Source organism: Pseudomonas sp. LBUM1663 (assembly GCF_059695905.1).
Window position 1 is genome coordinate 340,097 of sequence record NZ_CP166792.1, and the last position, 115,343, is coordinate 455,439.

Sequence of the window (115,343 nt, forward strand, 5' to 3'; positions counted from 1 at the left end):
CCTGTCCGTGATCGACTGCGTGACCGACAAGCTGGTCTTGCGTCCGCTGATCGCCAGTCACAAGCAGGACATCATCGACCTGGCCAACGAAATCGGTACTGCCGACTTCGCCAAGCACATGCCGGAATATTGTGGGGTCATCTCGGTGAACCCCAAGACCCACGCCAAGCGTCCGCGCGTGGAGTACGAAGAACAACAGTTCGACATGGCAGTACTTGAGCGTGCGCTCGAGAACGCCAAACTGGTGCCGATCGATCGCGTGATCGACGAATTGGGCCAGGACTTGCAGATTGAAGAAGTCAGCGAAGCGCTGGCTGGTCAGATCGTCATCGATATCCGTCACCCGGATGCCGCTGAAGACGACCCGCTGGGCCTTGCTGACATTGAGGTACAAGCGATGCCGTTTTATGCATTGAACGCTCGTTTCAAGGAACTGGACCCTACTCGCCAGTACCTGCTGTATTGCGACAAAGGCGTGATGAGTCGCCTGCATGCCCACCATTTGCTCAGTGAGGGGCATGCCAATGTGCGCGTTTATCGACCGAGCTAAGAGCCCGGGGCTGTATGCCTGTGGCCTGCGTCACCGGCCCCCCGACTCTGCCGTCAAGCTGTAACGGCAAGGCCTGACTCTACTGTAAATCGCTGCCAAGACTTGTCAGCACACCGAATCCTCTGATCGAGATACACAAGTGATCGAAAATCTACGCAACATCGCCATCATTGCTCACGTTGACCATGGTAAGACCACCCTGGTAGACAAACTCTTGCGTCAATCCGGCACCCTGGAGCGCAACGAGCTCAACGACGAGCGCGTGATGGACTCCAACGACCAGGAGAAAGAGCGCGGTATTACCATTCTGGCGAAAAACACCGCCATCAACTGGAACGGCCACCACATCAACATCGTGGACACCCCGGGCCACGCCGACTTCGGTGGCGAAGTTGAACGCGTAATGTCGATGGTTGACTCCGTTCTGCTGCTGGTTGACGCTCAAGACGGCCCTATGCCGCAAACCCGTTTCGTGACCAAGAAGGCTTTCGAAGCCGGCCTGCGTCCAATCGTGGTCATCAACAAGGTCGACCGTCCAGGCGCGCGTCCGGACTGGGTTCTGGACCAGATCTTCGACCTGTTCGACAACCTCGGTGCTACCGAAGAACAGCTGGACTTCAAAGTCGTCTACGCCTCGGCCCTGAACGGCATTGCCGGTCTGGAACACACCGACATGGCTGAAGACATGACCCCGCTGTACCAGGCGATCATTGACCACGTGCCGGCTCCAAAAGTCGACCGTGACGGTCCGTTCCAGATGCAAATCTCGGCACTGGACTACAACAGCTTCCTGGGTGTTATCGGCGTTGGCCGTATCGCCCGTGGTCGCGTCAAGCCGAACACTCAAGTTGTGGCGATCGACGCCGACGGCAAGCGCCGTAACGGTCGTATCCTGAAGCTGATGGGTCACCACGGTCTGCACCGTATCGACGTGGACGAAGCAGCTGCCGGCGACATCGTCTGCATCAGCGGCTTCGACCAGCTGTTCATCTCCGACACTCTGTGCGACCCACTGAACGTCGAAGCGATGAAGCCGCTGACCGTTGACGAACCAACCGTTTCCATGACCTTCCAGGTTAACGACTCGCCATTCTGCGGTCGTGAAGGCAAGTTCGTCACCAGCCGGAACATCAAAGAGCGTCTGGACAAAGAACTGCTCTACAACGTTGCTCTGCGCGTTGAAGAAGGCGACTCCGCCGACAAGTTCAAAGTCTCCGGCCGTGGTGAGTTGCACCTCTCGGTACTGATCGAAACCATGCGTCGCGAAGGCTTCGAAATGGGTGTTGGTCGTCCGGAAGTGATCATCCGCATGGTTGACGGCGTGAAGCACGAACCATACGAAAACGTGACCATCGACCTGCCAGAAGAATCGCAAGGTTCGATCATGGAACAGATCGGTATCCGTAAAGGCGACCTGACCAACATGGTTCCGGATGGCAAGGGCCGTGTGCGCCTTGAGTACAACATCCCGGCTCGTGGCTTGATCGGTTTCCGTAACGAGTTCCTGACCCTGACCTCCGGTGCAGGCATCCTGACCTCGATCTTCGACCGTTACGACGTGATGAAGTCCGGCGACATGTCCGGCCGTCAGAACGGCGTGCTGGTTTCGGTTGCTACCGGTAAGGCTCTGACTTACTCGCTGGAAACCCTGCAAGCTCGCGGCAAACTGTTCCTGGGTCACGGTGAAGACGTGTACGAAGGTCAAATCGTCGGCATCAACAGCCGCGACAACGACTTGGGCGTCAACCCAACCAAAGGCAAGAAGCTCGACAACATGCGTGCCTCGGGTAAAGACGAAACCATCGCTCTGGTTCCGCCTATCCGTTTCACCCTGGAGCAGGCTCTGGAATTCGTTCAAGAAGACGAATTGTGCGAAGTCACTCCTAAGTCCATCCGTCTTCGTAAGAAGATCCTGGGCGAAAGCGAGCGTACCCGCGCTGCCAAGAAAGCCGGTAACTGAGTCTCGACTTAGTTAGCTGCTAAAAAAACGCCCCCGACCGCAAGGTCGGGGGCGTTTTTGTTTGTCTGGCTGGAGCAACTCGTTCGCCCCGTAGCAGCTGTCGAGCCCCAGCGAGGCTGCGTTCGGCTGCGCAGCAGTCGTAAACCCGGTGAATGCGGTAAACATGAATCACCGAGGCGGATGGTTTGACGACTGCTGCGCAGCCGAACGCAGCCTCGCTGGGGCTCGACAGCTGCTACGGGGATCGAGGCGGGTTTAGAATTTTTCGAGGGTACGACGGCTCTCGCTGCTCTCACGCGCCACTTCTTTGGGCTTGTAAGCGCAATACCCCGGCCGCGGCCCGATTTTCGGGTGATTGCGGCAAGTGTCCGGGCGCTTTTCATAAATAGTGCACAGACGGCTCTTACGATCCAGGTACAGGCAATCGTTGTTGCTCATGCGCTGGAGGGTGAAGATCTCGGACTTCTGGTTGTAACGCTCGACGATCCCTTCCTTCTGCAAACGCTTGGCGATGTTCTTTGGCGGCTCGCCGCGCTCGAACTCGTCGACGATGCCGATGCGGATCAAGTCCTTGATCTTGACCTCGACCGGCAGCGTGCAGCAACTGGATACACACGAGCCGCACATCGGCGCAGAATATTTGGCCCAGGTATCGAGGCGATCGATCTCCGCGGCGGCGATCAGGTTGGACTTCATCATCGGTTGTTACCAGCGTGTGCATCAGGGCGCGCGATCATACCGGGACTGGTGGATTTTTGAACAACCTTTCGCCAGATTTTTTCTCCGTCGCCCAAATAACACCGTTAATCCGGCACGGCCCCTGCATTCATTCAGGTACATGACAATGTAATGCCGGCCTATCTCGTACTATCAGGAAAAACTGCCGAACCAGAGTCCCCGCGGCCTGTCAGACCGTCTAGGCTCAACAACTCCACGCTCGCTCGAGGTCCTATCGATGACTCAAGAACCACTTGTTCGCGAAGCAGAGGTGGCCGCATTTCGCGATGCCGTCTTGACCAAACTCACCTACGCGGTGGGTAAAGACCCGGATCACGCCTTCGACCATGACTGGTTTGAAGCCATTGCGTTGGCAGCGCGCGATCACATGGTCGAGCACTGGATGGACCACACCCGGCAGATTTACCGCAAAGGTCAGAAACGGGTTTACTACCTCTCCCTGGAATTTCTCATCGGCCGGCTGCTCTACGACAGCCTGAGCAACCTCGGCCTGCTCGACGTCGCCCGCGAGGCGCTGACTGAGCTCGGCGTCGACCTGGAGCGCATCCGCCTGCTGGAGCCCGACGCGGCGCTGGGCAACGGCGGCCTCGGTCGTCTGGCGGCGTGCTTCATGGAAAGCATGTCGACCCTCGGCATCGCTGGCCACGGCTACGGCATTCGTTATGAACACGGTTTGTTCCGCCAGGCCATCGTCGACGGCTGGCAACAGGAGCAGACCGAACACTGGCTGGATTTCGGCAACCCGTGGGAATTTGAACGGCCTGAAGTCGTTTACCCGATCGGCTTCGGCGGCAGTGTCGAAACCGTCACCGATGAAAACGGCAAGTCCAAGCAAGTCTGGTCCCCGGCGGAAACCGTGCGGGCCATTGCCTACGACACGCCGGTGGTCGGCTGGCGCGGGGCGAGCGTCAATACGCTGCGCCTGTGGCGTGCCCGGGCCATGGAAGATCTGCACCTGGAACGCTTCAACGCCGGTGACCACTTGGGTGCTGTGGCGGAAGTCGCCCGGGCGGAAAGTATCTCTCGCGTGCTCTACCCGGCGGACAGCACCGAAGCCGGCCAGGAACTGCGCCTGCGCCAGGAATACTTCTTTGTCGCCGCGTCCTTGCAGGATTTGCTGCGCCGCCATCGCAACATGCACACCTCGGTCCTGACCCTGGGCGACCACGCGGCGATCCAGCTCAACGACACGCACCCGTCGATTGCCGTGGCCGAACTGATGCGTCAGCTCGTCGACGTCTACGACGTGGCGTGGGATGCCGCGTGGCAAGTCACCGTCGACACGCTCTCGTACACCAACCACACACTGTTGCCGGAAGCGCTGGAAACCTGGCCGGTCGGTTTGATGGAGCGGATGCTGCCGCGGCATATGCAGATCATTTACCAGATCAACGCCCAGCACATCGACTCGTTGCGCGCCAAAGGCATTCACGACTTCGACGTATTGCGCGCGGTGTCGCTGATCGAAGAAGACAACGGTCGCCGCGTGCGCATGGGCAACCTTGCGTTCCTCGGTTCCCACAGCGTCAACGGTGTGTCCGCACTGCACACGCAACTGATGCGCAAAACCGTGTTCTCCGAACTGCACAAGCTCTATCCGGAACGGATCAACAACAAGACCAACGGCATCACCTTCCGCCGCTGGCTCTACCAGGCCAACCCCGAGCTGACGTCGATGATGGTCGACGCCCTTGGCCCGGACCTGTTGGACAACGCTGAAGCACGCCTGAAGGAACTGGAGCCGTTTGCCGAGAAAGCTGCGTTCCGCAAAGCCTTTGCCGAGCAGCGTCTGCACAGCAAAAAAGCCTTGGCGTACCTGATTCATGAACGATTGGGGATCGCGGTCAACCCGGCGGCGATGTTCGACGTGCAGGTCAAGCGGATCCACGAATACAAGCGTCAGTTGCTCAACCTGATGCACACCGTGGCGTTGTACCAGGCGATTCGTGCCGAGCCGGAAATCGATTGGGTGCCGCGGGTGAAAATCTTCGCCGGCAAGGCGGCGGCCAGTTATCACCAGGCCAAGTTGATCATCAAGTTGACCAACGACATCGCCCGGGTGGTGAACAACGACCCGACGGTGCGCGGCTTGTTGAAAGTGGTGTTTCTGCCCAACTACAACGTCAGCCTGGCGGAGAGCATTATTCCGGCGGCGGATTTGTCGGAGCAGATTTCCACCGCAGGCTTCGAAGCCTCGGGCACCAGCAACATGAAGTTCGGCCTCAACGGTGCGCTGACCATCGGCACCCTGGACGGCGCCAACGTCGAAATGTGCGAGTTCATCGGCCCCGAGCACATGTTTATCTTCGGCCTCAGCGCACAGCAGGTTGAAGCGCGCAAGCAGAACCATGAGTTCAATGCGACGCCCGATATTGCTGCATCACACCGTTTGAATGACGTGCTGCAAGCGATTCGTGGCGGGGTGTTCTCGCCGGATGATCCGTCGCGTTACGCAGGCTTGATCGATTCGCTGATCGACTACGACCGCTTCCTGGTCTGCGCCGATTTCGATTCCTATTGGGACGCGCAGATGCGCGTGGAAGCCCATTGGCACGATTCGCAAGCCTGGTGGCGTTCGGCGGTGTTGAACACTTCCCGGATGGGCTGGTTCTCGTCTGACCGGACCATTCGCGAGTACGCCACGGATATCTGGAAGGCATTGGAGTAACTTTTAGCAATAATTGCGAGTAAGGCCCGACGGTTGTTGGGCCTGATCGATATACTAAGCCCCAGTTTCACCGGGCAGCAGGCACTGGCAATCCAATGTGGGAGCGAGCCTGCTCGCGAAAGCGGTCTGACATTCAACATCAATGCTGAATGTCATGGCCCCTTCGCGAGCAGGCTCGCTCCCACAGGTTTGTGTGGTTTCACACTAGACTCAGCCAGACGCTGCTTTACCCGGATTCGCCCCGCAGCGGGGCCGCTTAGGGATATCGACCATGCAATGGATGTTCATGCTGATTGGGCTGGTGCTGGGCTGGATACTCGACGAGTCATTCAGCGATGCGCTGTTGGGCGCGCTGCTCGGGTTGGGTATTGGCCAGGCCATTCGTATCGGCCGCCTGGATTCACAAGCGGCCGAGCAGCGTCGTCTGCTGGAGCAGGCTCAAGTTGCGCTGAATGGCGTGCAGCAACGCCTGGCATTGTTGGAGTTGCCTGGCGTCACAACGCCTGAAACCAGCGAACCGATTGCCAGCGAAGCCGTCGCGCCTGAATTCACACTCGATGAAATTCCAGTCGAAACCCAGGAACTGATCTGGGACCTCCCGCCCGAACTCGAACCGATGGCCGCAACGGCGCCGCAAACCAGCCGTCCGCTGCCCGACGATGTCTGGAAACCCGAACCTGTCACCCGCGAACCGCAACAACCGGCAATTCCTCGCGGACCGAATGTCATCGAACGCGCCATCAGCGGCGCTCGCAACTGGCTGTTCGGCGGCAACACCGTGCTGCGGGTCGGCGTGGTGCTGTTGTTCCTCGGTCTGGCGTTCTTGCTGCGTTATGCCACCGAAGGCATGGTGGTGCCGATCGAACTGCGGTACGCCGGGGTCGCGGCGGCTGCGTTGGGTTTGCTCGGTCTGGGTTGGTGGCTCAGGACACGCAACAGCAACTACGCGCTGATGCTGCAAGGCACTGGGATCGCCGTGTTGTACCTGACGGTGTTTGCCGCGATGCGCCTGCACCCGTTGCTTGATCCCACCGCCGCGCTGGGCCTGCTGGTCGCGGTCACAGTGTTCTCGGCGATTCTCGCCATCACTCAGGATGCGCTGGGCCTGGCCGCCGCTGCTGCACTCGGCGGCTTCGCGGCGCCGATCCTGACCTCCACCGGTGCCGGCAACCACGTCGCGCTATTCAGCTACTTCGCCTTGCTCAATGCCGGCATCCTCGCCATCGCCTGGTTCAAGGCCTGGCGCCTGCTGAACCTGATCGGCTTCGTCGGTACTTTTGGCATCGGTTTCGCCTGGGGCCTGCGCTCCTACACGCCGGAATTGTTGTGGAGCACCGAGCCGTTCCTGATTCTGTTCTTCCTGATGTACCTGGCCATCGGCCTGTTGTTCGCCCGGCGGAAGTTGCTGGAGCTGAGCGACGCCCCCGAGGACGACAGCCGTGAGGCGTTGTTGCGCTGGTCGGCGCGCAAGGGTGATTACGTCGACGGCACGATGCTTTTCGGCCCGCCGCTGGTGGGCTTCGGTTTGCAGTTTGCACTGGTTCAGCATCTGGAGTTCGCCGCTGCGTTCAGTGCTTTGGCGTTGGGCATGATCTACATGGGACTCGCCCGTTTGCTGATGGGCGGCCGTGCATTGCTGCTCGCCGAAACCTGCCTGGCGCTGGGCGTGATCTTCGCCAGCCTCGCGATTCCGCTGGGGCTCGACGCGCGCTGGACGGCTGCCGCCTGGGCCGTCGAGGGCGCGGGGATTTTCTGGCTCGGCCTGCGTCAGCAACGACCGCTGGCTCGTGCGTTTGCCTTGTTGCTGCAACTTGGCTCGGCCATCGCGTTTGTCAGCGAATTGCGCATCGGCGACGGCAGTTTGCTCGACGGCGCTCCGCTGGGCGCGTTGATGCTCGGCGTGGCGTTGTTGTTCAGCTTCTATCAATTACGCAAAGCCCTGCCCGAACAGACATCGGAATGGGAGCGCAAAGGGCTGCCGGTATTGGCCTGCCTGGGCCTGACCTTCCTCTATCTGCTGGCTCCGTTGTTCTTCCTGACCCACGGCACCGCAATCAGTTGGGCGCTGGCGGGGTTGGCGACGTTGTTTGTCGGCCTGCGTCTGCAATCGCGCACGTTCCTGTTCACCGCGTTCGCCGTGCAGTTGCTCGGCGGTGCGTTGTTCCTGTTCCGGTTGCAAGGTTCGAGCGGTGAGTCCGGCGCGGTGTTCAGCGCGGGTTGGAGCGGATTGCTCAGCGCCTCCCTGATCGGCTTGGCGCTGATTGCCGGGATGTTGCTCGCCGCGCGTGATGAGATGGTGCGCAGCGATGTTCGATTGTTGCGCGGCTTGTCGGTGGTGTTGCTCGCCGGTCTGGTGCTGATCAATCTGGCGGTGCTGTTCGTGCTGCCGTGGCAGACCGCGAGTGCGGTGTGGGCGGCCAGTGGCTTGTTCATCATTTGGCTGAGCCTGTACCTCAGGCAGCGCGTGAGTTTTGTCTTCGGCCTGTTGTTGCAGGTGATTGGCGGCGCAGCGTTCCTGTTCGCCGGGCCGGACCTGCTCGGGCCACTGGCCAGCGAAGGGTTGAAACCTCTGGCCCACAGCGGCTTCTGGACGCCGCTGGTGTTGGGTCTGGCCGCGATGGTCGGGGCCTGGCGCTTGCAACTTGGCAACCATGCCTCGGCGTTCGATGTGCTGAGCTTGCAGCGTTTGTCCGAAGTGTTGCTGGTGTGGGGCGCGGGATGGTGGGCGCTGGCGTGGATCAGCGAAGTGCTGCGCTTTGCACCGCTGAATCTGCAAGCGACCTTGTTACTGGCGGTTGCGGCGCTGAGTGTGGCGCTGTGGACGGTGTTGGCGTTGCGCTTGAAATGGTCGTCGCTGGGCCTGCTTTGCACCTTGCTGATTCCCGCTGCCGCTCTGGTGCTGCTCGCCGCGTGGCAGTCGCGTTATCACCCGGCCACCAACTTCGGCTGGCTGGTGTGGACGGCCTTGTTCGTCGTGCATTTCGTCTCCCTGCGACGTCTGGCGCCGATGTTGCCGGCGCGCGCCCTGAGCACCGCGCATGTGCTCGGCTGCTGGCTTTTGATCGGTGTGCTGGCGCTGGAGCTGCGTTACGGTTTGCTGCTGTTGTCCGAGCAGTACAACGCCTGGCGGTGGTTGGGTTGGGCGATACTGCCGAGCCTGTATCTGGTGCTGATGGCGGCGCCACGCAATGGGCCATGGCCTGTTTCGGCGTATCCCCGTGAATACCGCTTCTACGCGGCGGCACCGTTGGCGCTGCTGATGCTCGGCTGGTTCTGGCTGGCGAATATTGTCAGCGACGGCATGGCCGAGCCGCTGCCCTATGTGCCGCTGATCAACCCGTTGGAGTTGGGTCTGCTGTTTGCGCTGTTTGGTGTCTATGTGTGGTCCCGCAGCGCCGTGACGCAACTGGCGATTCGCAAAGACTCCATAGAGCACGCCACGCAACTGATCGCCGGGGTCTCGCTGTTCGCGTTCTTCACCGCGCTGGTGATGCGCACCGCGCACCATTGGGGTGGTGTGCCGTTCGAGCTGGATGCGTTGCTTGAATCGATGCTGGTGCAGGCGGGGCTGTCCATCGTCTGGACCCTGATGGCGCTGAGCCTGATGATCGGCGGCCATCTGCGTCATCGCCGCGAAGTCTGGCTGATCGGCGCCGCGCTGATTGGCGTGGTGGTGGCCAAACTGTTCTTTGTCGAGCTGAGTAACCGTGGCGGCCTTGCGCGGATTGTGTCGTTTATCGGCGTCGGCGTGTTGCTGCTGGTGGTGGGCTATTTCGCGCCGCTGCCGCCCAAGCGCGTCGAGGCTGCGCGCCAAGGCGGAGCCGACGCTGAAAGGCCGGCCCCTGAAACCGAAGGAGTGTCGTCTTGAGTCAGAAGTTGAACCTGGGTTGGTTGGGCGCTGTTGCGCTGGGTGTGGCGCTGTCCGCCAGCGCTCAGGAAAAACCGACGGACTTCACCACGCAAGTGCCGTTGTCGGTGAGCGGCGAAGGGCCTTGGTATCGCCTCGAATTGCCTTTGAACGTGCAACTGAATGCGCGGCAAACGGACCTCAGCGATGTTCGCGTGTTTAACGCTGCCGGCGAGGCCCAGGCCTACGCCTTGGCTCGCGAGGCGGCGTCAACCCGGGAAAATCGCACGCTGACCGACGTGAAATGGTTCCCGCTGTACACCGCGGCGGACGCCACGGAGCGTGCGCCGGGCATCCGCGTGCAATCGAGCGCGAACGGCACCTTGGTCGAAGTGCAGCCGTCCAGTCAGCTGGAGGCGGGCGAAGAAGTGTTGCGTGGCTGGTTGCTCGACGCCAGCGGCATCAAGGCGCCTTTGCAGCAGTTGCTCCTCGACTGGACCAGCGAGCGCGATGGTTTTCAGCGTTTCACCATCGAGGCCAGCGACGACTTGCAGCATTGGCAGTCGTGGGGCGAAGGGCAGGTGGCACGGCTGACGTTTGCCGATGAGCGGGTCGAGCAGCATGAAGTCGGCTTGCCGGGGCAATCGGCGCGTTATCTGCGCTTGCTATGGAACTCACCGCAATCGGCACCGGCGCTGACATCGGCGCAGCTGCAAAGCGCGAACCCCCGCAGTCTGCCGCTGCCGTTGGTCTGGTCGCAGCCGCTGGCGGGCAGCAGCGTGAAGGCGGGTGAGTACACCTGGCAATTGCCGATGGGGCTGAATGTCGAGCGCGTGCAGATCGAGCTCAGTCAGCCCAACACCCTGGCGCCGGTGACGTTGTCCGGTCGTCGCGAAAGCAGCCTGCCATGGCAGCCGCTGACCAGCGGTTTGCTCTATCGCCTGACCCAGAATGGCCAGGACGTGGTGCAGAACGAATTGCAGCTGTCGGGACAGACCGTGCAGCAGTTGAAGCTGGTCGTGGATGAGCGCGGCGGTGGCCTGGGCGCTGAAGCGCCGACGGTGAAGTTTGCTGTGCGCTCGACGCAATTGGTGTTCCTGGCGCGCGGGGCCGGGCCTTATACGCTGGCGCTGGGGAGTGCGACGGTGAAGGCGGCGAACCTGCCGTTGTCGACGCTGATTCCCGATTACAGTGCGGATAAGTGGGTGGCGTTGGGCAAGGCTTCGCTGGAAGGCGGGGTGGTGGCAACACCGACATCGACAGTCACGTCGACTGCTCAGGTTGAAACCAACTGGAAGAAGTTCGGGTTATGGGCGGTGTTGCTGTTGAGCGTGCTGTTTCTCGCAGCGATGGCGTTCAGTTTGCTGCGCAAGCCCCCGGTAAAACCTTGAAGGCGGGTGCTTCGCACCCGATCGCCAGCAGGCTGGCTCCCACAGTTAATCGCATTCCCCTGTGGGAGCCAGTCTGCTGGCGATAGCGGTTTATCTGACGGTAAAGATGTCCGTTTAGAACTACGCTCAACCCCGCGCATGAACTCTATTGGGCGTATCACGTCTGATAGGAGGAAATGCGCCTCGACTCGCGTTAAACTGCGCGGGTTTTTAGCCCCCAATTCCACCGGAGCCTTCCATGTCCCGCGTTACCCTGAGTCGCTATTTGATTGAGCAGACCCGTAGCAACAACACCCCTGCCGATCTGCGTTTCCTGATCGAAGTGGTGGCGCGTGCTTGCAAGGAAATCAGCCACGCCGTGTCCAAGGGCGCCCTCGGCGGCGTTCTGGGCAGCATGGGCACTGAAAACGTCCAAGGCGAAGTGCAGAAGAAGCTTGATGTGATGTCCAACGACATCCTGCTCGAAGCCAACGAATGGGGCGGTCACCTGGCCGGCATGGCGTCCGAAGAAATGGACAATGCCTACCAGATCCCGGGCAAATACCCGAAAGGCGCGTACCTGCTGGTATTCGACCCACTGGACGGTTCGTCGAACATCGACATCAACGCGCCGGTCGGTACGATCTTCTCGGTGCTGCGTTGCCCGAACGAATACCTGACCCAGAACGAGCCTTTGAACGAAAAGGCCTTCCTGCAGCCAGGCACTCAGCAGGTTGCCGCCGGTTATGCGATTTACGGTCCACAGACCATGCTGGTGCTGACCCTGGGCAATGGCGTAAAGGGCTTTACCCTGGACCGCGAAATGGGCAGCTTCGTGCTGACCCATGAAGACATCACGATCCCTGAGTCCACGCAGGAATTCGCGATCAACTCGTCAAACCAGCGTCACTGGGAAGCGCCGGTCCAACGTTACGTCGGCGAATTGCTGGCGGGCGATGAAGGCCCGCTGAAAAAGAACTACAACATGCGCTGGGTCGCCGCGATGGTTGCCGACGTGCACCGTATCCTGACCCGTGGCGGTCTGTTCATGTACCCGCGCGACAGCCGCGAACCGTCGAAGCCGGGCAAACTGCGTCTGATGTACGAAGCCAACCCGATGTCGTTCCTGGTTGAGCAGGCTGGCGGCGCCTCCACCGATGGCCATCAGCGCATCCTCGACATCAAGCCTGACGGCTTGCACCAGCGTGTCGCGGTGTTCCTCGGTTCGAAAGAAGAAGTCGAACGCGTCACGGCTTATCACAAGGAATAAACCATGACCGCGCCCTGGCAGCCGTTGCTCGAATGGTGGTTCGGAACCCTCGAATCCCCCCACGAGATAGCGGCTGACAAGGGCAAGTTGTGGTTCGGCAAGCGCGACAGCCAGGACCTCGAAGCGCAGACGCGTTTCGGGGACTGGGTCGAGCAGGCACTGGCCGGCGGATTGACTGACTGGGCGCAACGCCCCGAAGGTTGGCTGGCCCTGGTGCTGCTGCTCGATCAACTCCCGCGAATGATCTTTCGCGACACTCCCAAATCCTTTTCAGGTGATCTCAGGGCTCAGGCACTGGTGGAGCAAGGTATTGCGGCGGATTTCGATCGGAAGTTGCGGCCGATTCAGCGGGTGTTTATCTACCTGGTGTTTGAGCATTGCGAGCATCTGGCGGTGCAGAACGAGGCGGTTTCGCGCTATATCGATCTGGTTGCACAGCAGCCGGAGGCCGATCGGAAACTGTTTACCGACTATCTGAACTATGCCGAGAAGCATCAGCGGGTGATTGCGCGGTTTGGGCGGTTTCCGCACAGGAATGCGGTGTTGGGGCGGGCGTCTACGGCTGAGGAGTTGGCGTTTCTTTCCGGGCCTGGGTCCAGGTTTTAGATTTTCCTTGCGGCTGATGCCGTCATCGCCAGCAGGCTGGCTCCCACATTGGGTTTGTGTCGTTCACACATCCCTGTGGGAGCCAGCCTGCTGGCGATGGGGCCAGTGAAAGCAGCTTAAATCCGGAAGCTGCCAACCAACTGCTTCAACCGCGCCGCCTGCTGCTCAAGATCCGCACACGCACGCAACGTCGACTGCAAGTTCTCCACGCCTTCCTGGTTCAACGTGTTGATCTCGGTGATGTCGACGTTGATCGACTCCACCACCGCCGTCTGCTCTTCCGTCGCGGTCGCCACGGACTGGTTCATCCCGTCGATTTCACCAATACGCTGGGTCACGCTGCCCAGACGCTCACCGGCCTGGTTGGCGATGCCGACGCTGCTTTCGCTCTGGCGCTGGCTGTCGGTCATGGTGCTCACCGCTTCCCGGGCGCCGACTTGCAGCTCTTCGATCATCTTCTGCACTTGCTGCGCCGAATCCTGAGTCCGGTGGGCGAGGTTGCGCACCTCGTCCGCGACCACGGCAAAACCACGGCCGGCTTCACCGGCACGGGCCGCTTCGATGGCCGCGTTCAAGGCCAGCAAGTTGGTCTGCTGCGAGATGCTGGTGATCACTTCCAGAATCTGCCCGATGTTCACGGTGTTGCTGTTGAGCGTTTCGATGTTGCCGCACGAATCGCTGATTTTCGCCGAGAGCTGCTGCATCGCAGCGATGGTTTTATCCACCACTTGCTGACCGTCTTCGGCCAGCGCACGGGCGTCGCTCGAATGCTGGGAGGCGAGGGCGGCGTTCTGGGCGATTTCCTGGGCGGCGGCGCCCAGTTCGTTAATCGCGGCTGCCACGCTGCTGGTGCGCGAGGCTTGCTGATCGGAGTTGAACATCGATGAGTTCGAAGCCGCCACCACACGCAGCGCCACTTCGTTGACCTGGCCGGTGGCCGAGGACACTTCGCGAATCGAGGTGTGAATACGTTCCACGAAGCGGTTGAACGAGGTGCCCAGTGCGCCGAATTCGTCCTGGCCGTGAATGGTCAGGCGTTTGGTCAGGTCACCTTCACCTTCGGCGATGTCATGCATGGCGCGGCCCATGGTCAGCAGCGGCTGCATCAGGAAGCTGATCAGCATGCCCAGCAGCGCGATGATGATGACCACGGCGATGACCATGGCGATGATCGCCGAGGTGCGGAATTCGCTGAGCATCGAGAACGCGGTGTCCTGGTCCAGCACCAGTGCCACGTACCAGTCGGCCGAAGGCACACCGTTGACGTGGGTAAAGGAGATGAACTGGGTCTTGCCGTCGAGCTCGACTTCTTTCATGCCCGGGCTAACTTTCGGTGCGCCATTCGGGTAGGCCTCGGCGAGGCTTTTGAGCACCAGTTTGCTGTCCGGGTGGATCAGGATCTTGCCGTCGGCGCTGACGATGAACGCGTGGCCGTGACCGCCGAAGTTCAACGAGTTGATGATCGCGCTGACGCTCGACAGGTCGATGTCCGCACCGGCGACGCCGATCATCTGGCTCTGATGCTGCACCGGCGTGGCCACGGTGATCACCAGTTTGCCCGACGACGCGGCGATATAAGGTTCGGTGACGATGGTCTGTTGCGCGCTGTTGGCCGCCTTGTACCAGCCACGGGCGCGTGGATCGTAGTCTGCCGCACGATTGCCCGCCGGGACCGAGAACATCACGCCGTCAGTGCCACCGAAGTAGCTCAGCTGGAAGTTGCCGGTGTAGGCCGGCAAGTCGATGGCGCGCTTGAGGCTGGCGGGTGCGCTGCCGTCCACGGCAATCTGCTGGGACAACGATTGCAGCAACTGGATGCGGCTTTCCAGCCAGGTCTGGATGTTGCTGGTGGTCAGGCTGCCGAGTTCCTGCATCGAGGACTCGGTACTGCTGCGCAAGGTCTGGCGCTGGCGGTAGTCGTTGAACAGGATAAAGCAGGCGAACGCAACGGCGACCACGAGGGCGGCTGCCAGCAGGATCTTGTGGCTGAATTTCATGTTTCTGGTCATTAAGTGCACTACCGCGGAGGGGCTGGTCAGCGAGGGGCGTCAATTTGCCACAGTCGAGGGCTTTGCGCTGCTTCTATGTCGACTGGCCAGCGCCAAAGATTAGGCGTCTTTTTGCGAAAACCGATGAAATACTCAACGGCGCAGGAAAGTCGCTGATTTTTCGGAAAAAGGCAGACGAGCGGCCCGATAAATAGCCGGGCAGTCGGGGAACCAGATGGGGGTTTTCTCTTCTAAGCTTCTGCTTGGCAGCCATGCCATTCCCCCTTCGCCCCAGGAGCTACACCATGTCGCTGCGTTCTATCGCCCTGCTCTCGTTCTGCGTGTTGTTGGCCGCATGCAGCAAGGTCAATCAGGAAAACTATTCGAAACTGTCGGCCGGCATGCCCAAGGCAGAGGTTGAAGCTCTGTTGGGTAAGGCCACTGATTGCTCGGGTGCGCTCGGTATGTCCAGTTGCACTTGGGGTGACAAGAACAGCTTTATCAGCGTGCAGTACGCCGGTGACAAAGTACTGATGTTTTCCGGCCAAGGCCTGAAGTAATCCGGGGCGATGCGCCCACGGGAGAAAAACAATGAAGCGGTTATTGATACTCCTTTTTGCCGGCCTGGTATTGGCCGGCTGCGCCACTTCTGGCACAGATCCGTTGGCGCCGAAAACCGTCAACAGCGTCAATCTCAAGAAATACCAGGGCACCTGGTACGAGTTGGCCCGCCTGCCGATGTATTTCCAACGCAACTGCGCACAATCCGAAGCCCATTACACGCTCAAGCCTGACGGCAACGTGCTGGTGCTGAACCGCTGCCTGACGGCGGACTGGCAATGGGAAGAGGCCAAGGGCACGGCTTATCCACAAGTGCCGGGCAAGACCGACAAGTTGTGGGTCGAGTTCGATACCTGGTTCTCGCGCTTGCTGCCGGGTGTGGCGAAGGGGGAATACTGGGTGCTGTACGTCAGCGACGATTACAAGACCGCCATCGTCGGTGACCCGAGCCGCAAGTACCTGTGGCTGCTGTCGCGGACGCCGACGGTCAACGGTGTCGTGCGTGAAGAACTGCTGAGCAAGGCGCGTCAGCAGGGCTATGACACCACGCGGCTGATCTGGCGCGCGTCGGATACGCAGATGGCCAAAACCTCAAATTAACGGCCACTGAAGATTAAAACTGTGGGAGCGAGCCTGCTCGCGATAGCGGACTGTCAGTCAACATCCTTGTTGAAGCTGATGGCCCTATCGCTAGCAGGCTAGCTCCCACATTTATTTTGTGTCAGCCGAGGAGGTCGCGCAGGACTTGGGTGAACGCCCGATTGCTTTCTTGTTCTGCGGCATGACGCCCGTCACGCACAACCCACTGGCCATTGACCAGCACATCCCGCACCTGGCGATCACCACCGGCAAACAGCCAACGATTGAGAATCCCGTCACCGCTGGCCGTTGCCAGGTATGGATCGTTGCCGTCCAGTACCAGCCAATCCGCGCGTTTGCCAACTTCCAACGCACCGATCGGCTGCCCCAGCGCCTGAGCGCCGCCATCCAGCGCAGCGTCATACAGCGTGCGGCCGACCATCGGCTGATCCGCGCCATACAGCCGATTACGCCGCTGATCGCGCAGACGCTGGCCGTATTCCAGCCAACGCAGTTCTTCCACCACGCTCAATGACACATGGCTGTCGGACCCGATACCCATGCGTCCACCCTGCGCGAGGAAATCCACCGCCGGGAAAATCCCGTCGCCGAGGTTGGCTTCGGTGGTCAGGCACAGACCGGCGATGGCGCGACTCTTGGCCATCAGCGTGACTTCTTCCGGGTTGGCGTGGGTCGCGTGGACCAGGCACCAGCGCTGGTCGACCTCGGTGTTTTCGTACAGCCATTGCAGTGGACGACGGCCGCTCCAGCTCAGGCAGTCATCGACTTCCTTCTGCTGTTCGGCGATATGAATGTGCACCGGGCATTGCTTGTCGCTGGCCGCCAGCACTTCGCTGATCTGCTGCGGTGTGACCGCGCGCAACGAGTGGAAACACAGGCCCAGCGACTGCGCCGGTTGCTGCGCCAGGATCGGCTGCAAACGCGACTGAAGCGTGAGGTAGTTCTCGGTGCTGTTGATGAAGCGGCGCTGGCCGTCGTTCGGCGCCTGGCCGCCGAAACCGGAATGGCTGTAAAGCACCGGAAGCAAGGTCAGACCGATACCGGCGGAACTGGCGGCCTGGCTGATGCGCAGCGCCAGTTCGGCCGGATCAGCGTAAGGCTGGCCATTGGTGTCGTGATGCACATAATGAAATTCCGCGACCGAGGTGTAACCGGCCTTGAGCATTTCGATGTACAGCTGACGAGCAATGACGCCGAGTTGATCCGGGCTGATTTTTCCGACGAGGCGATACATCAAATCGCGCCAGGTCCAGAAACTGTCATTCGGATTACCCGCCACTTCCGCCAGTCCGGCCATGGCCCGCTGGAAGGCGTGGGAATGCAAATTCGGCATCCCCGGCAGCAGCGGACCGCTCAGCCGTTCGGCGCCATCTGCGTGGGAATCGGCCTGGATATGGGTCAACACGCCCTCGGCGCTGACCTCAAGACGTACATTGTTGGCCCATCCACTAGGCAGCAGCGCGCGTTCGGCAAAGAAGGCGGACATGGTTCAGCACCCCATCGTGTGTTATTTGTATATACATATACAGACGTTTGCCTGCTCGGTAAACTCCGGCAAGCTAGCAACCTCTCTTCAACGAACAAGGATTAACCGTGCCGACTCCGCCTGCAGTGTCACCGTTGGCCGCGAACATGGGCGACAGTCCGGCGCCCTTGTACGCCCGCGTCAAACAGATGATTACCCAGCAAATCGACAGTGGAAACTGGCCGCCGCACTACCGCGTTCCGTCGGAAAGCGAGCTGGTCAACCAACTCGGTTTTAGCCGTATGACCATCAACCGCGCCCTGCGCGAGATGACTGCCGACGGTCTGCTGGTGCGCATGCAAGGTGTCGGTACTTTTGTCGCCGAACCGAAAAGCCAGTCCGCGCTGTTTGAAGTGCACAACATCGCCGACGAAATCGCCTCCCGTGGTCATCGCCATACCTGCAAGGTGATCACCCTCGAAGAAGAGGCCGCCGGTTCCGAGCGCGCTTTGGCGCTGGACATGCGCGAAGGCCAGAGGGTTTTCCATTCGCTGATCGTGCATTTCGAAAACGACATTCCGGTGCAAATCGAAGACCGTTTCGTCAACGCGCTGGTGGCGCCGGACTACCTCAAGCAGGACTTCACCCTGCAAACGCCTTATGCCTATCTGAACCAGGTCGCGCCGCTGACCGAAGGCGAGCACGTGGTCGAGGCGATTCTGGCCGAGGCCTCCGAATGCAAATTGCTGCAGATTGAAAAGGGCGAGCCGTGCCTGCTGATTCGTCGCCGCACCTGGTCCGGCCGTCAGCCGGTGACCGCCGCCCGTTTGATCCACCCTGGTTCCCGTCATCGTCTGGAAGGTCGGTTTCATAAATGAATCAAACGAAGGTTTTACGCGCCAAAGATTACCCGCGCATGCCGTGGAAAAACGGCGGCGGCAGCACCGAAGAAATCGCCCGTGATGGAGGTGCCGGCCTTGAGGGTTTCGGCTGGCGCCTGTCGATTGCCGATATCGGCGAGTCTGGCGGCTTCTCAATGTTCGCTGGTTACGAGCGCGTGATTACCGTGCTGCAAGGCGATGGCATGACCTTGCGCGTCGATGGCCAGGACACCCATCCGTTGTTACCGTTGGAGCCGTTTGCTTTCAGCGGTGAGAGCCAGGTTGCGTGCACATTGCTCGGTGGACCGATTCGCGACTTCAACCTGATTTATACGCCGCAGCGTTACGACGCTCGGTTGCAGTGGCTGGACGGCGAGCAGCGGTTTTTCAGCTCGGCAGGCACCGTGCTCGTATTTAGTGTCACCGACGAGCTTGAAGTGAAGGTCGGTAACAGCGCCTCACAACTCGGTCGCCATGATTGCCTGCAACTCGACGGTTACACCGGCCTGCTGGAAGTCTCCGTCAGTGGCCAATGCTGTGTGATCGAGCTGACCGCACGCTGATTAACTGCTGAAGAAATCTAATGTGGCGAGGGGATTTATCCCCGTTGGGCTGCGCAGCAGACCTTTTTTTGGGGCTGCTACGCAGCCCAACGGGGATAAATCCCCTCGCCACAAAAGCAGCCTTCTACCCGTGTTCCCCATCGCGCACCACTTTGTTACCGAACGCCCCAGCGTGGCGCAAAACCTCGCTCAAGTTACAGCTGCCTCCCCTCCGCAAAATTCCCCGGCAAAAATTTCATCTTCGTCTAAACCCTTGATCCAAGGGCCTTCCAGCGTTCCAAAAACGTTTCTTGAACACCCATCCAATAAGTTGGCCGCTTGATTGCATATGCTTGTATGTACAAGTAAAGACGTATGCGTATGAGTCGACCGAGACTCCTCGCAAACGTCCACTGATTCGCTTGTGGCGCAACAGTGCGCACAGGCTGGCTTACCCACCGCCAGGGTTGGTTTGGATTGATCGCTGAGGAGTCTTTTTCGTGACTGACAATACCCAGAAACCTACAAAGTATCGTGACGTTGAAATCCGTGCCGCGCGCGGTAACAAGCTGACCGCCAAGAGCTGGCTGACCGAAGCGCCGCTGCGCATGCTGATGAACAACCTCGACCCGGAAGTTGCCGAGAACCCTAAAGAACTGGTGGTTTACGGTGGTATCGGTCGTGCGGCACGTAACTGGGAATGCTACGACAAGATCGTCGAGAGTCTGACCAACCTGAACGACGACGAGACCCTGCTGGTGCAATCCGGCAAGCCGGTCGGCGTGTTCAAGACCCACACCAATGCCCCGCGCGTGTTGATTGCCAACTCCAACCTAGTGCCACACTGGGCGAGCTGGGAACACTTCAACGAACTCGACGCCAAAGGCCTGGCCATGTATGGCCAGATGACCGCCGGCAGCTGGATCTACATCGGCAGCCAGGGCATCGTCCAGGGCACTTACGAAACCTTCGTCGAAGCCGGTCGCCAACACTACAACGATGACCTGAAAGGTCGTTGGGTCCTGACCGCAGGCCTCGGCGGCATGGGCGGCGCTCAACCTCTGGCGGCAACGCTGGCCGGCGCGTGCTCGCTGAACATCGAATGCCAGCAGGTGAGCATCGATTTCCGTCTGAACAGCCGTTATGTCGACGAACAAGCCACCGACCTCGACGACGCGCTGGCCCGCATCGAAAAATACACCAAGGAAGGCAAGGCGATTTCCATCGCCCTGCTGGGCAACGCGGCGGAAATCCTGCCGGAACTGGTCAAGCGCGGCGTGCGCCCGGACATGGTCACCGACCAGACCAGCGCCCACGACCCGCTCAACGGTTACCTGCCGGCCGGCTGGACCTGGGAAGAGTACCGCGCTCGCGCCAAGACCGAGCCTGCTGCCGTGGTCAAAGCCGCCAAGCAATCCATGGCCGTGCACGTTAAAGCGATGCTCGAATTCCAGAAAATGGGCATTCCGACCTTCGACTACGGCAACAACATCCGTCAGATGGCGCAAGAAGAAGGCGTGGAAAACGCCTTCGATTTCCCAGGCTTTGTACCGGCTTACATCCGTCCACTGTTCTGCCGTGGCATCGGTCCATTCCGTTGGGCTGCGCTGTCGGGTAACGCCGAAGACATCTACAAAACCGACGCCAAGGTCAAAGAACTGATCCCGGACGACGCCCACCTGCACAACTGGCTGGACATGGCCCGCGAGCGCATCAGCTTCCAGGGTCTGCCGGCACGTATCTGCTGGGTTGGCCTGGGCCTGCGCGCCAAGCTGGGTCTGGCGTTCAACGAAATGGTCCGTAGCGGCGAGTTGTCCGCGCCAATCGTGATCGGTCGTGACCACCTGGACTCCGGTTCGGTCGCCAGCCCGAACCGCGAAACCGAATCGATGCAGGACGGTTCCGATGCTGTGTCCGACTGGCCACTGCTCAACGCTCTGCTGAACACCGCGAGCGGCGCGACCTGGGTTTCCCTGCACCACGGCGGCGGCGTCGGCATGGGCTTCTCCCAGCACTCGGGCATGGTCATTGTCTGCGACGGTACTGACGAAGCGGCCGAGCGGATCGCTCGCGTCCTGCACAACGACCCGGCCACCGGTGTCATGCGTCACGCCGATGCGGGTTACCAGATCGCAATCGACTGCGCCAAGGAACAGGGCCTGAACCTGCCGATGATTACCGGTAAATAAACCAATACCCAGTAGGAGCCGGCTTGCTGGCGATTCAGGCACCCCGATGTGTCAGGCAAACCGCCATTGTCGGAGCGCCGCCCGCAGCAAGCCGGGTCCTACAGGGGTTGCACCAACCCAGAATAACAATCCACAGAGGTTGAATCATGGCTGTTAACAACGATCGTGCAGGCAGTAAACCGTTGATCGAGACACGTTCGATCGACTACATCCCGGAAGCGGAAAGACACGGTCGTCTGTTAAGCCAGTTCACCCTGTGGATGGGTGCCAACCTGCAAATCACCGCGATTGTGACCGGCGCTCTGGCCGTCGTACTGGGCGGTGACGTGTTCTGGTCGTTGATCGGTTTGCTGATCGGGCAACTGATCGGCGGTGGCGTGATGGCGCTGCATGCCGCGCAAGGGCCCAAGCTAGGCCTGCCGCAGATGATCTCCAGCCGCGTGCAGTTCGGCGTGTATGGCGCGGCCATCCCGATCGTGCTGGTGTGTCTGATGTACCTCGGCTTTACCGCAACGGGAACCGTGCTTTCCGGCCAGGCGCTGGGCCAGTTGTTTGGCGTCAGCGACAGCGTCGGCATCCTGATCTTCGCCAGCGTCATCGTGCTGGTCACGGTGCTCGGTTATCGGGTGATCCACTGGATCGGCCGTGTTGCCAGTGTCATTGGCGTGATTGCCTTCGTTTACCTGTTCAGCCGTCTGATGAGCCAGGTTGATGTTGGCGCACTGTTGCAAATCCGCCATTTCAGCTGGAGCAGTTTCTTGCTCGCGGTGTCGCTCGCGGCGTCCTGGCAGATCGCTTTCGGCCCTTACGTGGCTGACTACTCTCGCTACCTGCCGAGCAAGATTTCCTCGGTGAAAACGTTTTTTGCCGCAGGCGCAGGTTCGGTCATTGGTGCGCAGGTAGCGATGGTCCTCGGCGTGTTCGCTGCGGCATCGGCCAACGGCCAATTCGCCGGGCACGAAGTGGCCTATATCGTAGGTTTGGGCGGTACCGGTGCCACCGCTGCGCTGCTGTATTTCAGCATCGCGTTCGGCAAGGTCACCATCTCCACGCTGAACTCCTACGGCAGCTTCATGTGCATTGCGACCATCATCAGCGGTTTCCGTGGTGAGCTGAAGGTCACGCGCTTGCAGCGTCTGGTCTTCGTGCTGGTTATCGTCGGTGCTGCGACCCTGATGGCGTTGCTCGGTCAGCACTCGTTCCTCGGTGCGTTCAAGTCGTTCATCCTGTTCCTGCTGGCGTTCTTTACGCCATGGAGCGCGATCAACCTGGTGGACTACTACTGCATCACTCGCGAGCGCTATGACGTGCCGGCGCTGGCCGATCCGAAGGGTCGGTACGGTCGTTGGAACGCCCTCGGTATCAGCGTTTATGTCTTCGGTGTACTGGTACAACTGCCGTTCATCGCTACCAAGTTCTATACAGGTCCGCTGGTAGAAGTCCTGGGTGGTGTGGATATTTCCTGGATCATCGGTCTGGTGATTCCCGCAGCCCTGTATTACGTGTGCGCGAAAAAATGGCACGGCTCGGTACCCGATCACCTGATTCTGCCGGTCGAGCAGGACAGCGTTGTACAACAAAAAACAAGTGGGGCTGGTCGCGCTGCGGCGCAGGCCTGATTGGACGTGGACAGGGCCGGATGCCTCTTGACTGCCGTAAGCCAATTCATGATTAGGAGCGTCACTACAATGAAATCGAACAAGACCCTGCTGACCACATTGCTTTCCGTGGGCCTGCTCGCCAGCGCCGGCGCCACTCAGGCTGCCGGTTGGTGTGAGTCGGGCAAACCGGTGAAGTTTGCCGGCCTGAACTGGGAAAGCGGCATGCTGCTGACCGACGTGATGCAAATCGTGTTGGAGAAGGGCTACGACTGCAAGACTGACAGCCTGCCGGGCAACTCCATCACCATGGAAAACGCCCTGAGCAGCAACGACATTCAAGTGTTCGCCGAAGAGTGGGTCGGCCGCAGCGAAGTCTGGAACAAGGCCGAGAAGGCCGGCAAGGTTGTCGGTGTCGGCGCTCCGGTCGTTGGCGCAATCGAAGGCTGGTACGTGCCACGCTACGTGATCGAAGGCGACGCCAAGCGCAAGCTGGAGCCCAAGGCCCCGGATCTGAAAGCAATCGCCGATCTGGGCAAATACGCGGCCGTGTTCAAGGACCAGGAAGAGCCCTCCAAGGGCCGTTTCTACAACTGCCCGGCCGGCTGGACCTGTGAACTCGACAACAGCGAAATGCTGAAAAGCTACGGCCTGGAAAGCACCTACACCAACTTCCGCCCAGGCACCGGCCCGGCGCTGGATGCCGCGGTGCTGTCGAGCTACAAGCGTGGCGAGCCGATCCTGTTCTACTACTGGTCGCCAACCCCGCTGATGGGCCAGGTCGATCTGGTCAAGCTTGAAGAAAAACCAGGCGTGGATAAAAGCGTGACCATCAAGGTCGGCCTGTCCAAGACGTTCCACGAGCAAGCCCCGGAACTGGTGGCGGTGCTGGAAAAGGTCAACCTGCCGATCGACCTGCTCAACCAGAACCTCGGGCGTATGGCCAAAGAGCGGATCGAGTCGCCAAAACTGGCCAAGATCTTCTTGAAGGAACATCCTGAAGTCTGGCACGCATGGGTGAGCGAAGACGCAGCCAAGAAAATCGACGCGGCCTTGTAGGTTGAGCCTCTCCGACTGCCGGCGACGGCAGTCGGACGCTTGATCGCAACCCCTTGATTGAGAGTCTCTTATGTTTCCCGAAAGCTTTACCTTTTCCATCGCCGACTGGGTCAACGGTTGGGTCGATTCGCTGGTCACCAACTACGGCGACGTGTTCCGGCAAATCTCCGACACCCTGTTGTGGGCCATCGTCAATCTTGAAGGGCTGCTGCGTGCGGCGCCCTGGTGGCTGATGCTGGCCATCGTGGCGGGCGTTGCCTGGCACGCGACCCGCAAAGTGGTGACCACGGCGGTCATCGTCGGCCTGCTTTTCCTGGTGGGTGCGGTCGGCCTCTGGGACAAGCTGATGCAGACCCTGGCGCTGATGATGGTGGCCACGGTCATTTCGGTGCTGATCGGCATCCCGCTGGGCATTCTCTCGGCACGCAGCAATCGCCTGCGTTCGGTGCTGATGCCGTTGCTGGACATCATGCAGACCATGCCGAGTTTCGTGTACCTGATCCCGGTGCTGATGCTGTTTGGCCTGGGCAAGGTGCCGGCGATTTTCGCCACCGTGATCTACGCTGCACCACCGCTGATCCGCCTGACTGATCTGGGCATTCGCCAGGTTGACGGTGAAGTGATGGAAGCGATCAACGCCTTCGGTGCCAACCGCTGGCAGCAACTGTTTGGCGTGCAACTGCCGCTGGCCCTGCCGAGCATCATGGCCGGGATCAACCAGACCACCATGATGGCCCTGTCGATGGTGGTGATTGCCTCGATGATTGGTGCCCGTGGTCTGGGTGAAGACGTGTTGGTGGGGATTCAGACCCTCAACGTCGGACGTGGCCTGGAAGCCGGTCTGGCGATCGTGATTCTGGCAGTGGTCATCGACCGCATTACTCAGGCGTATGGTCGGCCACGGCATGAGGTGAGCAAATGAACAACGAAGCCATCAGCAAAATCGAAGTCAAAAACGTCTTCAAGATTTTCGGCAACCGTTCCAAGGAAGCGCTGGGCATGATTAGCCAGGGCAAGACCAAGGATCAGGTACTGGCCGAAACCGGCTGCGTGGTCGGCGTGAACGACCTGTCGTTGAGCATCGGCACCGGAGAAATCTTCGTGATCATGGGCCTGTCGGGTTCCGGCAAATCGACCCTGGTGCGCCACTTCAACCGCCTGATCGACCCGACCAGCGGCGCGATCCTGGTGGATGGCGTGGACATCCTGCAATACGACATGGAAGCCCTGCGCGAATTTCGCCGGCACAAGATCAGCATGGTGTTCCAGAGCTTCGGCCTGCTGCCACACAAGACCGTGGTGGACAACGTCGCCTACGGCTTGAAAGTGCGTGGCGAGAGCAAGCAAATGTGCTCCGAGCGCGCGCTGCACTGGATCAACACCGTGGGCCTGAAGGGCTACGAAAACAAATACCCGCACCAGCTCTCGGGCGGTATGCGTCAGCGTGTGGGCCTGGCCCGCGCCTTGGCGGCCGACACCGACATCATCTTGATGGACGAAGCGTTCAGCGCCCTCGACCCGCTGATCCGCGCGGAGATGCAGGACCAGTTGCTGGAACTGCAAAAGACCCTGCACAAGACCATCGTCTTCATTACCCACGACCTCGATGAGGCCGTGCGCATCGGCAATCGCATTGCGATCCTCAAGGATGGGCGACTGATTCAGGTCGGCACGCCGAGGGAGATCCTGCATTCGCCGGCGGATGAGTATGTTGACCGGTTTGTGCAGCGACGCGCGGCGGTGGTTTAAAGAGATTTGCGGCGGGACCGCTTTTGTGGCGAGGGAGCTTGCTCCCGCTCGAGCGCGTAGCGGTCGCAAAAATTTGGGGCCGCTACGCAGCCCAGCGGGAGCAAGCTCCCTCGCCACAGGTGTCACATGTCCATGAATTTTGTATGAGGCTCCATATGTCCCAGGCTGAAAAAATCGTTATCGCCGACGCCCCGTTGCGTTGGCAGGATGTGGTTGCCGTCGCCCGTCATGGCGCACAGCTTGAGCTGTCGGCCCAGGCCTGGGCGCGGATCGATAGTGCCCAGGCCATCGTCCAGCGCATCGTCGCCAGCGGCGAGCGGGCCTACGGCGTCAACACCGGCCTGGGCGCGTTGTGCAACGTCTCGCTCAAAGACGAACAGCTCAGCCAACTGTCGCGCAACACCTTGCTCAGCCACGCCTGTGGCGTTGGCGCACCACTGGCCGACGAGCAGACCCGCGCGATTCTCTGCGCAGCGATCCTGAATTACAGCCAAGGCAAATCCGGCATTCATCGCCGGGTCGTCGAAGCCCTGCTGGCACTGCTCAATCGCGGTATCACCCCGCAAGTGCCGTCCCAGGGTTCGGTGGGTTACCTGACCCACATGGCCCACATCAGCATCGCGCTGTTGGGTGTCGGCAATGTGAGTTATCGCGGGCAGATCGTTTCTGCACAGCAAGCCTTGGCTGAAGAAGGTCTGCAACCGGTTCAGTTGGGTGCCAAAGATGGCTTGTGCCTGGTCAACGGTACGCCGTGCATGTCCGGCCTCAGCTGTCTGGCAATTGCCGATGCGACGCGCCTGGTGCAATGGGCCGACGTGATCGGCGCCATGAGCTTCGAAGCCCAGCGTGGCCAGATCGCGGCGTTCGATGCCGAGATCATCGCGCTCAAACCGCACCCGGGCATGCAGCAGGTCGGAATCAACCTGCGGGCGTTGCTGGATGGCAGTGATGTGATTGCGTCGAGCAAAGGCATTCGCACGCAGGATGCGCTGAGCATCCGTTCGATCCCGCAAGTCCACGGTGCTGCACGGGATCAACTGGCGCACGCGATCCAACAGATCGAAACCGAACTCAACGGCTGCACCGACAACCCATTGCTGCTGGGCACGCCGGACAACTTTCGTGTCATGTCCCAGGCCAACCCGCACGGCCAATCTGTGGCCATGGCGGCGGATTTGCTGGCGATTGCCATGGCCGAAATCGGCTCCATCGCCGAGCGTCGCCTGGACCGCCTGATCAACCCGCACGTCAGCGGCCTGCCGGCCTTTCTGGTGGCGAATCCCGGGGTCAATTCCGGGATGATGATCGTCCAGTACGTCGCCGCTTCGCTGTGTGCGGAAAATCGCCAGTTGGCGCAACCGGCCGTGCTCGACAACTATGTCACCTCGGGCCTGCAGGAAGACCACTTGAGCATGGGCACCAACGCGGCGCTGAAGCTGCATCGCGCCCTGGAAAACTGCACGCAGATCCTCGCCATCGAGTACCTGCTGGCGGCGCAGGCGTTTGAATTTCTCAAGGAACAACGTTTCGGCGCAGGCACCGATGCCGCGTGGCGTCTGCTGCGCGAACGCGTCCCGGCCTACGACCAGGACCGCTGGCTGGCGCCGGACATTGCCGCCGCTGCCGGCGTGTTGAAAGACTCGAATTTGCTGCACAAGGCTTTACCGAACCTCAACTGATTCCACATCAAACCAGCGTGCCAAGGCGCCAGCCCCCCACAAGGTGGGAAGCGACGGACAACGGACATCTCCGGAGCGTCTGGTTAGTTAATAACAAACTCTCAAAAGGAGCTCAAAATGACTGCGCTAAACCTGATTCCCGGCCAACTGAGCCTTGCCCAACTGCGTGATATCTATCAGCAGCCGGTCAAAATCACCCTCGACAACAGCGCCTCGGCCCAGATCGAAGCCAGCGTTGCCTGCGTGGAACAGATCCTCGCCGAGAACCGCACCGCCTACGGCATCAATACCGGTTTCGGCCTGCTGGCTTCGACCCGCATCGCCAGCGAAGACCTGGAAAACCTGCAGCGCTCGCTGGTGTTGTCCCATGCTGCCGGTGTCGGCGAGCCGATCAGCGATGCGCTGGTGCGGTTGGTCATGGTGCTCAAGGTCAACAGCCTGAGCCGTGGTTTCTCCGGCATTCGTCGCGTGGTGATCGACGCGCTGATCGCCCTGATCAACGCCGAGGTTTACCCGCACATTCCGTTGAAAGGTTCGGTCGGTGCCTCCGGCGATTTGGCGCCTTTGGCCCACATGTCGCTGGTCCTGCTGGGCGAAGGCAAGGCTCGCTACAAAGGCGAGTGGATGGAAGCCACTGAAGCATTGAAAATCGCCGGCCTGACCCCGCTGACCCTGGCTGCCAAAGAAGGTCTGGCGCTGCTCAACGGTACTCAGGTTTCCACCGCCTACGCGCTGCGTGGATTGTTCGAAGGCGAAGACCTGTTCGCCGGTGCCGTGGCGATTGGTGCCCTGACGGTCGAAGCCGTACTGGGCTCGCGCTCGCCGTTCGATGCGCGCATCCACGCCGCCCGTGGCCAGAAAGGCCAGATCGATGCCGCTGCCGCTTACCGCGATCTGCTGGGCGAGCGCAGTGAAGTGTCCGACTCGCACCAGAACTGCGAAAAGGTCCAGGATCCGTACTCCCTGCGCTGCCAGCCACAAGTCATGGGCGCTTGCCTGACTCAATTCCGTCAGGCCGCCGAAGTGCTGGCTGTCGAGGCCAACGCGGTTTCCGACAACCCGTTGGTCTTCGCCGCTGAAGGCGATGTGATCTCCGGCGGTAACTTCCACGCCGAACCGGTGGCCATGGCCGCTGACAACATGGCCCTGGCCATCGCTGAAATCGGTTCCCTGAGCGAACGCCGCATCTCGCTGATGATGGACAAGCACATGTCGCAACTGCCGCCGTTCCTGGTGGCCAATGGCGGCGTGAACTCCGGTTTCATGATCGCCCAGGTGACCGCTGCGGCACTGGCCAGCGAGAACAAGGCGTTGTCCCATCCGCATTCGGTGGACAGCCTGCCGACTTCCGCGAACCAGGAAGACCACGTGTCCATGGCGCCGGCTGCCGGCAAGCGCTTGTGGGAAATGGCCGAAAACACCCGCGGTGTTTTGGCGGTGGAATGGTTGGCTGCGGTTCAGGGGCTGGATTTGCGTGAAGGTCTGAAGACTTCGGCGAAGCTGGAAAAGGCTCGTGGGATTCTGCGTAAAGAAGTGCCGTTTTATGAGAAGGACCGCTTCTTTGCGCCGGACATCAATGCGGCGATTGAGTTGTTGGCGACGCGTTGCCTGAATGAACTGGTGTCGGCCAAGCTTTTGCCGAGCCTGTAAGGGCGTCATCGCCAGCAAGCCGGCTCCTACAGTGGATCGCGTAGACCTTGTAGGAGCCGGCTTGCTGGCGATTCGATTTTGAACATTGTGGAGATACGGGATGAAAACTCTCTGGCAACACTGCCACGTCGCAACCATGGCGCAAGGCGTCTACTCGATCATCGAGGACGCGGCCATCGTGACGTCCGGTGCGCACATTGAGTGGGTCGGCCCGCGCAGTGAACTGCCGGCTGGGGAATACCCGGCCGTCAACGATTTGAAAGGGGCCTGGGTCACGCCGGGCCTGATCGACTGCCACACCCACACGGTGTTCGGCGGTAACCGCAGCGGTGAATTCGAGCAGCGCCTGCAAGGCGTCAGCTACGCGGAAATCGCCGCCGCCGGTGGCGGCATCGCCAGCACCGTGCGCGCCACCCGGGCAGCGACCGAAGACGAGCTGTTCGCCAGTGCCGCCAAGCGCCTGAAAAGCCTCATGCGCGACGGCGTGACCACGGTCGAAATGAAATCCGGCTACGGCCTCGACCTGGTCAGTGAACGCAAGATCCTGCGCGTCATCCGTCGCCTCGGCGCCGAGCTGCCGGTCAGCGTGCGCAGCACCTGCCTCGCCGCTCACGCGTTGCCGCCGGAATACGTGGATCGCGCCGACGACTACATCGATCACATCTGCGCTGAAATGCTCCCGGCCCTGGCCGCCGAAGGGCTGGTGGATGCGGTGGACGCGTTCTGCGAATACCTGGCGTTTTCGCCGGCACAGGTCGAGCGCGTGTTCATTACCGCACAAGAACTGGGGCTACCGGTGAAGCTGCATGCCGAGCAATTGTCGTCGTTGCACGGTTCGAGCCTGGCGGCTCGCTACCACGCACTGTCGGCTGATCACCTGGAATTCATGACCGAAGACGACGCCATCGCCATGGCCAAATCCGGCACCGTCGCGGTGCTGTTGCCCGGTGCGTTTTACTTCCTGCGTGAAACCCAATTGCCGCCGATGGACGCCCTGCGCAAACACGGCGTGAAAATCGCCATCGCCAGCGATCTCAACCCGGGCACGTCGCCGGCGCTGTCGTTGCGCTTGATGCTGAACATGGCCTGCACCTGCTTCCGCATGACCCCGGAAGAAGCCCTCGCCGGTGCAACCATTCATGCCGCCACCGCGTTGGGCATGGCCGACACCCACGGTTCGCTGGAAGCCGGCAAGGTCGCGGATTTTGTCGCCTGGCAAATCGATCGTCCCGCCGACCTGTCGTACTGGCTGGGCGGTGACCTGGAAAAACGCGTCGTGCGTCACGGCGTCGAAACGAGCGTCTAGGAGAACAGTTGTGGATAAGGTTCTGAACTTCAAACAAGGCCGCGTGCCGCTGCTGATCAGCATGCCCCATGCCGGCCTGCGCCTGACTCCGGCGGTTGAAGCCGGGTTGATCCCCGATGCACGCAGCCTGCCGGACACTGACTGGCACATCCCGAAGCTCTATGAGTTTGCCGCAGAACTCGGCGCGAGCACGCTGGCTGCCGAGTACTCGCGATTCGTCATCGACCTGAATCGCCCGTCTGACGACAAGCCGCTGTATGTCGGGGCCACCACCGGTCTGTATCCAGCGACGCTGTTCGACGGCATTCCGTTGTTTCGCGAAGGGATGGATCCGTCGGCGGCTGAGCGTGCGACGTATCTGGAGCAGGTGTGGACGCCTTATCACACCACTCTGCAGAACGAACTGGCGCGACTGAAAGCCGAATTCGGCTACGCGCTGCTGTTCGATGCTCATTCGATCCGTTCGATCATCCCGCACCTGTTCGACGGCAAGCTGCCGGACTTCAACCTCGGCACCTTCAACGGCGCCAGTTGCGATCCGCAGTTGGCCACTCAGCTGGAGTCGATCTGCGCCAGGCACACCGATTACAGCCACGTGCTGAACGGTCGTTTCAAGGGCGGCCACATCACCCGGCATTACGGCAACCCGGCCGACAACATCCATGCGGTGCAGCTGGAACTGGGTCAATGCACGTATATGGAAGAGTTCGAGCCGTTCCGCTATCGCCCGGACCTGGCTGAGCCGACGCAGGTTGTGCTCAAGGAATTGCTGCAAGGGCTGTTGGCCTGGGGCCAAAAGCACTACAACGCATAACCCTGTGGGAGCGCGCTTTTGTGGCGAGGGAGCTTGCTCCCGCTCGGCGGCGAAGCCGTCGTAAACCCGGCGAGTCGGGTGTATCTGATAAAACTCGGTTGAACGGGTTGGGGGCTGCTTCGCAACCCAGCGGGAGCAAGCTCCCTCGCCACAGGGTGGGGCTGGTCTCGATACCTGAGCGGAACGGTCGCCACCGTGCAAATCTCGGTCGCTACAGTTCGCTTTTCCCCTCTCGCCGCTGCGTAATGTTTGGGCCACGGTGCACGAAGACACCGGCCCTCACAATAATCTGCCGCACGAGAACGCTCTCTATGACAAGCACCAAAGGTTTGTTCACCCGCTGTCTCTCAATCCTCTGCGGCACCGCTCTTCTGAGCACCAGCGTCCTGGCCAGTGACGACGCGTCCTGCAAGGCCGTGCGCATGGGCGTGGTCAACTGGACCGACGTGATCGCCACCAGCGGCATGGCTGACGTACTGCTCAATGGCCTGGGCTACGAAAGCAAGCAAACCAGCGCCGTGCAGCAAATCATCTTCGCGGGCATCCGCGACAAACGCCTCGATATCTTCCTCGGTTACTGGAAACCGGCGATGGACAAGAACATCGCACCGTTCCTGGATGCCAAACAAGTGAAGGTCCTGGAAAAACCGAGCCTGGCCGACGCCCAAGCGACGCTCGCGGTGCCTCAGTACGTTGCGGACGCCGGGCTGAAAACCTTCGCCGACATCGCCAAGTTCAAAGACAAGCTCGGCGGCAAGATCTATGGCATCGAGCCCGGCAGTGGCGCCAACACCACGATCAAAACCATGATCGAGACCAATCACTTCGGTTTGAAAGACTTCAAGCTGATCGAGTCCGGTGAGGCCGGCATGCTCGCGGCCGTTCAACGGGCGGTGAACCGCAAGGAGTTCGTGGTGTTCGTCGGCTGGACCCCGCACCCGATGAACATCAACATGAAGATCGCCTACCTGACCGGCAGCGAAGACGTTTATGGTCCCAACGAAGGCGCGGCGACGGTCTCGACCGTGACGTCCCCGGACTATGCCGAACGTTGCCCGAATGTGAATCTCCTGCTTCAGAACCTGACGTTCACCGCGGCCCAGGAAAGCCAGCTGATGGTGCCGATCATGGAGCGCAAGACGCCTCAGGACGTTGCCAAACAGTGGCTGCGTGATCATCCGGAAGACCTTCAGCGTTGGTTGGCAGGTGTCACCAGTTTTGATGGCAAGGATGGCGTAGCCACCGTACAAGCCAGCCTGAAAAACTGACCGTAACCACAAAACCTGTGGGAGCGAGCAGGCTCGCTCCCACAGGGTTACGCCCCGTATCCAAAATCCCCGAAGGGACTGGCACCAAGCCCATGGCTCCTTACCCGATTTCTGAACAGATGACGGCATTCGTCGAGAAAACCGTCAGCTTCAACAGCACCGACAGCAGCCTCAACGGTTTGCGCCAGGCCTACAGCGAGATGTGCCGGGCGTTCACCCCGCCGCGTCCCGCCGGGCTGTATGTGGTCGATTTCGAATTGGCCGGGGTGCCAGTGCGGTCCTATCAGCCGCCGGTTTCACCACCGACCGGCGGTGTCCCGTGCATCGTGTACCTGCATGGCGGCGGTTGGGTGGTAGGGGATCTGGACTCCCACGACTTCATTTGCGCCGAGCTTGCGTCGGCACTCGGCGTGCTGGTGATCGCTGTCGATTACCGATTGGCGCCGGAACATCCGTTCCCCGCGGCGTTCGATGATTGTCTGCGTGTCTGGCGCGCGCTGCGAACCGGACCCTTTCAGCTTGACCCCAAGCGCACGTTGATAGCGGGGGACAGCGCCGGTGGCAACCTTGCCGCTGCGTTGTGCCTGGCACTGCGGGATGCGGGCGAGCCAATGCCGGCTGCTCAGGTTTTGATCTATCCGGGGCTCGGTGGCGACCAGCGGCTGGCGTCGCGCAGCGAATGCATCGACGCGCCGTTGCTCGCCAGCAGTGATGTGGATTGTTATCACGCCCTGTACTTGCGCGGCACCCGACAGCCGGGCGCCTATGCCATGCCGTTGCTTGCCGGACACTTCGGCGGACTGCCGCCGGCATTGATCGCCGTGGCGCAATTCGACCCGCTGCGCGATGACGGCGTGCTCTACGCCGAGCAACTGCGGGGCGCTGGCGTCCCCACCACGCTTTATTATGGTGAGGGGCTGGTTCACGGCTGTTTGCGGGCCCGGGGCCAGGTCGCCGAGGTCGACTTGCTGTACGAAACGCTGCTCGGGTATTTGGCTGACAGACTATGACGCTGCAAGGGGCATGCTCATTGGCGTAATTCGGGTTTATGATGCCGGACGGCAGAATAATAGAAGTCCCCCCAGGGATGACCTCGACCCCTTACGGAGCGCGCAATGCAGACTTTGTACCCGCAGATCAAACCCCACGCCCGGCACGATCTGGCCGTCGATGCAACTCACACCCTGTATGTCGACGAAAGCGGTTCACCGGAAGGTTTGCCGGTGGTGTTCATCCACGGCGGCCCCGGTGCCGGGTGCGATGCCCAAAGCCGCCGGTACTTCGATCCGAACCTGTACCGCATCGTGACCTTCGACCAGCGCGGTTGCGGTCGCTCCACGCCCCACGCCAGCCTCGAAAACAACACCACCTGGGATCTGGTCGCCGACCTTGAGCGGATTCGTAAACACCTGGGTATCGAAAAATGGGTGCTGTTCGGCGGCTCCTGGGGCTCGACCCTGGCGCTGGCCTACGCGCAAACCCACCCGGAGCGTGTACACGGTCTGATTCTTCGCGGGATTTTTCTCTGCCGTCCGCAGGAAATCGAGTGGTTCTACCAATGTGGCGCCAGCCGTTTGTTCCCTGATTACTGGCAGGACTATGTCGCGCCGATTCCATTGGATGAGCGCGGCGACTTGCTCAGCGCCTTCCACAAGCGCCTGACCGGCAACGATCAGATCGCCCAGATGCACGCGGCCAAGGCCTGGTCCACCTGGGAAGGCCGGACCGCGACCTTGCGTCCGAATCCGCTGGTGGTCGATCGCTTCTCCGAGCCGCAACGTGCGTTGTCCATCGCACGCATCGAATGCCATTACTTCACCAACAATGCGTTCCTTGAGCCGAACCAGCTGATTCGCGACATGGGCAAGATCGCCCATTTGCCAGGCGTGATCGTCCACGGTCGTTATGACGTGATCTGCCCGCTGGACAATGCCTGGGAACTGCATCAAGCCTGGCCGAACAGCGAACTCCAGGTGATCCGCGACGCGGGCCACGCCGCGTCCGAGCCGGGTATCACCGATGCGCTGGTACGCGCCGCCGGGCAGATGGCTCGCCGCTTGCTCGACCTGCCTCCCGAAGAAGCATGAAGGGCCTGTTGCAACGCGTGCGTGGCGCGCGAGTCGAGGTAGCGGGGGAGGTGGTGGGGGCGGTCGATCAGGGGTTGTTGGTGCTGGTGGCGGTAGAACCTGAGGATACTCGTGCCAGCGCCGACAAACTTCTGCATAAACTGCTTAACTATCGAGTATTCAGTGACGCCGAGGGCAAGATGAATCTGTCTTTGGCGGATGTGGGCGGTGGGCTGCTGCTGGTCTCGCAGTTTACCCTGGCCGCTGACACCAAGAGCGGGTTGCGCCCGAGTTTTTCGACCGCTGCCCCTCCGGCCCTGGGCGAGGAGCTTTTCGACTATCTATTAAGCAAAGCGAAACAGGTGCATGGCACTGTGGCATCAGGTAGATTCGGCGCGGATATGCAGGTGCACCTGGTCAACGATGGCCCGGTCACCTTCCTGTTACAGACGTGAAAGCCCTTGAAACATGTTTTTCAGGGCTTTTCGACTGAAAACAGGGGTTTTTCGCAATAAATACTTTGTTACCCCTGATGCGTTGTAACGCGGCCTACTAGATAATCGCGCGCTACGGGGATCAGCGTTCGTTGGTCCATTTTGACTTAGGTAGAGACTTGTCCGAGACCTGTTGGGGAATCATTTAGCCCCATAGGAGTCGGAACAATGCTCGCCAACCTGGCATATAGATAGCTGGCCGTTGGTTTTTTGATCTGTTTTCGGCGAGGGTTGCTCGTGATTGTTAGTCCCTGTAATGCACCAAAATTGACTGCCAAACGGTTCCGAAGCGCTTTGGTAGCGGGCTCTGCACTGCTTTGCCTGCTCAGCGCCGGCCAGATTTGGGCATTCAATCTGGAGGATGTATCGGTCAAGGCGAAAGAGCTGGCCGGACAAAAATACGAAGCCCCGCGCAGTAACCTGCCGAACGAATTCCGCGAAATGAAATTCGCGGACTATCAAAAAATTCGTTTCCGCACTGAAAAAGCCGAGTGGGCCGATCAGAAAACCCCGTTCAAGCTTTCGTTCTATCACCAGGGCATGCACTTCGATACGCCGGTGAAAATCAACGAAATCACGGCCAACACCGTCGAAGAGATCAAATACGACCCAAGTCGTTTCGATTTCGGCGATGTGAAGTTCGATCCTAAAGCCACCGAACAACTGGGTTATGCCGGTTTCCGTGTGCTTTACCCGATCAACAAGGCCGACAAGCAAGACGAAATCATGACCATGCTCGGCGCGAGCTACTTCCGCGTTGTCGGCAAGGGTCACACCTATGGCTTGTCCGCACGCGGCATGGCCATCGATACCGCATTGCCGTCCGGCGAAGAATTCCCGCGCTTCACCGAATTCTGGATTCAACAGCCAAAGCCGGGTGACAAGCACCTGGTGATCTTCGCGCTGCTGGATTCGCCACGCGCCACCGGTGCTTACCGTCTGACCCTGCGTCCAGGCAGCGACACCATCGTCGACGTCAAGGCCCGCATGTTCCTGCGTGACAAGGTCACCAAGCTTGGCGTTGCGCCGTTGACCAGCATGTTCCTGTTCGGCGCCAACCAGCCGTCGAAAGTGCTGAACTACCGTCGTGAACTGCACGACTCCAGCGGTCTGTCGATCCATGCCGGCAACGGCGAGTGGATCTGGCGTCCACTGAACAATCCAAAACACCTGGCCGTGAGCAACTTCTCGATCGAGAACCCGCGTGGTTTCGGCTTGCTGCAACGTGGGCGCGACTTCAGCCACTACGAAGACCTCGACGACCGCTACGACAAGCGCCCAAGTGCCTGGATCGAACCCAAAGGCGATTGGGGCAAGGGCTCCGTCGATCTGGTAGAGATTCCGACTGCCGACGAAACCAACGACAATATCGTGGCTTTCTGGAGTCCGGAAAAACTGCCTGAGCCTGGCCAGCCGCTGGACGTCGCCTATCGCATGCACTGGACCATCGACGAAGCCGCGCTTCATGCACCGGACAGTGCCTGGGTCCAGCAGACCCTGCGCTCCACGGGTGACGTCAAACAGTCGAACCTGATCCGTCAGCCGGATGGCAGCGTTGCCTATCTGGTGGACTTCGAAGGTCCGTCCCTGGCGGCACTGCCGGAAACCGCAGACGTTCGCAGCCAGGTCAGCGTTGGCGACAATGCCGAGCTGGTCGAGAACAGCGTGCGTTACAACCCTGAAACCAAGGGCTGGCGCTTGACCCTGCGGATGAAAATCAAGGATCCGGGCAAGCCTACCGAGATGCGTGCAGCACTGGTCGAGAACATCGTGCCTGGCGACCTTTCCAAGAATTCGCTGCCAGTCTCCAACTCTTCGGTTGCCAAGGCTGACAAGGTCGCCGCCAAGCAACAAGAGAAGGTGGACAAGGAAGCCAAGGACGCCAAGCAAGCCGAAGCCAAGCAGGCCGACGCCAAGCCAGTTGCCAATACCAAGGACAAGGACAACAAAGACGCCAAGCAGCCTGTTGCTGCGGACGCGGCCCCAGCCACACCGGAATCGGCCTCGACTGAAGAAGTCCTGACCGAGACCTGGAGCTACCAGTTGCCTGCCGATGAGTAATTCTCAAGTAATGCCAGAGACTCTTGCCGAGTATCTGGCGCATCTACCGATGACCGACCAGCAGCGCGCGGAACTCGCGGGCTGCCAGTCCTTCAGCGAATTGCACCAGCGTCTCTCGTCTTCGACGTTTGACGCGCCGGCCGAGGCTGCTCAAGCCTCGGTGGGCCGTCGCCTGACCCTGAACACCGCTGAAGAGCTGGAAGAAGCGGAAATGCTGGCGGTCGACGCCAGCGGTCGGGTTTGCCTCAAGGCAACCCCGCCGATTCGCCGGACCAAAGTCGTGCCGGAGCCGTGGCGCACCAATATTCTGGTGCGTGGCTGGCGCCGTCTGACCGGTCGCACCAATCCGCCGGCCCCGCCGAAGGATGAGCGCGTGCTGCCGGCCGCTCGCTGGCGCACCGTCGGTTCGATCCGTCGCTACATTCTGCTGGTGCTGATGCTCGGCCAGACGATCGTCGCCGGCTGGTACATGAAAGGCATCATGCCGTACCAGGGCTGGTCGTTCGTTGACCTTAACGAAGTGCTACATCAACCGCTGCTGCAGACGGCCACGCAAGTGCTGCCGTATGCGCTGCAAACCAGCATCCTGATTCTGTTCGGGATTCTGTTCTGCTGGGTGTCGGCCGGTTTCTGGACCGCGCTGATGGGCTTCCTCGAGTTGCTCACCGGCCACGACAAGTACCGCATCTCCGGCAAAAGTGCCGGCAACGAACCGATCGCCAAGGACGCGCGCACCGCACTGGTGATGCCGATCTGCAACGAAGACGTGCCGCGCGTATTTGCCGGTTTGCGGGCGACGTTCGAGTCGGTGGCGGCGACGGGTGACCTGGATCGTTTCGACTTCTTCGTCCTCAGTGACAGTAACGACGCGGACATCTGTGTAGCCGAGCAACAAGCCTGGCTGGACGTCTGCCGTGAAGCCAAGGGCTTCGGCAAGATTTTCTATCGCCGTCGTCGCCGTCGTGTGAAACGTAAAAGCGGCAACCTCGACGACTTCTGCCGTCGCTGGGGCGGTGATTACAAGTACATGGTCGTGCTCGACGCAGACTCCGTGATGAGCGGCGACTGCCTGACCAGCCTGGTGCGCTTGATGGAAGCCACGCCGGACGCCGGGATCATCCAGACCGCGCCGCGTGCGTCGGGCATGGACACGCTGTATGCGCGCATGCAGCAGTTCGCGACCCGCGTATACGGTCCGCTGTTCACCGCCGGCTTGCACTTCTGGCAGTTGGGTGAATCCCACTACTGGGGCCACAACGCGATCATCCGCATGAAGCCGTTCATCGAGCACTGCGCCCTGGCGCCGTTGCCGGGTAAAGGTGCGTTTGCCGGTGCGATTCTGTCCCACGACTTCGTCGAAGCTGCGCTGATGCGCCGTGCCGGCTGGGGCGTGTGGATTGCCTACGATTTGCCGGGCAGCTACGAAGAACTGCCGCCGAACCTGCTGGACGAACTCAAGCGTGACCGTCGCTGGTGCCACGGCAACCTGATGAACTTCCGTCTGTTCCTGGTCAAGGGTATGCACCCGGTTCACCGTGCGGTGTTCCTGACCGGCGTGATGTCTTACCTGTCGGCGCCGCTGTGGTTCTTCTTCCTCGTGCTGTCGACGGCGCTGCTGGCGGTCAACACGCTGATGGAGCCGCAATACTTCATGGAGCCACGACAGCTGTATCCGCTGTGGCCGCAATGGCATCCGGACAAGGCGGTCGCGCTGTTCTCGACCACGGTCGTGCTGCTGTTCCTGCCGAAGCTGTTGAGCATCATCCTGATCTGGGCCAAGGGCGCGAAAGAGTTCGGTGGCAAGTTCAAGGTGACCTTGTCGATGCTGCTGGAGATGCTGTTCTCCATGCTGCTGGCGCCGGTGCGGATGATTTTCCACACCCGTTTCGTCCTCGCCGCGTTCCTCGGCTGGGCTGCGACCTGGAACTCGCCACAACGTGATGACGACTCCACACCATGGAGCGAAGCGGTCAAGCGCCACGGTCCGCAAACCTTGCTGGGCTTCTTCTGGGCCCTGCTGGTGATCTGGCTGAACCCGAGCTTCCTGTGGTGGCTGGTGCCGATCGTCGGTTCGTTGATGCTGTCGATCCCGGTGTCGGTGATTTCCAGCCGTGTCGGCCTGGGCCTCAAGTCCCGTGACGAGAGCCTGTTCCTGATCCCTGAGGAATACAATCCGCCACAGGCGCTGCTGGCAACCGATCAGTACACCCACGAAAACCGTTGGCACGCGCTGAACGACGGCTTCATCCGCGCGGTGGTCGATCCGCTGCAGAACGCCTTGGCGTGCTCGCTGGCGACCTCGCGTCACGGTCAGGCGGAGCCGATCGAATGGTTGCGCATCGAGCGAGTGCGTCACGCCTTGAAAGTCGGGCCTGACGGCCTGAACAACAATGAGCGTGTGCAATTGCTGAGCGACCCGGTGGCATTGGCTCGCTTGCATGAGCAGATCTGGAATGAAGGCCACCCCGAGTGGCTGCAGGCCTGGCGCAAATCGGTGAAAGCCGATCCCCATGCGCCGCTGCTGCCGCTCAAGCCGCTGAGTGCGCAGCCTCAGTTGGCGTAACAAAGAGCCCCGCTAGCCAGCGGGGCTTTTTTTCGCCTGAACGTTGCCAAACCCTTGTGCAAACGGACGAGTGCGTTAGCATCCGTCCCCGAATTGGTGCGCCCGGACAATTTTCTGTTCGTATCGGGCGGTTTCCTAAAGGAAATCCGCCGTTTGCGCGCCTCACAACGCAATGGTTTTGGGGACTTGATGATGAAGAAGTATCTGTCGATGCTGCTGGTCGGCGTCACGGCATGGGTTGCAGTCAGCGCGGCGCAGGCCGGTGCCATCGATGACGCGGTCAAGCGCGGCACGCTGAAAGTCGGCATGGACCCGACGTACATGCCGTTCGAAATGACCAACAAGCGCGGCGAAATCATCGGTTTCGAAGTCGACATCCTCAAAGCGATGACCAAGGCGATGGGCGTCAAGCTGGAGCTGGTGTCCACCGGTTACGACGGCATCATCCCGGCCCTGCTGACCGACAAGTTCGACATGATCGGCAGCGGCATGACCCTGACCCAGGAGCGCAACCTGCGCCTGAACTTCAGCGAACCGTTCATCGTGGTCGGTCAGACCCTGCTGATCCGCAAGGAGCTGGAAGGCACGATCAAGTCCTATAAAGACCTGAACACCGCCGACTACCGCATCACCTCCAAACTCGGTACCACTGGCGAGATGGTCGCTAAAAAGCTGATCTCCAAGGCCAAGTACCACGGCTACGACAACGAGCAGGAAGCCGTGCTCGACGTGGTCAACGGCAAGGCCGATGCCTTTATCTACGACGCGCCGTACAACGTCGTGGCCGTGAACAAGGTCGGCGCCGGCAAGCTGGTGTTCCTCGACAAGCCGTTCACCTATGAGCCGCTGGCCTTCGGCCTGAAGAAGGGTGATTACGACAGCCTCAACTTCATCAACAACTTCCTGCACCAGATCCACGAAGACGGCACCTACGATCGTATTCATGACAAGTGGTTCAAGGACACTGCCTGGCAGAAGGACATGGAATAAGGCCCGGTCAGATAGACCGCGTCGCGTCCAATCGCCAGCAGGCTGGCTCCCACACTGAAATGCATTCCCCTGTGGGAGCCAGCCTGCTGGCGATGACGGCCTCCAAGGCAACACACATTCCGGAACCTGCAATGAAACAGAAAAAAGCCCAATGGCCCTGGCACGTCTTGACCGTGCTCGTGCTGATCGGCCTGGCCGGCGCGCTGTATTACGCCACCTCGCTGATGTCCTACGAATGGCGCTGGAACCGCGTGCCGCAATACTTCGCCTACCACGCCGAGGAGTCCCAGCGCGCCGCCGACATCTCCACCGTCAGCGAACTGGTGCGCAAGGGCGATAAAGCCGAGGTCACCCTGCGCAATGACGCGGGTGACGAGCAGCGTGTGACCGTCGACGACAACAGCCTGCAAGTCGCCCAAGGCGATGACGTGGCAGAAGGTGACGTGATCGGCGTGACTCGCCATTGGGCCGCCGGACCGCTGATGTGGGGTCTCTGGACCACGTTGTGGTTGTCCGTGGTGTCTGGCGTGCTCGGGTTGCTGATCGGTCTCGCCACTGGCTTGTGTCGTCTATCGAACAACCCGACTTTGCGCGATCTCTCGACCATCTATGTCGAACTGGTGCGCGGTACACCGTTGCTGGTGCAGATCTTCATTTTCTACTTCTTCATCGGCACCGTGATGAACCTGTCTCGGGAGTTCGCCGGGGTCGCCGCGTTGTCGCTGTTCACCGGTGCCTATGTCGCTGAGATCATCCGTTCCGGCGTGCAGTCCATTGCCCGTGGCCAGAACGAAGCCGCCCGTTCTCTGGGCTTGAGCGCTGGCCAGTCGATGCGCCACGTGGTGCTGCCGCAAGCCTTGAAGCGGGTGCTGCCGCCGCTGGCCGGGCAGTTCATCAGTCTGGTCAAGGACACCTCGCTGGTGTCGGTGATCGCGATTACCGAGCTGCTGAAAAGCGGCCGTGAAGTCATCACCACCTCTTTTTCGCCGTTCGAAATATTGTTCTGCGTGGCTGGGTTGTACCTGTTGATCAACCTGCCGCTGTCGAAAATCGCCAGTCGGCTTGAGCGGAGGCTCGCGCAAAGTGATTGAAGTCCGCGATCTGGTAAAAGTCTTCGACACCCGTGGCCAGGTGGTGCGCGCGGTGGATAACGTCACCACGCACGTGGCGAAAGGCGAAGTGCTGGTGGTGATCGGCCCGTCCGGTTCCGGCAAGTCGACCTTCCTGCGCTGCCTCAACGGCCTGGAAGAATTCGACTCGGGTTCGGTGAGCATCGACGGCCTGCAACTGGCCGACCCGAAAACCGACGTGAACGCCTACCGCCGCGAAGTCGGCATGGTGTTCCAGCATTTCAACCTGTTCCCGCACATGACCGTGCTGGAAAACCTGTGCCTGGCGCAGAAAGTCGTGCGCAAGCGCGGCAAGAAGGAGCGCGAGGCCAAGGCCCTGGCGTTGCTGGAGAAGGTCGGCATTGCGCAGAAGGCCAACGAGTTTCCATCGCGCTTGTCCGGGGGGCAGCAACAACGTGTGGCGATTGCCCGGGCCTTGGCCATGGAACCCAAGGTCATGCTGTTCGATGAGCCGACGTCAGCGCTTGATCCGGAAATGGTCGGCGAAGTGCTGGACGTGATGAAAACCCTGGCCGTGGAAGGCATGACCATGGTCTGCGTCACCCATGAAATGGGCTTTGCCCGGGAAGTGGCGGACCGGGTGCTGTTCTTCGATCACGGCAAACTGCTGGAAGATGCCTCGCCGGCCGAGTTCTTTGATGCGCCGAAGGATCCGCGGGCGCAGGCATTCTTGCGGCAGGTTCTCTAACAGTAGCGCCTTGGGGGCCGCTAATCGCTAGCAGGCTAGCTCCCACAGTGGATTTGTGGTGTTCACACCAAACCCTGTGGGAGCCAGCCTGCTGGTGATTGCATCACCTCGGTCTCAAGCGGACCGAGGCATTCGCATCACCTCAAACCTTGAACCGCCCAACCAGCATCTGCAGATGCGTCCCCAACCGCGCCAGCTCGACGCTGGAGGCCGCGGTCTCTTCACTGGCCGCCGAGGTCTGCTCGGACACATCGCGCACGTTCAGCACGCTCCGGTTGATCTCCTCTGCCACCGCGGTTTGCTGCTCGGCAGCGGCGGCGATCTGCTGGTTCATCGACTGAATCGCCGACACGGTGCGGGTGATGCTTTCCAGTGAGCCACCGGCGCGGCGGGTCAGTTCCACGCTGCTGTCGGTCAGGCTGCGGCTGTTGTCCATGATGGTGGCTACTTGCTGGGTGCCGGTTTGCAGGCCGACGATCAGCTCTTCGATTTCCTCGGTGGACTTCTGGGTGCGCTGGGCCAGGCTGCGGACTTCATCGGCGACCACCGCAAAACCACGTCCGGCCTCACCGGCACGGGCTGCTTCAATCGCCGCGTTGAGCGCCAACAGGTTGGTTTGCTGAGCCACGGATTTGATCACGTCGAGCACGCTGCCGATCTTGTCACTCTCGCGTTTGAGGTCACCCATGGCGGCGGTGGAATTGCCGACTTCCAGGGCCAGGCGCTCAATCTGGGCGATGGCTTCGCCGACCACTTTGTCGCCTTCACGAGCCTGTTGGTCGGCGGCGACGGCAGCTTCGGAGGCTTCTTCGGCGTTACGCGCGACTTCCTGCACGGTGGCGGTCATCTCGTTCATTGCCGTAGCCACCTGGTCGGTCTCGACCTTCTGGCTGTTGACCCCGGCGCTGGTCTGCTCGGTGACGGCCGATAACTCTTCGGCGGCGCTGGCGATTTGCGTAACGCCATCGCTGATCCCACCGATCAGTTCGCGCAAGCCCAGGGTCATGCTCTGCATGGCGCGCTGGAGCTGGCCCAATTCATCGCGACGTTCGGAAACAAGGTTTTGCGTCAGGTCGCCAGCTGCCACACGCTCGGCCACTTTGAGGGTCTGGTTCAGCGGGATCACGATCTGGCGAGTGATTGCCCATGCCGCCAGCAAGCCAAACGCCAGGGCCAGAACAGTCGCCATCAGCAGCATGTTCTTGGCGTGCGCGGCGTCGGTGTCACGGACGATGGTTTGCGAAACGGTCAGTTTCTTGCTCACGTCGAGCAAGATATCGCCTTGCTCGGCCATACGCTTGAGCGCGGCGGCACTGGCCACTTGCGAGTCGCGGAACTGGCTGACGGCGGCGCGGTAGGCTTTGAGCGAATCGGTAGCCTGTTGCAGGTTGGCGATGTGCTGTTCCGGCAGTTTGGACGGCAGGCTTTCAAGGTTCTTCAGGGCGTTGTCGATGGCGTCCAGCGCCGGTTTCTCGGCCTCGGTCTTGCCGCTGTAGGTGTAGCCGCGCACCTGGAAGCGTGCCTGCTGAATCAGTTTGCTCAGATCGATCACGCTGTTGAAGTCGGCGACGCTGTCGCCTTGCAGCATGGATTTTTCGACCTCGGCGACGCGGGCCACCGCATTGTCGGCGGTCGCGCCCAGTTTGCTGCGGGCGTCTTCGCGGGTGGCGCCGGCCTGGGTCATTGCGATGAAGGCTTGTTTGTACTGGCTGACGGCGGCCAGTTGCTGGTCGATCATCGCCACGTCAGATGGCTGTTCGATCAATTTGCGCGCGGTTTGCAAACCGGCGTCGAGTTGGCTCAGCAGGTCGTTGACGGCGGCCGGGCCTTGTTCGCCCCGGCGCATTTCGTAGTCCAGACGGGCCAGACGCAGGTCTTTGGTCAGGTCGTTGAGGCTGGCAATGAACCCCAGCTTGTCGCCACGGCTCATCACGCCCGTCAGGCCGGTCCAGCCGGTGAAGGTGATCAGCAACGTCAGCAGCAGCACCAGACCGAAGCCGATCCCCAGTTTGCGATTGACGCTTACATTTCCCAGATTCTCGGCTAGCCAACGGTACATGCTGCTACTCCCTCGGACTACAAATTGGTTTTATGGGGTCTGTATCGGCAGGCGAGCACGAATCTGTAGGCGCAACGCGGTATTCAGGCGAGTAAACACCTGTGGTGTGGTAATGCAGTTCATTTAAGACAATCTTCAGTCAAGCAAGAATCTGTGGCGAGGGGATTTATCCCCGTTCGGCTGCGAAGCAGTCGTATATCCAGACTACTTTGTTTGTCTGGAAAGACGTTGGGGCCGCTTCGCTGCCCAACGGGGATAAATCCCCTCGCCACAGGGGACCGTGTTTGAGTTAGAACAGGCGGGCGAGCAGCGCGGTAACGGCGGTTTCGACGCGCAGGATGCGCTCGCCGAGTTGTACCGGTTGCAGACCGGACTTGGCCAGCAGGTCGATTTCGTAAGGGATCCAGCCACCCTCGGGGCCGATGGCCAGGGTCACCGGTTCATCCAGGCCGCGGGGGCAGGGCGGGTAATTGCCCGGGTGACCCACCAGGCCGAGCGTACCTTCGGAAATGGCCGGCAGTCGATCTTCGACGAACGGTTTGAAGCGCTTTTCGATGACGATTTCCGGCAGCACGCTGTCCCTGGCCTGTTCCAGGCCGAGGATCAATTGCTCACGAATGGCTTCTGGCTCCAGAAACGGCGTTTGCCAGAAGCTCTTCTCGACGCGATAGCTGTTCACCAGAATGATTCGTGGCACACCCATAGCCGCCACGGTCTGAAACACCCTGCGCAGCATTTTCGGCCGTGGCAGGGCCAATACCAGTGTCAGTGGCAGCTTGGCCGGTGGTGGCTGGTCAAGGGTGACGCGCAGTTCGGCTTCATCAGCGTCCAGTCGCAGCACTTCGGCCGCACCCATAAGGCCGCCGATACGCCCGATGCGCATGCTGTCACCCACTTCGCAACGGTGGACTTCCTGCATGTGCGTCAACCGGCGATCACGCAGGATCACCCGGTCGGCCGCAATGAAGTCGGCCTCTTCGAGGAGCAGCAGGTTCACGGCTGGGTCGCTGGCGGCTGGTCGTTGTGATCGTCTGCAGGCTGGTTGTCCGGCTGATCGTCTGGATGGTCGCCGCGCTTGCTGATCAGACCACCGAACAGGATGCCGATCTCGAACAGCAGCCACATCGGTACAGCCAACAGCGTCTGCGAGAAGATGTCCGGCGGTGTCAGGATCATGCCGACCACGAAGCAGCCGATGATCACGTAGGGGCGGATTTTCTTCAGGTATTTGACGTCGACCACGCCGATCCATACCAGCAGCACCACGGCCACCGGGATCTCGAACGCCACGCCGAAGGCGAAGAACAGCGTCATGACGAAGTCGAGGTAGCTGCTGATGTCGGTCATCATTTCCACGCCGGCCGGGGTGGCGGCGGCGAAGAATTTGAAAATCAGCGGGAACACCAGGTAATAGGCGAACGCCATGCCGGCGTAGAACAGCATGATGCTGGACACCAGCAACGGCACGGCGATGCGCTTCTCATGCTTGTACAGGCCCGGTGCGATGAAGCCCCAGATCTGATGCAGGATCACCGGGATCGCCAGGAACAGCGAGACCATCATGGTCAGCTTCAGTGGCGTCAGGAACGGCGACGACACGTCGGTGGCGATCATCGTCGCGCCCACCGGCAGGTACTGACGCAGCGGCGTCGAGACGAAGGTGTAGATCTGCTGGGTGAACGCGAACAACCCGGCGAAGATGATGAAGATCGCCGCTACGCAACGCAGCAGGCGGGTACGCAACTCGGTGAGGTGCGAAACCAGCGGCATGTGCTGGTCGTTTTCAGGAAGATCGCTCATGGGGCTCGCGGCGGCAGTGTTGGGTCATGAGGGGCCGGCGCAACAGGCGCAGCCGCAGGCGTGGCAGGTTCAACCGGTGGCGTTGCAACAACGGGCGCAGGTGCTACAGCGGCGACAGCAGGTGCTGGCTCGGAGGCGGGGGCATGAATCGTTTGCTCCGCGACCGGTTCAACAGGCTGAACGGGCGTGGCCTCCTGCTGGGTCGGCGTGAAAATCTTCCGCGCCTCCTGTTCCAGCGACAGGATGTGCTCGTTGTGCAGTTGCCGACGAATCTCGTCGGCACCGATTTCACGTTCAACTTCCTGTTTGATCGCGTTGAAGCTGCGCTTCAGACGACCGACCCACAGGCCGGCGGTGCGCGCAGCACCCGGCAGGCGCTCGGGGCCCAGCACCAGCAGGGCGACGAGGCCGACGAGCAGCAGTTCAGAGAAGCTGATACCAAACATTAGTCAGTGCTCACACGTCTTTGCGGATCGGCTCTTCGACTTTTTGCGCCTGCACGTCAATGGTGTGCGGCTGGTTCACGGACTGAGTGGTCTGTGGCTGAACAGGTGGAACCGGTTGCGCCGGGGTAACGGTAGGGTCGGCCGGTTTTTCGTCATCGTTCATGGCTTTCTTGAAACCCTTGATCGACTCGCCCACGTCAGTGCCGAGGTTCTTCAGTTTCTTGGTGCCGAACACCAGCACGACAACAACCAGGATGACGATCCAGTGTTTCCAGTCAAAAATGCCCATGTTGCTGCTCCTCTCTAATAGTTGTTCAGGCGGACGGGCGCGAGGCTTTCTCGGCGTGTCCGGACAGACCGAAACGACGGTCCAGTTCATCGAGTACAGCCTGTGGATGCTGCCCCAGTTGGGCGAGCATGACCATGCTGTGGAACCACAGGTCGGCGGTCTCGTAGATCACATCACTGCAGTCGCCGCTGATGGCGGCATCCTTGGCGGCAATGATGGTTTCGACCGACTCTTCGCCGACTTTTTCCAGAATCTTGTTCAAGCCCTTGTGGTACAGGCTGGCGACATACGAGCTGTCGGCGGCGGCGCCTTTGCGCGCTTCCAGCACCTCGGCCAGACGGGTCAGAGTGTCACTCATGGGTGTGTCCTGCGGAATAAATGGCGTGCGGGTCCTTGAGCACTGGATCGACGGTTTTCCAGTCGCCGTTCTCGAAGACGCGGTAGAAGCAGCTCTGGCGGCCGGTATGGCAGGCGATGTCACCGATCTGCTCGACCATCAGGATGATCACGTCGGCGTCACAGTCCAGGCGCATCTCGTGCAGCGTTTGCACGTGGCCGGACTCTTCGCCCTTGCGCCATAGCTTGCCACGGGAACGTGACCAGTAAATGGCACGGTTCTCGGCAGCGCTCAGTTCCAGTGATTCGCGGTTCATCCAGGCCATCATCAGGACGCGCCCGGTCTTGTGATCCTGGGCAATCGCCGGCACCAGGCCGTCTGCGTCCCACTTGATCTCGTCCAGCCAGTTTTTCATCTTCGACTCCGACAGCGGGTTCCACACTTCATGAGCAGAACCCAAGCGTTCAAACAGTGTGCCAGCGTGCGGGGGCTCTGGCTATCGGCGAACGACCAGATACAAACCGACGGCCACCATGATTCCAGCCGGCCAATGACCCATTTCGCTCAACGGCCCGCCGGCCAGCAGAATTGCGCCGCCCGCCAGGTGAGCGCAGCCGAGCAGGCGCAGGAACCAGTCGTCCTTGCGCTTGTGCCACGGTGGTGGCGGATCGTTGGCGTGGGGCTGGGACATACGTTCGAGCAGGTCACGGGCCATGTTGGCCAGGTGCGGAATTTGTTCGAACTGGCTCTGCACATTGCCGAGCAAGGCTTTGGGGCTGACGCGCTCACGCATCCAGCGTTCGAGGAACGGCTGGGCGGTGTTCCACAGATCGAGATCCGGGTACAGCTGACGACCCAGGCCTTCAATGTTCAGCAAGGTTTTTTGCAGCAACACGAGTTGCGGCTGCACTTCCATGTTGAAGCGTCGAGCGGTCTGGAACAGGCGCATCAGCACCTGACCAAATGAAATATCTTTTAACGGTTTTTCGAAGATCGGCTCGCACACGGTGCGGATCGCTGCCTCGAATTCGTTGAGTTTGGTTTCCGCCGGTACCCAGCCCGAATCGATGTGCAATTGCGCGACGCGCCGGTAGTCACGCTTGAAGAACGCGAACAGGTTACGCGCCAGGTAATCCTGGTCTTCCGGGGTCAGACTGCCGACGATGCCGCAGTCGATCGCAATGTACTGCGGGCTCCACGGGTTGACGGTGCTGACAAAGATGTTGCCGGGGTGCATGTCGGCGTGGAAAAAACTGTCGCGGAACACCTGAGTAAAGAAGATTTCCACACCGCGTTCGGCGAGCATCTTCATGTCGGTGCGCTGGTCGGCCAGGGTCGCGAGGTCGGTGACCTGAATCCCGTAGATACGCTCCATCACCAGCACTTTCGGCCGGCACCAGTCCCAATAGACTTGCGGCACGTAGAGCAATGGCGAGCCTTCAAAGTTGCGCTTCAACTGGCTGGCGTTGGCCGCTTCGCGCAGCAGATCGAGTTCGTCGTAGATGGTTTTTTCGTAGTCCAGAACCACATCCACCGGGTGCAGCAAGCGTGCATCCGCCGAAAGCCTTTCAGCGGCGCGGGCGAGGATGAACAGCCACGCCAGGTCCTGCTTGATGATCGGTTTCAGGCCCGGGCGGATCACTTTGACGACGACTTCTTCGCCGGTCTTCAGTTGTGCGGCGTGCACCTGCGCCACCGACGCCGAGGCCAGCGGTTCGACGTCGAAACGGCTGAACACATCACTGATCTTTTTGCCGAGCTGCTCTTCGATCAGGTTGATCGACACCTGCGAGTCGAACGGCGGCACGCGGTCCTGCAATTTCATCAGCTCATCGGCGATGTCTTCGGGCAGCAGGTCGCGGCGCGTCGAAAGAATCTGCCCGAACTTGATGAAAATCGGTCCCAGGTCCTGCAACGCCAGGCGCAATCGCGCACCGCGGCTCAGGTTCAGCGTCTTGCGCGGGAACCAGCGCCACGGCAACGCATAGCGCAGCGCCAGCAGAAACCAGGGCAGCGGCAGGGCGAACAGCAGGTCATCGAGGCGGTAGCGAATCACAACGCGCTGGATGCGCAACAAACGGCGGACGGCAAGCAGCTTCATGCGTTATCGCTTGGGTCGAGGGATCGGGAAAGGCGCTCGAAACGCGCCTCGAGACGTTCAAGATCAAGTTTGATCTGGTCCAGTTCACTGAATCGGGCTTCGGCTTCGCGCTGACCGACGAGGGTGCGCGATTCTTCGGCCAGGTATTCGCCAAGATTCTGATTCAGGCTGGCGAACCCTTGCTGATAAAAGCGTGCGCGACTGCGCAGGTGGCCGCCGAGCAGTTGCGTGGCGACAGGTCCCAGCCAGCGCGAGAGTTCGTACTCCCAGTCCAGTTCAAGGTCCTGAAGGATCGCCGCCAGTTCCAGCAGCACGCCGCTGTCGCCGTCGAGTTCGACTTCAGGAGCATGCAGGACCGAAGTCTTGTCTTTGCTCACTGCCAGTTTCAGCAGGCTGGAGGCTGGTGCGCGCAACGTGCAGTCGGCGCCTGTTTCCCAGTGGGAAGCCAGCATCAAGCCTTCGTCGCTGGGCAGGATGAAGACTTGCAGCGCCGGGCTGCGGCAATCGATGGCAATCACCTTGCCACTCAAATGTGCCAGCCGCGGCAACGCCGTGCTGTCGAGACGCAGCACCCGGTTCAGACCGAGTTCAACGCTGGCGAGCAGGCCGGCCAGCAACATCAGGGTTTGATGCCGCGGTGCAGGGCGACGATGCCTGCGGTCATGTTGTGGTAGGTCACGCGGTCGAAACCGGCCTCGACCATCATCGACTTCAGGGTTTCCTGATTCGGGTGCATGCGGATCGATTCGGCCAGGTAGCGATAGCTTTCCGAGTCGTTGGTGATCAGCTTGCCCATCAACGGCATGAAGGCGAACGAGTAGGCATCGTAGGCTTTGGACATCAGCGCGTTGGTCGGCTTGGAGAACTCCAGCACCAACAAACGGCCACCCGGTTTCAGCACGCGCAGCATCGAGCGCAGGGCGTCTTCTTTGTGCGTCACGTTGCGCAGGCCGAAGGCGATGGTCACGCAGTCGAAATGGTTGTCCGGGAACGGCAGCTTTTCAGCGTCGGCCTGAACGAACTCGACGTTGCCGGCGACACCCAGATCCAGCAAGCGGTCGCGACCGACCTTGAGCATGGATTCGTTGATGTCGGCCAACACCACCTGGCCGGTCGGGCCCACGAGGTGCGAGAACTTTTTGGTCAGGTCGCCCGTACCGCCGGCGATGTCCAGCACGCGGTTACCGGTGCGAACACCCGACAGCTCGATCGCAAAACGCTTCCACAGACGGTGCATGCCGCCCGACAGGAGGTCGTTCATCAAGTCGTACTTGGCGGCTACCGAGTGGAAAACCTCAGCGACTTTTTCCGCTTTCTGGCTTTCCGGAACGTTTTTGAAGCCGAAGTGAGTGGTGGGTTCGGCATCGCTGCCTTTGCGCTGATCAGTCATATCGCTGTCACCAAAAGAGAATGCGGGACATTCTAATCCCGGTGGCCTGCTTTGTCTTGGCAAGGCTGAAGGTAAGATAGGCAACCACCGGGACGTTTTGCCGCAGCAGCGGTCAAGATCTTCAGGAAAGCATTCATAAAGCAGGAGTCATTCGATGGCCCGTATTAGTGTTGAGCGTGCCCACGGCCTGGGCAAGGAAGCGGCCCGCGAGAAGGCCGACCAGTTGGCGCAGAAACTGTCCGATCAATATGGCCTGGAGCCGCAGTGGTCCGGCGATGTCCTGAACCTCAAGCGCTCCGGCGTGAAAGGCGCGGTGCATGTCGGTGAAGATTCGATCCGCGTCGATGTGGAGTTGGGCCTGATGATGTCGGCCATGAGCGGCATGATTAAATCGGAAATCGAAAAGGCCCTTGATAAGGCCCTGGTCTGATTTCGAATTGAGGCCCCTGTGGGAGCTAGCCTGCTAGCGATAGCGGTTCATCAGTCAACAACAATGTCGACGGATAAATCGCTATCGCCAGCAGGCTGGCTCCCACATTTGTTTTGTGGTGTGCCCGAAGTTTTATGTCGGTTGTTAGGGTGCCGTTTCTAATTTTTCTCCCTACTTTGTGCCTGAGCCCGACACTTTCGCGGGCAGTTCCTCAAACCTTCTGCGCGTGAGGTGCACCATGGCCAAAGTTATTCTGAAGAAAAAAATCGACGCATCGACTACTGCTCTGGGCGACGTCAAATCCTATGCCCGCAAGATCTGGCTGGCAGGCCTGGGGGCCTACACCAAGGTCGGTCAAGAGGGCAGCGAGTACTTTCAAGAGTTGATCAAGGCGGGTCAAACTGTTGAAACCAAAGGCAAAAAAGTAGTTGCCGAGAAACTTGAAGCGGCTAACTCAGAGATCGACGAAGCCAAGAGTGAAGTGAGCACTTTCAAAGCCAAGGTCGAAGTTCAACTCGACAAGGTCGAGAAGGCTTTTGACTCGCGTGTCGCAAGTGCCTTGAATCGTATCGGCATTCCGTCTAAACATGACGTTGAGACACTCTCTGCTAAGCTCGATGAGCTGACGGCATTGCTCGAACGCGTCGCGCGTAAATCTTAAGGAGAACGGGATGGCTGGTAAAAAGAACACCGAAAAAGAAGGCAGCTCGTGGATCGGGAAAGTCGAAGACTACTCCCGCAAAATCTGGCTGGCTGGTTTAGGCGTGTACTCGAAGATCGACACTGACGGCAGCAAACTCTTCGATACATTGGTTAAAGACGGCGAGAAAGCCGAGAAGCTCACCAAGAGCGCAGTCGGCAAGAAAGTCGATGACGTCAAGGATTCCGCTTCGTCGGCCAAGTCGCGTATCAGCGGCGTGAAAGATCGTGCGCTGGGCAAGTGGGATGAGCTGGAAGGGGCTTTCGACAAGCGCCTGAACAGCGCCATTTCGCGCCTGGGTGTACCAAGCCGCAATGAAGTGAAAGCGCTGCACAGCAAGGTCGATACCTTGACCAAGCAACTGGAAAAACTCACCGGTGAGAAAGCCAGGCCTGTTGCGGCGAAAACTGCAGCGGCCAAACCTGCGGCAGCTAAACCAGCAGCTAAACCAGCAGCCAAAAGCGCTGCCAAGCCACTGGCCAAAGCCGCCGCTAAACCGGTCGCCAAAGCCGCGTCGAAAGTCGCGTCCGCAGCCAAGTCCGCTACCAAAACTGCTGCCGCTAAACCTGCTGCAGCCAAGGCAGCGGTCAAATCGGTTGCTGCCAAAGCTGCCGCCAAACCAGCGGCAAAACCGGCTGCCAAAACTGCAGCAGCCAAACCGGCAGCCAAGCCAGCGGCAAAACCTGCCGCAGCGAAGAAGCCAGCAGTGAAAAAGCCGGCCGCGCCTAAGGCTGCCGCGCCAAAACCAGCAGTGGCTGCCGCCAAACCGGCAACCCCGGTCAGCACGTCGAACTCCGCTGCTGCACCGACCCCTGCTGTAACCCCGACTGCCGCGCCAGCTCCATCGACGCCAACCAGTCAGTCCTGATTTTCAGGGCTCAAGAAAACGCCCGGCCTGCAAAGGTCGGGCGTTTTTGTTTGTGCACGGTTCTGCACTCACTGCGGCCCCCTGTGGGAGCTAGCCTGCTAGCTCCCACAGGGGCAGCGGTGTTCAGGGGTTAGTCGTGTTCTTCCAGGTATTGCAGCGCCAAGTGCTCGGTCGCCACTTTGATCGGCGGCAGCAAATGCGGCGCCACCAGCATCATGATCTGATACACCACCAACCTGACTTCACCCTCGCGATCAAGAATCCGCTGATAGTCCAGCGAGAACAGCAGCGTCATGGTGATCTGCTCCACCAACTGCCCCAGTGCTTGAGTGTCACTGACCAACTGCCCTTGGGCCTTCAATCGCGCCAGCAATGAAGCCAGCGTGCGCTTCAGTGCATTGAGCAGATTGCGGATGCCCTTGGCCAGTTTCGGCAGGCGCCCGGCCAGGTTCGACAGGTCCTGGAACAGAAACCGGTAATGGGCCAGTCGCTCGACGATCAAGTGCAGGAACAGCCAGTAATCCTCCGGTGCCAGTTCCACATCGGCCGGAGGATCAAGCAGTGGCGCAAGCTCGGCCTGGAAACGCTCGAACAAACCGAGAATCAACGGTTCCTTGCCGTGAAAGTGGTAGTAGAGGTTGCCCGGGCTGATGCCCATTTCGTTGGCAACTTCCATGGTGGAAACGTTCGGTTCACCCTTCTGATTGAACAATTGCAGGGCACATTCGAGGATCCGGTCGCGGGTTTTCATCCAGTCTTCTTAATGGTCGAGTCATGCCACGGCAGGCGTGTGCCGTGGTTCGTTGTCAGTCAGCGCACACGCACGTATGTACCGGGTGCCGCCTCCATCGGTGGATAGTTTTGATTGCCGAGGGCCATGTGGGTTTCTTTTTGCGCCCCCGAGCGTTCCTGAATCCAGGTCAGCCATTGGGTCCACCAACTGCCGTCGACTTGCTTGGCGTCGTAATACCACGCCCGTGGGTCGCTGCTCAGTTTCGCGCTCTCGACGAAGTTGGCTTTCGGGTTGCTCGGCGGGTTGAGGATGCTCTGCACATGACCGCTGTTGGACAGTACGAAGCGTCGCTCGCCGCCCAGCAGCAGCGTCGAGCGATACACCGCGTCCCACGGCGTGATGTGGTCGTTGATGCCGGCCACGCTGAAGCTATCGACCGTGACTTTCTGCAAGTCGATCGGCGTGCCGCACACTTCCAGGCCGCCCGGATGACTCAGTGGGTTGTGCTTGAAGAAGTCCAGCAGGTCGCCATGCAAGGCTGCCGGCAACCGGGTGTTGTCGTTGTTCCAGTAGAGGATGTCGAAGGCCGGCGGCTCCTTGCCCAGCAGGTAGTTGTTGACGAAATAGCTCCAGATCAAATCATTGGGGCGCATCCAGGCGAACACCTTGGCCATGTCGCGGCCGTCCAGCACACCTTTCTGATAGGAGTGGCGCTTGGCTGCTTCCAGGGTCTGTTCGTCAGCGAAAAGAGTCGCCGGAGAGTCCATCTGACTGTCGAGCAGGCTCACCAGATACGTCGCGCTTGACACCCGCCGCAGTTGTCGCTTGGCCTGCAAGTGGCCTTGTAGCGCGGCGATGGTCAGCCCACCGGCGCAAGCGCCCATCAAGTTCACTTCGCGAGCGCCGGTGATTGCCCGGCAAACGTTCATCGCTTCTTCCACCGCTTCGACGTAGGTCGACAGACCCCATTCACGGTGCCGCACATCCGGGTTGCGCCAGCTGATCATGAAGGTCTGCAGGCCGTTTTTCAGGGCGAACTGGACGAAGCTGTTATGCGGGCTCAGGTCGAAAATGTAGTACTTGTTGATCTGCGGCGGCACCACCAGCAGCGGTTTTGAATACTGCTTTTCGCTCATCGGCTTGTACTGGATCAGTTCCAGCAGCTCGTTGCGAAACACCACGGAGCCCGTGGTGGTGGCGACTGTTTTTCCGACCTCGAACGCTTGCTTGGTGACTTGTCTGGGCAGGCCGTCGTTGTGCAGGAAATCGTCGACCAGATGGCTGATGCCACGCACCAGGCTGTTGCCGCCGGAATTGAAGATTTCCTTGATCGCCAGCGGATTGAGCAGGGTGTTGGACGGCGCCACGGCGTCGTTGAGCAAGGCAAAGGCGAAGTGCGCGCGTGCACGATCGTCAGGGGGCATTCCGCTCTCGTCGATCCAGCTTTTGACCTGTTTCTGCCAGCTCAGGTAGGCCTGCAAGCTGCGGCGATAAAACGGGTTGAGGCTCCACGCCGGGTCGGAAAAGCGACTGTCTTGCGGATTGGTCGGATGCAGCGTTTCACCCAGCAGTACCCGGCCCAGCTGACCGCCCAGTTTCAAGGCGTGGCGGGCGCTGTGCACCGGGTTGCGCAAGCCATGGGCGGCAACGCTGCGCAGGGTCGACAACAGATCCCGGCCACGCAGGCCGGTGATCGCACTCTGTGCGTTGATGAACGCGGCGGGAGTGGGCAAAAAGTCCCTTGCTGGTTTTTCGCGCATGAATCAACACTCCTTCGTCTTTCAGGCCAAATACAAACACATCGAACCAGAACACCATAGACGCTGTTACGGGTTGTTGCGCGGTGCGGCGTCCTGCCGACCGACAATGGGCCGGTTAACCGCCCAATGGCGCCGGATGCGGATGCATCACGGCGCGCTGACGTTCCTCCTCGAGGAATTTCATGATGATCGGTGCCACCGCTTCGGCGCGGGTTATCAGGAACAGATGTCCGTCATCGATGATGTGCAACTGTGCGTTGGGGATTCGCCAGGCCAGCACGCGCATGTTAATCAGCGGGATCAGGGGATCGTCGTCGCCGGCCAGTACCAGCGTCGGCTGGTTGATCTTGTGCAGCCAGTGAATGCTGGTCCAGCCAAGCCCGGCGAACAGCTGCCAGTAGTAACCGAGCTTGCCTGCCGAACGGACCTTTGCCGCATGGCTGGCCGCCAGGGTCGGATCGCGACGGAACGAGCCGCCGTAGATCATCGGCGCAATGCGGATCACGTGAGACGGCTGGATGTAGCGCCGTGGGCTGGCCATCATCCACAACACTTTCGGCTTGCCCGGCACCATCACTGCGCCGGCCGCCGTGGCCGCCAGCACGAGTTTCTTGCAGCGCTCGGGATAGTCGTAGGCGAACTGCTGGGCGAGGGCACCTCCCCAGGAAACGCCGATGACGTTGACTTGCCCGTAGTCGAGATAGTCGAGCATCCGCGCCGTGAGTTTCGCCAGGCCCGGAAAACGGTACGGCCGATTCGGCGTCGACGAACCGCCGACACCGGGGACGTCGAAGGCGATGACTTCCAGGTCCGGGTCCAGCGCCGCGACAAACGGAAACACCAGCTCCAGGTTGGCGCCGATGCCGTTGAAAATCAGCAAGGGCGTCAAGTGAGGCTTGCCGGGGCGTACCGCCGTGCGGAGGGTCTGGCCATCCAGGTCGACGGTACGGAATATGAACGGTTGCGGCATGCTTCAGGCCCTGTGGGTTAATTCATCCCCGATCCCCTGTAGGAGCGAGTCTTTGTGGCGAGGGGATTTATCCCCGTTGGGTGGCGAAGCCGCCCCAAATCCTGCGCACTCGGTGTATCAATTACACCGAGTGCGTTGGTTTTGCGACTGCTACGCAGTCGAACGGGGATAAATCCCCTCGCCACAAAGCCCGCTCCCACAGTGAGGTGGGGTGTGTCGGTTACCGCTCGTGTACGTAAGTGCCTGGCGCCGCCTCGCCTGCCGGGTAAGCTTTGTTGCCCAGGCTCGCCGGGGATTTCTTCAGCTTGCCCGAACGCTCGGCCTGCCAGGCCTGCCAGTGCAGCCACCAGGAGTCAGTGTGCTTGGTGGAGTTCTCTTGCCATTCTTCGGCTTTGACCGGCATTTCGGTGCTGGTCATGTAGCGCGATTTCGGGTTGCCCGGCGGGTTCAGAATGCTCTGGATGTGTCCGCTGCTGGACAGCACGAACTCGACCTTGCCGCCAAACAACTGCGCCGACTTGTAGCAGGACTTCCACGGGGTGATGTGGTCGTTGGTGCCGGCCAGGGAAAAGATGTCGGCCGTGACCTGCTTCAGGTCGATCGGCGTGCCGCACACTTCCAGTGCATCGGCACGGATCAGTGGGTTGCTTTTGAACATTTCGATCAGGTCGCCGTGGAACGCAGCGGGCAACCGGGTGGTGTCGTTGTTCCAGAACAGGATGTCGAACACCGGCGGCTCGTTGCCGAGCAGGTAGTTGTTGACCCAGTAGTTCCAGATCAAATCGTTGGGGCGCATCCAGGCGAAGACTTTCGCCATGTCGCGGCCTTCCAGCACACCGGCCTGATAGGAATGGCGCTTGGCGGCTTCGAGGGTCTGCTCGTCGACGAACAAGGCCACGTCGCTGTCCAGGGTCGTATCCAGCACGCTGACCAGCAGGGTGAGGGCGTTGACCTTCTTCTCCCCGATCGCGGCGTAATGGCCCAGCAGCGCAGTGCAGGTGATGCCGCCGGAGCAGGCGCCGAGCATGTTGATGTCTTTGCTGCCGGTGATCGCGGTGACCACGTCGACCGCTTCCTTGAGCGCTTCGATATAGGTCGACAGACCCCACTCGCGCTGCTCCTTGGTCGGATTGCGCCAGCTGACGATGAACGTCTGTACGTGATTGCGCAGGCAGAACCGCGCCAGACTCTTGTCCGGGCTCAGGTCAAATACATAGAACTTGTTGATCTGCGGCGGCACCACCAGCAATGGGCGCTCGTGCACCTGCTCGGTGGTCGGGCGGTACTGGATCAATTCCAGCACGTCATTGCGGAACACCACCGCGCCTTCGGTCACGCCCAGGCTCTTGCCGACTTCGAACGCGCCCATGTTGACCTGGCTCGGCATGCCGCCGTTGTGTACCAGATCCTTGGCCAGGTGCGAGAGGCCGTCGAGCAGGCTTTTGCCGCCGGTCTCGAAGAAACGTTTGACCGCCGCCGGGTTGGCCGCACTGTTGGTCGGGGCCATGGCTTCGGTCATGAGGTTGATCACGAAATGCCCGCGACTGACGTCTTTGGGCGGCAGATTGCTGTCGTCGATCCAGTCGTGGAGTTCCTTGCGCCACGCCAGGTAAGTTTGCAGATAACGTTTGTAGAGCGGGTTCTGGCTCCAGGCCGGATCGGCGAAGCGACGGTCATCGCTGGTAGGTTGAAGCTCGGATTTGCCGAACAACACGTTCTTCAATTCAAGGCCGAAATGGGCGACATGCCTGGCACTGTGGATCGGTTGTTTGATGGCCTGCCTGAGCACCATTCGAGCAGACGCCAGTAGATCCTTTCCACGCAGCCCAACGACAGGATTCAGCCCCAAGGTGTTTTCCGAGGCTTGATACTTCAAGTCATCGTTATTCTTGTTACTCATCTACGACGCTCCATTGTCCTGAGACGAGTACCAGGGTCCAGCCGTGTCATCACACAGCCAATGCCAGGTACTTCTGCTCGGGTGACCGTTAATTCTGCATCGCTGCTTTTTACGGCAGAGAGCACTGCAGGGAACTTGCCAGCTCCATTGGTTACCCGAGTTTAATTTTTTTCGCAAGCGGGCCAATCATTGACCCAGGAGCGGAGCATTCAAACAGATGGAATTAGAAAATGCCCTCTAAAGAGCAAGAAGGCTGACCTAGAGCATCAGCTTGACGATGGATTCGTTCGGATCGCGGGTTTTTCCGGCAGCTTTCAGCTCAGCAAGATAATCGTTCCAAAGGTCCTCCTGACGCACGCCCAGCTGGTACAGATATTCCCAGGTGAACAGGCCGCTGTCGTGGCCGTCGTCAAAGGTCAATTTCAGTGCGTACTGACCGGCCGGTTCTACCTTGGTCAGGCCTACGCCGATCTTGCCAAATTGCAGGATAGGTTTGCCGTGGCCCTGGACCTCGGCGGAAGGAGAGTGCACGCGAAGGAACTCGGCGGGCAGGTGATGTTCCTCGCCAGACGCGTATTTCAGCGACAGGGTTTTCGAGGCTTTGTGCAGTTTGATGTCGGTGGGGAGTTGGGTCGTCATGGGGCCGGTCGTCCGTCTTGGTGAAGGCCCTGTGTCGGCGGGTGATCCTGTGGCGAGGGAGCTTGCTCCCGCTCGGCTGCGCAGCAGTCGTAAATTCGGTTAATGCGGTCTCGCGGTCAAACCGCATTTGCCGATTTTGGGGTCGCTTCGCAACCCAGCGGGAGCAAGCTCCCTCGCCAAAGAAGCCCGCTCACACAGTAGGAGGCCTACAGGATATAACGGGACAGGTCTTCGTTCTGCGCCAATTCGCCGAGGTGGCTGTTGACGTAATCGGCGTCGATCAGGATCACCTTGTCGTCGTGGGCGCTGGCCAGGTCGCCGGCGCTGAACGACACCTCTTCAAGCAGACGCTCGAGCAAAGTGTGCAGGCGACGGGCACCGATGTTCTCGGTCTTCTCGTTGACCTGCCAGGCGATCTCGGCGATACGCTTGATACCGTCCGGCTGGAACTCAATGACCAGGCCTTCGGTTTTCAGCAAGGCGCAATACTGCTCGGTAAGCGAGGCGTGTGGCTCGCTGAGGATGCGCTCGAAGTCTTCCGGCGTAAGTGCCTTCAGCTCGACACGAATCGGCAGACGACCTTGCAGCTCAGGCACCAGGTCGCTCGGCTTGCTCAGGTGGAACGCACCGGAAGCGATGAACAGGATGTGGTCGGTCTTGACCATGCCCAGCTTGGTGTTGACGGTGCAGCCTTCGATCAGCGGCAGCAAGTCGCGCTGCACGCCCTCCCGGGATACGTCTACGCCACCGGAGTTACCGCGCTTGGCGACCTTGTCGATTTCGTCGATGAACACGATGCCGTGCTGCTCGACAGCCTCCAGGGCCTTAGCCTTCAACTCTTCGTCGTTGACCAGACGGCCGGCTTCCTCGTCACGCACCAGTTTCAGCGCTTCCTTGACCTTGATCTTGCGGCTTTTCTTTTTGCCCTTGCCCATGTTGGCGAACAGGCTTTGCAACTGGTTGGTCATTTCTTCCATGCCCGGTGGCGCGGAGATATCGACGCCGGCCATTTCGGCGACTTCGATTTCGATCTCCTTGTCATCCAGCTGGCCTTCGCGCAGGCGCTTGCGGAACAGCTGGCGGGTGTTGGAGTCGGCCGACGGGGCGTCGTCATTGTTGAAGCCCATCCGTGCCGGTGGCAGCAAGGCGTCGAGGATGCGTTCCTCGGCGGCGTCTTCGGCGCGGTGGCGAACCTTGGTCATTTCCTGTTCGCGCAGCAGCTTGATCGCCGCGTCAGCCAGGTCACGAATGATCGATTCGACATCGCGACCGACGTAGCCGACTTCGGTGAACTTGGTGGCTTCGACTTTGATGAACGGCGCATTGGCGAGCTTGGCCAGGCGACGGGCGATTTCGGTTTTACCGACACCGGTCGGGCCGATCATCAAGATGTTCTTTGGCGTTACTTCAACGCGCAGCTCTTCGGGCAGCTGCATCCGGCGCCAGCGGTTACGCAGCGCGATGGCGACGGCGCGCTTGGCATCGTCCTGGCCGATGATGTGGCGATTGAGTTCGTGGACGATTTCACGGGGAGTCATGGACATAGTAGTTGGCGGTCCTCAAGCAAAAGTGAGCCGTGGCACTAAGGCCGGAACAGGCTTACTCGGCGAGGTCCTGCTCCTCAATGGTGAAGGTGTGGTTGGTGAATACGCAGATGTCGCCGGCGATACCGAGCGCGGTTTCGACGATTTCCCGGGCCGACAGATCGGTTTTCTTCAGCAGCGCGCTGGCGGCGGCCTGGGCGTAACCGCCACCGGAACCCATGGCGATCAGGCCTTCTTCGGGTTCGACCACGTCGCCGTTGCCGGTGATGATCAGGGAGGCGTCTTTGTTCGCGACGGCGAGCATGGCTTCGAGGCGGCTGAGGGAGCGGTCAGTGCGCCATTCTTTGGCGAGTTCGACAGCGGCGCGAACCAGGTGGCCCTGATGTTTCTCAAGCTGGCCTTCGAAACGCTCGAAGAGGGTGAATGCGTCAGCGGTGGCCCCGGCAAAACCAGCGATTACCTGGCCGTGGTACAGGCGACGAACTTTCTTCGCGTTGCCTTTCATCACGGTATTGCCGAGAGAAACCTGGCCGTCGCCGCCCATGACGACTTTGCCGTGGCGGCGAACTGAAACGATGGTGGTCAAGGGAGAGTCTCCACGCAGCGGGGCGAAAATGCCTTATGCCAACTCATATGGGGGTGGTGGAGCGTTTTTCAACTGCGGGACTTGGCGGGGGACGAGCGGTGTTTTATTTGCGAAGGAGGGTGAAAGTGAACCTGTGGCGAGGGAGCTTGCTCCCGCTGGAGTGCGCAGCGCTCCCAAATCCGGCCATCGCGATCCGCCAAACTGACCGCGATGGCCGGATTTACGACTGCTTCGCAGCCGAGCGGGAGCAAGCTCCCTCGCCACAAAAGCAGGTTGTGACGGGATCAGCGGTTCTGGCGTTGTTGTAACAACAGGTTGCTGAAGCCGGCGCCGGACAGTTGTTTCTGCGCCGTGGTCAGCTGTTCGCGGTTGCTGAACGGCCCGACCAGCACCCGATACCAGGTTTCGTCTTTGACTGTCCCGGATTCAACCGCCACCGCCTGACCCAGCAGGATGATCTGCGCCCGAACCTTGTCCGCATCAGCCTCCTTGCGGAACGAACCGGCCTGGAGGAAGAACTTCGTCACCGGGGCCGCTTTGGACACCGGTGGCGCTGGCGGCGGCGTGATTCCGGCCAGTGCCGCCTGGGCTCGCGCAGTATCAATCTTCGCTGCTTGCTCTGGCGTGACCGGCGTGGTCGGGACTGCCGGCACTTGTGGTGTCGGCAGGGTTTTCTCCGGCACGGCATCCGGCGGCACGATGACTTCCGATTCCGGCAGCAGGGTGTAGAAGTCGTACTTCGGCTTCACCGGTTGCGTCGGGCTCGGCGGGGTCTTGTTGGCCTCGGCGATCTTGGTGGCTTTCTGCTGTTCAATCTTCTCGCGCTTGACGCTCTCGCTGCCCTTGCCCGGTTCCAGTTTCATCAGGAACACGATGAACGCGCCGACCGTCAGGCCGATGGCCATCCACAGCCAGCCCGGGATCGGTTGCTTTGCAGGAGCTTGGTAACGGCTGGCGCCACGCTTGGGTGCAGGTTTTTTCTTGGCAGCCAACTTACATACGCTCCAGAGTTTCCAGACCCAAGAGTTCCAGGCCTTGCTTGAGAGTGCGGCCGGTCAGCGCGGCGAGGCGCAGGCGGCTCTGCATTTGCGCCGGGGAGTCGGCGCTGAGGATCGGGCAATTCTCGTAGAAACTGGAGAACAGGCCGGCGACATCGTACAGGTAGGTGCACAGGATGTGCGGCGTGCCTTTATCGCACACGTTGTTCAGCACTTCGCCAAATTGAGCGAGCTTGGCTGCCAATTCGTGTTCGTGCGCCGCTTCGAGAACGATCTGGCCCTCGACTTCACTGAAATCCTTGCCAAGCTTGCGGAACACACCGGCCACGCGGGTGTAGGCGTACAGCAGGTATGGCGCAGTGTTGCCTTCGAAGTTCAGCATCTGGTCGAAGTTGAAGCTGTAGTCGCTGGTGCGGTGCTTGGACAGGTCGGCGTATTTCACCGCGCCAATGCCCACGACCCTGGCGATGTTGCGCAATTCGTCTTCGGCCAGCTCCGGGTTCTTGTCTTTCACCAGGGTGTAGGCGCGTTCCTGGGCTTCGGTCAGCAGGTCGATCAGCTTCACGGTGCCGCCATCACGGGTCTTGAACGGACGACCGTCGGCGCCGTTCATGGTGCCGAAGCCCATGTGTTCCATTTCCATCGGGTGCGTCACGAAGCCGGCCTTGCGGGCGACCGCGAACACTTGCTGGAAGTGCAGCGCTTGACGCTGGTCGACGAAATACAGTGCGCGGTCAGCCTTGAGCTTGCCGCTGCGATAACGCACGGCCGCCAGGTCGGTGGTGGCGTAGAGGTAGCCGCCATCGGCCTTGACGATAATCACCGGCAGCGGGTCGCCGTCGGCGTTCTTGAATTCGTCGAGGAACACGCACTGCGCGCCATTGCTCTCGACCAGCAGGCCGGCGGCCTTGAGGTCGTTGACCACGTTGATCAGGTCGTCGTTGTAGGCGCTTTCGCCCATCACGTCGGCCATGGTCAGTTTGACGTTCAGCAGTTCGTAGATTTTCTGGCAGTGCGACAGCGAGATGTCCTTGAACTTGGTCCACAGCGCCAGGCAATCCGGGTCGCCGGCTTGCAGCTTGACCACCAGGCCACGGGCACGATCGGCGAACTCTTCCGATTCGTCGAAGCGTTTCTTCGCTGCGCGGTAGAAGTTTTCCAGGTCGGACAGCTCATCGCTGGTGATCGGGTTTTCTTGCAGGTAGGCCATCAGCATGCCGAACTGGGTGCCCCAGTCGCCGACGTGGTTCTGACGGACGACGTCGTCGCCGAGAAACTCCAGAACGCGTGCCACGCCATCGCCGATGATGGTCGAGCGCAAGTGGCCGACGTGCATCTCTTTGGCCAGATTCGGGGCCGACAGGTCGACGACGGTGCGTTGCACCGGGCCAGCCTTGCGCACGCCGATGCGGTCGTCGGCGAGGGCGGCATCCAGGCGAGTGGCCAGGGCATCAGTGTTCTGGAAGAAATTCAGGAAGCCCGGGCCGGCGATTTCGGTCTTGGTGACGTTTTCATCGACCGGCAGCGCGGCGATGATTTTCTCTGCCAGGTCGCGCGGCTTCATGCCGGCCGGTTTGGCCAGCATCATGGCGATGTTGCTGGCGAAGTCGCCGTTCTTCTTGTCACGGGAGTTTTCCACCTGGATCGCCGGCGACAGGCCTTCAGGCAACACACCTTCGTTGACGAGTTGGGTGATGGCTTGTTGGATCAGCTGGCGAATGGTGTCTTTCATGGTGTTCTCTTTCGACCGCAAGCGCGGCGGCGCTTCGATGCGCTAGTGGAAAAACTGGGCATTATCCGTTGCGAAGGCGGGCTTGCCAACTATAGCGGGCAGGTTATGGATATGTGGTGACAAATCGGGCCTCTTCGCGGGCAAGCCTCGCTCCTACAGGTTCGTGTCGTTCACAATATTGGCAAACGACTCACCCCTGTAGGAGCGAGGCTTGCCCGCGAAGGCGATCTAACAATCAATACAAATCGACGGGATCAACATCCAGCGACCAGCGCACCGCCCGCCCGCTCGGCATCTGCTCCAGCACCAGCAACCAATTGGCGAGCAGCCGATGCAACGGCGCCCGGGCCGTGGCCTGCAACAACAACTGCGCACGATACCGACCTGCGCGGCGTTCCATCGGAGCCGGCACCGGGCCGAGCAGCTCGATACCGGTCAGATTCTGCTCAGCCAGCAAGCGCTCGGCCTCACTGCACGCCTCATCGAGAAAACCTTCGGCCTGCCCCGGTTTGTGCGCTTCGGCCCGCAGCAACGCCAAATGCGCAAACGGCGGCAATCCCGCAGAACGACGCTCACTCAAGGCCTGTTCGGCAAAGGCGAAATAGCCTTGTTCGGTCAATTGCACCAGCAACGGATGATCGGCCAGGTGCGTCTGGATAATCACCTTGCCCGGCTCTTCGGCTCGCCCGGCCCGGCCAGCAACCTGAACGATCAACTGAGCCATGCGCTCGCTGGCGCGGAAGTCGCCGGAGAACAACCCGCCGTCGGCATCGAGAATCGACACCAGCGTCACCCGTGGAAAGTGGTGCCCTTTGGCGAGCATTTGTGTGCCCACCAGAATGCACGGGTGGCCTTTCTGAATGGTCGCGAACAACTGATTCATCGCATCTTTACGCGACGTACTGTCGCGGTCGACCCGCAGTACCGGGACGTCCGGGAACAGAATCGCCAGGCGTTCTTCTGCGCGCTCGGTGCCGGCACCCACCGGCCGCAGATCGACCTTGCCACACTTCGGGCAATGCCGAGGCACGCGTTCCACGTAGCCGCAATGGTGGCAGCGCAACTCGCCGGAGCGCTGGTGCACGGTCATTCGCGCATCGCAGCGCTGGCACTCGGACATCCAGCCGCAGTCATGACACAGCAGCGTCGGCGCAAAACCGCGACGGTTGAGGAACACCAAGACTTGTTGGCCGGCCGCCAGGGTCTGGCCGATGGCTTGCTGCATCGGACCGGAAATACCGCTGTCCAGCGGACGGCTTTTTACATCGAGGCGCAGGAATCGCGGTTGCTTGGCGCCGCCAGCGCGCTCGTTCAGTCGTAGGAGGCCATACCGACCGGTGTAGGCGTTGTGCAGGCTTTCCAGCGAAGGCGTGGCGGAGCCAAGTACGATCGGGATGTTTTCCTGCCGTGCGCGCACCAGCGCCAGATCGCGGGCGTGATAGCGCAGGCCTTCCTGCTGTTTATAGGAGCCATCGTGCTCTTCGTCGATGATGATCAGGCCGGGGTTCTTCATCGGCGTGAACAGCGCCGAACGGGTGCCGATAATGATGTCAGCGTCGCCGTCCCGCGCGGCGAGCCAAGCCTCGAGGCGCTCGCGATCATTGACCGCCGAGTGAATCAGCGCGATGCGCGCATTGAAGCGCTGCTCGAAGCGCGCCAGGGTTTGCGGGCCGAGGTTGATTTCCGGGATCAGCACCAGCGCCTGCTTGCCGGCTTCGAGGGTTTCGCGGATCAACTGCAAATAGACTTCAGTCTTGCCGCTGCCGGTAACGCCGGCCAGCAGGAACGCGTGATAACTGTCGAACCCGGCGCGAATCGCTTCATACGCGGCACGCTGCTCTGGGTTGAGCGGCAACTCCGGTTGCGCCAGCCAATGTTCGTGGCGGGCGCCGGGGGCGTGCTTGCGGATCTCCACCTGTACCAGGTCCTTGGCCAGCAACAGATCCAGGCTGTCCTTGCTCAGCATCAGTTTGCTCAGCAACTGATGAGCGACGCCGTGCGGGTGCTGGGCCAATGTCGCTAAGGCTTCACGCTGGCGCGGCGCTCGGGCGATACGCGGGTCATCCAGGCTGGCGCCGGGCGCGGCGGACCAGAACCGTTCCTGGCGCGCCTCGGCCAGTTCGCCTTGTCGCAGCAACACCGGCAGCGCCCAGCTCAAGGTGTCGCCGAGGCTGTGCTGGTAATACTGCGAGGTCCACAGGCACAGCTTGAACAGTGCTGGCGGTAGCGGCGGGGTGGCGTCGAGCAGGGCCAGCGCCGGTTTGAGCTTTTCCGCCGGGACTTCGCTGGTGTCGGTGACCTCCACCAGAATCCCGATCATCTCCCGCCGGCCGAACGGCACCCGCAGGCGCATGCCCGGTTGCAACTGGGCGCGCAGGACCCCGGCCGGGGCACGGTAATCGAACAGGCGGCGCAGCGGCGAAGGCAGGGCGAGGCGCAAAATGGCGTCGGGCACGCGATGGTTTTCTCGATGATGGGACGGTGAAGAAGGCCGGGAGCCTAGCAGACGGTCGGTGTAAGGGACAGCTTGCGTGATCGCAAAGGTCTGGTAGAATCCGCGGCCTAATTACGTGCGGTATTCAACAATAGTGTTGAGTGGCGGCACGCTAGCCCGAGGAAGACACCATGAAAGCCGATATCCATCCAACATACGAAGTCACCGCAGTTACCTGCAGCTGTGGCAACAAGTTCGAAACTCGCTCGAACCTGGCCAAGCCTCTGGCGATCGACGTATGCAACGAGTGCCACCCGTTCTACACCGGTAAGCAGAAGACTCTGGATACTGGCGGTCGTGTACAGCGCTTCGCAGACCGTTTCGGCGCTTTCGGCAAGAAAGCTCCTGCTGCTGCAGAGTAAGGTTGAAAAGCCCCATGGGCTTTACCTTGCTAACGAAAAAGGCGTCCCTCGCGGGCGCCTTTTTTGTGTCTGCGATTTGGCTGTCCGGCGCCCAGGCCTTCTGTCCGCTACCAAGCGGTCTGACACCCGTCGCGGTGCAACGGGTGGTGGATGGCGACACGTTGCGCCTGAGCGATGGCCGCAGTGTGCGCATGATCGGCTTGAATACGCCTGAGCTGGGCAAGCAGGGCCGTTCCGACGAGCCGTTCGCCGTGGTCGCGCGCAAACGCCTGGAAGCGCTGGTGGCGGCCAGCGACGGGCGCGTGGGTTTGCTGCCCGGTAAAGAAAGCAAAGATCATTACGGTCGCACGCTGGCCCATGTCTACGGCGCCAATGGCGCCAACCTCGAAGCGCAGATGCTCGCCGAGGGCCTCGGTTTTCAAGTGGCGGTCGCGCCGAATGTCGATTTGGTCAGCTGTCAGCAAGCCGCCGAACACAGTGCCCGTCAGGCCGGACTCGGGTTATGGCGGCAATCGCCTGTACTGAAAGCGGAGCAGATCAGCGCCTCCGGTTTTGCCGTGATCAGTGGTCGTGTGAGCAAGGTTCAGCGCAATCGCGGCGGGGTTTGGATTGAGTTGCAGGACGCGGTTGTATTGCGCGTTGCACCCAATTTGCTCGGGCAGTTCGATGTTGCATCGCTTGAGCGGCTGAAGGGCAAGCAGATTGAGGCGCGTGGATGGATTGTGGATCGATCGCACCGGGGCGGTTTGAAATCCGGGCAGGCACGCTGGCTTCTGCCGCTGACCGACCCGGCGATGCTGCAAGCGGCACCCTGATAAAAAATTGTAGACATTTTTTATGTCGATTGTGAACAGTCTATCCCTTGTGTTCCGCGGCTCTTGGCCCAAAGTCGTGAGGCAGGGCGCTTGACAGGGGTGACCGGTCAGTCTTGTGGGGACTTTACGACACGCGTATCCTCGGCGGTCCGTCTGTCCAACAGTAAAAGCGGAATGCCCACATGTCTGATTTGAAAACTGCCGCTCTCGAATATCACGCCCATCCTCGTCCAGGGAAGCTGAGTGTCGAGCTCACCAAGGCCACCGCTACCGCCCGCGATCTGTCGCTGGCTTACAGCCCCGGCGTAGCCGAACCAGTACGCGAAATCGCCCGCGATCCTGAACTGGCCTACAAATACACCGGCAAAGGCAACCTGGTTGCAGTCATTTCCGATGGCACCGCGATTCTCGGCCTGGGTAACCTTGGCCCATTGGCTTCCAAGCCAGTCATGGAAGGTAAAGGCGTGTTGTTCAAGCGCTTCGCCGGCATCGACGTTTTCGACATCGAAGTCGACTCCGAAAGCCCGCAAGCCTTCATCGACACCGTCAAGCGTATCTCCATCACCTTCGGTGGCATCAACCTGGAAGACATCAAGGCCCCTGAGTGCTTTGAGATCGAGCGCGCTCTGATCGAGCAGTGCGACATTCCAGTGTTCCACGATGACCAGCACGGCACCGCAATCGTTACTGCGGCCGGCATGATCAACGCCCTGGAAATCGCTGGCAAAACCCTCGCTGACGCCAAGATCGTCTGCCTGGGCGCCGGTGCGGCCGCCATCTCCTGCATGAAACTGCTGGTGAGCATGGGCGCCAACATCGAAAACATCTTCATGGTTGACCGTACCGGTGTGATCCACTCCGGCCGTGACGACCTGAACCAGTACAAGGCTGTCTTCGCTCACGCGACCGACAAGCGCACCCTGGCTGACGCCCTGACCGGTGCTGACGTGTTCGTTGGCCTGTCCGGCCCGAACCTGCTGAGCGCTGAAGGCCTGAAATCCATGGCGGCCAACCCGATCGTGTTCGCCTGCTCCAACCCGGATCCGGAAATCGCCCCGGAACTGGCGCACGCCACCCGTGACGACGTGATCATGGCGACCGGCCGTTCGGACTACCCGAACCAGGTCAACAACGTACTGGGCTTCCCGTTCATCTTCCGTGGCGCCCTGGACGTTCGCGCCAAGCGCATCAACGAAGAGATGAAAGTGGCAGCGGCCAACGCCCTGCGTGAACTGGCCAAACTGCCGGTTCCTCAGGAAGTGTGCGACGCCTACGGTGGCATCAAGCTGGAATTCGGTCGTGAGTACATCATTCCGAAGCCAATGGATGCCCGCCTGATCACCGTGATCTCCGATGCCGTGGCCAAGGCCGCCATCGAGACCGGCGTAGCAACCCTGCCGTATCCGAAGAACTACCCGCTGAAAAGCGTGGATGACGTGTTCAACGGCTAAGCCGTTGTAGCGCTTCAACCGAAAAGCCCCGATTCGTATGAGTCGGGGCTTTTTTTCGTCTGTGGCTTTTGCGCCGCCTATTAGGGCCTCTTCGCGGGCAAGCCCGCTCCCACAGTGGATTGTCGGTGTGAATGCGATCTGGTACGCAACAGAGACCCCTGTGGGAGCGGGCTTGCCCGCGAAGGGGCCTTCCAGGACAACACAAAACCTGCAGGCAATAAAAAGCCCCGCTCTTCTTCCGAAGGCGGGGCTTTCGCATTGCGCTACGCGATCAGAACAAATCGATCGGCGCCGCTTCATCCGCAGGCAGTGGGCTGCCCGGCGCATTGCCGTTACCCAGTTCATTCACCGACGGTGGCGTGTCTTCGGCCTTGAACAGCTCGAAGTACGCGCCTGGCGTGCCTGGGCTGGCCGCACGGCCGCTGACCGGGTCAACCCGCAGGCTGAGAATGCCTTCCGGCTCTGCCTGGGTGTGAGGCGGCTTGTCCTTAAGGGCGGCAGCCATGTAGTTCATCCAGATCGGCAGCGCGACGGTGCCACCGAACTCGCGCTTGCCCAGGCTTTCAGGCTGATCGAACCCGGTCCAGACGGTGGTCACGTAATCGGCGTTGTAGCCGGAGAACCAGGCGTCCTTGGATTCGTTGGTGGTACCGGTTTTGCCCGCAATGTCACTGCGACCCAAGGCCAGTGCGCGGCGGCCGGTGCCGAGTTTGATCACGTCCTCAAGCATGCTGTTGAGGATGTAAGTGGTGCGACCGTCGACGATGCGTTCGGCCACGGCCGGCGTTTGCGGCGCAGTGCCGGGTGCGGCCGGAGCTTCCCCCGGCGTCGCATTGACCGTGAACGCCTGGGCGTCGGTCGGTGCGGCGATGCCGTTGGTCGCTGTGTCGCCCTTCGGAACGCTCGGCGGGTTGGCGACGAACAGCGTGTCGCCATTGCGGCTTTCGATCTTGTCGATGATGTACGGGCTGATTTTGTAGCCGCCGTTGGCGAAGGTGCTCCAGCCGGTGGCGATTTCCATTGGCGTCAGGGTCGCGGTGCCCAGGGCCAGGGACAGGTTGCGCGGCAAGTCCTGCTTGTTGAAGCCGAACTTGCTGATGTAGTCGATGGTGCGATCGACGCCCAGTGCCTGTACCAAACGGATCGATACCAGGTTGCGTGACTTGTACAGCCCTTCACGCAGGCGGATCGGGCCGAGGAAGGTGTTGGTGTCGTTCTTCGGGCGCCAGACCTTGTCCAGGTATTCATCGACGAACACGATCGGTGCATCGTTCACCAGGCTGGCGGCGGTGTAGCCGTTATCCAGCGCGGCGCTGTACACGAAGGGCTTGAAGCTCGAACCCGGCTGACGCTTGGCCTGCATGGCGCGGTTGTAGTTGCTCTGCTCGAAGGCAAAACCACCGACCAGCGAGCGGATGGCGCCGTTCTGCGGATCCAGGGACACCAGCGCGCCTTGCGCTTGCGGGATCTGGCTGAATTTCAGCGAATTGTCCGGTTGGCGCTGCACGCGAATCAGGTCACCGACCTGAGCCACGTCCGATGGCTGCTTCGGATTGGCGCCCATGCTGTTGGTATTCAGGAACGGTCGCGCCCATTTCATGCTGTCCCAACCGATGTGTTCTTCACCGGTGCGGGTCAGTACTTGCAGGCCAGTCTTGTCGACCTGAGTGACGATGGCGGGCTCAAGACCGCTGATGGTGCGTTGCTTGGTCAGCTCGGTGGCCCAGGCTTCGCGAGTCTTGCCCGGCAGGCGCGACTCGGGACCGCGATAGCCGTGACGCTGATCGTAGGTCATCAAGCCTTCGTGGACTGCGGTGTTGGCCATTTCCTGGAGATTGCTCGGCACCGTCGTGGTCACGCGGAAACCTTCGGTGTACGCGTCGCTGCCATAGCGGCCGACCATTTCGGCACGGGCCATTTCAGCGATGTACGGCGCGTTCACTTCCGGCGTCGGCACGTGGTAGCTGGCGTTCAACGGTTCGTTGATCGCAGTGGTGTAGTCGGCTTCGGTGATCTTGCCGAGTTTGTACATGCGCCCCAGGATCCAGTCGCGACGTTCCTTGCTGCGGGCCGGGTTGGCCAGCGGGTTGAAGCGCGAAGGGGCTTTTGGCAGGCCGGCGATCATCGCCATCTGCGCCAGGCTGACGTCGCGAATCGATTTGCCGTAGTAAACCTGCGCGGCGGCTTCGATGCCGTAGGCGCGGTTGCCCAGGTAGATCTTGTTGACGTAGAGCTCGAGGATCTCGTCCTTGGTCAACTGCCGTTCGATCTGCAGGGCCAGGAGGATTTCGGTGGTTTTGCGCGAGAAACTACGTTCGCTGGTCAGGAAGAAGTTCTTCGCCACCTGCATGGTGATGGTGCTGCCGCCGGACTGGATGTGTCCGCTTTTTACCAACTGGGTCGCCGCACGCATCAGGCTGCTGGGATCGACACCGTAGTGGTTGGCAAAATTGTCGTCTTCAGCACTTAGTAACGCATTGATGAAGTTGGGGGGAATGTCGGCGAAACGGATCGGTGTGCGGCGCATTTCGCCAAATTCCGCGATCAACTTGTTGTCGCTGCTGTACACCCGCAATGGAATCTGCAACTGGATGCTTCTCAGAGCCTCCACAGATGGCAATCCCGGACTAAGGTAAAGAAACGCGCCACTCAGACCAAGGAGCAGTCCGCAGAAAACGGCGACGATGGACCAACCGAAAAATTTCAGCAGACGAATCAAGGCTTTGGGATATCCAGGGCAAAGAATGAATTAGGCAACAGGGTTCAGATAAACAGGGAGCAACCCGCGCTTGCAGTAAAAACCGGAAAAAAACGCTGGGCATTATAAGCATTTTTCCGTCGAGAGCGTCATTTGCGCTGCTGTCAAGACGGGTGGTTTGAACGCAACGGGTATTACAGAGTCCGTAAGACACGGATAGTCATAGGGAATTGGTAGTGCTAGGACTCTTCAATAAAAAAGCCAATACGCTTCTGGGCATCGACATCAGCTCCACGTCGGTGAAGCTGCTTGAGCTAAGTCGCCAGGGTGAGCGTTATCGGGTCGAGGCCTATGCGGTCGAGCCCTTGCCTGCCAACGCAGTGGTCGAAAAAAATATCGCCGAGCTCGAAGGCGTGGGCCAGGCACTCGCGCGCGTGCTGCTCAAGGCCAAAACCAATCTCAGGAATGTCGCCGTCGCCGTCGCCGGTTCGGCAGTCATCACCAAAACCATCGAGATGGACGCAGGTCTTTCCGACGACGAGATGGAAAACCAGCTGAAGATCGAGGCCGATCAGTACATTCCCTATCCTTTGGATGAAGTCGCCATCGACTTCGAAGTCCAGGGCGTGTCGGCGCGAAACCCCGAACGCGTCAATGTGCTGCTGGCGGCCTGTCGCAAGGAAAACGTCGAGGTGCGTGAAGCCGCCCTGGCGCTGGCCGGCCTGACGGCGCGAGTGGTGGATGTCGAGGCCTATGCGCTGGAACGATCATTCTCCTTGCTGGCGGGGCAACTGGCGGTCTCTCAGGAGGGGCTGACCGTGGCGGTGGTCGACATCGGCGCGACCATGACCACCCTGAGCGTGCTGTACAACGGGCGGATCATCTACACCCGGGAACAATTGTTCGGCGGTCGTCAGCTCACGGAGGAAATCCAGCGTCGTTACGGCCTGACCATCGAGCAGGCGGGGCTGGCGAAGAAGCAGGGCGGATTGCCGGATGACTACGTCAGCGAAGTCTTGCAGCCGTTTCGCGATGCGCTGGTGCAGCAGGTTTCCCGGTCGTTGCAGTTCTTCTTCGCTTCCGGTCAGTACAACGCGGTCGATCACATCCTGCTGGCTGGCGGTACCGCGTCGGTCCCGGGGCTTGATCGCCTGATCGAACAGCGGTTGGGCACGCCGACCCAGGTGGCCAATCCGTTCTCCGACATGGCGTTGAGCAGCAAGGTCAACGCCGGGGCCCTGGCAAGCGATGCGCCCGCACTGATGATCGCTTGCGGGCTCGCCCTCAGGAGTTTCGACTGATGGCGCGGATCAATCTTTTACCCTGGCGCGAAGAGCTGCGTGAAGAGCGCCGCAAACGCTTTTTGCTGGCACTGGTCGGCATATTGGTGTGCTCGGTGGGCGCAATTTTTATCGCGGACCAGATCATCAGTGGCGCCATTGACCGACAAGTGGCCCGTAACGATTACATCGGCAAACAGATTGCCGTGGTCGACGAGCGCATCAAGCAGATCAGCGATCTGAAGTCCCGTCGCCAGCAGCTTGTCGAGCGCATGCGCATCATCCAGGACCTGCAAGGTAACCGTCCGATCAGTGGGCGGATTTTCGACCAGTTGGCGCGTACCCTGCCGGACGGGGTGTATTTCACCGAAGTGAAAATGGCCGGAAAAACCCTGTCCATTACCGGCGCGGCGGAATCGAACAATCGGGTTTCGGACCTGATGCGCAACCTCGACGCGTCTGATTGGTTCGATGCGCCGAGTCTCACGGAAGTCAAAGCCACCACCGCCGGTCAGCTGGATCAGGCCAACGTCTTTCAGTTGACCGTCCGTCAGACTCAGCCCCCCGTTGTGGAGGCTGGCAAATGAGCCCCTCGGAATGGTTCGAAGGCCTGCGCAAGATCGACATCAACGATCTGGACACCAACAACATGGGTTCCTGGCCGCCAGCGATCAAGGCCCTGGCGGGCGTCTTGCTCATGGTTCTGGTGTTGGCCCTCGGCTACACCTTTTTCATCAGCGATCAGGAAGATCACCTCGCACTCAAGCGCGAAGAGGAGTCGACCCTCAAGGAGCAATTCGCGACCAAGGCGCATATGGCGGCGAATCTGGAGCTGTACATCCAGCAGATGAAAGAGATGGAGAACTCTTTTGGCGTGCTGCTGCGGCAATTGCCCAGTGACACCGAAGTGCCCGGGCTGCTGGAGGACATCACCCGCACCGGTCTCGGTAGCGGGCTGGAGTTCGAAGAGATCAAGCTGCTGCCGGAGGTTACCCAGCAGTTCTACATCGAACTGCCGATCCAGATCACCGTTACCGGTGCCTATCACGACCTGGCGACGTTCGTCAGTGGCGTGGCCGGGTTGCCGCGGATCGTTACGCTGCATGATTTCGACCTCGCGCCGGCCGACCCCGAGGGCGGTCCAAAACTGCGCATGAGCATCCTTGCCAAGACCTACCGCTACAACGACAAGGGGCTGCAGAAATGAGCCCGATTCGTTGCGTGTTGATGGGTGTGCTACTCGCCGGCCTGGCCGGTTGCGGCAACGGCAATGACGTCGGCGACCTAGACGCCTACATGAATGAAGTGCGGCTCAGGCCGCCGGGCAAGATTGAACCAACGCCGACATTCCGGTCTTACCCGACGTTCACCTACAGCGCTGCCAACCTGCGCAGCCCGTTTTCCCGGCAGGTAAGGGTTGATCTGGCGGGTCAGAAGCACGGCTCGCGTAACGTCAAACCCGACCCCAACCGGGCCAAGCAGTACCTCGAAGGTTTCAACATCGAGCAGTTTGAAATGGTCGGCACGATCTCCAATGCGACCGGCTCCTTTGCGCTGTTGCGCGGGGCAGGCGGTGTGCATCGGCTGAAAGTCGGCGATTACCTGGGGCGTAACGATGGACGGATCGTCGCCATCAGCGGCTCGCAAGTCGATGTGGTCGAAATCGTTCCCGATGGCGAAGGTGCCTGGTTGGAACGACCACGGACCATCCCTTTGAAAGAGCACTCATAGTGGAACTCGAATAATGAACAGGATTTTCTCAACCCTCGGTATCTCGCTATGGATAGCGTTGCTGTCGCCGATGGTACAAGCGGCCAACCTCAAAGCGCTGGATGTCGCTGCGCTGCCGGGTGATCGTGTCGAGTTGAAGTTGTCTTTCGATGGCCCCCCACCGCAACCTCACGGTTACACGACCGAGTCGCCTGCACGAATCGCGCTGGATCTGCCCGGCGTGGTCAATCAGCTTTCGAGCAAGAGTCGTGAGCTGGGCGGCGGCAATGCCCGTAGCGCGACGGTGGTGGAAGCCAAGGACCGGACGCGGCTGATCATCAACCTGACGCAACTGACCCCCTACAGCGCCCGGGTCGAAGGCAACAAATTGATCGTGGTGGTCGGGCAAGGCGCCAACAAGGCGTCCCGCCCGCCCGCCAGTGCTCCACGCGCCGCGACCGCAAACCCAGCCCCGACGAAAGCCTACGCGCCCGTAGGCAAAGCCATTCGCGGTGTGGATTTCCAGCGCGGTACGCAGGGTGAAGGCAACGTGGTGATTGATCTGTCGGATCCGTCCATCGCCCCTGACATCCAGGAACGCGACGGCAAGATCATCCTCGGTTTCGCCAGAACCCAATTACCAGAGCCGTTGCGCGTGCGTCTGGACGTCAAGGATTTCGCCACCCCGGTGCAGTTCGTCAATGCCAGCGCCACGGGCGATCGGGCCACGATCAGTATCGAGCCCAGCGGAGCGTTCGATTATTCGACCTACCAGACCGACAACAAGCTGACGGTCAGCATTCGGCCAATGACCGTCGACGACCTGCAAAAGCGCAACGCCGAACGTTTTGCCTATACCGGTGAAAAACTCTCGCTGAATTTCCAGGACATCGATGTGCGTTCGGTGCTGCAACTGATCGCCGATTTCACCAACCTCAATCTGGTGGCCAGCGACACGGTGCAGGGCGGCATCACCTTGCGTTTGCAGAACGTGCCGTGGGACCAGGCGCTGGACCTGGTGCTGAAAACCAAAGGCCTGGACAAGCGCAAGATCGGTAACGTCCTGTTGGTGGCGCCGGCCGATGAAATCGCCGCGCGTGAACGTCAGGAACTGGAATCGCAGAAGCAGATTTCCGACCTCGCGCCGTTGCGTCGCGAATTGCTGCAGGTCAACTACGCCAAGGCCGCCGACATCGCCAAGCTGTTCACGTCGGTGACCAGTGCCGAAGCGAAAATCGACGAGCGGGGTTCGATCACGGTTGATGAGCGGACGAACAACATCATTGCCTACCAGACCCAGGACCGACTCGACGAACTTCGTCGCATCGTCGCGCAACTGGACATCCCGGTGCGTCAGGTGATGATCGAGGCGCGAATCGTCGAAGCCAACGTCGACTACGACAAAAGCCTCGGCGTGCGCTGGGGCGGTTCGGTGCAGAACAAGGGCAACTGGAACACATCCGGCGTCAGCAATGGTTCGTCGACCACCATCGGTACTCCGGGCAGCACCAGCACCAACTCGCCGTTTGTCGACCTGGGCGCTGCGGGCAACACCTCGGGGATCGGCATCGCCTTCATCACCGATAACGTGTTGCTGGACCTGGAGCTGACGGCGATGGAGAAGACCGGTAACGGCGAAATCGTCTCGCAACCCAAGGTGGTCACGTCCGACAAGGAAACCGCGAAAATCCTCAAGGGCACCGAGATTCCCTATCAGGAAGCCAGTTCCAGCGGTGCTACGTCGGTGTCGTTCAAGGAGGCGTCGCTGTCCCTTGAGGTCACGCCGCAGATCACCCCGGACAACCGGATCATCATGGAGGTCAAGGTCACCAAGGATGAGCCGGACTACCTGAACAAGGTCCAGGATGTACCGCCGATCAAGAAAAACGAGGTCAATGCCAAGGTACTGGTCAATGATGGCGAGACCATCGTGATTGGCGGGGTTTTCTCAAATACTCAGAGCAAGGTTGTAGATAAGGTGCCATTTCTCGGTGATGTGCCGTATCTTGGCCGCCTTTTCCGGCGTGACGTGGTTTCGGAGAAAAAATCCGAGCTGCTGGTATTTCTCACTCCGCGTATCATGAATAACCAGGCGATTGCTGTGAGTCATTGATTCTGTGCGAAATTTGATTCTTGTTGGACCGATGGGGGCTGGAAAAAGCACCATCGGCCGGTTGCTGGCCAAAGAGCTGCGCCTGCCGTTCAAAGATTCCGATAAGGAAATTGAATTGCGCACGGGCGCCAATATCCCGTGGATTTTCGATAAAGAAGGCGAGCCGGGCTTTCGTGACCGCGAGCAGGCGATGATTGCCGAGCTGTGCGGCTGCGACGGCGTGGTGCTGGCGACCGGTGGCGGCGCGGTAATGCGCGAAGCCAATCGTCGGGCGTTGCACGCCGGCGGTCGGGTGGTCTATCTGCATGCCTCGGTCGAGCAGCAGGTCGGCCGCACTTCCCGTGATCGCAATCGTCCCTTGTTGCGCACTGCCGATCCGGCCAAGACCCTGCGGGATCTGCTGGCGATCCGCGATCCGCTGTATCGGGAAATCGCCGACCTGGTGGTTGAAACCGATGAGCGGCCGCCGCGAATGGTCGTGCTCGATATTCTCGAACGCTTGCAGCAGCTACCTCCCCGTTAAAGCGAGGCGCGAAATGCGCTATCCTCGGCGTCCTGTCACGACCGCTCAAGGTTGTGGCGGATGGCTACCGAACGGCGTCACACCAGCAGACGCCGTGGACATTCGTTAACTCAAGGCAGGACGCCTGATTCCATCTTCACTGTGGGGACACATGCAGACACTCAAGGTCGATCTAGGCGAGCGCAGCTACCCGATTCACATTGGCGAAGGTTTGTTGGATCAGCCTGAGCTGCTGGCCCCGCATATCCGCGGGCGTCAAGTGGCGATCATCTCCAACGAGACCGTTGCGCCGCTCTATCTCGAACGTCTGACCCGCAGCCTTGCGCAGTTCTCGGTGATTTCCGTGGTGCTGCCCGATGGCGAAGCCTTCAAGACCTGGGAAACCCTGCAACTGATTTTCGACGGCCTGCTGACTGCACGCCACGACCGCCGCACCACGGTGATCGCCCTCGGTGGCGGTGTGATTGGTGACATGGCCGGTTTCGCGGCTGCCTGCTATCAGCGCGGTGTTGATTTCATCCAGGTCCCGACTACGTTGCTGTCGCAAGTCGACTCCTCGGTGGGCGGCAAGACCGGGATCAACCATCCGCTGGGCAAGAACATGGTCGGCGCGTTCTATCAGCCGAACGTCGTGCTGATCGATACCGCTACCCTCAATACCTTGCCGGCCCGCGAACTCTCTGCGGGGCTGGCGGAAGTCATCAAGTACGGGCTGATCTGCGACGAGCCGTTCCTGACCTGGCTCGAAGAAAACGTCGATCGCCTGCGCGCCCTGGACCAGGTCGCGCTGACGTATGCCATCGAGCGTTCCTGCGCCGCCAAGGCTGAGGTGGTCGGTGCCGACGAGAAGGAAACCGGTGTTCGTGCCACGTTGAACCTGGGTCACACCTTCGGACACGCTATCGAAACCCATATGGGCTATGGTGTCTGGCTTCATGGTGAAGCCGTTGCTGCTGGCACCGTAATGGCTTTGGAAATGTCCGCGCGGCTGGGCTGGATCAGCGAGCAAGAGCGCGATCGCGGCATTCGCCTGTTTCAGCGTGCCGGCCTGCCGGTCATCCCGCCAGAAGAGATGACCGAAGCCGATTTTCTCGAACACATGGCAATTGACAAGAAAGTGATCGACGGTCGTTTACGCCTGGTGCTGCTGCGCCACATGGGCGAAGCGGTGGTGACCGACGATTATCCGAAAGAAGTTTTACAGGCCACGCTGGGAGCGGATTACCGCGCCCTGGCTCAGCTTAAAGGTTAATAAGATCCCGATGACTAGTTTGCATGCCGACGAGGCTTTCCTCGGCCATTACCAGTTAAGTCATGACCCTTTTGCTCCACGGGTGCCTGGCTTCAAATTCTTCCCGGCCCAGCGCAAACCGGTGCTGGGGCAACTGCATCACCTGGCACGCTACAGCCAGTTGCTGCTGGTGGTCACCGGCCCACAAGGCAGCGGCAAGACCCTGTTGCGACAAGCCCTGGTGGCCAGCACCAACAAACAATCGGTGCAAAGCGTGGTGGTTTCCGCCCGTGGCGCTGGCGATGCGGCCGGCGTGCTGCGTCAGGTGGCCCAGGCGCTGAACGTTGCCCAGCCGGAGGTCAATGCGATTCTGTCGCAGGTCGTGCAACTTGCGCTGACCGGGCAGGAAGTCTATTTGCTGGTGGATGACGCCGAGCAGCTCGACGAATCCGCGCTGGAGGCCTTGCTGGCCCTGGCCGCCGGTGCGCCGGAAGGTCGTCCGCATGTGTTCCTGTTCGGTGAGTCGTCGCTGATTGCGCAACTGGACGCGCTGAGCCTCGAGGAAGAGCGTTTCCACGTCATCGAGTTGCAGCCCTACACCGAAGAAGAAACCCGTGAATACCTGGACCAGCGGCTCGAAGGCGCCGGCCGGGGTATCGAACTTTTTACCGCAGATCAGATCTCTGATATTCACGAAAGCTCCGACGGCTGGCCTGGCATCATCAACCAGGTTGCCCGCGATGCAATGATCGAAGCCATGATTGCCAGCCGCTCAGCGGTCAAGCGTCCAAGTATGGGGTTCAACATGCCGAAGAAACACGTATTGGCGATTTCCGCCGTCGTCGTGGTCGCGGTAGCCGCCGCCTGGTTGATGCCAGGTCGCAGCAAAGCACCGACCACCGGCGCGCCGGCCAACGAACAGGCGCAATTGCCACTCGGGCAGGGCACGCCACAACCTAACAGCGGCGGTGCGCCTTCCGTCGAATTCGCCGGTAATTCGCAACCGATGCCATTGCCGCTGGTCGGCAACTCGCAACCGGTCATGCGCGGTCCGCTGGCCGAAGCCGCCGGTGGCATCACTGAAGGCGACGACGGCGTGCCGGTCGAAGGGTCCAGCGCTACACCGCCAACCGTGACCACCACCGCGCCACCAGCGGGTATTCAGCCGGGCCCTGCGCCGACGCCAGCCGCCAAACCGGTGCCAGCGCCGACTCAGGTTGCGACCGCCAAGCCAGTCCCGACTGCGCCAGCCGTGAAGCCGGCCCCAGCGCCAGCCAAGCCAGCCGTCGTGGCCACCGCCAAGCCTGTCGAGAAGCCAGCCGCCGCTCCTGCGAAAGGCGCGGGTGGCACTTGGTACGCCGGTCAACCTACCAGCAACTACGTGGTGCAGATCCTCGGCACCAGCTCCGAAGCGACTGCGCAAAACTTCGTGAAAGAGCAGGGCGGCGAGTACCGTTATTTCAAGAAAGTCCTCAACGGCAAGCCGCTTTACGTCATCACCTACGGTAACTTCGCCAACCGCGATGCAGCCCTGACCGCCATCAAGGCCTTGCCAGCGAAGGTTCAGGCTGGTAAACCTTGGCCTCGCACTGTCGCCAGCGTCCAACAGGAACTGGCAACAACTCGCTGAAGATTCGGCGGCCTTACCCAGGCCGCCTCTCCAAGCACCTCAAAATTTCTGCAAGTGCATGCCGTCTCTCCAGACCGCGTGCCTTGTGGTGTCTGCGTTACAGTAGTCTTTGAGTCGTTGCGGTCAAAATTAAAAAAGTTTTGACTAGCACAGCAGATCGCTTTAAACCTTTCACAAATGCGACATAGATTTGCGACAGTTCGTCGTCAAATTTGTGAGCGTCTGTGTCGCTGTGTACAATGACCACCCTTTTGCCCCCGCTAAGCCGACGAACGTTCGGCGTGGATCGCAAGTGGTTGAATTGAAAAGAAATTTGCCTCGAAAAGAGGCAGCCTGGTGAGAAAGTGTCTATGAAAGCAGGTCTGTACCAACCAGATGAATTCAAGGATAACTGCGGTTTCGGCCTGATAGCCCATATGCAGGGCGAGCCCAGTCATACCCTTTTGCAAACGGCCATCGAGGCCCTGACCTGCATGACCCACCGCGGTGGGATCAACGCTGACGGCAAGACCGGTGATGGTTGCGGTCTGCTGATTCAAAAGCCGGATGTGTTCCTGCGAGCCATCGCCCAGGAAACCTTCGGCGTCGAACTGCCCAAGCAATATGCCGTAGGCATGGTCTTCTTTAACCAGGACCCGGTCAAAGCCGAAGCCGCTCGCGAGAACATGAACCGCGAGATCCTGGCCGCCGGCCTGCAATTGGTCGGCTGGCGCAAAGTGCCCATCGACACCAGCGTCCTCGGCCGCCTGGCCCTTGAACGCCTGCCGCAGATCGAGCAGGTGTACATCGGCGGTGAAGGCCTGAGCGATCAGGACATGGCGATCAAGCTGTTCACCTCTCGTCGTCGCTCGTCCGTGGCCAATGCCGCCGACACCGATCACTACATCTGCAGCTTTTCGCACAAGACCATCATTTATAAAGGCCTGATGATGCCGGCGGACTTGACCGCCTTCTATCCAGACCTCAGCGACCAGCGCCTGCAAACCTCGATTTGCGTGTTCCACCAGCGCTTCTCCACCAACACCCTGCCGAAATGGCCGCTGGCTCAACCGTTCCGCTTCCTGGCGCACAACGGCGAGATCAACACCATCACCGGCAACCGCAACTGGGCCGTGGCCCGTCGCACCAAGTTCACCAACGATCTGATGGACCTGGAAGAGCTCGGCCCGCTGGTCAACCGTGTCGGTTCCGACTCCTCCAGCATGGACAACATGCTCGAGCTGATGGTCACCGGTGGCATCGACCTGTTCCGTGGCGTGCGGATGATCATTCCGCCTGCGTGGCAGAACGTCGAAACCATGGACCCGGACCTGCGGGCGTTCTACGAATACAACTCGATGCACATGGAACCGTGGGACGGCCCGGCCGGCGTGGTAATGACCGATGGTCGTTACGCGGTGTGCCTGCTCGACCGTAACGGTCTGCGTCCGGCGCGTTGGGTCACCACCAAAAACGGTTTCATCACCCTGGCCTCGGAAATCGGTGTCTGGAACTACCAACCTGAAGACGTGATCGCCAAGGGCCGTGTTGGCCCGGGTCAGATCTTCGCCGTGGACACCGAAACCGGCCAGATCCTCGACACCGATGCGATCGACAACCGCTTGAAGTCCCGTCATCCGTACAAGCAATGGCTGCGCAAGAATGCCCTGCGCATCCAGGCGACCATGGAAGACAACGACCACGGTTCGGCGTTCTACGACGTTGATCAGCTCAAGCAGTACATGAAGATGTATCAGGTCACGTTCGAAGAGCGCGACCAGGTGCTGCGTCCGCTCGGCGAGCAAGGCTACGAAGCCGTCGGCTCGATGGGCGACGATACGCCGATGGCCGTGCTGTCCCAGCGCGTGCGCACGCCGTATGACTATTTCCGCCAGCAGTTCGCGCAGGTCACCAACCCGCCGATCGACCCGCTGCGTGAAGCCATCGTCATGTCACTGGAGATCTGCCTCGGTGCCGAGCGCAACATCTTCCAGGAGTCGCCGGAACACGCCTCGCGCGTAATCCTCAGCTCGCCGGTCATTTCCCCGGCCAAGTGGCGTTCGCTGATGAACCTGGATCGTCCGGGCTTCGAGCGCGCGATCATCGACCTCAACTACGACGAAAGCGTCGGCCTCGAAGCGGCCATCCGCAACGTTGCCGATCAGGCTGAAGAAGCCGTGCGCTCCGGTCGCACCCAGGTCGTGCTGAGTGACCGTCACATTGCCCCGGGCAAGTTGCCGATCCACGCTTCCCTGGCCACCGGCGCGGTGCACCACCGCCTGACCGAGAAAGGCCTGCGTTGCGACTCCAACATCCTCGTGGAAACCGCCACCGCTCGCGACCCGCATCACTTTGCAGTGCTGATCGGTTTCGGCGCCTCGGCGGTCTATCCGTTCCTGGCCTACGAAGTGCTGGGCGACCTGATCCGTACCGGTGAAGTGCTGGGCGACCTCTACGAGGTGTTCAAGAACTACCGCAAAGGCATCACCAAAGGTCTGTTGAAGATCCTGTCGAAGATGGGCATTTCGACCATCACCTCGTACCGTGGTGCGCAACTGTTCGAAGCCATCGGCCTGTCTGAAGAAGTCTGCGAGCTGAGCTTCCGTGGCGTGCCGAGCCGCATCAAGGGTGCGCGTTTCGTCGACATCGAAGCCGAGCAGAAAGCCCTGGCTGCCGAAGCCTGGAGCCCGCGCAAGCCGATCCAGCAGGGCGGTCTGCTGAAGTTCGTCCACGGTGGCGAATATCACGCCTACAACCCGGACGTGGTCAACACCCTGCAAGCCGCTGTGCAGCAGGGCGACTACAGCAAGTTCAAGGAATACACGGCGCTGGTGGATAACCGTCCGGTGTCGATGATCCGTGACATGTTCAAGGTCAAAACCCTGGACACGCCGCTGGACATCAGCGAGATCGAACCGCTGGAATCGGTGCTCAAGCGCTTTGACTCCGCGGGCATCTCCCTCGGCGCCTTGTCGCCGGAAGCTCACGAAGCCCTGGCCGAAGCCATGAACCGCCTCGGTGCGCGTTCCAACTCCGGCGAAGGCGGCGAAGACCCGGCGCGTTACGGCACCATCAAGAGCTCGAAAATCAAGCAAGTGGCGACTGGCCGTTTCGGTGTGACCCCGGAATACCTGGTCAACGCTGAAGTGCTGCAGATCAAGGTCGCTCAGGGCGCCAAGCCCGGCGAAGGTGGTCAGCTGCCTGGTGGCAAGGTCAACGGTCTGATCGCCAAGCTGCGTTACGCAGTGCCGGGCGTGACCCTGATTTCGCCGCCGCCGCACCACGACATCTATTCGATCGAAGACTTGTCGCAGCTGATTTTCGACCTGAAACAAGTCAATCCGAAGGCTTTGGTTTCGGTGAAGCTGGTTGCAGAAGCGGGCGTCGGCACCATCGCTGCCGGTGTGGCCAAGGCCTATGCGGACTTGATCACCATCTCCGGCTACGACGGCGGCACCGGTGCATCGCCGCTGACCTCGATCAAATACGCCGGCGCTCCGTGGGAGCTCGGCCTGGCCGAAACCCACCAGACCCTGCGCGGCAACGACCTGCGCGGCAAAGTGCGGGTACAAACCGACGGAGGCCTGAAAACCGGCCTCGACGTGATCAAGGCCGCCATCCTCGGCGCTGAAAGCTTCGGCTTCGGCACCGCGCCAATGATCGCCCTGGGCTGCAAGTACCTGCGTATCTGCCACCTGAACAACTGCGCCACCGGCGTCGCGACTCAGAACGAGAAGCTGCGCAAGGATCACTACATCGGGACGGTCGACATGGTGGTGAATTTCTTCACCTACGTCGCCGAAGAAACCCGTGAGTGGCTGGCCAAGCTGGGCGTGCGTTCCCTCGAAGAGCTGATCGGCCGCACCGATCTGCTGGACATCCTCGAAGGCCAGACCGCGAAGCAGCAACACCTGGACCTGACCCCGTTGCTCGGCAGCGATCACATCCCGGCGGACAAGCCTCAGTTCTGCCAGGTCGACCGCAACCCGCCGTTCGACAAGGGCCTGCTGGCCGAGAAAATGGTCGACATGGCCACCTCGGCCATCAACGACATGAGCGGCGCTGATTTCGCCCTGGATATCTGCAACTGCGACCGTTCGATCGGCGCGCGGATCTCCGGTGAAATCGCCCGCAAACACGGCAACCAAGGCATGGCGAACGCGCCGATCACCTTCCGCTTCAAAGGGACGGCCGGTCAGAGCTTCGGTGTGTGGAACGCCGGCGGCCTGAACATGTACCTGGAAGGCGACGCCAACGACTACGTCGGCAAAGGCATGACCGGCGGCAAGCTGGTCATCGTTCCGCCGAAGGGCAGCGTCTACAAGACTCAGGACAGTGCCATCATCGGCAACACCTGCCTGTACGGCGCCACGGGCGGCAAGTTGTTCGCCGCTGGCACCGCGGGCGAGCGTTTCGCGGTGCGTAACTCCGGTGCTCACACCGTGGTGGAAGGCACGGGCGACCACTGCTGCGAGTACATGACCGGTGGTTTCGTCTGCGTGCTGGGCAAGACCGGTTACAACTTCGGCTCAGGCATGACCGGCGGTTTCGCCTACGTGCTCGACCAGGACAACAGCTTCGTTGACCGGGTCAACCACGAACTGGTGGAAATCCAGCGGATCAGCGGTGAGGCGATGGAAGCCTATCGCAGCCACCTGCAACGCGTGCTGAACGAATACGTCGAGGAAACCGACAGCGAATGGGGTCGTAACCTCGCTGAAAACCTCGATGACTATCTGCGCCGTTTCTGGCTGGTCAAGCCCAAGGCTGCCAACCTGAAATCGTTGCTTTCCAGCACCCGTGCCAACCCGCAGTGATATGCGCCTGAAGAGTTTGATGAGGTTTTAACAATGGCTGAACGTCTGAATAACGACTTCCAGTTCATCGACGTCGGGCGCAAAGATCCGAAGAAGAAACTGTTGCGTCAACGCAAGAAAGAGTTCGTGGAGATCTACGAACCCTTCAAACCCCAGCATTCGGCCGATCAGGCCCACCGCTGCCTGGGTTGTGGTAACCCGTATTGCGAATGGAAGTGCCCTGTGCACAACTTCATTCCGAACTGGCTGAAACTGGTGGCCGAGGGCAACATCCTCCAGGCCGCCGAACTGTCGCACCAGACCAACACCCTGCCGGAAGTCTGCGGTCGGGTGTGCCCGCAGGATCGTCTGTGCGAGGGTGCCTGCACCCTCAACGACGGCTTCGGCGCGGTGACCATCGGTTCGGTCGAGAAGTACATCACCGACACGGCGTTCGCCATGGGCTGGCGTCCGGACATGTCCAAGGTCATACCGACCGGCAAGCGTGTTGCAGTGATCGGCGCAGGCCCGGCCGGTTTGGGCTGTGCCGACGTGCTGGTACGCGGCGGCGTGACCCCGGTGGTGTTCGACAAGAACCCGGAAATCGGCGGTCTGCTGACCTTCGGCATCCCCGAGTTCAAGCTGGAAAAGACCGTGCTGAGCAATCGTCGCGAAGTCTTCACCGGCATGGGCATCGAGTTTCGCCTGAACACCGAAGTGGGCAAGGACGTGACCGTCGAGCAACTGCTCGAAGAATACGATGCCGTGTTCATGGGCATGGGCACCTACACCTACATGAAGGGCGGCTTTGCCGGTGAGGATCTGCCGGGCGTGCATGACGCGCTCGACTTCCTGATCGCCAACGTCAACCGCAACCTGGGCTTTGAAAAGTCGCCGGAAGATTTCGTCGACATGAAAGGCAAGAAGGTTGTGGTGCTGGGCGGCGGCGACACGGCGATGGACTGCAACCGTACGTCGATTCGCCAGGGCGCCAAGTCGGTGACCTGCGCTTATCGTCGTGACGAAGCGAACATGCCGGGCTCGCGCAAAGAGGTGAAGAACGCCAAGGAAGAAGGCGTGAAATTCCTCTACAACCGCCAGCCGATTGCCATCGTCGGTGAAGACCGCGTCGAAGGCGTGAAGGTGGTCGAGACCCGTCTCGGCGAACCGGACGCCCGTGGCCGTCGCAGTCCCGAGCCGATCCCGGGTTCCGAAGAGATCATCCCGGCCGACGCCGTGGTCATCGCTTTCGGTTTCCGCCCTAGCCCGGCGCCGTGGTTCGAGCAGTTCAGCATCCAGACCGACAGCCAAGGCCGCGTTGTGGCCCCGGAACAAGGTCAGTACAAGCATCAGACCAGCAACCCGAAAATCTTCGCCGGTGGCGACATGGTTCGCGGCTCTGACCTGGTGGTGACGGCGATCTTCGAAGGGCGTAATGCCGCTGAAGGGATCCTGGATTACCTGGGCGTCTAAACCCGACCTGACATGCAGTAACCCTGTGGGAGCTGGCCTGCCAGCGATAGCATCACCTCGGTCTGACTGACACACCGAGGTGGTCGCATCGCTGGCAGGCCAGCTCCCACATTGGTTTCCGGGTGTTGCTGAAATCTGCGTATTTATTGCGACAAATTGACCCGATAGACAAAAGGCTGACCTGCAACCGTGCCTTTTGCGTCGCGCTCTGAGAAAATGCCCGCACTTTTTTTCCGGATGCCGACATGACTGCCCTGAAGAACGACCGTTTCCTCCGCGCCCTGCTCAAGCAACCCGTAGACGTCACGCCGGTATGGATGATGCGTCAGGCCGGTCGCTACCTGCCGGAATACCGCGCCAGCCGTGCCAAGGCCGGTGACTTCATGAGCCTGTGCATGAACCCGGAGTTCGCTTGCGAAGTCACGATGCAGCCGCTCGACCGCTATCCACAACTGGACGCGGCGATCCTGTTCTCCGACATCCTCACCATCCCGGATGCCATGGGCCAGGGCCTGTACTTCGAAACCGGCGAAGGTCCACGCTTCAAGAAAGTCGTCAGCACGATGGCCGACATCGAAGCCCTGCCGATTCCTGATCCGCACAAAGACCTCGGCTACGTCATGGACGCGGTCAGCACCATCCGTCGCGAACTGAACGGCCGCGTGCCGCTGATCGGCTTCTCCGGCAGCCCATGGACCCTGGCCACTTACATGGTCGAAGGCGGCTCGTCGAAAGACTTCCGCAAGACCAAGGCCATGCTCTACGACAACCCGCAAGCCATGCACCTGCTGCTGGACAAGCTCGCGCAGTCGGTCACCAGCTACCTCAACGGCCAGATCATGGCTGGCGCGCAAGCGGTGCAGATCTTCGATACCTGGGGCGGCAACCTCTCGGCGGCGGCGTACCAGGAATTCTCCCTGGCCTACATGCGCAAAATCGTCAGCGGCCTGATCCGCGAACACGAAGGCCGCAAAGTGCCGGTGATCCTGTTCACCAAGAACGGCGGCCTGTGGCTGGAAAGCATCGCCGACGCTGGCGCTGACGCTTTGGGCCTGGACTGGACCTGCGACATCGGCGAAGCCCGCCGGCGCGTTGGCAACAAAGTCGCCCTGCAAGGCAACATGGACCCGACCGTGCTGTACGCCAAGCCAGAAGCCATTCGCACCGAAGTTGGCCGCATCCTCGCCAGCTACGGCAAGGGCAGCGGCCATGTGTTCAACCTCGGTCATGGCATCACGCCGGAAGTTGATCCGGAACATGCGGGTGCGTTCATGCGTGCGGTTCACGAGTTGTCGGCGCAATATCACGAGTGATCGTCACCCAATAAAAAACGCCCGGCTCATGCCGGGCGTTTTTGTTTGTGTTGGTTTTCAGCGGCCGAGGAGTTGTTCGGCGTAGCGGGCGATGATGTGGTCAAAGGCCTCATGTTGGCCGTTTCGCGGATGACGGTATCGCTGAATGATTGCTTCGAGTTCTTCTACGGAAAAGTCAGCCAAGAAGTCGTCATTGAAGATGCCCTCCAGCTTTTCTTTACGGCGATTGTTCAGAAAACTGATGTCGAGGGCGAGAATGTCGATCATGTCCTTGGCGGGCACATTCGAGTTCGAGCTTTCTATCTGACCAATCAGCGTGAATCTGAATCGGCTTTCGCAGTCTTCCTCCAGAGGAGATATGTGGGAGTGTTCGGAGAATTTGCTCCCTTTGCTGTGCCCGCAGTGGGCAGGTTTTGGCTCGTCAGTCTCGCCTTGGCAGGAGGCATGAAGGTTGGTGTATTCCAGATCCAGATGGCAAAAATGCTTTTGGGGACGGAAATGCTCTATATGGCTGGATTCCAGAGCGATTGTGTTTCCGCAGTAACAACACGCATAACCTTGCTCAAGGAGCAGGCTCTCGTGTAATGCTTGTTTTTCAGGGTTGCGAAGTACCGAATAAGACGGTGACCATTCTTCATTCGCTAACTCTTTCCACTGGGTAAATGAAGCAGGCTCAGTTCCTTTGATCACTCGCTTCATCGGCCAATAATCTCCTTGCGCCTGAGCAATGCTTCGGCTCTTAAGAACTCGGGTAGATCCGGAGCTTTTTTCTTAAGTGCCTGAAGCAATAATTTGGCTTTCTCAAGGTCGTTATCTTCCAGAGTGGAGAATAGCTCCGAGAGCAAAACTTCAATTTCCGGCTCGCGTTGGGCTACGTCCATAACCTCCTCAAGTACACGACTTGAGTCGAGGCCGTAGGTGACGCGAGGATGGGATGAGTTCCCATCATTCAGGACGATAACTTCTTCGGGTTTCAAGCTACCAATGATTTGCGGCGAGTGGCTGGCGGCGATGAATTGGACTTTGGGGAATGCCTTTCTCAACGCGGAAACGATATTGCGTTGCCAGGCTGGATGCAAGTGGATGTCCAGCTCGTCGATGATGACCACGCCTGAAGTGTTTTTCAGAACGTCCTTACCCATATGCGGATTGAGGATGCACATCCGGCGAGCAATATCGGTAAAGAGGGCAACCATTCCTCGCTGGCCATCGCTGAGACTACTGAAGGCTGCTTGTTTTCCGTTACCCATATCGACAAGCAAACTTGCCAGCTCAACGTCGTAATACAGTCCTCGGCAGCCAGGAAGTACCATTGCTAGAGCAGAATTTACTCGGGAGAGTTCATCGTCAATGTCACTCATTTGGACACCAGAACGAAAAGCTTTTTGCAATTGCTCTAGCGTTTTTCTGATAAGCCAGCTTTCGAAATCTTGCAGATTTGTTGCTGCATTAGACCAATTTTTATAACCATCAAGTCGCGAGAGTTTGAGCATCGCCGCTTGTTGGGTGGATGTGCCACTACTAACCCAACGGCGATCGGCACGATAGAAAGCCAAAAGCGGAAGGGCAGTGTTCCCTGCGAGGGCTGATGAATTGAAACTCTCCAGATAAGATGTTTCTAAGGGAACAAGCATGATCTCTGATGGTTGCTTTTTAATTCGACTCCATTCCATCGAATTAAATGCCTTGCCATTGCAGTTGAGTTGTAACGGATAAATTTTTTCAAAGCGACTACCATTCTCGTGCTTTGTAATGACAGTCCGCACATCGTCGTCATTCGTCGTCGCCATAAAGTGGCCAGTCGATCCGATGATGCCGCTAAAGCTGTACGCCACAGCATGCAACAACGAAGTCTTCCCGCTCCCATTGACCCCCACCACCAGATTGAAACCCGGCTGAAAGTCGAAAGTGGCATCTTCGTAGCAACGAAAATTCTGAATGTGGAGACGGTCCAGGCGCATTCTGGCTTCCCTTTACCAAGACTGACGAATGCCGTCAGTGTACCTTGGCTCGCGATTACCGCTAGGGTGCAGTTGTGGCTAAACCTGTGCAGTGCCCGGCAACGGCGGCAACTTCGCCAGCTTCAACGCCACCAGCAGCGCAATCACCAGCAACGCACCAATGAACAACCCGATCCCGTTCCACCCGCCCAAGTGCCAGAACACCCCGCCCGCTGTCCCCGCAATACTCGATCCGGCGTAATAGCTGAACAGGTACAGCGACGAAGCCTGCCCCTTGGCCTTTACCGCCCGCCGCCCGATCCAGCTGCTGGCCACGGAGTGCGCGCCAAAGAAGCCGAAGGTAAAGATCAACATGCCGATAATCACCAGCGGCAGCGGCGTGAACATCGTCAGCGCGAGACCTGCGAGCATCAGCACAATCGTCGCCCACAGCACTTTTCGCCGGCCCAGTTGGTCGGCCAAGGAGCCGATTTTCGCCGAGCTGTAGATGCCCGACAGGTACACCACCGACAGCAGGCCGACGAAGACCTGGTCCATGTGGTACGGGTCGGCCAGCAAGCGATAGCCGATGTAGTTGAACAGCGTGACAAACGCGCCCATCAGCACGAAAGCTTCTAGGAACAGCAGCGGCAGGCCAGCGTCGCGAAAGTGCATGGTGAAGCCATCAACCAGACTGCGCGGGTGCAGCGAGCGTGCGCGGAAGTTGCGTGATTCGGGGAGGATTTTACAGAACACCGTCGCCGCGATCAGCGCCAGACCGCCGATCACCAGCATCGCCGTGTGCCAACTGACAAAGTCGATCAACACGCCGGTGATCAAGCGACCGCTCATCCCGCCAATCGCGTTGCCACCGATGTACAAGCCCATCGCCAGGCCAATGTGCTGCGGGTGGATCTCTTCGCTCAGGTACGTCATGGCGACCGCCGCCAGACCGCTCAACGACAACCCGATCAACGCACGCATCACCAGCACGCCTTGCCAGCTAGGCATCATCGCGCTGGCCATGGTGCACAGCGCGGCGGCGAACAAAGCTGCCACCATCACTGGTTTGCGTCCGACCCGGTCGGAAATCGGGCCGGTGATCAGCAAGCCAATGGCGAGCATGCCGGTGGCCACCGACAGGATCAGGCTGCTCTGCGCCGCATTGATCGAATACTCGTGGGACAGCAGCGGCATCATCGGCTGTACGCAGTAGAGCAGGGCGAAGGTCGCAAAGCCGCCGGAGAACAGCGCCAGTACCGTGCGCATGAACATCGGCGTGCCTTTTTCGATGTAAATCTCTTTCAATTCAGCGACAACATCGTCCACCGCGGCAGGCGGAACTTCATGGGCAAGGGGGGCGACAGCAGTTTTCACTTCGGACCTCGGAGGGCGCAGCCGGTCAGGCAATGAAAAAAGCATATAGCTGCCTAATGATTCAATCCAATATATTGTTCGACCTGTTTGATAGGTTTAACGACCTAATGGAGTTTTCATGGAATTGCGACACCTGCGCTACTTCATCGCCGTCGCCGAAGAACTGCACTTCGGCCGCGCCGCTCAGGTGCTGGGCATCTCGCAACCGCCCCTGAGCCAGCAGATTCAGGCGCTGGAGCAAGAGGTGGGTGCGCGGTTGTTCGAGCGCACCAATCGTCGGGTCGAACTCAGCGAAGCCGGTCGGTTGTTTCTGGAAGAAGCGCGACTGGTGCTGGCGCAGGTCGACAAAGCCGCTGATGTGGCACGGCGTGCGCAGCTGGGTGAGTTGGGCGAACTGAAAATTGGCTTCACCTCGTCGGCGCCCTTTAACTCGACCATCCCCCAGGCAATTTTCTCGTTTCGCCAGCGCTTCCCGGCCGTGCATTTGAATCTGCGGGAGATGAGCAGCACCCAAGTGGCCGACGCGCTGGTCGATGAGTCGATTGAAGTCGGCATCATGCGACCGCTCGGGCTGCCGGATTCCCTCAGCGTCGTGGAGTTGATGCGTGAGCCGCTGGTGGCGGTACTCAGCTCCAAACATCCGCTAGTGAGCGACAGCGAAGAAGGTCTGTTCCTCTCGGCATTGGCCCTCGAACCGTTCGTCTTCTTCCCGCGCAGTTATGGCAGTGGTCTTTACGCCCAGTTGCTCAGCCTGGCGCGCGATGCCGGATTCAGTCCGCACTTCGCGCAAGAAGCGGGCGAGGCGATGACGATTATCGGGTTGGTGGCGGCGGGGCTGGGCGTGTCGGTGCTGCCGGCGTCTTATCAGCGGATGCGCATCGACGGCGTAGTGTATCGGCCGTTGCTCGATCCGGAAGCGGTGTCGGCCGTGTGGCTGGTGCAGCGCAAGGATCAGAAGTCGCCGATGGCCAAGGCGTTTGTGGAGTTGCTGACAAGGAAGGTTGAGGGGACTTGAGCACAGGACACTTCAAGTAGCCGATCCGGTTTAGTGATTCACCGGGTTGTTGAGCAAAATCGATTTTTTTCGATGAGTGCCATGGATGCCACTTCTATATCAACCTAGGGAGGCAGCGTATTGATTTGTGATTTCAGGGGGTATGAGATTCCCGAGATGATCAAGGTCAGGCCCGTTGTCGTGATACGCAAACACAGGACCAACAGCTTACTAGTGACAGTTGTGCCGCTCAGTACTACCGCTCCGGATCGCATACTTGATCACCATCTGGAACTTCAAAGTCATCTCCAGGGTGCCAGTCCAGTTTGCTGGGCGAAATGCGACATGGTTGCGACAGTAAGCCTCTCCAGGCTGGACCGGATCAAAAGTCGAGACCGTCAGGGGAAGCGTGTTTATGTTATTTCACAACTTGAAATAGATGAGTTTTACGCAATAAAAGTCGCGGTACGCAATGCTCTTGGCGTGTAATGGCATTGGAAGTGGCGCAGTCAGGCGAATGGCCAGTGGTTGCCTCTGTTTCCGTTTCACGCAATACTCCTCCCGTTCCCGAAAGGGGCTTGTGAGACTCTGAGGATCCTGGGCAACCAGCCATCGCAGAGCCAGACAGGTACAGGGCGATGACAAGCCGACCTGTTTGTGAAGGGGCGCCGAAAGGCGCCCTTTGTCGTTCTCAAGGCGCCTGCCTCAGTCAACCCGCACCAGATCCCCACGCAACGCCACCCCGGTCACGACGGCCTTGAGCGCTTCCAGCCCAGGTATTTCCTCGTCGTCACTGCACTGGTATTTCCCGCTGTCCTGGCTCAGGTTGCGTTTGTTGATGCCGGCGATGTTGATCACGGCATTGGCACCGGCCTTTTTGGCTTTGCTCTGCAAGGTCGCCAAGGTCGATTGCAACGCCCAGTAGCAGGCGTCTTCAGCGGATTTGTCTTCGTTGTCGTCGGCTCTTCGGCTGCTGCTCACCGCATTCAGCTTGCGCACTTGTGTCGGCAGCGCTTCTCCCGCCAGGTAGAACTTGACGCTGCCGTCCAGCAGGCCGACTTCGGTGGCGCGTTTCACGCCTTCCTGGAAGTCCTGATAGGTGGGCTCATAGGCACCTTGCGATGCGAAGACTTGGTCAGCGTCCGGGTCGGAGGCCAGCTGCTTGACCACATCGTCGCGCAGGTAGTTGATCCAGCGGTTGTAGGTGCCGTGGATCCTGCCGTCCTTGTAGTCCAGGCCGCGGCTGTCGCGGTAATCCATTTCGAACGAGGTGGAGGTGTAGGGGATGTCGATTTCGGCGTTGTGCCGGTCGCGCACGGTGATGGCCGCTTTGATCATGCCGGGGCGCGCCGACTGCACGATCCATTGGCGCTCAATCAGCGCGGTGACGATGGCGCGGCTCATCCGGTCGTCGCTCAGGCCCTTGTCGGCGGTAAAGTTTTCCTTGGCGGTGTACACCGGGCTGGTGCAGCCACTCAGTGCAACGGCCAGGGTGAATACTGCGCCGATGCGCTGAAACCGAGTCATTCCCTTCACTCCAGACGTTTTTTCAGATCAGTGCCAGCGACGGAAAATCAACGAGGTGTTGACGCCACCAAAAGCAAAATTGTTGTTCATCACGTGTTCGGTGCGCATTCTGCCCGAACGCGTCAGCGCGGGTCGACCTCAATGAGGTCGACCTGTTTTTTTACGCTGAGAGCTGCATTTGTAAAGGAGAGGGAGGTATATCCCCTTCCTCCCTCCCTCCTTTGCGATTTGAACTATTTCAAAAGCAGTTTTGCTTTCAAGCTCTTCATTACCGCTGATTTGTTTTCAAGAAACTCAGTCATCCCTTTTGTTCGAAGATTGCACGCGTCACAGTCGCCGCATCCACTGCCTTTTATTCCGTTATAGCAAGTCAGTGTGTGGTGCTGAATCAATTCAAATTTTCCGTGGTAGTCGGCCAAGGCCCACGTCTCAGCCTTGTTTAACCTCATAAGCGGAGTATCAATGCGTACTTTATAATCCATGCCCAGTTCGATGGAGCTGTTTAAGGATTTTACAAACGCATCACCACAATCAGGATACCCAGAACTCTCTGTCTCACAAACGCCTGTGATTACAGTTTCAGCGCGTATCTGGTACGCATAAATAGACGCCAAGGTTAAAAATAAAATATTTCTACCCGGTACGAAGGTGTTGGGTACATTTTCTTCGGAAGTGTTAGCGCTTGGAACAGGGATGTTATCGCGGGTCAAACTACTAATGGCCAGCTCGTTCAACAGTGAAGTGTCCAGCACCTTATGGGTCGACACTCCAAGCGCTTTCGAAAGCTGTTGAGCCACTTCAATTTCTGCACGGTGACGCTGGCCATAGTCAAACGTAATACAGTGAACTTCATCGTAGAGCGGCAACGCCTGGATCAAACAGGTTGTGGAGTCCTGTCCACCGCTGAAAACGATAACGGCCTTTTTAGTCATGGTTCGTTCTTCCTTGGGATTCCCCCGATGTGTCACGGGGGCATTGACCCTAGCGCGAAGCTCAAATTCTGGCTGCGGGACGTTTCCGAAATGAGGCGCTGAAATTTCGTATTTCATATTGTTGCTGGAGGGGGCGCAGAGCTTTGCTGGGGGACGCGGAGAGTCCCGGGCTGCATTCCCACCAGAGCGTGTGAACGATCAAAATGCGGGAACAAAAAAAGGCGCCTCGTAAGGCGCCCTTTATCGATTCTGGCGTTACTGAACCTTCGCCAAATCCCCTTTCAGCGCGACACCCGCCATGATCGCCCCAGCGTGGCATTCATAGGTCGTGGCGTCTTTGCGCTCGTTGCTCTTGTAGAAGCTGACAATGTTGGTCACCGCATTCGCGCCGGCGCTTTTCGCCGCCTGGTGCAGGCTGATGATTGCCGATTGCGCGACCCATTCGCAGGCCACGGCGTCGGTCTTGTTGAAGGCGTTGGTTTTCTTGTTGGTCACGGCGCCGGGGCTGACGACGGTGACGTTACCGGCCGGGGTGTTGCCGGCGAGGTAGAACTTCACGCTGCCGTCGATTTTGCCGGTGCGGGTGGCTTCGGCCACGGCCTTGTCGAACGGCAGGTACACCGGTGTGTCACGGGCCTGGCTGACGGCCGGGACGGCGCAGATCAGCAGGGTGGCGGCAGCGGCGAGTTTCTTGAAGTGCATGAAGGTCTCCTTGACCCTGATTAATTCGGTTACGACCAGCGACGGAAAATCAACGAGGTGTTGACGCCACCAAAAGCAAAATTGTTGTTCATCACGTACTCATTACTCATCTGGCGGAACTCGCCGCGCAGGTAGTCGAGCTTGCCGCAGTGCGGATCGACGTCGTCGAGGTTGAACGTGTGCACGTATAGGTCGCGGTTCATCATTTCGATGCTGAACCAGGACTCCAGCGCACCGCAGGCGCCCAGGGTGTGACCGAGGAAGCTCTTCTGCGAACTGATCGGCATGTGCTCGCCGAACAACGCGCTGGTCGCCAGTGTTTCGGCAATGTCGCCTTGTTCTGTCGCCGTGCCGTGACCATTGACGTAGCCGATGTCTGACGGCTGCAGCCCGGCGTCTTCCAGCGCCAGTTCCATCGCCCGGCGCATGGTGGCCTGCTCTGGACGGGTGGCGTGCTGGCCGTCAGCATTGCTGCCAAAGCCGACGAGTTCGGCGTGGATGTGCGCACCGCGAGCCAATGCGTGTTCGAGTTCTTCGAGCACTAGCATGCCGCCGCCTTCACCGATGACCAGGCCATCGCGGCCGCTGTCGTATGGACGTGGGGAAGTCTGCGGCGCATCGTTTTTCAGGCTGGTGGCGTAGAGCGCGTCGAAGACCATGGCTTCGGTCGGGCACAGCTCTTCAGCGCCGCCGGCGAGCATCAATGGCAAGCGACCAAACTTGACCGACTCGTAGGCGTAGCCGATGCCCTGGCTGCCGCTGGTGCAGGCGCTGGACGTCGGGATCAGCCGTCCGGTGAGGCCGAAGAAGATGCTGATATTCGCCGCGGTCGTGTGCGGCATCATCCGCACGTAGGAGTTGGCGTTCAGGCCCTCGGCGACCGAGTTGAGCAGCATGTTGCCGAACGCCTTGATCTCGTCGGTGCTGCCGGTGGAGGAGCCGCAGGCGACGCCCATGCGCCCGTCCTTGATGATCGGGTTACCCAACAGCCCGGCGTCGGCCAGTGCCTGCTCCGACGCGCCCACCGCCAGGCGAGAGACCCGGCCCATGCTGCGCAGCTGCTTGCGGGTCCAGTGGCTCGGGACCTTGAAGTCGTCGATGGGCCCGGCCAGGCGCGTGTTGAGCTCGGTGAACCGATCCCACTCGTCCATCCGGCGTATGCCGCTGCGGTTGGCCGCGAAGTTGCCGGCGATGGTGTCCCAGTCGCTGCCCAGTGAAGTGATGCCGGCCATGCCGGTGACGACGACGCGCTTCATCAACACAGGCCTCCGTTGACGGCCAGAACCTGCCGGGTGATGTACGACGCTTCCGCCGACATCAGGAAATTCACCGCGCCGGCCACCTCTTCCGGGGTGCCCATGCGTTGTGCGGGGATCATTTTCATCAGTTCTTCCACCGGCACGTTTTCGTCGAGCATGGCTGTGTCGATCAGGCCGGGTGCGACACAGTTAACGGTGATTTTGCGCTTGCCCAGTTCGATCGCCAACGCTTTCGCCGCGCCGATCAAACCGGCCTTGGAGGCGCTGTAGTTGACCTGGCCGCGGTTGCCGATCAACCCGGAAACCGACGTGATGCAGACAATCCGCCCGGCCGCGCGACGACGAATCATCGGCATCATCACCGGGTGCAGCACGTTGTAGAAACCGTCGAGGTTAGTGCGCATCACCACGTCCCAATCATCCTCGCTCAGCGCCGGAAAAGCACCGTCGCGCGTCAGGCCGGCGTTCAGCACCACGCCGTAATAGGCGCCGTGAGCTTCCACATCGGCTTCTAGGATGGCTTTGCAGCTGGGGCGGTCTGAGACATCAAATTGCAAAATTCGAGCATTGCGTCCCAGCGCCTGGATTTCGCCCTGAACGGCGATGGCGTCGGCCAGGCCGCTGCGGCAATGCAGCACGATGTCGTGCCCGGCCTGGGCCAGACGCAACGCAATAGCACGGCCGATGCCACGGCTGGAGCCGGTGACCAGTACGGATTCAGTCATGGCTGGCTCCTTGGGATTCATGAAGGTATTGAGCGGCCTGAGGCGGACGGAACACGTTCAGGCGGGCGGTGGCGTGAATGCCGGGGGCGTTGATGTGGCATTCGAACACGCCCATGCCGTTGTCGTCTTCCAGCGAGCGCAGCCCGTAGATGGTCAGCTCGGTGCCCGCCGGGAAGTGCTCCACGTTGCATTCGAATTTACGGGTGCCGAGCAGGAAACCCAGCTCCACCGCATCACCGCGCTGGCGCGCATGGCAACCGGCGTAGGCCGCGACACTCTGGGCCATCAGTTCGATACCGACCCACGCCGGCAGGCTGCCGTCGGGACGGTTGAACAGGCCCCCGGGCTTGACGGTGAGGCGGGTGTGAATCTGCTCGTCATCGAACGCCAGGATCTGATCAATGAGGATCATGTCGCCAGCGTGCGGCAGCAGCTCGGCGAGCGGCCAGTCAATCATGGGGCGTCTCCGATAATCAGGCTGACGTTGTTGCCACCGAAGGCAAAGGAATTGCTCATCAGGTAGCGAGGTGCAATGGACGTCAGGCGATGGTCCGGGGTCACCCACTGCAAGGCCGGCAAGTCGGGGTCGGGCTGACCGTCCCAGATGTGGGGCGGCAAGAGGCTTTCCCGATTGTCCGCGCTCAGGCTCAACCAGCAGAACGCCGCTTCCAGGGCGCCGGCCGCGCCGAGCGTATGACCGGTCATCGGCTTGGTGGAAGAGCAGGGCACGCCTTGCGCAAACAGGGCCGAGACTGCCAGGCTTTCCATCGCGTCGTTATGTTGGGTCGCGGTGCCGTGCAGGTTCAGGTAGCCGATTTGCCCGGGCTGCACATTCGCGCGGTTCAGGGCTTTGCTCATGGCTTGCAGGGCGCCCCGGCCGGTCGGTTCCGGCGCCGAGATGTGGTGCGCATCGGAACTGGCGCCGCTGCCGAGCAGGGCAATCGGTTGGCTGTCACCGGCCTTCTTGCTCATCAGAAACAGCACGGCGGCTTCGCCGATATTGATGCCGTTGCGGTTGACCGAAAACGGGTTGCAGCGCTGCTCGGAGACCGCTTCCAGGGCCGAAAAGCCGTTGAGGGTCAGTTTGCACAAACTGTCGACGCCGCCGCACAGCACGGCATCGCACATACCCAGATCCAGCAGGCGCTGGGCACTCATCAGCGCCCGGGCGCTGGAGGTGCAAGCAGTCGAGATCACATACGCCGGGCCGCTCAATTGCAGCCAGTCGGCGAGGAAATTTGCCGGCGCGCCGAGTTCCTGCTGCTGATAGTCGTAGTCGGCGGGGAATTCATGTTCGCGAATGTAATGGGCCAGGCCACGGCTGGCCTCATCGATGCCGGATGTGCTGGTGCCGAGGATCACGCCGATTCGATCGCGGCCGTAAGTCTGGATCGCTTGATCAATGTCATTGCGAATTTGCAGGGCGGCTTCCAGCAGCAATTGGTTGTTGCGGCTGCTTTGCTCGGCCAGTTCCGGCGGGATCGGCGCCAGTTCCCCACGCACCGCCGCCACTGGCAATGACCGCTCCGGCACCCAGCCGGATTCGCTGCGCATGCCGGAGCAATCGCCGGCAAACAAATTGCGGGCGACTTCCTGTTTGTCGCGACCCAGGGCGCAGATCACCCCGAGGGCATTCAGGTAGGCGGTCATGGCGTCTCCCCGCTCAAGGGCGTCACCAGGTACTTCGGACCTTTAGGCAGGATCAACTCAAATCTCAGTGGTTGCGAGTAATGCACGTCCCAGCGAGTGGGCAGGGAACGTTGCGAGCCATGTTGCCAGGCGTCGGGGTAGTTGCCCTGCAATTCGCCTTCCGGGGTCAGCGCGAACAGTAAGGCGGCGAACAACTCCCGGGCTTCCGGATTCGGCGGCAACAGGCCGTCGGCCTGCCACTGGCCATCGATCAGTTTCTGGCGTGCCTGCGGAATGCCCAGCAAGTCCATCATCGACCAGCGAATGCCGGGACCTTCGCGCGCAATCACCAACACCCAATCCTGACGCTGATCAGCCAGCAAGCGCTGGATGTGCAACTGCTGCGGCAACGGCAGGTTGTCGGTTTGCCCGGGCAGCGGCGCCTGGCTGGCGCAAGCGCTCAGCAGCAGGAGGCAGCCCAGAAGCAGGTAACGAATCATGTGACATCTCTTGCGCAAAGTTCCGACAGCACACGCAGACGACGCTTGGGTTCGCTGACGAACGGATTACGTTCGTCCCACGCATAACCGGCGAGGATCGCACTGATCATACGACGGATATCCGCTGAGCTGCCTGGATGGTAAATCACATCCTGGAAGGTCCCGGCGTACCAGCCTTCGACGTAGCAGCGGAACGTGTCGACGCCGCGCTTGAGCGGTGCAGCGAACTCGGTCTGCCAGTCGACGCTTTCACCCTGCAGTTGGCGATGCAAAACGCCGGCGGCCATGCTGGCCGAGCGCATGGCGATGGTCACGCCGGAGGAGAACACCGGGTCGAGGAATTCTGCGGCGTTGCCAAGCAGCGCAAAGCCAGGGCCGTGCAAGGTTTTGACGTTGGCCGAGTAGCCGCCGATGGTGCGGGCCGGCGTGTCCCACACTGCGTTTTTCAGGACGCCGGCCAGGCTTGGGGTTTCAGCGATGAAGCCGCGCAGGCAATCGTCCAGATTCTCCATGCGGCCTTCGAAGTGTTCGGCGGCCGCGACCACGCCCACCGAGCAGCGACCGTTGCTGAACGGAATGGTCCAGAACCAGATGTCGCGATGGGTCGGATGGGTGGTGATGAGGATCTTTTCGCGCTCGAAGGTCGGGCTGTCGATATGGTCTTCGACGTGGGTGAACACCGCCTGGCGCACCGGGAAATTCGACGGTGCTTCAAGGTCCAGCAGACGTGGCAACACGCGACCGTAGCCGCTGGCATCGAGCACAAAATCAGCTTCGACACGGTACTGGCTGCCATCCTCGCGCAGCACGTCGAGCTGCGGTTTCGGCAGGTCGAAATCGGCGCTGACAATGGCTTCGCCATAACGAACGTCGACGCCTTGCAGCGCAGCCTGATCGGCCAGCAGTTTGTCGAAATCGGCGCGCTGGACCTGGAAGGTAGTCGGCTTGCCGTTGCTGAACGTATCGCCGAAATCAAAGGCGCTGTAGTGCTCGCCCCAGGCGAACGCGGCGCCGTTTTTCATCTGGAACCCGGCGGCGTTCACGGCCTCGAGCATGCCGGCTTCTTCGACGAAATCCAGGCAGTGCGACAACAGGCTTTCACCGATGGAAAACCGTGGGAAGTGCTGGCGTTCGATCATCAGCACGTCGTGGCCTTTGCGCTTGAGCAGCGCGGCGGCAATGGCGCCCGAAGGACCCGCGCCAATGACAACAACCTGGCGACGTTCCATTTCAACTGTTGGCACGGGGGCTCCTTGCCGGGGCGGCGATATTCAAAGGGGTTTGGTGCATGCCGGCGAGTGCCGGCAGCAGTGTGGCGATCAGGCCCATCACCATCAGCGCGAAGTACAGCGCCGGGCTGATGAGCTGTTGTTGCAGCAGCAGGTTGAGAAAGACGATCTCGCTCAAGCCGCGAATATTCAAAAGCAGGCTTTCGCGCCAACGACTGGCACCTTCAAACGAAGCGCCGGCCCAGCCGAGGCCGAGCCAGTTACCCAGCAGTTTGCTGGCAATCGGCAACAGCAGCAGCGCCACCAACTGCACCCAGCCAAGACTGGCCATGGCGGCGTGGACGTTGATCTGCACGATGCCGAAGGTGAGGATCAGCGGGATGGCAATCCATGTCTGGAGCCGGTTCATCCAGATCGCCGGCAACGGCAACACCAGCGGCACTTTCAGCGCGGCCATGCACAGCAGATAACCGATGCCGAAAATCAGTGCATTGAGCTTGAAGTGTTCGGCGACCACCAGCAACGCAAAGAAGCAGCCGCTGTGCAATAACGGTTGGCGCAAACCCAGCAAACGCAGAAGCGCCGGAAGGCAGGCGCCGGCCAGCGGCAGCAGCAGACTGGTCAGGTGCAGACTGCCCTGGGCGAAGCCGAACAGCGTCCAGCACGTCAGGTCGATGAGGATCGCGGTTTGCACCAGCCGCCGGGTTGCGGCGGGCGGGTAATTGATGTGTCGCAGGTAGAGGTACAACACCGGGATCGCGGTGATGGCGAACACCAGGCCCACTGCCAATGAACTGATCCACGGCTGCGCGGGTAACAACCAGACTGCAGTCGCCAGACCGCAGGCAAATGGAATGCAAAAACTCGGCAGGGCGATTTTCAGGCTCTGGCGATCCAGCCGCAGGTCGATCACATCGCTGAGGATGTTTCCCAGCAACAAGGCAAAACCGAGGCTGTAGAGGTTTTTCAGCCACACCGGCGAGATCAGTTCGGCGCCACTGAGTTGCCAGCCCGGTTCGATCCAGAAGTACATCAGCAGCGGCAGGCCGAAGGTCGCCAGCAGCAACTGGCTGACGATCGGGATCAGGCCAAAGTGTCGACCCACACGGGTGGCCACGGCGAACATCGTCAGGGCCATCAGCCAAAACAAGGCGATCATCATGTTGCAGGCTCCACGACGGCAGCGGCATGCACTTGGCGTCCGGCCCACGGCGCCAGGATGAAACTGAACGCCAGGCCGAGGCTCACCGACAGGCCGAAGTTGCTCACCGCCGGCGTGCTGGACACCGCCAGCAGACCGAATGACAGCCATGTGGTGACCGCCGCCAGCAAGGTGCCCAGCAGGCTCACGGCGGCGCCGCCGACCTGTTCGCGCATGAGGATCGCGTAATCGACGCTGATCGCCGTGACCAGCAGCAGGCCGAACAGGCTGAACAGGGTCAGCGGTTGGCCCATCCAGCCAAGGCTGGCCAGGCTGCACAAGGCGGCGAGCAACGGCAGCGAGACGATGCGCAACGCACCACCGAAGCCAAACGGCAGGATCAGTACCAGCACGATCAGCACGCAGGAGGCGAGTTTCAATTCAGCGGCGCTGATCTGAGTTGCAGCGAAAACATTGTTCAATTCACCGAGGCGATCTACCAATTCGACGCCCGGCAAATCCAGCGCCTGGACGCGCAACAGCGAAGGGTTGTTCAGGCCTTGCAGACTGACCATCGCCGCCACGCCGTCATCGGTCGGCCCCAGCCACAGGGCGCGATAGGGTTCAGCCAACGGGCCGACCAGTGCTGCGTCGATGTCTTCGGTGGGCAGCGCCTGCAATTTCACAAGCTCCGCTTGCAGTGCTTCTGCCGGCACGCCGAGGTCGAGTAACGGTTGCCAGAACTGCGGCAACTTGCTCAACGCTTCGCGCACTTTGCGCTGCTCGCTCGGTTGGCTGACCAGTTGATTGAGCGACAAGTAACCCTGGAGTTTTTCCAGGTTGACCAACTGGTCCAGACGCTCGCTCAGTGCGGTTTGGCGTTCGAGCAGTTCCTGTTGATTGGCCGCGCGCACCAGGAAGAACTGGCTGGTCGGCTGAAAGCCGGTGATGCGCGCAATGGCCTGGGCTTCGTCGGTCAATTGCTGCGGTGCGCCGATCCACTGGCGGATATCGTTTTTGCTGTCGAGTCGCAACAGACCGCCGGCGCAGAAGGCAATCAGCAGTGCCAGTAACACTGGCGTACTGACGTGTTTGAGCAGCGCTTCGCGCAGGTTCAGCAAACACTCGCAGATACGCAGCGGCCAATGTGCCGGTCGCAGGTTAACGCCCTTGAGAAGCGCTGGCAGCAGGCACACGGCGGACAAGTAGGCGCCGAGCAGGCCGGCGGCGGAGAACACGGCAATCTGGGTCAGGGCCGGGAACGGCGTCCAGGCCAGGGCCAGGTAGCCGATGCAACTGGTGATCAGGCTCAGCGTCAGGCCCGGCAGGGTCAGGCGTAATGCCGGCCAGCTGTTCCAGGGTTTCAGGCTCCAGCTTTTCGACAGGTAATGCAGCGGGTAATCGACGGCCACGCCGATCAGGCTCGAGCCCAGCACCAACGTCATCACGTGCATGTGACCGAACAGCGCCACGCAGGCCACGCCGCCGAACAGCATGCCCACCAGCACGGGAACGAAAGCGAGCAAGACACGCCAGCGCCGGAAGGCCAGCAACAGCAACAACAGAATGCCGACGGTGGCACCGCCACCGACCCATGTCATTTCACGGGTGGCCTGTTGCTGACCGTTAGCCGCGTACAACAGACCGCTGGCAGCGAGCAATTGCACATCGGCCTGGGCGGCTTCTTTGCGGCTCTGTTCGAGCAGGTCGGCCACTTGCAGCGGCAGGCTCATGTCGAAGGCATCGCCCGCGGTTTTTGCCCGCAGCAACACCCAACTCTTGCCGTCGGCATCGGCGACCAGCGCTCCGCTGCCGATGTCCAGTTGCACGGCGCCGTGTTGTGGCTGGCTGTTCTGGATGCGCCCGGTCAGGCCCAGCCAGTCATCCTGGCTCGGCACCAGGCTGAAACCAGTGAACGGGTCGAACAGTGCTTGCACGCGCTGCTGGATAAAGGCGTCGGGATGTTCGATCAGCTGCTGCCGGTCCATCGCCGAGAGCATCGACAGTCGGCCTTGCAGCAATTGGGTGCGCAACGCCGGCAAGTCGGCTTGCAGGTTCCACTGAACCTTCTCGAACAAACCGCTGGCTTGCCATTGCTCGCCGAGTTTCTGCGCCATGGCGATGGCTTGCGGGCGATCTTTATGGCCGACCAGCACCAGCATTTCGCGGTTCAACGGTTCTTGCATGCGTTGTTCGGCGCGCTGTTCCAGCGCGTCCGGCGCCGTACCCGGCACCAGTTCCATCAGGTTGGCCGACAAAGGTGCGCCGTCGCGCCATTGCCAACCGGCGAGCGCGAGCACCGCCAGCAGCAGGATCAAAAACAGCCATGGAAGTCTGCGTTCACTCGGCAAAGTCATGTTGCTCCGCGTCGCTCAACGGTTGGGTGCTGGTGCTGTCCTGCATACGCAAAAGGGTGCTGTCGCCCTGGGTTTCCAGCAGTTCGATGCTGTGCACCAATTCGCTGCCGGTGATGTTGATCTGGTTGAACACTTGTTTGAGCAGCAACGAGCGTGGGATCAGCGTCAGTTTCCAGTTCTGCGCATCGCCGCTCAGGGACAGTTCGAAGTCCCGTTGCAACCCGCTGCTGTCGCCTTGCAGCACGGCGAGGAACAAGCGGTTCTGCTCGGCGCCGGCGCTCTTGCCCGGGAGCATTTGCCAGCCGCTGGCGTCGCGACGGGCGATGCCTTTGTTGGTGATGCGGTAATCCTGTTGCAGCGGGGTTTTCAACAACCAGAGCAAACCGTGGTTTTTAGCGAGGACGAAAGTGCCCTTGCTGGTCAGCGGCTTGGGCAATGCTCGCAGGTGTTTTTCCTGGATGAAGTTGCCGTGGATCACATCGGGCTTGGCCAGTTGATCGCTCAGCTGCTGCAAATCGAAGGCGTAAGCAATCGATGACAATCCGAGCAGCGCCAACGCAGCGAGGTATTTGAAAAACGGGTTCATGCCAGCATCCTTTCAACGGCATCGGTGAAGATCTTCGGTGAGGCCAGCTGCATTTCACGGCTGCTCATGTCGACGGCCACCTGTACGGAACTGGCGCGGGTCAAACGCTCACCGGTTTGCAGATCGCTGATCAGATAGTTGATCTTCAAACGGTTCTCCCACTCCACCAGATTGGCCCGCACGTTCAGCTTTTGACCGAACACGGCGCCGCGCACATAGCGCAGTTGCAGGTCGATCACCGGCCAGGCGTAACCCGACTCGACCATGGCGGTGTAGTTGTGGCCAATCTTGTCCAGCAGCGCACAACGGGCGACTTCCAGGTATTTGACGTAATGGCCGTGCCAGACCACGTTCATGGTGTCGACGTCAAAGAACGGCACGAGGATTTCCGTATCGGTGTGAAGCACTCCCTTGCTACGCATGCAGCCTCCAGTGTTGCTCGGCGATACGTTTCAGGCACAGGCGCAATTCGCCTTCCAGCGCACGGTCTTCGATGACCGGCGGGAAGTCCTTGGTCAGCTCTTCATGCATGGCTGCCAACGCTGGCGGCAACGGCCGCGCATCCTCGGCCTTGCTGCGCAGCCACACGCCCTGGTTGGCGGCGAGTAACGTGGCGGCGGCGACCTGTTCTGTCAGCTCCAGCACACGAATCGCATCACGGGCGGCGATGGTGCCCATGCTCACCTTGTCCTGGTTGTGGCACTCGGTGGAGCGCGAGAAGACGCTGGCGGGCATGGTGTTTTTCAGCGCTTCGGCGGTCCAGGCACTGGTGCCGATCTGCACGGCTTTGAAGCCGTGATTGAGCATCGCGCGGTCAGCTGTGGCGCCGGACAGGTTGCTCGGCAGGCCATGGTTGTAACGCTCATCCACCAGCAGCGCGAGTTGCCGATCCAGCAGATCGGCAACGTTGGCCACCAGGTTTTTCAGGCTGTCCATGGCGAATGCAATATGGCCGCCGTAGAAGTGCCCGCCGTGCAGCACGCGTTCGGCTTCGGCGTCGATAATCGGGTTGTCGTTGGCGCTGTTGAGCTCGATCTCGATGAACGAACGCAGCCAGTTCAGGCTGTCGGCCAGGACGCCGAGGACATGCGGCGCGCAGCGCAAGGAGTAGCGGTCTTGCAGGCGATGCAGCGGTGCGGTTGGCGCATCGATGGCCAAATCCTTGCGCAACCACGCGGCGACTTGCATCTGCCCCGGATGCGGTTTGGCGGCGAACAGACGTTCGTCGAAGTGTTCCGGGTTGCCTTGCAGCGCGACCACGTTCAGCGCGGTGATACGGGTGGCCAGTTGCAGCAGGTAATCGGCGCGGGCGTAGGCCAGGCAGGCGAGGCCGGTCATCACGGCGGTGCCATTCATCAGCGCCAACGCTTCTTTCGGGCGTAGCACCAGCGGTGTCCAGCCAAGTTCGCGATGGACATCGGCGGCTTGTCGGCGCTCACCACGGAATATCACTTCGCGCTCGCCGGACAAGGTTGCGGCGACGTAGGACAACGGCGTCAGATCACCGCTGGCGCCCACCGACCCTTCTTCCGGGATCAGCGGCAGGATGTCGTGTTCAAGGAAGGCTTGCAGGCGTTCCAGCAACTCCACGCGCACCCCGGATACGCCGTGGCACAACGACTGCAAGCGCGCCGCGAGTACCGCACGCGTGGCCTGGGCGTCGAGCAGTTTGCCCAGTCCGCAGCCGTGGAACGTGTACAGATGACGGGGCAGCGCCTCAACGTGATGGAGCGGCACCGCGACCACGCACGAGTCGCCGTAACCGGTGGTCACGCCATAGATCACGCCTTCCTTGTCCAGCAGGGAATCGAGGAATCGCGCGCCCTTGGCGATGCGCTCGCGGTACGCAGGATCATCCTGCAACTGCGTTGGAACCTGACGGTTGGCCACGGCCAGCACGTCTTCGATGCGCAAAGGGAGTTCGCCGAAGGTTACCGGCTCAAGCGTTGGCGTCGTCATCGGTCTTCCAGAAAGGGTAAAAGTTGAACCATTGTTGGGGCGCTTCGAGGCAATAGTGACCCAGGCGTTCGGCGTAGCGGGAAGCCCACTGATGAATGACGTGTTCGCGGTCACTGCGTTTCCACACCACCGCCTCGGTAAACGGCTCGAGGGTCACTCGGTATTGGCCCGTCGGTTTCTTCAGGCACATCAACAGATGGATCGGGCATTTCAGCAAGCCGGCCAGCAGCCACGGCCCCTGGGGGAACGCGGCCTGATGACCGAGGAAGTCCACGGTCACGCTGCGCCCGCCATGCAGCGGCACGCGGTCGCCGGCAATCGCCAGCCACTCGCCACGCTCCAGGCGTTCATGCAGTTGCAGCATGATCACCGGGTCCAGCTCACTGACCTGAATCAACCGCAAATTGGTCGCGCCGGCCTCACCCAGCAATCGGTTGAACTGCTCGGCGTGCTTGGTGTGCACCAGCACGTTCATCGTGACCTTCTCACCGATCTCCGCCAGTGCGCGGCAGACTTCGAGATTGCCCAGGTGTGCGCCCACCAGCATCTGCCCGCGAGTGCCACGCAGCTGACTGCGCAGCAGTGCAGGGTCGACGATTTCGATGTGTTCGATGCTCAACTTGCCGTTCCATACGTCGAGTTTGTCGAGCATCGAATCGGCGAAGGCCATGAACTGGCTGAACACTCGCCAGTGGGTCGGACGCAATTGCGGGCGTGCGCTCCAGTCCGCGAGGCGTTGCTGGTATTGCCAGGCACTGCGGCGGGCGCTGCGGCCGAACAGGAAAAAGTATAGGACGATGCCGTACAGCAGCGGACTCAGCAGCCGCCGGCCCAGCACTTTCGCGCCAAACGCGGTGAGTTTCATCAGCCAGAAACTGCCGCGCTCCTGGCGGTCTGCCCAGTGCTGTTTGTCTGTGTTGCTGCTCATGCTCGCCACCGTCGCCAGAGGATCACCGGGGCCCGCAGCAACATGCCGAAGAACAGCCGGGTGTGCATGCTCGAAATCAGCACATTGTCGTGGAACATACGGAAATGCGAGACACCGTCCAGCGGGTAATGGACCTTGGTCGGCAGCCACTGCATCGGCTGATTGCGCCAGGCCAGGCGCACGAGGATGTCCGAGTCGAAGTCCATGCGCTTGCCGATCCTCGCCGAGTCGATCAACGCCAGGGTCGGTGGCAATGGGTAGACGCGGAAACCGCACATGGAATCGCGGATCTGCAATGAAAGCGTGTTGATCCAGACCATGACGTGCGTCAGGTAGCGGGCGTAAAGCCGTCCTTTCGGCACGCTGGCGTCGTATTGTGGATAACCGCAGATCACCGCGTTGGGATGTGCGCGTGATTGTGCGATGAAGGTCGCAACATCCTGCAGGTCGTGCTGGCCGTCGGCGTCCACTTGCAGAGCGTGGCTGAAACCCAGGCGCGAGGCTTCGCGCAGGCCGGTCATGACCGCACCGCCCTTGCCCTGGTTGGCGGCGAGGCGGATCAGATTGACCATTTCACGCTGGGCCAGTTGGTCGAGCACTCTGGCGCAGGATGGATCGCTGGCATCGTCCACTAGAATGCATGGCAGGCCACGGGCGATCAGCGCGTCGACCACCGTGGTGATCGCGGTTTCGTGGTTGTAGACCGGGATGATTGCGCAGGGGTTATGCATGTTTCGAAACCTCCCCTGAACTGTGGCGAGGGAGCTTGCTCCCGCCGGGCTGCGGAGCAGACCCGATACCATTCGGCGCAGATTTCATGGCGAGCGCTACGCACTCGAGCGGGAGCAAGCTCCCTCGCCACAATGATGGCCATTGCCTCAGGTTATGCATCGGGCATTGCCTCCAGCAAAATCCGCCCACTGGAACAGGTCGCGGTTTCATTGCGGTAGGCGAAATACAGTTTGCTGCGTTCCGGGTCGAAGCGCAGGTGCAGCTGGACTTCATCGCCCGGGCGCACCAGCTGCTGGAATTTCAGCACTTCCATACCGGCAAATCTGGCCGGCAGGTCCATCAATTGCTGACCGAGTCTCAGCGCCCAATCCACCTGCACCACACCGGGCAATACCGGCGTTTGCGGGAAGTGTCCGCTGAAGTAGGCGAGGTCCGGCGGAACGGCCAGTTGCAGGCTCCATTCGCCATCGACTTCGATCTGCTCCAACACTTCCGGCGCTTTCGGGCGGGGTGCCAGCAGCAAGGCTTCGACGTCGGCTTGAGGCAGTTTGCCTTGAGCGTTCAGGGGCAATTGTCGCAGTAACCGCCAGCGTCGTGGCAGGGCCAGGGCTTCGCAGTGCTGGCTCAGGTGCTGACGCAATTCTTGTGTGACGGTGCGTCGGCCCTGATTGCGCAAGGCATGCAGGCCTGCGTCCGTCAGCACCAGCAGCGCGCCCAGAGAGGCGCGGTTTTCCTGGACCACACCGAGGCGCGCCTCGGCGACCCAGTCATGCTCCATCAGCGCCTTTTCCAGCATCGGCAGCGAGATGCGTTTTTCTTCCAGTTTGACGATCCGGTCCAGCCGTCCGAGCAGTTCGAATCGGCCGTCGGCAGCGATTCTGGCGGCATCAGCGGTGTGTTCGATGTGGCCGGCCGGCAAGTAGGGAGAGGCGATCAGCAGGGCACCTTCGCTGTCCTGGCTCAGCTTGATCTCAGCAAACGGCTGCCACAGATCGTGACCCTGACGCCAGGCGATGCCACCGGTTTCCGAGCTGCCAAGAATTTCCGTTGGCCATTGTCCAAGGCGCTCGTAAAGACTTTGCGCCGCCTCGGTCGGCAAGGCTCCACCGGAGGAAAAGACCCGGCGAACCGCACTCAATGCCGGCCAGTCGAGGTTGTCGCCCATGCGCTTGAGCAGAGCCGGGCTGGCAACCCAGGCGAACACCGGGTGTTCGCGGCTGGCGCGCTGCAAATCTTCGGGGAAGGCCAGTTGCTTGCGCACGAACGAGCGCCCGGCACACAGCGGCCACAGCACCCGAAACAGCAGTCCGTAGATGTGCTGGGTGGCGACGCTGCCGATGATGCACGCCTGGCCCAGATCGGCACCCCAAAGCTGCTCCAGCGCCTGCACTTCATTGGCGATCTGGCGCAGGGTCTTGTCGATGCGCTTGGGTTCGCCGCTGGAACCGGACGTGCACAGGCTCAGATGGCACGCGTCCAGATCCAGTGCGGCGGGGGACAGGGGTGGCTGCCGATAGTCGGTGAGGTGCGCATCATCGGCCAGGTCGGTCAGCCACAGATCGACTTCGCTCGACCAGCGTTGACGAGTCTGCGGTTGCAGGTCGGCAGGCAGCAGCACACTGACCCCGGCACGCCAGGCGCCGAGCAGGGCAATCGCCAGGTCAGCGGCATCTTCAAGGTGCACGGCGATGCGCTGCACGCCCTGGGATTGCAGGCCGGCCGCGAGGCTCAACGCCTGTTCGCACAGGTATGCGTGATTCAATGCCGGTTTGGCCGCAACGGCACGCTCCGGCTGTGCCTTGAGCAACAGCTGCTCAAGTGATATCCAATTCATGGGTGGCCTCGTACCCGTTGTCGTATGAGCCATTCAATGGCAAACAGCAGGCCCATCAATCCATAGGAAATCAGGCCGGTGTACAACATCCACCAACTCAGCGGCGCCCACAGGGTCAGGGCGGCGGCGAGCAAACCGTTACAGAGGAAAAACACACACCAGACGACGGTCACCTGGCGGGTGTAAACAATCGCCTTGGCCGGCAAGTACGGCTCACGCAGGCGCGCCAGGCGCTCCACCATCGGCGGCCCGACTTTCAGGCTCAGGCCAAACAGCCCCAGCATGAAAGCGCTGATCAGCACCGGGTACCAACGCAGCAACGGCGGGCTGTCGAACAGCGCCAGCAACAGGCAAAAGCCGATCGCGGTGATCGCCATCCACAAACTACCGGGGCGACGGGCACCCAGCAGCGCCCGCGCCAGCCACAGGCTGCCCAGCAGCAGACCGAACTGCCACGGGGCAAAGTGTTCCATGCCGAAATACACCGCAAAGGGGTACAACAAGCCCGCCAGCAGCAGGCCAAGGCCGATCAGTCGACTCATGCGGCCGGTTGAACCAGACGGTAGACCGCCTCGACCACGTCGCTGACGGTACGCACCGATTTGAATTCTTCGGCGGCGATTTTCTTGCCGGTCTGGCGCTTGATGTGATCGATCAGGTCGACGGCGTCGATGCTGTCGATTTCCAGATCCTGATACAGGTTGGATTCGAGGCTCACGCGCTCAGGGTCTAGCTCGAAGAGTTCGACCAAGGCATCGCGCAGGGTGTTGAAAATGTCGTCACGAGTTTGCATGGTCCGGTCTCAAGCTGCCTGTTTTGCGGTGACGAACGCCGCAAGGCTCGCCACGTTGTTGAAGTGATTACGGGTGTCCTTGGCGTCGGCGTCGATTTTGATGCCGTACTTTTTCTGGATGGCCAGGCCGAGTTCCAGGGCATCTACCGAATCCAGGCCCAGGCCTTCGCCGAACAGCGTCTGGTCATCGCTGATGTCTTGTGCGCTGATGTCCTCAAGACCCAGGGCGTCGATGATCAGTTCTTTGATTTCACGGTGCAGATCGCTCATCTTCGGCGAGCTCCTTAATAAAGTAAGAATGCAAATAATCGTTGAGCTTGCGCGAAGCCTGAGGCGCAGGGCCATGCGCAGCAAAGGCCTGTGGGTCTATATCGGCCCCGACCCGAAAACTGAAGTGCACGCGACGTTTCGGGATGCGATACCAGGGTTCGGCCTTGGTCAATGTGGTCGGACTGACTTTGATGATCACCGGGGTCAGGATTCTCGCACCGCGCAGGGCGATTGCCGCGCCACCCCGATGAAAGGCCGGCGGTTCGCCCGGCTGGGTGCGTGTGCCTTCGGGAAAGATGATCAGGGTCTGACCGCTTTTCAGTGCGTCTGCCGCAGCGTCGAGCATGTCCATGCTGCCGTCGTTGCTGATGTATTCGGTGCGGCGTAGCGGGCCGCGGGTGAACGGGTTTTCCCAGAGGCTGTTCTTGACCACGCAGTTGGCGTGACGCACCAGGCCGATCAGGAACACCACATCGATCAGCGACGGGTGATTGGCCACGATCATCTGGCCCGGGCGACCGAGCTTTTCCGCGCCCTGGATGTCGTAGGTCAGTACGCCGGTACGGGCCATGAACCGGACAAAAAACCAAAAGCAGCGACTGACGGTTTGCCGTGCCCGTAATCGATGGGTCTGGGCATCGCCGGGCAGGCAGCTCAGCAACGGAAAAACCACCAGCCGCAGGCACAGACCGCCCAACCCGAACAGGGTGAAGCTTGCGGCGGTGGCCAGCAGACGCCAGTAATAGGCGTCGCGGTTTTTTTCGGTTACAGGTTGCGTTGCCAGGTCCATACACGATTTTTCCAGGCATGTTGGCAGGTGGTCTGCTGGCCGAGCAGGGTACGCAAGAGATTCAGGGCATGGGGCCAGTGGGCGTTGGACAACGCATCCGAGGTGCTGTTCAGGGACAGCTGCCAGTCGGTACCTGGGGTCAGTAACAGACCGACGGCATAAGGGAACGGCACGTCGTCGATCCAGGCCGAGTAGGCCTCGGGCGGTTGTTCTTCGGTGACGATCAGCAACACGGCCGGTGCACCTTCTTCAAGCAGCGCCGCGGCCTCTAGCATGCCGTGTTCAAGGCCGTCACCGGCCGCGGCAAGGGCGGTCATTTCGCTGGTCTCACCGCGCATGATCGACCATAGGCCAATAACCGCGTTGTGCACTGACAAGCTGAATTGAGTTGGCGATAACGGTTGGCCGGCGGCCAGATCGCTGAGAATTTCGAAGGTACGAGGTGTTTCGCCATGACGGGAAATAAAGACCAACGGTAGGTCCCGGCGACCATCGGCCAGGGGCCAGCCGACGCTGAACGCCATTCGCGCCAGACGGCTGAGTCGCCGGCGCTGCATGGCCGGCAGAAAAGACACGTCGGGGGCGGCATCGCTGCTCTGAAGCACGACCGGTTGTCGGCTCCAGGCCTGCCAATCGTCCACGCTTTCGAGCCCAGGGGCCCACGCGCGCCATTGGGCGATGTTGAAATTGATCACAGGCATACATCCCGCCCCTGCGGGCTTCCTTGACGCGGCGAATCGCAAAAAAAGCGAACTGCCTAGGTGGCGCTTGGCGCCGAGTGGCGCGCATTATCCCGTTGCGACGGGTGTGTAGCAAATGATGGTTACATTTTGCTCAATGAAACGTACTGGTTGGTCCGTGAAAAAGCTGTCGTTTGGCCATTATCCACATCGGGGTGAGCATGTCTGTCAGCTGTGTCGGTAATCAGTGGCGGGTTTGGCGGCTTTTTTATTAAGAGATTGCCGCTGACTGTGTAGTCCCCATGCCGGCGAGGTAGCTAAGCAGCGTCGTGGACTACTACACTCGGTCATTCTTTGATACACGGAGGTTTTTGACATGCGGCGCGTGGTGTTCAATCAGAAAGGTGGCGTGGGCAAATCCAGCATTGCCTGCAATCTGGCGGCGGTCAGCGCCAGCGAGGGTTATCGCACCCTGTTGGTGGATCTCGATGCCCAGGCCAACTCCACTCAATACCTGACGGGCCTCACCGGGGATGACATCCCGATGGGCATTGCCGACTTCTTCAAGCAAACCCTGTCCTCTGGACCGTTCTCGAAGAAAAACCAGGTCGACATCTACGAAACGCCGTTCGAAAACCTCCACGTCATTACCGCGACCGCCGAGTTGGCTGACCTGCAGCCCAAACTTGAGGCCAAACACAAGATCAACAAGCTGCGCAAATTGCTTGAGGAGCTGGGAGAAGATTACGACCGCATCTATCTTGATACCCCGCCTGCGCTGAACTTCTATGCGGTATCGGCATTGATTGCTGCTGACCGGGTGTTGATCCCCTTTGATTGCGACAGCTTCTCGCGCCAGGCGCTGTATGGCCTGTTGGCGGAAATCGAAGAATTGAAGGACGACCACAACGAAGGCCTGGAAGTCGAAGGCATCGTGGTCAATCAGTTCCAGGCCCGTGCCAGCCTGCCGCAGCAGATTCTCGACGAGCTGATCGCCGAAGGGTTGCCGGTGTTGCCGGTGTACCTGACCAGCTCGGTGCGCATGCGCGAATCCCACCAAGCCAATACGCCGCTGATCCACCTCGACCCGCGGCACAAGTTGACGCAGCAATTCGTCGAGTTGCACAACCTGCTCGAAAACGCCTGATTGCGTCAATGACGCCAAATCACTGTGGGAGCGAGCCTGCTCGCGATAGCGCAGTGTCAGTCGATATAAACGTCGATGGATACACCGCTATCGCGAGCAGGCTCACTCCCACAATTGGATATGCAGTGCTTTCAGATACCCTGGCTACGCAACCAGCTCATCAACTGCGGTAACGGAAACGCCCCGCTCTGGCGCGCCACTTCCCGGCCGTTCTTGAACAGAATCAGACTCGGAATCGAGCGAATCCCCAACTGCGCCGACAATTGCTGATTCGCCTCGCTGTCCAGCTTGGCCAGCCGACACTTGCCCGCCAATTGCCCCGCCGCCTGTTCGAACACTGGCGCAAACGACTTGCACGGCCCACACCAATCCGCCCACACGTCCACCAGCAGTGGCAGATCACCCTTGATCTGACTGGCGTAATCGCCTTGCTTCAATTCGAACGGCTTGCTCAGCAGGACCCCGGCCTTGCAGCGGCCGCACTTTGGATGGTCGTTGAGGCGTTCGGCGGGGATGCGGTTGAGGCCGTTGCAGTGGGGGCAGGGGATGAGGAGTGGGTCGGTCATGGTCGGGCTCTTCGAGAATTAGCAGTCAATGCAATGGATCTGGAGGCAAAGTTCCTGTTTATCAAGGTAGGGATGTGTAGGCAGGAGCCTGCTGCAATTGGAGAAGCGACTTACAGGTCAAGACGGTTCCGTCTGCTAGGTAGCGAGTTGTTCAACTCTTATTCTTCACTTCTTCAATCCGAATGCGATCAACGACATGAAAAATGAGCGATATCGTCAAACAGGCCATTGAACACTGGCCATCCGTATCATGGTTGTTAAAACGACCTGAATCGGAAACTGAGTATGATCGGTTGGTCGAATCACGAGATGAGTTGCTAAAAATGATGGGCGGTGATGAATTGCACCCGCTAGAGGGTTTGGTGTCGATCATAGGCGACCATATCGAAGCCTATGACCGTGGGCACCGGTAAATGCCCATCTGAAGTGTGCAGTTCACTCTCACGACGAACAACTGATCTCCAAATGCTTCCCCCATTCCGGCGGCCGCTCGGCGTAGCTTTCCATCCCCGCTTGCTCGTCAAACGGATTACTCAGCACCGCATGCAGTCGCCGAACCTCTGAATAGTCGCCGCTTTCCGCCGCATCGATGGCTTTTTGCGCCAGGTAGTTGCGCAGGATGTACAGCGGATTGACCGCGTGCATCCGCTTGCGGCGCTGCGCCTGATCAACCTCGCCTTCGCGGGCAACCCGGGCGACATACAACTCGGCCCAGGCATCGAAGCCCTTGATGTCGACGAAGTCATCGCGCAAGCGGGCGACGGCCAGTTCCGGTGATTCATCCCCCAGGCGGCGGAAGAACAAGGTGTAATCGACGCCGCTGTTTTGCATCAGTTGCAGCAGGTGCTCCAGCAGTTTCTGGTCATCGTCTTCAGCGGTGGTGAGACCGAGGCGGCGGCGCATCAGGTCCAGGTAATGGGCCTGGTACAGCGGCAGGTACAGGCCAAGGGTTTCGCGCAGGGCGTCGACGCTGATGAACGGCGTCAGTGCCTGGGCGAGGGCACTGAGGTTCCACTGGCCGATCGGCACCTGGTTGCTGAAAGAATAGCGGCCCTGATCATCCGAGTGGTTGCAGATGAAATGGGCGTCGAAGTCGTCGAGAAAGGCGAACGGCCCGAAGTCGAAGGTGATGCCGAGGATCGACATGTTGTCGGTGTTCATCACGCCGTGGCAGAAGCCGTAGGCCTGCCATTTGGCGATCAGTTCGGCATTGCGTTCGACGATTTCACGAAACATCGCCAGATAA

General features: G+C 60.3%; 101 protein-coding genes and 1 pseudogene (2 of these 102 running past the window's edge). 50 read left to right on the forward strand and 52 right to left on the reverse strand.

Annotated features, from left to right (window positions below):
- Together thiI and typA are read left to right on the forward strand one after the other, a co-directional pair.
- Nucleotides 1-550: the end of a tRNA uracil 4-sulfurtransferase ThiI gene (gene thiI, locus ACA075_RS01615; protein WP_497297020.1), read on the forward strand. 905 nt of this gene lie to the left of the window's left edge; the window shows 550 of its 1,455 coding nt (coding positions 906-1,455); its start codon lies beyond the left edge, outside the window; its stop codon occupies nucleotides 548-550.
- Between the two features lie 139 nt (nucleotides 551-689).
- Complete coding sequence (typA, locus tag ACA075_RS01620; protein ID WP_208670478.1) at nucleotides 690-2,510, forward strand: translational GTPase TypA; 1,821 nt, start codon at nucleotides 690-692, stop codon at nucleotides 2,508-2,510.
- 255 nt (nucleotides 2,511-2,765) lie between these two features.
- On the opposite strand, the gene ACA075_RS01625 is transcribed toward typA, so the two are convergent.
- Nucleotides 2,766-3,209, reverse strand: a complete 444-nt coding sequence (locus ACA075_RS01625) for a YkgJ family cysteine cluster protein (protein WP_046045571.1) — start codon at nucleotides 3,207-3,209, stop codon at nucleotides 2,766-2,768.
- A gap of 256 nt (nucleotides 3,210-3,465) precedes the next feature.
- Here ACA075_RS01625 and ACA075_RS01630 point away from each other — a divergent pair, with 256 nt between their 5' ends.
- From ACA075_RS01630 to ACA075_RS01650, 5 genes are all read left to right on the forward strand, one after another.
- The gene (locus ACA075_RS01630; protein ID WP_497297021.1) at nucleotides 3,466-5,916 is read left to right on the forward strand and encodes a glycogen/starch/alpha-glucan phosphorylase; all 2,451 of its coding nucleotides are present in this window, start codon (nucleotides 3,466-3,468) and stop codon (nucleotides 5,914-5,916) included.
- 271 nt (nucleotides 5,917-6,187) lie between these two features.
- Nucleotides 6,188-9,784, forward strand: coding sequence for a DUF2339 domain-containing protein (locus tag ACA075_RS01635; protein ID WP_497297022.1), 3,597 nt, complete (start codon nucleotides 6,188-6,190; stop codon nucleotides 9,782-9,784).
- Entirely contained in the window at nucleotides 9,781-11,154 is a 1,374-nt protein-coding gene (locus ACA075_RS01640; RefSeq protein WP_497297023.1) for a DUF3999 domain-containing protein, read from the forward strand. The genes ACA075_RS01635 and ACA075_RS01640 overlap by 4 nt, the downstream gene beginning before the upstream one ends.
- 238 nt (nucleotides 11,155-11,392) lie before the next feature.
- Nucleotides 11,393-12,403, forward strand: coding sequence for a class 1 fructose-bisphosphatase (locus ACA075_RS01645; RefSeq protein WP_219093326.1), 1,011 nt, complete (start codon nucleotides 11,393-11,395; stop codon nucleotides 12,401-12,403).
- A 3-nt stretch (nucleotides 12,404-12,406) separates the two neighbouring features.
- Nucleotides 12,407-13,009: a DUF924 family protein gene (locus ACA075_RS01650; RefSeq protein ID WP_497297024.1), complete on the forward strand. Its 603-nt coding sequence runs from the start codon at nucleotides 12,407-12,409 to the stop codon at nucleotides 13,007-13,009.
- A gap of 116 nt (nucleotides 13,010-13,125) precedes the next feature.
- Here the strand turns inward: ACA075_RS01650 and ACA075_RS01655 are convergent, their stop codons facing one another.
- Nucleotides 13,126-13,890, reverse strand: coding sequence for a methyl-accepting chemotaxis protein (locus tag ACA075_RS01655; RefSeq protein ID WP_370694726.1), 765 nt, complete (start codon nucleotides 13,888-13,890; stop codon nucleotides 13,126-13,128).
- A 93-nt stretch (nucleotides 13,891-13,983) separates the two neighbouring features.
- Nucleotides 13,984-15,018: pseudogene (locus ACA075_RS01660) on the reverse strand (HAMP domain-containing protein); the annotation flags it as partial.
- Nucleotides 15,019-15,302: 284 nt separating this feature from the next.
- Here ACA075_RS01660 and ACA075_RS01665 point away from each other — a divergent pair.
- Both ACA075_RS01665 and ACA075_RS01670 read left to right on the forward strand, forming a co-directional pair.
- Nucleotides 15,303-15,557, forward strand: coding sequence for a hypothetical protein (locus ACA075_RS01665; protein WP_010464535.1), 255 nt, complete (start codon nucleotides 15,303-15,305; stop codon nucleotides 15,555-15,557).
- 31 nt (nucleotides 15,558-15,588) lie between these two features.
- Complete coding sequence (locus ACA075_RS01670) at nucleotides 15,589-16,158, forward strand: lipocalin family protein (protein ID WP_497297025.1); 570 nt, start codon at nucleotides 15,589-15,591, stop codon at nucleotides 16,156-16,158.
- Between the two features lie 121 nt (nucleotides 16,159-16,279).
- On the opposite strand, the gene ACA075_RS01675 is transcribed toward ACA075_RS01670, so the two are convergent.
- Nucleotides 16,280-17,644: a formimidoylglutamate deiminase gene (locus tag ACA075_RS01675; protein ID WP_497297026.1), complete on the reverse strand. Its 1,365-nt coding sequence runs from the start codon at nucleotides 17,642-17,644 to the stop codon at nucleotides 16,280-16,282.
- 146 nt (nucleotides 17,645-17,790) lie between these two features.
- Between ACA075_RS01675 and hutC the strand changes: the two genes are divergently transcribed.
- From hutC to ACA075_RS01775, 20 genes are all read left to right on the forward strand, one after another.
- Nucleotides 17,791-18,501 (forward strand): histidine utilization transcriptional repressor HutC, encoded by a 711-nt coding sequence (gene hutC / locus ACA075_RS01680; protein ID WP_178082336.1) that lies wholly within the window; start codon nucleotides 17,791-17,793, stop codon nucleotides 18,499-18,501.
- On the forward strand, nucleotides 18,498-19,067 hold the full coding sequence (locus tag ACA075_RS01685; RefSeq protein WP_497297027.1) for a HutD/Ves family protein: 570 nt from the start codon (nucleotides 18,498-18,500) through the stop codon (nucleotides 19,065-19,067). Before hutC ends, ACA075_RS01685 begins: the two co-directional genes overlap by 4 nt.
- Nucleotides 19,068-19,546: 479 nt before the next feature.
- Nucleotides 19,547-21,235 (forward strand): urocanate hydratase, encoded by a 1,689-nt coding sequence (gene hutU, locus ACA075_RS01690; RefSeq protein ID WP_109627511.1) that lies wholly within the window; start codon nucleotides 19,547-19,549, stop codon nucleotides 21,233-21,235.
- Between the two features lie 146 nt (nucleotides 21,236-21,381).
- Entirely contained in the window at nucleotides 21,382-22,854 is a 1,473-nt protein-coding gene (locus tag ACA075_RS01695; protein WP_497297028.1) for a purine-cytosine permease family protein, read from the forward strand.
- 69 nt (nucleotides 22,855-22,923) lie between these two features.
- A complete protein-coding gene (locus ACA075_RS01700) occupies nucleotides 22,924-23,892 on the forward strand; it encodes an ABC transporter substrate-binding protein (protein WP_219093340.1) in 969 nt (322 codons plus the stop codon).
- A gap of 70 nt (nucleotides 23,893-23,962) precedes the next feature.
- Nucleotides 23,963-24,814 (forward strand): ABC transporter permease, encoded by an 852-nt coding sequence (locus ACA075_RS01705; RefSeq protein ID WP_045061975.1) that lies wholly within the window; start codon nucleotides 23,963-23,965, stop codon nucleotides 24,812-24,814.
- On the forward strand, nucleotides 24,811-25,641 hold the full coding sequence (locus ACA075_RS01710) for a quaternary amine ABC transporter ATP-binding protein (RefSeq protein WP_497297029.1): 831 nt from the start codon (nucleotides 24,811-24,813) through the stop codon (nucleotides 25,639-25,641). The genes ACA075_RS01705 and ACA075_RS01710 overlap by 4 nt, the downstream gene beginning before the upstream one ends.
- A gap of 155 nt (nucleotides 25,642-25,796) precedes the next feature.
- Entirely contained in the window at nucleotides 25,797-27,320 is a 1,524-nt protein-coding gene (hutH, locus tag ACA075_RS01715; RefSeq protein WP_497297030.1) for a histidine ammonia-lyase, read from the forward strand.
- Between the two features lie 117 nt (nucleotides 27,321-27,437).
- Nucleotides 27,438-28,970, forward strand: coding sequence for a histidine ammonia-lyase (gene hutH, locus ACA075_RS01720; RefSeq protein WP_497297031.1), 1,533 nt, complete (start codon nucleotides 27,438-27,440; stop codon nucleotides 28,968-28,970).
- Nucleotides 28,971-29,070: 100 nt separating this feature from the next.
- On the forward strand, nucleotides 29,071-30,276 hold the full coding sequence (gene hutI, locus ACA075_RS01725) for an imidazolonepropionase (protein ID WP_497297033.1): 1,206 nt from the start codon (nucleotides 29,071-29,073) through the stop codon (nucleotides 30,274-30,276).
- Nucleotides 30,277-30,286: 10 nt separating this feature from the next.
- Nucleotides 30,287-31,090, forward strand: coding sequence for an N-formylglutamate deformylase (gene hutG, locus ACA075_RS01730; RefSeq protein WP_497297034.1), 804 nt, complete (start codon nucleotides 30,287-30,289; stop codon nucleotides 31,088-31,090).
- Between the two features lie 311 nt (nucleotides 31,091-31,401).
- Nucleotides 31,402-32,358, forward strand: a complete 957-nt coding sequence (locus tag ACA075_RS01735; RefSeq protein ID WP_497297035.1) for a choline ABC transporter substrate-binding protein — start codon at nucleotides 31,402-31,404, stop codon at nucleotides 32,356-32,358.
- Nucleotides 32,359-32,450: 92 nt separating this feature from the next.
- A complete protein-coding gene (locus ACA075_RS01740) occupies nucleotides 32,451-33,368 on the forward strand; it encodes an alpha/beta hydrolase (RefSeq protein WP_497297036.1) in 918 nt (305 codons plus the stop codon).
- Between the two features lie 105 nt (nucleotides 33,369-33,473).
- Entirely contained in the window at nucleotides 33,474-34,445 is a 972-nt protein-coding gene (gene pip / locus ACA075_RS01745) for a prolyl aminopeptidase (protein WP_219093355.1), read from the forward strand.
- Nucleotides 34,442-34,879 (forward strand): D-aminoacyl-tRNA deacylase, encoded by a 438-nt coding sequence (gene dtd, locus ACA075_RS01750; RefSeq protein WP_150639720.1) that lies wholly within the window; start codon nucleotides 34,442-34,444, stop codon nucleotides 34,877-34,879. The genes pip and dtd overlap by 4 nt, the downstream gene beginning before the upstream one ends.
- 276 nt (nucleotides 34,880-35,155) lie before the next feature.
- Nucleotides 35,156-36,979, forward strand: a complete 1,824-nt coding sequence (locus tag ACA075_RS01755) for a glucan biosynthesis protein (protein WP_497297037.1) — start codon at nucleotides 35,156-35,158, stop codon at nucleotides 36,977-36,979.
- A complete protein-coding gene (gene mdoH, locus ACA075_RS01760; RefSeq protein ID WP_497297038.1) occupies nucleotides 36,972-39,542 on the forward strand; it encodes a glucans biosynthesis glucosyltransferase MdoH in 2,571 nt (856 codons plus the stop codon). The genes ACA075_RS01755 and mdoH overlap by 8 nt, the downstream gene beginning before the upstream one ends.
- Nucleotides 39,543-39,734: 192 nt before the next feature.
- Complete coding sequence (locus ACA075_RS01765) at nucleotides 39,735-40,532, forward strand: transporter substrate-binding domain-containing protein (protein WP_497299183.1); 798 nt, start codon at nucleotides 39,735-39,737, stop codon at nucleotides 40,530-40,532.
- 131 nt (nucleotides 40,533-40,663) lie between these two features.
- Complete coding sequence (locus tag ACA075_RS01770; protein WP_407013199.1) at nucleotides 40,664-41,623, forward strand: amino acid ABC transporter permease; 960 nt, start codon at nucleotides 40,664-40,666, stop codon at nucleotides 41,621-41,623.
- A complete protein-coding gene (locus ACA075_RS01775; RefSeq protein WP_109627537.1) occupies nucleotides 41,616-42,350 on the forward strand; it encodes an amino acid ABC transporter ATP-binding protein in 735 nt (244 codons plus the stop codon). Before ACA075_RS01770 ends, ACA075_RS01775 begins: the two co-directional genes overlap by 8 nt.
- 142 nt (nucleotides 42,351-42,492) lie before the next feature.
- Here ACA075_RS01775 and ACA075_RS01780 read toward each other — a convergent pair whose 3' ends face one another.
- The 10 genes from ACA075_RS01780 to ubiE form a co-directional block, all read right to left on the reverse strand.
- On the reverse strand, nucleotides 42,493-44,409 hold the full coding sequence (locus ACA075_RS01780) for a methyl-accepting chemotaxis protein (protein WP_497297039.1): 1,917 nt from the start codon (nucleotides 44,407-44,409) through the stop codon (nucleotides 42,493-42,495).
- A gap of 289 nt (nucleotides 44,410-44,698) precedes the next feature.
- On the reverse strand, nucleotides 44,699-45,406 hold the full coding sequence (locus tag ACA075_RS01785; RefSeq protein ID WP_497297040.1) for a 16S rRNA (uracil(1498)-N(3))-methyltransferase: 708 nt from the start codon (nucleotides 45,404-45,406) through the stop codon (nucleotides 44,699-44,701).
- Complete coding sequence (gene tatC, locus ACA075_RS01790) at nucleotides 45,403-46,209, reverse strand: twin-arginine translocase subunit TatC (RefSeq protein WP_010464487.1); 807 nt, start codon at nucleotides 46,207-46,209, stop codon at nucleotides 45,403-45,405. Before tatC ends, ACA075_RS01785 begins: the two co-directional genes overlap by 4 nt.
- Nucleotides 46,206-46,655, reverse strand: coding sequence for a Sec-independent protein translocase protein TatB (gene tatB, locus ACA075_RS01795; RefSeq protein WP_497297041.1), 450 nt, complete (start codon nucleotides 46,653-46,655; stop codon nucleotides 46,206-46,208). Before tatB ends, tatC begins: the two co-directional genes overlap by 4 nt.
- 10 nt (nucleotides 46,656-46,665) lie before the next feature.
- Entirely contained in the window at nucleotides 46,666-46,944 is a 279-nt protein-coding gene (locus ACA075_RS01800; protein WP_010464483.1) for a twin-arginine translocase TatA/TatE family subunit, read from the reverse strand.
- 25 nt (nucleotides 46,945-46,969) lie between these two features.
- Nucleotides 46,970-47,302, reverse strand: coding sequence for a phosphoribosyl-ATP diphosphatase (locus ACA075_RS01805; RefSeq protein WP_008025232.1), 333 nt, complete (start codon nucleotides 47,300-47,302; stop codon nucleotides 46,970-46,972).
- Nucleotides 47,295-47,696, reverse strand: a complete 402-nt coding sequence (gene hisI, locus ACA075_RS01810; RefSeq protein WP_219093380.1) for a phosphoribosyl-AMP cyclohydrolase — start codon at nucleotides 47,694-47,696, stop codon at nucleotides 47,295-47,297. Before hisI ends, ACA075_RS01805 begins: the two co-directional genes overlap by 8 nt.
- 81 nt (nucleotides 47,697-47,777) lie before the next feature.
- A complete protein-coding gene (gene ubiB, locus ACA075_RS01815; protein WP_497297042.1) occupies nucleotides 47,778-49,382 on the reverse strand; it encodes a ubiquinone biosynthesis regulatory protein kinase UbiB in 1,605 nt (534 codons plus the stop codon).
- Nucleotides 49,379-50,002: a ubiquinone biosynthesis accessory factor UbiJ gene (locus ACA075_RS01820; protein WP_497297043.1), complete on the reverse strand. Its 624-nt coding sequence runs from the start codon at nucleotides 50,000-50,002 to the stop codon at nucleotides 49,379-49,381. The genes ubiB and ACA075_RS01820 overlap by 4 nt, the downstream gene beginning before the upstream one ends.
- The gene (gene ubiE, locus ACA075_RS01825; RefSeq protein ID WP_007948968.1) at nucleotides 50,002-50,772 is read right to left on the reverse strand and encodes a bifunctional demethylmenaquinone methyltransferase/2-methoxy-6-polyprenyl-1,4-benzoquinol methylase UbiE; all 771 of its coding nucleotides are present in this window, start codon (nucleotides 50,770-50,772) and stop codon (nucleotides 50,002-50,004) included. The genes ACA075_RS01820 and ubiE overlap by 1 nt, the downstream gene beginning before the upstream one ends.
- A gap of 154 nt (nucleotides 50,773-50,926) precedes the next feature.
- Here ubiE and ACA075_RS01830 point away from each other — a divergent pair, with 154 nt between their 5' ends.
- The 3 genes from ACA075_RS01830 (at nucleotide 50,927) to ACA075_RS01840 (ending at nucleotide 52,770) form a co-directional block, all read left to right on the forward strand.
- Nucleotides 50,927-51,202 carry a polyhydroxyalkanoic acid system family protein gene (locus ACA075_RS01830; RefSeq protein ID WP_497297044.1) on the forward strand — a complete coding sequence of 92 codons (276 nt, stop codon included), beginning with the start codon at nucleotides 50,927-50,929 and terminating at the stop codon, nucleotides 51,200-51,202.
- A 238-nt stretch (nucleotides 51,203-51,440) separates the two neighbouring features.
- Nucleotides 51,441-51,863 carry a phasin family protein gene (locus tag ACA075_RS01835; RefSeq protein ID WP_219093384.1) on the forward strand — a complete coding sequence of 141 codons (423 nt, stop codon included), beginning with the start codon at nucleotides 51,441-51,443 and terminating at the stop codon, nucleotides 51,861-51,863.
- Between the two features lie 10 nt (nucleotides 51,864-51,873).
- Nucleotides 51,874-52,770 (forward strand): phasin family protein, encoded by an 897-nt coding sequence (locus tag ACA075_RS01840; RefSeq protein WP_497297045.1) that lies wholly within the window; start codon nucleotides 51,874-51,876, stop codon nucleotides 52,768-52,770.
- A 130-nt stretch (nucleotides 52,771-52,900) separates the two neighbouring features.
- Here ACA075_RS01840 and ACA075_RS01845 read toward each other — a convergent pair whose 3' ends face one another.
- The 10 genes from ACA075_RS01845 to ACA075_RS01890 all read right to left on the reverse strand — a co-directional run bounded on the left by ACA075_RS01845 (nucleotide 52,901) and on the right by ACA075_RS01890 (nucleotide 66,087).
- Nucleotides 52,901-53,521: a TetR/AcrR family transcriptional regulator gene (locus tag ACA075_RS01845; protein WP_219093389.1), complete on the reverse strand. Its 621-nt coding sequence runs from the start codon at nucleotides 53,519-53,521 to the stop codon at nucleotides 52,901-52,903.
- 59 nt (nucleotides 53,522-53,580) lie between these two features.
- A complete protein-coding gene (gene phaC, locus ACA075_RS01850; protein WP_497297046.1) occupies nucleotides 53,581-55,263 on the reverse strand; it encodes a class II poly(R)-hydroxyalkanoic acid synthase in 1,683 nt (560 codons plus the stop codon).
- A 115-nt stretch (nucleotides 55,264-55,378) separates the two neighbouring features.
- A complete protein-coding gene (phaZ, locus tag ACA075_RS01855; RefSeq protein ID WP_219093393.1) occupies nucleotides 55,379-56,233 on the reverse strand; it encodes a poly(3-hydroxyalkanoate) depolymerase in 855 nt (284 codons plus the stop codon).
- A 220-nt stretch (nucleotides 56,234-56,453) separates the two neighbouring features.
- On the reverse strand, nucleotides 56,454-58,133 hold the full coding sequence (gene phaC / locus ACA075_RS01860) for a class II poly(R)-hydroxyalkanoic acid synthase (protein ID WP_219093396.1): 1,680 nt from the start codon (nucleotides 58,131-58,133) through the stop codon (nucleotides 56,454-56,456).
- A 258-nt stretch (nucleotides 58,134-58,391) separates the two neighbouring features.
- On the reverse strand, nucleotides 58,392-58,772 hold the full coding sequence (locus ACA075_RS01865) for a gamma-butyrobetaine hydroxylase family protein (RefSeq protein ID WP_033055352.1): 381 nt from the start codon (nucleotides 58,770-58,772) through the stop codon (nucleotides 58,392-58,394).
- Nucleotides 58,773-58,978: 206 nt separating this feature from the next.
- Complete coding sequence (gene hslU, locus ACA075_RS01870) at nucleotides 58,979-60,316, reverse strand: ATP-dependent protease ATPase subunit HslU (RefSeq protein WP_497297047.1); 1,338 nt, start codon at nucleotides 60,314-60,316, stop codon at nucleotides 58,979-58,981.
- Between the two features lie 55 nt (nucleotides 60,317-60,371).
- A complete protein-coding gene (hslV, locus tag ACA075_RS01875; protein ID WP_007899242.1) occupies nucleotides 60,372-60,902 on the reverse strand; it encodes an ATP-dependent protease subunit HslV in 531 nt (176 codons plus the stop codon).
- Between the two features lie 284 nt (nucleotides 60,903-61,186).
- Nucleotides 61,187-61,894: an SPOR domain-containing protein gene (locus ACA075_RS01880; RefSeq protein ID WP_219093402.1), complete on the reverse strand. Its 708-nt coding sequence runs from the start codon at nucleotides 61,892-61,894 to the stop codon at nucleotides 61,187-61,189.
- 1 nt (nucleotide 61,895) lies between these two features.
- The gene (gene argS / locus ACA075_RS01885) at nucleotides 61,896-63,632 is read right to left on the reverse strand and encodes an arginine--tRNA ligase (RefSeq protein WP_497297048.1); all 1,737 of its coding nucleotides are present in this window, start codon (nucleotides 63,630-63,632) and stop codon (nucleotides 61,896-61,898) included.
- A 235-nt stretch (nucleotides 63,633-63,867) separates the two neighbouring features.
- A complete protein-coding gene (locus ACA075_RS01890) occupies nucleotides 63,868-66,087 on the reverse strand; it encodes a primosomal protein N' (protein ID WP_497297049.1) in 2,220 nt (739 codons plus the stop codon).
- 170 nt (nucleotides 66,088-66,257) lie between these two features.
- Here ACA075_RS01890 and rpmE point away from each other — a divergent pair, with 170 nt between their 5' ends.
- The 3 genes from rpmE to ACA075_RS01905 all read left to right on the forward strand — a co-directional run bounded on the left by rpmE (nucleotide 66,258) and on the right by ACA075_RS01905 (nucleotide 68,754).
- Complete coding sequence (gene rpmE / locus ACA075_RS01895; protein ID WP_059181778.1) at nucleotides 66,258-66,488, forward strand: 50S ribosomal protein L31; 231 nt, start codon at nucleotides 66,258-66,260, stop codon at nucleotides 66,486-66,488.
- Between the two features lie 14 nt (nucleotides 66,489-66,502).
- A complete protein-coding gene (locus tag ACA075_RS01900; protein WP_497297050.1) occupies nucleotides 66,503-67,303 on the forward strand; it encodes a thermonuclease family protein in 801 nt (266 codons plus the stop codon).
- 182 nt (nucleotides 67,304-67,485) lie between these two features.
- The gene (locus tag ACA075_RS01905; RefSeq protein ID WP_010464435.1) at nucleotides 67,486-68,754 is read left to right on the forward strand and encodes a malic enzyme-like NAD(P)-binding protein; all 1,269 of its coding nucleotides are present in this window, start codon (nucleotides 67,486-67,488) and stop codon (nucleotides 68,752-68,754) included.
- 271 nt (nucleotides 68,755-69,025) lie between these two features.
- Here the strand turns inward: ACA075_RS01905 and ACA075_RS01910 are convergent, their stop codons facing one another.
- Nucleotides 69,026-71,470: a penicillin-binding protein 1A gene (locus tag ACA075_RS01910; protein WP_497299184.1), complete on the reverse strand. Its 2,445-nt coding sequence runs from the start codon at nucleotides 71,468-71,470 to the stop codon at nucleotides 69,026-69,028.
- A gap of 218 nt (nucleotides 71,471-71,688) precedes the next feature.
- Here ACA075_RS01910 and ACA075_RS01915 point away from each other — a divergent pair, with 218 nt between their 5' ends.
- From ACA075_RS01915 to hemE, 11 genes are all read left to right on the forward strand, one after another.
- Nucleotides 71,689-72,753: a pilus assembly protein PilM gene (locus ACA075_RS01915; protein ID WP_497297051.1), complete on the forward strand. Its 1,065-nt coding sequence runs from the start codon at nucleotides 71,689-71,691 to the stop codon at nucleotides 72,751-72,753.
- Entirely contained in the window at nucleotides 72,753-73,319 is a 567-nt protein-coding gene (locus ACA075_RS01920; protein WP_497297052.1) for a PilN domain-containing protein, read from the forward strand. The genes ACA075_RS01915 and ACA075_RS01920 overlap by 1 nt, the downstream gene beginning before the upstream one ends.
- A complete protein-coding gene (gene pilO, locus ACA075_RS01925) occupies nucleotides 73,316-73,939 on the forward strand; it encodes a type 4a pilus biogenesis protein PilO (protein WP_497297053.1) in 624 nt (207 codons plus the stop codon). The genes ACA075_RS01920 and pilO overlap by 4 nt, the downstream gene beginning before the upstream one ends.
- Nucleotides 73,936-74,463, forward strand: coding sequence for a pilus assembly protein PilP (locus ACA075_RS01930; protein ID WP_497297054.1), 528 nt, complete (start codon nucleotides 73,936-73,938; stop codon nucleotides 74,461-74,463). The genes pilO and ACA075_RS01930 overlap by 4 nt, the downstream gene beginning before the upstream one ends.
- A gap of 13 nt (nucleotides 74,464-74,476) precedes the next feature.
- Nucleotides 74,477-76,555: a type IV pilus secretin PilQ gene (locus tag ACA075_RS01935; RefSeq protein ID WP_497297055.1), complete on the forward strand. Its 2,079-nt coding sequence runs from the start codon at nucleotides 74,477-74,479 to the stop codon at nucleotides 76,553-76,555.
- 4 nt (nucleotides 76,556-76,559) lie between these two features.
- Nucleotides 76,560-77,078: a shikimate kinase AroK gene (aroK, locus tag ACA075_RS01940; protein ID WP_010464421.1), complete on the forward strand. Its 519-nt coding sequence runs from the start codon at nucleotides 76,560-76,562 to the stop codon at nucleotides 77,076-77,078.
- A 151-nt stretch (nucleotides 77,079-77,229) separates the two neighbouring features.
- The gene (gene aroB / locus ACA075_RS01945) at nucleotides 77,230-78,330 is read left to right on the forward strand and encodes a 3-dehydroquinate synthase (protein ID WP_102593630.1); all 1,101 of its coding nucleotides are present in this window, start codon (nucleotides 77,230-77,232) and stop codon (nucleotides 78,328-78,330) included.
- Between the two features lie 10 nt (nucleotides 78,331-78,340).
- Nucleotides 78,341-79,939: an SPOR domain-containing protein gene (locus ACA075_RS01950; protein WP_497297056.1), complete on the forward strand. Its 1,599-nt coding sequence runs from the start codon at nucleotides 78,341-78,343 to the stop codon at nucleotides 79,937-79,939.
- 350 nt (nucleotides 79,940-80,289) lie between these two features.
- On the forward strand, nucleotides 80,290-84,735 hold the full coding sequence (gltB, locus tag ACA075_RS01955; protein WP_497297057.1) for a glutamate synthase large subunit: 4,446 nt from the start codon (nucleotides 80,290-80,292) through the stop codon (nucleotides 84,733-84,735).
- 33 nt (nucleotides 84,736-84,768) lie between these two features.
- On the forward strand, nucleotides 84,769-86,187 hold the full coding sequence (locus ACA075_RS01960) for an FAD-dependent oxidoreductase (protein WP_497297059.1): 1,419 nt from the start codon (nucleotides 84,769-84,771) through the stop codon (nucleotides 86,185-86,187).
- Between the two features lie 245 nt (nucleotides 86,188-86,432).
- On the forward strand, nucleotides 86,433-87,500 hold the full coding sequence (gene hemE / locus ACA075_RS01965; RefSeq protein ID WP_010464411.1) for a uroporphyrinogen decarboxylase: 1,068 nt from the start codon (nucleotides 86,433-86,435) through the stop codon (nucleotides 87,498-87,500).
- Between the two features lie 57 nt (nucleotides 87,501-87,557).
- On the opposite strand, the gene ACA075_RS01970 is transcribed toward hemE, so the two are convergent.
- From ACA075_RS01970 to ACA075_RS01980, 3 genes are all read right to left on the reverse strand, one after another.
- On the reverse strand, nucleotides 87,558-88,199 hold the full coding sequence (locus tag ACA075_RS01970; RefSeq protein WP_497297060.1) for a retron system putative HNH endonuclease: 642 nt from the start codon (nucleotides 88,197-88,199) through the stop codon (nucleotides 87,558-87,560).
- Nucleotides 88,196-89,461 carry an AAA family ATPase gene (locus ACA075_RS01975; protein ID WP_497297061.1) on the reverse strand — a complete coding sequence of 422 codons (1,266 nt, stop codon included), beginning with the start codon at nucleotides 89,459-89,461 and terminating at the stop codon, nucleotides 88,196-88,198. The genes ACA075_RS01970 and ACA075_RS01975 overlap by 4 nt, the downstream gene beginning before the upstream one ends.
- Before the next feature lie 78 nt (nucleotides 89,462-89,539).
- Nucleotides 89,540-90,769 carry an MFS transporter gene (locus tag ACA075_RS01980; RefSeq protein ID WP_497299185.1) on the reverse strand — a complete coding sequence of 410 codons (1,230 nt, stop codon included), beginning with the start codon at nucleotides 90,767-90,769 and terminating at the stop codon, nucleotides 89,540-89,542.
- Between the two features lie 166 nt (nucleotides 90,770-90,935).
- Here ACA075_RS01980 and ACA075_RS01985 point away from each other — a divergent pair, with 166 nt between their 5' ends.
- Complete coding sequence (locus ACA075_RS01985) at nucleotides 90,936-91,832, forward strand: LysR family transcriptional regulator (RefSeq protein WP_497297062.1); 897 nt, start codon at nucleotides 90,936-90,938, stop codon at nucleotides 91,830-91,832.
- Between the two features lie 156 nt (nucleotides 91,833-91,988).
- Nucleotides 91,989-92,300, forward strand: coding sequence for a type II toxin-antitoxin system PemK/MazF family toxin (locus tag ACA075_RS01990; protein WP_497299186.1), 312 nt, complete (start codon nucleotides 91,989-91,991; stop codon nucleotides 92,298-92,300).
- 216 nt (nucleotides 92,301-92,516) lie between these two features.
- On the opposite strand, the gene ACA075_RS01995 is transcribed toward ACA075_RS01990, so the two are convergent.
- The 22 genes from ACA075_RS01995 to ACA075_RS02100 all read right to left on the reverse strand — a co-directional run bounded on the left by ACA075_RS01995 (nucleotide 92,517) and on the right by ACA075_RS02100 (nucleotide 112,405).
- Nucleotides 92,517-93,338, reverse strand: coding sequence for a hypothetical protein (locus tag ACA075_RS01995; protein WP_497297063.1), 822 nt, complete (start codon nucleotides 93,336-93,338; stop codon nucleotides 92,517-92,519).
- 233 nt (nucleotides 93,339-93,571) lie between these two features.
- On the reverse strand, nucleotides 93,572-94,270 hold the full coding sequence (gene queC / locus ACA075_RS02000; RefSeq protein ID WP_497297064.1) for a 7-cyano-7-deazaguanine synthase QueC: 699 nt from the start codon (nucleotides 94,268-94,270) through the stop codon (nucleotides 93,572-93,574).
- A gap of 255 nt (nucleotides 94,271-94,525) precedes the next feature.
- The gene (locus tag ACA075_RS02005) at nucleotides 94,526-94,972 is read right to left on the reverse strand and encodes an excinuclease (RefSeq protein ID WP_497297065.1); all 447 of its coding nucleotides are present in this window, start codon (nucleotides 94,970-94,972) and stop codon (nucleotides 94,526-94,528) included.
- Between the two features lie 29 nt (nucleotides 94,973-95,001).
- Nucleotides 95,002-96,228 (reverse strand): beta-ketoacyl-ACP synthase, encoded by a 1,227-nt coding sequence (locus tag ACA075_RS02010; protein WP_497297066.1) that lies wholly within the window; start codon nucleotides 96,226-96,228, stop codon nucleotides 95,002-95,004.
- On the reverse strand, nucleotides 96,228-96,956 hold the full coding sequence (fabG, locus tag ACA075_RS02015) for a 3-oxoacyl-ACP reductase FabG (RefSeq protein WP_497297067.1): 729 nt from the start codon (nucleotides 96,954-96,956) through the stop codon (nucleotides 96,228-96,230). The genes ACA075_RS02010 and fabG overlap by 1 nt, the downstream gene beginning before the upstream one ends.
- Nucleotides 96,949-97,413 carry a hotdog family protein gene (locus ACA075_RS02020; protein ID WP_497297068.1) on the reverse strand — a complete coding sequence of 155 codons (465 nt, stop codon included), beginning with the start codon at nucleotides 97,411-97,413 and terminating at the stop codon, nucleotides 96,949-96,951. The genes fabG and ACA075_RS02020 overlap by 8 nt, the downstream gene beginning before the upstream one ends.
- Nucleotides 97,410-98,606 carry a beta-ketoacyl-[acyl-carrier-protein] synthase family protein gene (locus tag ACA075_RS02025; protein WP_497297069.1) on the reverse strand — a complete coding sequence of 399 codons (1,197 nt, stop codon included), beginning with the start codon at nucleotides 98,604-98,606 and terminating at the stop codon, nucleotides 97,410-97,412. The genes ACA075_RS02020 and ACA075_RS02025 overlap by 4 nt, the downstream gene beginning before the upstream one ends.
- The gene (locus tag ACA075_RS02030; protein ID WP_497297071.1) at nucleotides 98,603-99,085 is read right to left on the reverse strand and encodes a hypothetical protein; all 483 of its coding nucleotides are present in this window, start codon (nucleotides 99,083-99,085) and stop codon (nucleotides 98,603-98,605) included. Before ACA075_RS02030 ends, ACA075_RS02025 begins: the two co-directional genes overlap by 4 nt.
- The gene (locus ACA075_RS02035; protein ID WP_497297072.1) at nucleotides 99,082-100,329 is read right to left on the reverse strand and encodes an NAD(P)/FAD-dependent oxidoreductase; all 1,248 of its coding nucleotides are present in this window, start codon (nucleotides 100,327-100,329) and stop codon (nucleotides 99,082-99,084) included. Before ACA075_RS02035 ends, ACA075_RS02030 begins: the two co-directional genes overlap by 4 nt.
- Nucleotides 100,316-101,476 (reverse strand): cation:proton antiporter, encoded by a 1,161-nt coding sequence (locus ACA075_RS02040; RefSeq protein ID WP_497297073.1) that lies wholly within the window; start codon nucleotides 101,474-101,476, stop codon nucleotides 100,316-100,318. Before ACA075_RS02040 ends, ACA075_RS02035 begins: the two co-directional genes overlap by 14 nt.
- Complete coding sequence (locus ACA075_RS02045) at nucleotides 101,473-103,812, reverse strand: MMPL family transporter (RefSeq protein ID WP_497297074.1); 2,340 nt, start codon at nucleotides 103,810-103,812, stop codon at nucleotides 101,473-101,475. Before ACA075_RS02045 ends, ACA075_RS02040 begins: the two co-directional genes overlap by 4 nt.
- Entirely contained in the window at nucleotides 103,796-104,398 is a 603-nt protein-coding gene (locus tag ACA075_RS02050) for an outer membrane lipoprotein carrier protein LolA (protein ID WP_497297076.1), read from the reverse strand. The genes ACA075_RS02045 and ACA075_RS02050 overlap by 17 nt, the downstream gene beginning before the upstream one ends.
- Nucleotides 104,395-104,820, reverse strand: coding sequence for an acyl-CoA thioesterase (locus tag ACA075_RS02055; RefSeq protein ID WP_403103193.1), 426 nt, complete (start codon nucleotides 104,818-104,820; stop codon nucleotides 104,395-104,397). The genes ACA075_RS02050 and ACA075_RS02055 overlap by 4 nt, the downstream gene beginning before the upstream one ends.
- On the reverse strand, nucleotides 104,813-106,357 hold the full coding sequence (locus ACA075_RS02060; RefSeq protein WP_497297077.1) for an HAL/PAL/TAL family ammonia-lyase: 1,545 nt from the start codon (nucleotides 106,355-106,357) through the stop codon (nucleotides 104,813-104,815). The genes ACA075_RS02055 and ACA075_RS02060 overlap by 8 nt, the downstream gene beginning before the upstream one ends.
- Nucleotides 106,338-107,285, reverse strand: a complete 948-nt coding sequence (locus ACA075_RS02065) for a lysophospholipid acyltransferase family protein (protein ID WP_497297078.1) — start codon at nucleotides 107,283-107,285, stop codon at nucleotides 106,338-106,340. Before ACA075_RS02065 ends, ACA075_RS02060 begins: the two co-directional genes overlap by 20 nt.
- Nucleotides 107,282-108,016: a glycosyltransferase family 2 protein gene (locus tag ACA075_RS02070; protein WP_497297079.1), complete on the reverse strand. Its 735-nt coding sequence runs from the start codon at nucleotides 108,014-108,016 to the stop codon at nucleotides 107,282-107,284. The genes ACA075_RS02065 and ACA075_RS02070 overlap by 4 nt, the downstream gene beginning before the upstream one ends.
- Before the next feature lie 152 nt (nucleotides 108,017-108,168).
- A complete protein-coding gene (locus ACA075_RS02075; RefSeq protein ID WP_497297080.1) occupies nucleotides 108,169-109,851 on the reverse strand; it encodes an ApeI family dehydratase in 1,683 nt (560 codons plus the stop codon).
- Nucleotides 109,848-110,393 (reverse strand): COG4648 family protein, encoded by a 546-nt coding sequence (locus tag ACA075_RS02080; protein WP_497297081.1) that lies wholly within the window; start codon nucleotides 110,391-110,393, stop codon nucleotides 109,848-109,850. Before ACA075_RS02080 ends, ACA075_RS02075 begins: the two co-directional genes overlap by 4 nt.
- A complete protein-coding gene (locus ACA075_RS02085) occupies nucleotides 110,390-110,644 on the reverse strand; it encodes an acyl carrier protein (RefSeq protein ID WP_007992314.1) in 255 nt (84 codons plus the stop codon). The genes ACA075_RS02080 and ACA075_RS02085 overlap by 4 nt, the downstream gene beginning before the upstream one ends.
- A 9-nt stretch (nucleotides 110,645-110,653) precedes the next feature.
- Complete coding sequence (locus ACA075_RS02090; RefSeq protein ID WP_497297083.1) at nucleotides 110,654-110,914, reverse strand: phosphopantetheine-binding protein; 261 nt, start codon at nucleotides 110,912-110,914, stop codon at nucleotides 110,654-110,656.
- Entirely contained in the window at nucleotides 110,895-111,704 is an 810-nt protein-coding gene (locus ACA075_RS02095; RefSeq protein WP_497297084.1) for a lysophospholipid acyltransferase family protein, read from the reverse strand. Before ACA075_RS02095 ends, ACA075_RS02090 begins: the two co-directional genes overlap by 20 nt.
- A complete protein-coding gene (locus ACA075_RS02100; RefSeq protein WP_497297085.1) occupies nucleotides 111,680-112,405 on the reverse strand; it encodes a beta-ketoacyl synthase chain length factor in 726 nt (241 codons plus the stop codon). The genes ACA075_RS02095 and ACA075_RS02100 overlap by 25 nt, the downstream gene beginning before the upstream one ends.
- A gap of 355 nt (nucleotides 112,406-112,760) precedes the next feature.
- Here ACA075_RS02100 and ACA075_RS02105 point away from each other — a divergent pair, with 355 nt between their 5' ends.
- Complete coding sequence (locus tag ACA075_RS02105) at nucleotides 112,761-113,531, forward strand: ParA family protein (protein ID WP_403103163.1); 771 nt, start codon at nucleotides 112,761-112,763, stop codon at nucleotides 113,529-113,531.
- Between the two features lie 131 nt (nucleotides 113,532-113,662).
- Here ACA075_RS02105 and trxC read toward each other — a convergent pair whose 3' ends face one another.
- Nucleotides 113,663-114,097 (reverse strand): thioredoxin TrxC, encoded by a 435-nt coding sequence (gene trxC / locus ACA075_RS02110; RefSeq protein WP_497297086.1) that lies wholly within the window; start codon nucleotides 114,095-114,097, stop codon nucleotides 113,663-113,665.
- 203 nt (nucleotides 114,098-114,300) lie between these two features.
- Between trxC and ACA075_RS02115 the strand changes: the two genes are divergently transcribed.
- Nucleotides 114,301-114,510 (forward strand): hypothetical protein, encoded by a 210-nt coding sequence (locus ACA075_RS02115; RefSeq protein ID WP_497297087.1) that lies wholly within the window; start codon nucleotides 114,301-114,303, stop codon nucleotides 114,508-114,510.
- Between the two features lie 28 nt (nucleotides 114,511-114,538).
- Here the strand turns inward: ACA075_RS02115 and selO are convergent, their stop codons facing one another.
- Nucleotides 114,539-115,343: the 3' portion of a protein adenylyltransferase SelO gene (selO, locus tag ACA075_RS02120; protein WP_497297089.1), read on the reverse strand. 659 nt of this gene lie beyond the right edge of the window; the window shows 805 of its 1,464 coding nt (coding positions 660-1,464); its start codon lies beyond the right edge, outside the window; the stop codon is at nucleotides 114,539-114,541.

Bases quoted from the DNA above. Each gene is read 5' to 3' on its own strand.
- ACA075_RS01820 (WP_497297043.1), bottom strand. From the start codon at position 50,002: ATGTTGCTGGCCGGCCTGCTCGCCAGCGTTGAACTCGGTCTGAACCGG.
- ACA075_RS01665 (WP_010464535.1), top strand. From the start codon at position 15,303: ATGTCGCTGCGTTCTATCGCCCTGCTCTCGTTCTGCGTGTTGTTGGCC.
- ACA075_RS01770 (WP_407013199.1), top strand. From the start codon at position 40,664: ATGAAACAGAAAAAAGCCCAATGGCCCTGGCACGTCTTGACCGTGCTC.
- ACA075_RS01625 (WP_046045571.1), bottom strand. From the start codon at position 3,209: ATGATGAAGTCCAACCTGATCGCCGCCGCGGAGATCGATCGCCTCGAT.
- ACA075_RS02050 (WP_497297076.1), bottom strand. From the start codon at position 104,398: ATGAACCCGTTTTTCAAATACCTCGCTGCGTTGGCGCTGCTCGGATTG.
- ACA075_RS02025 (WP_497297069.1), bottom strand. From the start codon at position 98,606: ATGACCGCCTACCTGAATGCCCTCGGGGTGATCTGCGCCCTGGGTCGC.
- ACA075_RS01765 (WP_497299183.1), top strand. From the start codon at position 39,735: ATGAAGAAGTATCTGTCGATGCTGCTGGTCGGCGTCACGGCATGGGTT.
- ACA075_RS01700 (WP_219093340.1), top strand. From the start codon at position 22,924: ATGAAATCGAACAAGACCCTGCTGACCACATTGCTTTCCGTGGGCCTG.
- tatC (WP_010464487.1), bottom strand. From the start codon at position 46,209: ATGAGCGATCTTCCTGAAAACGACCAGCACATGCCGCTGGTTTCGCAC.
- tatB (WP_497297041.1), bottom strand. From the start codon at position 46,655: ATGTTTGGTATCAGCTTCTCTGAACTGCTGCTCGTCGGCCTCGTCGCC.
- ACA075_RS01900 (WP_497297050.1), top strand. From the start codon at position 66,503: ATGGGCTTTACCTTGCTAACGAAAAAGGCGTCCCTCGCGGGCGCCTTT.
- ACA075_RS01685 (WP_497297027.1), top strand. From the start codon at position 18,498: ATGAATCAAACGAAGGTTTTACGCGCCAAAGATTACCCGCGCATGCCG.
- ACA075_RS02080 (WP_497297081.1), bottom strand. From the start codon at position 110,393: ATGAGTCGACTGATCGGCCTTGGCCTGCTGCTGGCGGGCTTGTTGTAC.
- pip (WP_219093355.1), top strand. From the start codon at position 33,474: ATGCAGACTTTGTACCCGCAGATCAAACCCCACGCCCGGCACGATCTG.
- ACA075_RS01930 (WP_497297054.1), top strand. From the start codon at position 73,936: ATGAGCCCGATTCGTTGCGTGTTGATGGGTGTGCTACTCGCCGGCCTG.
- ACA075_RS02115 (WP_497297087.1), top strand. From the start codon at position 114,301: ATGAGCGATATCGTCAAACAGGCCATTGAACACTGGCCATCCGTATCA.
- ACA075_RS01990 (WP_497299186.1), top strand. From the start codon at position 91,989: ATGATCAAGGTCAGGCCCGTTGTCGTGATACGCAAACACAGGACCAAC.
- dtd (WP_150639720.1), top strand. From the start codon at position 34,442: ATGAAGGGCCTGTTGCAACGCGTGCGTGGCGCGCGAGTCGAGGTAGCG.
- phaC (WP_497297046.1), bottom strand. From the start codon at position 55,263: ATGCGCGAAAAACCAGCAAGGGACTTTTTGCCCACTCCCGCCGCGTTC.
- ACA075_RS01835 (WP_219093384.1), top strand. From the start codon at position 51,441: ATGGCCAAAGTTATTCTGAAGAAAAAAATCGACGCATCGACTACTGCT.
- ACA075_RS02075 (WP_497297080.1), bottom strand. From the start codon at position 109,851: ATGAATTGGATATCACTTGAGCAGCTGTTGCTCAAGGCACAGCCGGAG.
- ACA075_RS01670 (WP_497297025.1), top strand. From the start codon at position 15,589: ATGAAGCGGTTATTGATACTCCTTTTTGCCGGCCTGGTATTGGCCGGC.
- ACA075_RS01975 (WP_497297061.1), bottom strand. From the start codon at position 89,461: ATGCGCCTGGACCGTCTCCACATTCAGAATTTTCGTTGCTACGAAGAT.
- ACA075_RS02100 (WP_497297085.1), bottom strand. From the start codon at position 112,405: ATGCCTGTGATCAATTTCAACATCGCCCAATGGCGCGCGTGGGCCCCT.
- ACA075_RS01845 (WP_219093389.1), bottom strand. From the start codon at position 53,521: ATGAAAACCCGCGACCGGATCCTCGAATGTGCCCTGCAATTGTTCAAT.
- ACA075_RS01995 (WP_497297063.1), bottom strand. From the start codon at position 93,338: ATGACTCGGTTTCAGCGCATCGGCGCAGTATTCACCCTGGCCGTTGCA.
- hutI (WP_497297033.1), top strand. From the start codon at position 29,071: ATGAAAACTCTCTGGCAACACTGCCACGTCGCAACCATGGCGCAAGGC.
- ACA075_RS02090 (WP_497297083.1), bottom strand. From the start codon at position 110,914: ATGAGCGATCTGCACCGTGAAATCAAAGAACTGATCATCGACGCCCTG.
- ACA075_RS01630 (WP_497297021.1), top strand. From the start codon at position 3,466: ATGACTCAAGAACCACTTGTTCGCGAAGCAGAGGTGGCCGCATTTCGC.
- argS (WP_497297048.1), bottom strand. From the start codon at position 63,632: ATGAAAGACACCATTCGCCAGCTGATCCAACAAGCCATCACCCAACTC.
- phaC (WP_219093396.1), bottom strand. From the start codon at position 58,133: ATGAGTAACAAGAATAACGATGACTTGAAGTATCAAGCCTCGGAAAAC.
- ACA075_RS01960 (WP_497297059.1), top strand. From the start codon at position 84,769: ATGGCTGAACGTCTGAATAACGACTTCCAGTTCATCGACGTCGGGCGC.
- hslU (WP_497297047.1), bottom strand. From the start codon at position 60,316: ATGTCCATGACTCCCCGTGAAATCGTCCACGAACTCAATCGCCACATC.
- ACA075_RS01655 (WP_370694726.1), bottom strand. From the start codon at position 13,890: ATGTTCAACTCCGATCAGCAAGCCTCGCGCACCAGCAGCGTGGCAGCC.
- ACA075_RS01710 (WP_497297029.1), top strand. From the start codon at position 24,811: ATGAACAACGAAGCCATCAGCAAAATCGAAGTCAAAAACGTCTTCAAG.
- ACA075_RS01780 (WP_497297039.1), bottom strand. From the start codon at position 44,409: ATGTACCGTTGGCTAGCCGAGAATCTGGGAAATGTAAGCGTCAATCGC.
- ACA075_RS01735 (WP_497297035.1), top strand. From the start codon at position 31,402: ATGACAAGCACCAAAGGTTTGTTCACCCGCTGTCTCTCAATCCTCTGC.
- gltB (WP_497297057.1), top strand. From the start codon at position 80,290: ATGAAAGCAGGTCTGTACCAACCAGATGAATTCAAGGATAACTGCGGT.
- ubiE (WP_007948968.1), bottom strand. From the start codon at position 50,772: ATGACTGATCAGCGCAAAGGCAGCGATGCCGAACCCACCACTCACTTC.
- ACA075_RS01740 (WP_497297036.1), top strand. From the start codon at position 32,451: ATGGCTCCTTACCCGATTTCTGAACAGATGACGGCATTCGTCGAGAAA.
- ACA075_RS01950 (WP_497297056.1), top strand. From the start codon at position 78,341: ATGACTAGTTTGCATGCCGACGAGGCTTTCCTCGGCCATTACCAGTTA.
- ACA075_RS02085 (WP_007992314.1), bottom strand. From the start codon at position 110,644: ATGCAAACTCGTGACGACATTTTCAACACCCTGCGCGATGCCTTGGTC.
- ACA075_RS01840 (WP_497297045.1), top strand. From the start codon at position 51,874: ATGGCTGGTAAAAAGAACACCGAAAAAGAAGGCAGCTCGTGGATCGGG.
- ACA075_RS02005 (WP_497297065.1), bottom strand. From the start codon at position 94,972: ATGCACTTCAAGAAACTCGCCGCTGCCGCCACCCTGCTGATCTGCGCC.
- rpmE (WP_059181778.1), top strand. From the start codon at position 66,258: ATGAAAGCCGATATCCATCCAACATACGAAGTCACCGCAGTTACCTGC.
- mdoH (WP_497297038.1), top strand. From the start codon at position 36,972: ATGAGTAATTCTCAAGTAATGCCAGAGACTCTTGCCGAGTATCTGGCG.
- ACA075_RS01920 (WP_497297052.1), top strand. From the start codon at position 72,753: ATGGCGCGGATCAATCTTTTACCCTGGCGCGAAGAGCTGCGTGAAGAG.
- ACA075_RS02065 (WP_497297078.1), bottom strand. From the start codon at position 107,285: ATGAGCAGCAACACAGACAAACAGCACTGGGCAGACCGCCAGGAGCGC.
- hutC (WP_178082336.1), top strand. From the start codon at position 17,791: ATGGGCGACAGTCCGGCGCCCTTGTACGCCCGCGTCAAACAGATGATT.
- phaZ (WP_219093393.1), bottom strand. From the start codon at position 56,233: ATGCCGCAACCGTTCATATTCCGTACCGTCGACCTGGATGGCCAGACC.
- ACA075_RS01645 (WP_219093326.1), top strand. From the start codon at position 11,393: ATGTCCCGCGTTACCCTGAGTCGCTATTTGATTGAGCAGACCCGTAGC.
- hutH (WP_497297031.1), top strand. From the start codon at position 27,438: ATGACTGCGCTAAACCTGATTCCCGGCCAACTGAGCCTTGCCCAACTG.
- ubiB (WP_497297042.1), bottom strand. From the start codon at position 49,382: ATGAAGCTGCTTGCCGTCCGCCGTTTGTTGCGCATCCAGCGCGTTGTG.
- ACA075_RS01830 (WP_497297044.1), top strand. From the start codon at position 50,927: ATGGCCCGTATTAGTGTTGAGCGTGCCCACGGCCTGGGCAAGGAAGCG.
- ACA075_RS02040 (WP_497297073.1), bottom strand. From the start codon at position 101,476: ATGATGATCGCCTTGTTTTGGCTGATGGCCCTGACGATGTTCGCCGTG.
- hutH (WP_497297030.1), top strand. From the start codon at position 25,797: ATGTCCCAGGCTGAAAAAATCGTTATCGCCGACGCCCCGTTGCGTTGG.
- hemE (WP_010464411.1), top strand. From the start codon at position 86,433: ATGACTGCCCTGAAGAACGACCGTTTCCTCCGCGCCCTGCTCAAGCAA.
- ACA075_RS01865 (WP_033055352.1), bottom strand. From the start codon at position 58,772: ATGACGACCCAACTCCCCACCGACATCAAACTGCACAAAGCCTCGAAA.
- ACA075_RS01650 (WP_497297024.1), top strand. From the start codon at position 12,407: ATGACCGCGCCCTGGCAGCCGTTGCTCGAATGGTGGTTCGGAACCCTC.
- ACA075_RS02020 (WP_497297068.1), bottom strand. From the start codon at position 97,413: ATGATTGACTGGCCGCTCGCCGAGCTGCTGCCGCACGCTGGCGACATG.
- ACA075_RS02055 (WP_403103193.1), bottom strand. From the start codon at position 104,820: ATGCGTAGCAAGGGAGTGCTTCACACCGATACGGAAATCCTCGTGCCG.
- fabG (WP_497297067.1), bottom strand. From the start codon at position 96,956: ATGACTGAATCCGTACTGGTCACCGGCTCCAGCCGTGGCATCGGCCGT.
- ACA075_RS02030 (WP_497297071.1), bottom strand. From the start codon at position 99,085: ATGATTCGTTACCTGCTTCTGGGCTGCCTCCTGCTGCTGAGCGCTTGC.
- pilO (WP_497297053.1), top strand. From the start codon at position 73,316: ATGAGCCCCTCGGAATGGTTCGAAGGCCTGCGCAAGATCGACATCAAC.
- aroB (WP_102593630.1), top strand. From the start codon at position 77,230: ATGCAGACACTCAAGGTCGATCTAGGCGAGCGCAGCTACCCGATTCAC.
- ACA075_RS02070 (WP_497297079.1), bottom strand. From the start codon at position 108,016: ATGCATAACCCCTGCGCAATCATCCCGGTCTACAACCACGAAACCGCG.
- queC (WP_497297064.1), bottom strand. From the start codon at position 94,270: ATGACTAAAAAGGCCGTTATCGTTTTCAGCGGTGGACAGGACTCCACA.
- ACA075_RS01635 (WP_497297022.1), top strand. From the start codon at position 6,188: ATGCAATGGATGTTCATGCTGATTGGGCTGGTGCTGGGCTGGATACTC.
- trxC (WP_497297086.1), bottom strand. From the start codon at position 114,097: ATGACCGACCCACTCCTCATCCCCTGCCCCCACTGCAACGGCCTCAAC.
- ACA075_RS01705 (WP_045061975.1), top strand. From the start codon at position 23,963: ATGTTTCCCGAAAGCTTTACCTTTTCCATCGCCGACTGGGTCAACGGT.
- ACA075_RS01695 (WP_497297028.1), top strand. From the start codon at position 21,382: ATGGCTGTTAACAACGATCGTGCAGGCAGTAAACCGTTGATCGAGACA.
- ACA075_RS02095 (WP_497297084.1), bottom strand. From the start codon at position 111,704: ATGGACCTGGCAACGCAACCTGTAACCGAAAAAAACCGCGACGCCTAT.
- ACA075_RS01905 (WP_010464435.1), top strand. From the start codon at position 67,486: ATGTCTGATTTGAAAACTGCCGCTCTCGAATATCACGCCCATCCTCGT.
- ACA075_RS02105 (WP_403103163.1), top strand. From the start codon at position 112,761: ATGCGGCGCGTGGTGTTCAATCAGAAAGGTGGCGTGGGCAAATCCAGC.
- ACA075_RS01805 (WP_008025232.1), bottom strand. From the start codon at position 47,302: ATGAGTGACACTCTGACCCGTCTGGCCGAGGTGCTGGAAGCGCGCAAA.
- ACA075_RS01800 (WP_010464483.1), bottom strand. From the start codon at position 46,944: ATGGGCATTTTTGACTGGAAACACTGGATCGTCATCCTGGTTGTTGTC.
- ACA075_RS01970 (WP_497297060.1), bottom strand. From the start codon at position 88,199: ATGAAGCGAGTGATCAAAGGAACTGAGCCTGCTTCATTTACCCAGTGG.
- hisI (WP_219093380.1), bottom strand. From the start codon at position 47,696: ATGAAAAACTGGCTGGACGAGATCAAGTGGGACGCAGACGGCCTGGTG.
- ACA075_RS02060 (WP_497297077.1), bottom strand. From the start codon at position 106,357: ATGACGACGCCAACGCTTGAGCCGGTAACCTTCGGCGAACTCCCTTTG.
- ACA075_RS01985 (WP_497297062.1), top strand. From the start codon at position 90,936: ATGGAATTGCGACACCTGCGCTACTTCATCGCCGTCGCCGAAGAACTG.
- ACA075_RS01675 (WP_497297026.1), bottom strand. From the start codon at position 17,644: ATGTCCGCCTTCTTTGCCGAACGCGCGCTGCTGCCTAGTGGATGGGCC.
- ACA075_RS01935 (WP_497297055.1), top strand. From the start codon at position 74,477: ATGAACAGGATTTTCTCAACCCTCGGTATCTCGCTATGGATAGCGTTG.
- ACA075_RS02045 (WP_497297074.1), bottom strand. From the start codon at position 103,812: ATGACTTTGCCGAGTGAACGCAGACTTCCATGGCTGTTTTTGATCCTG.
- ACA075_RS02010 (WP_497297066.1), bottom strand. From the start codon at position 96,228: ATGAAGCGCGTCGTCGTCACCGGCATGGCCGGCATCACTTCACTGGGC.